101 protein-coding genes and 1 pseudogene (1 of these 102 cut by a window edge) are annotated in these 113,575 nt (G+C 71.6%); 39 read left to right on the top strand and 63 right to left on the bottom strand.

The window, feature by feature from the left end; all coding sequences use genetic code 11:
- Window positions 1–1,172: the 5' portion of a long-chain-fatty-acid--CoA ligase gene (locus Apa02nite_RS21400; RefSeq protein WP_203826551.1), read on the bottom strand. The gene continues 334 nt to the left of window position 1, outside the view; the window shows 1,172 of its 1,506 coding nt (coding positions 1–1,172); it begins with the start codon at window positions 1,170–1,172; its stop codon lies off the left edge, out of view.
- A gap of 224 nt (window positions 1,173–1,396) precedes the next feature.
- Between Apa02nite_RS21400 and Apa02nite_RS21395 the strand changes: the two genes are divergently transcribed.
- A complete protein-coding gene (locus tag Apa02nite_RS21395; protein ID WP_203826550.1) occupies window positions 1,397–1,696 on the top strand; it encodes a hypothetical protein in 300 nt (99 codons plus the stop codon).
- 16 nt (window positions 1,697–1,712) lie between these two features.
- Here the strand turns inward: Apa02nite_RS21395 and hypE are convergent, their stop codons facing one another.
- The 9 genes from hypE to Apa02nite_RS21350 are packed head-to-tail and all read right to left on the bottom strand — an operon-like array spanning window position 1,713 to window position 10,954.
- Window positions 1,713–2,768, bottom strand: coding sequence for a hydrogenase expression/formation protein HypE (gene hypE / locus Apa02nite_RS21390; protein WP_203826549.1), 1,056 nt, complete (start codon window positions 2,766–2,768; stop codon window positions 1,713–1,715).
- On the bottom strand, window positions 2,765–3,874 hold the full coding sequence (hypD, locus tag Apa02nite_RS21385; protein ID WP_203826548.1) for a hydrogenase formation protein HypD: 1,110 nt from the start codon (window positions 3,872–3,874) through the stop codon (window positions 2,765–2,767). Before hypD ends, hypE begins: the two co-directional genes overlap by 4 nt.
- Window positions 3,871–4,119 carry a HypC/HybG/HupF family hydrogenase formation chaperone gene (locus Apa02nite_RS21380; protein WP_067706151.1) on the bottom strand — a complete coding sequence of 83 codons (249 nt, stop codon included), beginning with the start codon at window positions 4,117–4,119 and terminating at the stop codon, window positions 3,871–3,873. Before Apa02nite_RS21380 ends, hypD begins: the two co-directional genes overlap by 4 nt.
- Window position 4,120: 1 nt before the next feature.
- A complete protein-coding gene (gene hypF / locus Apa02nite_RS21375) occupies window positions 4,121–6,430 on the bottom strand; it encodes a carbamoyltransferase HypF (protein ID WP_203826547.1) in 2,310 nt (769 codons plus the stop codon).
- Entirely contained in the window at window positions 6,427–6,903 is a 477-nt protein-coding gene (locus Apa02nite_RS21370; protein ID WP_203826546.1) for a hydrogenase maturation protease, read from the bottom strand. The genes hypF and Apa02nite_RS21370 overlap by 4 nt, the downstream gene beginning before the upstream one ends.
- A gap of 1 nt (window position 6,904) precedes the next feature.
- Window positions 6,905–8,203, bottom strand: coding sequence for a Ni/Fe hydrogenase subunit alpha (locus Apa02nite_RS21365; RefSeq protein ID WP_203826545.1), 1,299 nt, complete (start codon window positions 8,201–8,203; stop codon window positions 6,905–6,907).
- Window positions 8,200–8,976 carry an NADH-quinone oxidoreductase subunit B family protein gene (locus Apa02nite_RS21360; protein WP_203826544.1) on the bottom strand — a complete coding sequence of 259 codons (777 nt, stop codon included), beginning with the start codon at window positions 8,974–8,976 and terminating at the stop codon, window positions 8,200–8,202. The genes Apa02nite_RS21365 and Apa02nite_RS21360 overlap by 4 nt, the downstream gene beginning before the upstream one ends.
- Complete coding sequence (locus tag Apa02nite_RS21355) at window positions 8,976–9,821, bottom strand: FAD/NAD(P)-binding protein (protein WP_203826543.1); 846 nt, start codon at window positions 9,819–9,821, stop codon at window positions 8,976–8,978. The genes Apa02nite_RS21360 and Apa02nite_RS21355 overlap by 1 nt, the downstream gene beginning before the upstream one ends.
- Window positions 9,818–10,954 carry a 4Fe-4S dicluster domain-containing protein gene (locus tag Apa02nite_RS21350; RefSeq protein WP_203826542.1) on the bottom strand — a complete coding sequence of 379 codons (1,137 nt, stop codon included), beginning with the start codon at window positions 10,952–10,954 and terminating at the stop codon, window positions 9,818–9,820. Before Apa02nite_RS21350 ends, Apa02nite_RS21355 begins: the two co-directional genes overlap by 4 nt.
- Window positions 10,955–11,212: 258 nt before the next feature.
- Between Apa02nite_RS21350 and Apa02nite_RS21345 the strand changes: the two genes are divergently transcribed.
- Window positions 11,213–12,421 (top strand): hydroxymethylglutaryl-CoA reductase, encoded by a 1,209-nt coding sequence (locus Apa02nite_RS21345; RefSeq protein ID WP_203826541.1) that lies wholly within the window; start codon window positions 11,213–11,215, stop codon window positions 12,419–12,421.
- Between the two features lie 28 nt (window positions 12,422–12,449).
- Here Apa02nite_RS21345 and Apa02nite_RS21340 read toward each other — a convergent pair whose 3' ends face one another.
- Window positions 12,450–13,331 (bottom strand): universal stress protein, encoded by an 882-nt coding sequence (locus tag Apa02nite_RS21340; RefSeq protein WP_239164452.1) that lies wholly within the window; start codon window positions 13,329–13,331, stop codon window positions 12,450–12,452.
- Between the two features lie 435 nt (window positions 13,332–13,766).
- Here Apa02nite_RS21340 and Apa02nite_RS21335 point away from each other — a divergent pair, with 435 nt between their 5' ends.
- Together Apa02nite_RS21335 and Apa02nite_RS21330 are read left to right on the top strand one after the other, a co-directional pair.
- A complete protein-coding gene (locus Apa02nite_RS21335) occupies window positions 13,767–14,171 on the top strand; it encodes a hypothetical protein (protein WP_203826540.1) in 405 nt (134 codons plus the stop codon).
- A gap of 18 nt (window positions 14,172–14,189) precedes the next feature.
- The gene (locus tag Apa02nite_RS21330) at window positions 14,190–15,494 is read left to right on the top strand and encodes a serine/threonine-protein kinase (protein WP_203826539.1); all 1,305 of its coding nucleotides are present in this window, start codon (window positions 14,190–14,192) and stop codon (window positions 15,492–15,494) included.
- A 6-nt stretch (window positions 15,495–15,500) separates the two neighbouring features.
- Here Apa02nite_RS21330 and Apa02nite_RS21325 read toward each other — a convergent pair whose 3' ends face one another.
- Window positions 15,501–16,505, bottom strand: a complete 1,005-nt coding sequence (locus tag Apa02nite_RS21325; protein WP_203826538.1) for an Acg family FMN-binding oxidoreductase — start codon at window positions 16,503–16,505, stop codon at window positions 15,501–15,503.
- Window positions 16,506–16,707: 202 nt separating this feature from the next.
- Between Apa02nite_RS21325 and Apa02nite_RS21320 the strand changes: the two genes are divergently transcribed.
- The gene (locus tag Apa02nite_RS21320; RefSeq protein ID WP_203826537.1) at window positions 16,708–18,141 is read left to right on the top strand and encodes a DUF4389 domain-containing protein; all 1,434 of its coding nucleotides are present in this window, start codon (window positions 16,708–16,710) and stop codon (window positions 18,139–18,141) included.
- A 76-nt stretch (window positions 18,142–18,217) separates the two neighbouring features.
- On the opposite strand, the gene Apa02nite_RS21315 is transcribed toward Apa02nite_RS21320, so the two are convergent.
- Window positions 18,218–19,453 carry an ABC transporter ATP-binding protein gene (locus Apa02nite_RS21315; RefSeq protein WP_203826536.1) on the bottom strand — a complete coding sequence of 412 codons (1,236 nt, stop codon included), beginning with the start codon at window positions 19,451–19,453 and terminating at the stop codon, window positions 18,218–18,220.
- 261 nt (window positions 19,454–19,714) lie between these two features.
- Here Apa02nite_RS21315 and Apa02nite_RS21310 point away from each other — a divergent pair, with 261 nt between their 5' ends.
- On the top strand, window positions 19,715–20,176 hold the full coding sequence (locus Apa02nite_RS21310; protein WP_203826535.1) for a nitroreductase/quinone reductase family protein: 462 nt from the start codon (window positions 19,715–19,717) through the stop codon (window positions 20,174–20,176).
- 117 nt (window positions 20,177–20,293) lie between these two features.
- Window positions 20,294–21,160 carry a universal stress protein gene (locus tag Apa02nite_RS21305; RefSeq protein ID WP_203826534.1) on the top strand — a complete coding sequence of 289 codons (867 nt, stop codon included), beginning with the start codon at window positions 20,294–20,296 and terminating at the stop codon, window positions 21,158–21,160.
- Window positions 21,161–21,164: 4 nt separating this feature from the next.
- On the opposite strand, the gene Apa02nite_RS21300 is transcribed toward Apa02nite_RS21305, so the two are convergent.
- Window positions 21,165–22,541: an MFS transporter gene (locus tag Apa02nite_RS21300; RefSeq protein ID WP_203826533.1), complete on the bottom strand. Its 1,377-nt coding sequence runs from the start codon at window positions 22,539–22,541 to the stop codon at window positions 21,165–21,167.
- Between the two features lie 76 nt (window positions 22,542–22,617).
- Window positions 22,618–22,908 carry a hypothetical protein gene (locus Apa02nite_RS21295; protein ID WP_203826532.1) on the bottom strand — a complete coding sequence of 97 codons (291 nt, stop codon included), beginning with the start codon at window positions 22,906–22,908 and terminating at the stop codon, window positions 22,618–22,620.
- 343 nt (window positions 22,909–23,251) lie between these two features.
- Between Apa02nite_RS21295 and Apa02nite_RS51935 the strand changes: the two genes are divergently transcribed.
- Window positions 23,252–24,046: a sigma 54 modulation/S30EA ribosomal C-terminal domain-containing protein gene (locus Apa02nite_RS51935; protein WP_275412501.1), complete on the top strand. Its 795-nt coding sequence runs from the start codon at window positions 23,252–23,254 to the stop codon at window positions 24,044–24,046.
- Window positions 24,047–24,055: 9 nt separating this feature from the next.
- Here Apa02nite_RS51935 and Apa02nite_RS21285 read toward each other — a convergent pair whose 3' ends face one another.
- Window positions 24,056–26,380, bottom strand: a complete 2,325-nt coding sequence (locus tag Apa02nite_RS21285; protein WP_203826531.1) for a heavy metal translocating P-type ATPase — start codon at window positions 26,378–26,380, stop codon at window positions 24,056–24,058.
- A gap of 423 nt (window positions 26,381–26,803) precedes the next feature.
- Here Apa02nite_RS21285 and Apa02nite_RS21280 point away from each other — a divergent pair, with 423 nt between their 5' ends.
- Window positions 26,804–27,949, top strand: a complete 1,146-nt coding sequence (locus Apa02nite_RS21280) for a cation:proton antiporter (protein ID WP_203826530.1) — start codon at window positions 26,804–26,806, stop codon at window positions 27,947–27,949.
- Window positions 27,950–28,056: 107 nt separating this feature from the next.
- On the opposite strand, the gene Apa02nite_RS21275 is transcribed toward Apa02nite_RS21280, so the two are convergent.
- Genes Apa02nite_RS21275 through Apa02nite_RS21265 form a run of 3 tightly spaced genes read right to left on the bottom strand, consistent with a single transcriptional unit; the run spans window position 28,057 to window position 31,409 of the window.
- A complete protein-coding gene (locus Apa02nite_RS21275) occupies window positions 28,057–28,995 on the bottom strand; it encodes a CE1 family esterase (protein ID WP_203826529.1) in 939 nt (312 codons plus the stop codon).
- A 46-nt stretch (window positions 28,996–29,041) separates the two neighbouring features.
- Window positions 29,042–30,298 carry an esterase/lipase family protein gene (locus Apa02nite_RS21270; protein WP_203826528.1) on the bottom strand — a complete coding sequence of 419 codons (1,257 nt, stop codon included), beginning with the start codon at window positions 30,296–30,298 and terminating at the stop codon, window positions 29,042–29,044.
- A gap of 28 nt (window positions 30,299–30,326) precedes the next feature.
- Window positions 30,327–31,409 carry a BACON domain-containing protein gene (locus Apa02nite_RS21265; protein ID WP_203826527.1) on the bottom strand — a complete coding sequence of 361 codons (1,083 nt, stop codon included), beginning with the start codon at window positions 31,407–31,409 and terminating at the stop codon, window positions 30,327–30,329.
- Between Apa02nite_RS21265 and Apa02nite_RS21260 the strand changes: the two genes are divergently transcribed.
- On the top strand, window positions 31,402–31,560 hold the full coding sequence (locus Apa02nite_RS21260) for a hypothetical protein (protein ID WP_203826526.1): 159 nt from the start codon (window positions 31,402–31,404) through the stop codon (window positions 31,558–31,560). The genes Apa02nite_RS21265 and Apa02nite_RS21260 overlap by 8 nt on opposite strands.
- 210 nt (window positions 31,561–31,770) lie before the next feature.
- On the top strand, window positions 31,771–32,274 hold the full coding sequence (locus Apa02nite_RS21255) for an HXXEE domain-containing protein (RefSeq protein ID WP_198171296.1): 504 nt from the start codon (window positions 31,771–31,773) through the stop codon (window positions 32,272–32,274).
- 54 nt (window positions 32,275–32,328) lie between these two features.
- Here Apa02nite_RS21255 and Apa02nite_RS21250 read toward each other — a convergent pair whose 3' ends face one another.
- The 14 genes and pseudogenes from Apa02nite_RS21250 to Apa02nite_RS21185 all read right to left on the bottom strand — a co-directional run bounded on the left by Apa02nite_RS21250 (window position 32,329) and on the right by Apa02nite_RS21185 (window position 48,819).
- Window positions 32,329–33,906 carry an ABC transporter permease gene (locus Apa02nite_RS21250; protein WP_203826525.1) on the bottom strand — a complete coding sequence of 526 codons (1,578 nt, stop codon included), beginning with the start codon at window positions 33,904–33,906 and terminating at the stop codon, window positions 32,329–32,331.
- The gene (locus Apa02nite_RS21245; protein WP_203826524.1) at window positions 33,903–34,829 is read right to left on the bottom strand and encodes an ABC transporter ATP-binding protein; all 927 of its coding nucleotides are present in this window, start codon (window positions 34,827–34,829) and stop codon (window positions 33,903–33,905) included. The genes Apa02nite_RS21250 and Apa02nite_RS21245 overlap by 4 nt, the downstream gene beginning before the upstream one ends.
- 569 nt (window positions 34,830–35,398) lie before the next feature.
- On the bottom strand, window positions 35,399–36,115 hold the full coding sequence (locus tag Apa02nite_RS21240) for a GAF and ANTAR domain-containing protein (RefSeq protein ID WP_203826523.1): 717 nt from the start codon (window positions 36,113–36,115) through the stop codon (window positions 35,399–35,401).
- The gene (locus Apa02nite_RS21235) at window positions 36,112–36,882 is read right to left on the bottom strand and encodes a GAF and ANTAR domain-containing protein (protein ID WP_203826522.1); all 771 of its coding nucleotides are present in this window, start codon (window positions 36,880–36,882) and stop codon (window positions 36,112–36,114) included. The genes Apa02nite_RS21240 and Apa02nite_RS21235 overlap by 4 nt, the downstream gene beginning before the upstream one ends.
- A gap of 50 nt (window positions 36,883–36,932) precedes the next feature.
- Window positions 36,933–37,667 (bottom strand): ANTAR domain-containing protein, encoded by a 735-nt coding sequence (locus Apa02nite_RS21230; RefSeq protein ID WP_203826521.1) that lies wholly within the window; start codon window positions 37,665–37,667, stop codon window positions 36,933–36,935.
- A 272-nt stretch (window positions 37,668–37,939) separates the two neighbouring features.
- Window positions 37,940–38,407 carry an ATP-binding protein gene (locus tag Apa02nite_RS21225; RefSeq protein WP_203826520.1) on the bottom strand — a complete coding sequence of 156 codons (468 nt, stop codon included), beginning with the start codon at window positions 38,405–38,407 and terminating at the stop codon, window positions 37,940–37,942.
- 248 nt (window positions 38,408–38,655) lie between these two features.
- The gene (locus tag Apa02nite_RS21220) at window positions 38,656–39,384 is read right to left on the bottom strand and encodes an ATP-binding protein (protein ID WP_203826519.1); all 729 of its coding nucleotides are present in this window, start codon (window positions 39,382–39,384) and stop codon (window positions 38,656–38,658) included.
- 476 nt (window positions 39,385–39,860) lie between these two features.
- On the bottom strand, window positions 39,861–40,238 hold the full coding sequence (locus tag Apa02nite_RS21215) for an STAS domain-containing protein (RefSeq protein WP_203826518.1): 378 nt from the start codon (window positions 40,236–40,238) through the stop codon (window positions 39,861–39,863).
- 315 nt (window positions 40,239–40,553) lie between these two features.
- Window positions 40,554–42,170 (bottom strand): methyl-accepting chemotaxis protein, encoded by a 1,617-nt coding sequence (locus tag Apa02nite_RS21210; RefSeq protein WP_203826517.1) that lies wholly within the window; start codon window positions 42,168–42,170, stop codon window positions 40,554–40,556.
- Window positions 42,171–42,267: 97 nt separating this feature from the next.
- On the bottom strand, window positions 42,268–44,262 hold the full coding sequence (locus Apa02nite_RS21205) for a hybrid sensor histidine kinase/response regulator (protein WP_203826516.1): 1,995 nt from the start codon (window positions 44,260–44,262) through the stop codon (window positions 42,268–42,270).
- A gap of 42 nt (window positions 44,263–44,304) precedes the next feature.
- Window positions 44,305–45,549, bottom strand: coding sequence for a sensor histidine kinase (locus Apa02nite_RS21200; RefSeq protein WP_203826515.1), 1,245 nt, complete (start codon window positions 45,547–45,549; stop codon window positions 44,305–44,307).
- A gap of 261 nt (window positions 45,550–45,810) precedes the next feature.
- Window positions 45,811–47,295 (bottom strand): methyl-accepting chemotaxis protein, encoded by a 1,485-nt coding sequence (locus Apa02nite_RS21195; protein WP_275412500.1) that lies wholly within the window; start codon window positions 47,293–47,295, stop codon window positions 45,811–45,813.
- Window positions 47,296–48,133: 838 nt separating this feature from the next.
- Window positions 48,134–48,391: pseudogene (locus Apa02nite_RS21190) on the bottom strand (metal-sensitive transcriptional regulator); the annotation flags it as partial.
- An 80-nt stretch (window positions 48,392–48,471) separates the two neighbouring features.
- The gene (locus Apa02nite_RS21185; protein ID WP_203826512.1) at window positions 48,472–48,819 is read right to left on the bottom strand and encodes a hypothetical protein; all 348 of its coding nucleotides are present in this window, start codon (window positions 48,817–48,819) and stop codon (window positions 48,472–48,474) included.
- A 297-nt stretch (window positions 48,820–49,116) separates the two neighbouring features.
- On the opposite strand from Apa02nite_RS21185, the gene Apa02nite_RS21180 reads away from it, so the two are divergent.
- Window positions 49,117–50,271 carry a carboxylate-amine ligase gene (locus tag Apa02nite_RS21180; RefSeq protein ID WP_203826511.1) on the top strand — a complete coding sequence of 385 codons (1,155 nt, stop codon included), beginning with the start codon at window positions 49,117–49,119 and terminating at the stop codon, window positions 50,269–50,271.
- A gap of 869 nt (window positions 50,272–51,140) precedes the next feature.
- Window positions 51,141–53,672, top strand: a complete 2,532-nt coding sequence (locus Apa02nite_RS21175; protein WP_203826510.1) for a bifunctional acetate--CoA ligase family protein/GNAT family N-acetyltransferase — start codon at window positions 51,141–51,143, stop codon at window positions 53,670–53,672.
- A gap of 6 nt (window positions 53,673–53,678) precedes the next feature.
- On the opposite strand, the gene Apa02nite_RS21170 is transcribed toward Apa02nite_RS21175, so the two are convergent.
- Entirely contained in the window at window positions 53,679–54,149 is a 471-nt protein-coding gene (locus Apa02nite_RS21170; protein WP_203826509.1) for a MarR family winged helix-turn-helix transcriptional regulator, read from the bottom strand.
- Between the two features lie 64 nt (window positions 54,150–54,213).
- Between Apa02nite_RS21170 and Apa02nite_RS21165 the strand changes: the two genes are divergently transcribed.
- Window positions 54,214–54,750 carry a carbonic anhydrase gene (locus Apa02nite_RS21165; protein ID WP_203826508.1) on the top strand — a complete coding sequence of 179 codons (537 nt, stop codon included), beginning with the start codon at window positions 54,214–54,216 and terminating at the stop codon, window positions 54,748–54,750.
- 20 nt (window positions 54,751–54,770) lie between these two features.
- Here Apa02nite_RS21165 and Apa02nite_RS21160 read toward each other — a convergent pair whose 3' ends face one another.
- From Apa02nite_RS21160 to Apa02nite_RS21145, 4 genes are read right to left on the bottom strand one after another with little or no spacing between them, the layout of a single operon-like run.
- The gene (locus Apa02nite_RS21160; RefSeq protein ID WP_203826507.1) at window positions 54,771–55,727 is read right to left on the bottom strand and encodes an Acg family FMN-binding oxidoreductase; all 957 of its coding nucleotides are present in this window, start codon (window positions 55,725–55,727) and stop codon (window positions 54,771–54,773) included.
- Window positions 55,724–56,410: an SRPBCC family protein gene (locus tag Apa02nite_RS21155; RefSeq protein WP_239164451.1), complete on the bottom strand. Its 687-nt coding sequence runs from the start codon at window positions 56,408–56,410 to the stop codon at window positions 55,724–55,726. The genes Apa02nite_RS21160 and Apa02nite_RS21155 overlap by 4 nt, the downstream gene beginning before the upstream one ends.
- Window positions 56,404–57,240, bottom strand: a complete 837-nt coding sequence (locus tag Apa02nite_RS21150; RefSeq protein ID WP_203826506.1) for a universal stress protein — start codon at window positions 57,238–57,240, stop codon at window positions 56,404–56,406. The genes Apa02nite_RS21155 and Apa02nite_RS21150 overlap by 7 nt, the downstream gene beginning before the upstream one ends.
- A 33-nt stretch (window positions 57,241–57,273) precedes the next feature.
- Entirely contained in the window at window positions 57,274–58,128 is an 855-nt protein-coding gene (locus Apa02nite_RS21145) for a TetR/AcrR family transcriptional regulator (RefSeq protein WP_203826505.1), read from the bottom strand.
- 41 nt (window positions 58,129–58,169) lie between these two features.
- Here Apa02nite_RS21145 and Apa02nite_RS21140 point away from each other — a divergent pair, with 41 nt between their 5' ends.
- Both Apa02nite_RS21140 and Apa02nite_RS21135 read left to right on the top strand, forming a co-directional pair.
- Entirely contained in the window at window positions 58,170–58,889 is a 720-nt protein-coding gene (locus Apa02nite_RS21140; protein ID WP_203826504.1) for a YceI family protein, read from the top strand.
- Between the two features lie 177 nt (window positions 58,890–59,066).
- Window positions 59,067–60,149, top strand: coding sequence for a methyl-accepting chemotaxis protein (locus Apa02nite_RS21135; protein WP_203826503.1), 1,083 nt, complete (start codon window positions 59,067–59,069; stop codon window positions 60,147–60,149).
- A gap of 13 nt (window positions 60,150–60,162) precedes the next feature.
- Here Apa02nite_RS21135 and Apa02nite_RS21130 read toward each other — a convergent pair whose 3' ends face one another.
- A complete protein-coding gene (locus tag Apa02nite_RS21130) occupies window positions 60,163–61,041 on the bottom strand; it encodes an alpha/beta fold hydrolase (RefSeq protein WP_239164450.1) in 879 nt (292 codons plus the stop codon).
- 134 nt (window positions 61,042–61,175) lie between these two features.
- On the opposite strand from Apa02nite_RS21130, the gene Apa02nite_RS21125 reads away from it, so the two are divergent.
- The 3 genes from Apa02nite_RS21125 to Apa02nite_RS21115 all read left to right on the top strand — a co-directional run bounded on the left by Apa02nite_RS21125 (window position 61,176) and on the right by Apa02nite_RS21115 (window position 64,154).
- On the top strand, window positions 61,176–62,630 hold the full coding sequence (locus Apa02nite_RS21125) for a wax ester/triacylglycerol synthase family O-acyltransferase (protein ID WP_203826502.1): 1,455 nt from the start codon (window positions 61,176–61,178) through the stop codon (window positions 62,628–62,630).
- A 146-nt stretch (window positions 62,631–62,776) separates the two neighbouring features.
- The gene (locus Apa02nite_RS21120; protein ID WP_203826501.1) at window positions 62,777–63,610 is read left to right on the top strand and encodes a slipin family protein; all 834 of its coding nucleotides are present in this window, start codon (window positions 62,777–62,779) and stop codon (window positions 63,608–63,610) included.
- Window positions 63,611–63,635: 25 nt separating this feature from the next.
- The gene (locus Apa02nite_RS21115) at window positions 63,636–64,154 is read left to right on the top strand and encodes a nitroreductase/quinone reductase family protein (protein WP_203826500.1); all 519 of its coding nucleotides are present in this window, start codon (window positions 63,636–63,638) and stop codon (window positions 64,152–64,154) included.
- Between the two features lie 52 nt (window positions 64,155–64,206).
- Here the strand turns inward: Apa02nite_RS21115 and Apa02nite_RS21110 are convergent, their stop codons facing one another.
- Together Apa02nite_RS21110 and Apa02nite_RS21105 are read right to left on the bottom strand one after the other, a co-directional pair.
- Window positions 64,207–65,193 carry an Acg family FMN-binding oxidoreductase gene (locus Apa02nite_RS21110; RefSeq protein WP_203826499.1) on the bottom strand — a complete coding sequence of 329 codons (987 nt, stop codon included), beginning with the start codon at window positions 65,191–65,193 and terminating at the stop codon, window positions 64,207–64,209.
- A gap of 226 nt (window positions 65,194–65,419) precedes the next feature.
- A complete protein-coding gene (locus Apa02nite_RS21105; RefSeq protein ID WP_203826498.1) occupies window positions 65,420–65,842 on the bottom strand; it encodes a hypothetical protein in 423 nt (140 codons plus the stop codon).
- A 113-nt stretch (window positions 65,843–65,955) separates the two neighbouring features.
- Here Apa02nite_RS21105 and Apa02nite_RS21100 point away from each other — a divergent pair, with 113 nt between their 5' ends.
- Window positions 65,956–67,500: a sensor histidine kinase gene (locus Apa02nite_RS21100; RefSeq protein ID WP_203826497.1), complete on the top strand. Its 1,545-nt coding sequence runs from the start codon at window positions 65,956–65,958 to the stop codon at window positions 67,498–67,500.
- On the opposite strand, the gene Apa02nite_RS21095 is transcribed toward Apa02nite_RS21100, so the two are convergent.
- Window positions 67,501–68,895: a serine/threonine-protein kinase gene (locus Apa02nite_RS21095; protein WP_203826496.1), complete on the bottom strand. Its 1,395-nt coding sequence runs from the start codon at window positions 68,893–68,895 to the stop codon at window positions 67,501–67,503.
- Between the two features lie 151 nt (window positions 68,896–69,046).
- Between Apa02nite_RS21095 and Apa02nite_RS52390 the strand changes: the two genes are divergently transcribed.
- Entirely contained in the window at window positions 69,047–69,136 is a 90-nt protein-coding gene (locus Apa02nite_RS52390; RefSeq protein WP_373873018.1) for a hypothetical protein, read from the top strand.
- Between the two features lie 3 nt (window positions 69,137–69,139).
- Here Apa02nite_RS52390 and Apa02nite_RS21090 read toward each other — a convergent pair whose 3' ends face one another.
- On the bottom strand, window positions 69,140–70,105 hold the full coding sequence (locus Apa02nite_RS21090; RefSeq protein WP_203826495.1) for an EamA family transporter: 966 nt from the start codon (window positions 70,103–70,105) through the stop codon (window positions 69,140–69,142).
- 78 nt (window positions 70,106–70,183) lie between these two features.
- Between Apa02nite_RS21090 and Apa02nite_RS21085 the strand changes: the two genes are divergently transcribed.
- Entirely contained in the window at window positions 70,184–70,729 is a 546-nt protein-coding gene (locus Apa02nite_RS21085; RefSeq protein ID WP_203826494.1) for a CGNR zinc finger domain-containing protein, read from the top strand.
- A 10-nt stretch (window positions 70,730–70,739) separates the two neighbouring features.
- On the opposite strand, the gene Apa02nite_RS21080 is transcribed toward Apa02nite_RS21085, so the two are convergent.
- Genes Apa02nite_RS21080 through Apa02nite_RS21060 form a run of 5 tightly spaced genes read right to left on the bottom strand, consistent with a single transcriptional unit; the run spans window position 70,740 to window position 73,762 of the window.
- On the bottom strand, window positions 70,740–71,264 hold the full coding sequence (locus Apa02nite_RS21080; RefSeq protein ID WP_203826493.1) for a hypothetical protein: 525 nt from the start codon (window positions 71,262–71,264) through the stop codon (window positions 70,740–70,742).
- Window positions 71,257–72,255 (bottom strand): PPE domain-containing protein, encoded by a 999-nt coding sequence (locus Apa02nite_RS21075; RefSeq protein WP_203826492.1) that lies wholly within the window; start codon window positions 72,253–72,255, stop codon window positions 71,257–71,259. The genes Apa02nite_RS21080 and Apa02nite_RS21075 overlap by 8 nt, the downstream gene beginning before the upstream one ends.
- A 5-nt stretch (window positions 72,256–72,260) precedes the next feature.
- Window positions 72,261–72,581: a hypothetical protein gene (locus Apa02nite_RS21070; RefSeq protein WP_203826491.1), complete on the bottom strand. Its 321-nt coding sequence runs from the start codon at window positions 72,579–72,581 to the stop codon at window positions 72,261–72,263.
- On the bottom strand, window positions 72,578–72,973 hold the full coding sequence (locus Apa02nite_RS21065) for a YbaB/EbfC family nucleoid-associated protein (RefSeq protein ID WP_203826490.1): 396 nt from the start codon (window positions 72,971–72,973) through the stop codon (window positions 72,578–72,580). Before Apa02nite_RS21065 ends, Apa02nite_RS21070 begins: the two co-directional genes overlap by 4 nt.
- A gap of 45 nt (window positions 72,974–73,018) precedes the next feature.
- Window positions 73,019–73,762 (bottom strand): alpha/beta fold hydrolase, encoded by a 744-nt coding sequence (locus Apa02nite_RS21060; protein WP_203826489.1) that lies wholly within the window; start codon window positions 73,760–73,762, stop codon window positions 73,019–73,021.
- Window positions 73,763–73,815: 53 nt separating this feature from the next.
- Here Apa02nite_RS21060 and Apa02nite_RS21055 point away from each other — a divergent pair, with 53 nt between their 5' ends.
- The 3 genes from Apa02nite_RS21055 (at window position 73,816) to Apa02nite_RS21045 (ending at window position 76,608) form a co-directional block, all read left to right on the top strand.
- Window positions 73,816–74,232, top strand: a complete 417-nt coding sequence (locus Apa02nite_RS21055) for a MarR family winged helix-turn-helix transcriptional regulator (protein WP_203826488.1) — start codon at window positions 73,816–73,818, stop codon at window positions 74,230–74,232.
- Window positions 74,233–74,319: 87 nt separating this feature from the next.
- Window positions 74,320–75,747, top strand: coding sequence for a nitronate monooxygenase (locus tag Apa02nite_RS21050; RefSeq protein ID WP_203826487.1), 1,428 nt, complete (start codon window positions 74,320–74,322; stop codon window positions 75,745–75,747).
- Window positions 75,748–75,813: 66 nt separating this feature from the next.
- Window positions 75,814–76,608, top strand: a complete 795-nt coding sequence (locus Apa02nite_RS21045) for a thioesterase family protein (RefSeq protein ID WP_203826486.1) — start codon at window positions 75,814–75,816, stop codon at window positions 76,606–76,608.
- Window positions 76,609–76,610: 2 nt separating this feature from the next.
- On the opposite strand, the gene Apa02nite_RS21040 is transcribed toward Apa02nite_RS21045, so the two are convergent.
- Both Apa02nite_RS21040 and Apa02nite_RS21035 read right to left on the bottom strand, forming a co-directional pair.
- Window positions 76,611–77,285 (bottom strand): response regulator, encoded by a 675-nt coding sequence (locus tag Apa02nite_RS21040; RefSeq protein ID WP_203826485.1) that lies wholly within the window; start codon window positions 77,283–77,285, stop codon window positions 76,611–76,613.
- Complete coding sequence (locus Apa02nite_RS21035; protein WP_203826484.1) at window positions 77,282–78,532, bottom strand: sensor histidine kinase; 1,251 nt, start codon at window positions 78,530–78,532, stop codon at window positions 77,282–77,284. The genes Apa02nite_RS21040 and Apa02nite_RS21035 overlap by 4 nt, the downstream gene beginning before the upstream one ends.
- A 162-nt stretch (window positions 78,533–78,694) precedes the next feature.
- Here Apa02nite_RS21035 and Apa02nite_RS21030 point away from each other — a divergent pair, with 162 nt between their 5' ends.
- The 5 genes from Apa02nite_RS21030 (at window position 78,695) to Apa02nite_RS21010 (ending at window position 84,954) form a co-directional block, all read left to right on the top strand.
- Window positions 78,695–79,375, top strand: coding sequence for an ABC transporter ATP-binding protein (locus tag Apa02nite_RS21030; RefSeq protein ID WP_067706287.1), 681 nt, complete (start codon window positions 78,695–78,697; stop codon window positions 79,373–79,375).
- Window positions 79,372–81,717, top strand: coding sequence for an FtsX-like permease family protein (locus tag Apa02nite_RS21025; RefSeq protein WP_203826483.1), 2,346 nt, complete (start codon window positions 79,372–79,374; stop codon window positions 81,715–81,717). Before Apa02nite_RS21030 ends, Apa02nite_RS21025 begins: the two co-directional genes overlap by 4 nt.
- Window positions 81,718–81,750: 33 nt before the next feature.
- Window positions 81,751–81,885 carry a DUF397 domain-containing protein gene (locus tag Apa02nite_RS21020; protein WP_203826648.1) on the top strand — a complete coding sequence of 45 codons (135 nt, stop codon included), beginning with the start codon at window positions 81,751–81,753 and terminating at the stop codon, window positions 81,883–81,885.
- 141 nt (window positions 81,886–82,026) lie between these two features.
- Window positions 82,027–82,194, top strand: a complete 168-nt coding sequence (locus Apa02nite_RS21015; protein WP_203826482.1) for a transposase — start codon at window positions 82,027–82,029, stop codon at window positions 82,192–82,194.
- A 231-nt stretch (window positions 82,195–82,425) separates the two neighbouring features.
- Window positions 82,426–84,954 carry a sensor histidine kinase gene (locus Apa02nite_RS21010; protein ID WP_203826481.1) on the top strand — a complete coding sequence of 843 codons (2,529 nt, stop codon included), beginning with the start codon at window positions 82,426–82,428 and terminating at the stop codon, window positions 84,952–84,954.
- Window positions 84,955–85,121: 167 nt separating this feature from the next.
- Here Apa02nite_RS21010 and Apa02nite_RS52610 read toward each other — a convergent pair whose 3' ends face one another.
- The 3 genes from Apa02nite_RS52610 to Apa02nite_RS20990 form a co-directional block, all read right to left on the bottom strand.
- Entirely contained in the window at window positions 85,122–85,526 is a 405-nt protein-coding gene (locus Apa02nite_RS52610; protein ID WP_507762492.1) for a DUF4158 domain-containing protein, read from the bottom strand.
- Between the two features lie 369 nt (window positions 85,527–85,895).
- Complete coding sequence (locus Apa02nite_RS20995) at window positions 85,896–88,076, bottom strand: PAS domain-containing sensor histidine kinase (RefSeq protein WP_203826479.1); 2,181 nt, start codon at window positions 88,074–88,076, stop codon at window positions 85,896–85,898.
- Window positions 88,077–88,094: 18 nt separating this feature from the next.
- A complete protein-coding gene (locus tag Apa02nite_RS20990) occupies window positions 88,095–89,234 on the bottom strand; it encodes an FIST N-terminal domain-containing protein (protein ID WP_203826478.1) in 1,140 nt (379 codons plus the stop codon).
- Between the two features lie 101 nt (window positions 89,235–89,335).
- Here Apa02nite_RS20990 and Apa02nite_RS20985 point away from each other — a divergent pair, with 101 nt between their 5' ends.
- The 8 genes from Apa02nite_RS20985 (at window position 89,336) to Apa02nite_RS51100 (ending at window position 99,981) form a co-directional block, all read left to right on the top strand.
- Window positions 89,336–90,427 carry a response regulator gene (locus Apa02nite_RS20985; RefSeq protein WP_203826477.1) on the top strand — a complete coding sequence of 364 codons (1,092 nt, stop codon included), beginning with the start codon at window positions 89,336–89,338 and terminating at the stop codon, window positions 90,425–90,427.
- A 149-nt stretch (window positions 90,428–90,576) separates the two neighbouring features.
- Window positions 90,577–92,676, top strand: coding sequence for a two-component system sensor histidine kinase NtrB (locus Apa02nite_RS20980; RefSeq protein ID WP_203826476.1), 2,100 nt, complete (start codon window positions 90,577–90,579; stop codon window positions 92,674–92,676).
- Window positions 92,673–93,917 (top strand): HDOD domain-containing protein, encoded by a 1,245-nt coding sequence (locus Apa02nite_RS20975; protein ID WP_203826475.1) that lies wholly within the window; start codon window positions 92,673–92,675, stop codon window positions 93,915–93,917. Before Apa02nite_RS20980 ends, Apa02nite_RS20975 begins: the two co-directional genes overlap by 4 nt.
- A gap of 113 nt (window positions 93,918–94,030) precedes the next feature.
- Window positions 94,031–95,695, top strand: coding sequence for a diguanylate cyclase domain-containing protein (locus Apa02nite_RS20970; RefSeq protein WP_203826474.1), 1,665 nt, complete (start codon window positions 94,031–94,033; stop codon window positions 95,693–95,695).
- Between the two features lie 739 nt (window positions 95,696–96,434).
- Window positions 96,435–97,922, top strand: a complete 1,488-nt coding sequence (locus Apa02nite_RS20965; RefSeq protein WP_203826473.1) for a DUF1996 domain-containing protein — start codon at window positions 96,435–96,437, stop codon at window positions 97,920–97,922.
- Between the two features lie 95 nt (window positions 97,923–98,017).
- Window positions 98,018–99,037 carry a YihY/virulence factor BrkB family protein gene (locus Apa02nite_RS20960; protein WP_239164448.1) on the top strand — a complete coding sequence of 340 codons (1,020 nt, stop codon included), beginning with the start codon at window positions 98,018–98,020 and terminating at the stop codon, window positions 99,035–99,037.
- Window positions 99,038–99,142: 105 nt separating this feature from the next.
- Entirely contained in the window at window positions 99,143–99,559 is a 417-nt protein-coding gene (locus Apa02nite_RS20955; RefSeq protein ID WP_239164447.1) for a phage holin family protein, read from the top strand.
- Window positions 99,556–99,981, top strand: a complete 426-nt coding sequence (locus Apa02nite_RS51100) for a DUF3618 domain-containing protein (RefSeq protein ID WP_239164446.1) — start codon at window positions 99,556–99,558, stop codon at window positions 99,979–99,981. The genes Apa02nite_RS20955 and Apa02nite_RS51100 overlap by 4 nt, the downstream gene beginning before the upstream one ends.
- Before the next feature lie 73 nt (window positions 99,982–100,054).
- Here the strand turns inward: Apa02nite_RS51100 and Apa02nite_RS20945 are convergent, their stop codons facing one another.
- The 5 genes from Apa02nite_RS20945 to Apa02nite_RS20925 all read right to left on the bottom strand — a co-directional run bounded on the left by Apa02nite_RS20945 (window position 100,055) and on the right by Apa02nite_RS20925 (window position 105,829).
- On the bottom strand, window positions 100,055–100,849 hold the full coding sequence (locus tag Apa02nite_RS20945) for a SigB/SigF/SigG family RNA polymerase sigma factor (protein ID WP_067706319.1): 795 nt from the start codon (window positions 100,847–100,849) through the stop codon (window positions 100,055–100,057).
- A gap of 121 nt (window positions 100,850–100,970) precedes the next feature.
- Window positions 100,971–102,275 carry a M20/M25/M40 family metallo-hydrolase gene (locus tag Apa02nite_RS20940; RefSeq protein ID WP_373873016.1) on the bottom strand — a complete coding sequence of 435 codons (1,305 nt, stop codon included), beginning with the start codon at window positions 102,273–102,275 and terminating at the stop codon, window positions 100,971–100,973.
- Window positions 102,272–103,402 carry a glutamate--cysteine ligase gene (locus Apa02nite_RS20935; RefSeq protein ID WP_203826471.1) on the bottom strand — a complete coding sequence of 377 codons (1,131 nt, stop codon included), beginning with the start codon at window positions 103,400–103,402 and terminating at the stop codon, window positions 102,272–102,274. The genes Apa02nite_RS20940 and Apa02nite_RS20935 overlap by 4 nt, the downstream gene beginning before the upstream one ends.
- A gap of 63 nt (window positions 103,403–103,465) precedes the next feature.
- The gene (locus tag Apa02nite_RS20930; protein WP_203826470.1) at window positions 103,466–105,097 is read right to left on the bottom strand and encodes a methyl-accepting chemotaxis protein; all 1,632 of its coding nucleotides are present in this window, start codon (window positions 105,095–105,097) and stop codon (window positions 103,466–103,468) included.
- Window positions 105,098–105,196: 99 nt separating this feature from the next.
- Entirely contained in the window at window positions 105,197–105,829 is a 633-nt protein-coding gene (locus tag Apa02nite_RS20925) for a TetR/AcrR family transcriptional regulator (RefSeq protein ID WP_203826469.1), read from the bottom strand.
- A 72-nt stretch (window positions 105,830–105,901) separates the two neighbouring features.
- Here Apa02nite_RS20925 and Apa02nite_RS20920 point away from each other — a divergent pair, with 72 nt between their 5' ends.
- Window positions 105,902–107,842 carry a sugar phosphate isomerase/epimerase and 4-hydroxyphenylpyruvate domain-containing protein gene (locus Apa02nite_RS20920; RefSeq protein ID WP_203826468.1) on the top strand — a complete coding sequence of 647 codons (1,941 nt, stop codon included), beginning with the start codon at window positions 105,902–105,904 and terminating at the stop codon, window positions 107,840–107,842.
- On the opposite strand, the gene Apa02nite_RS20915 is transcribed toward Apa02nite_RS20920, so the two are convergent.
- The 5 genes from Apa02nite_RS20915 to Apa02nite_RS20895 are packed head-to-tail and all read right to left on the bottom strand — an operon-like array spanning window position 107,827 to window position 113,342.
- On the bottom strand, window positions 107,827–108,534 hold the full coding sequence (locus Apa02nite_RS20915; protein WP_067706337.1) for an ABC transporter ATP-binding protein: 708 nt from the start codon (window positions 108,532–108,534) through the stop codon (window positions 107,827–107,829). The genes Apa02nite_RS20920 and Apa02nite_RS20915 overlap by 16 nt on opposite strands.
- Window positions 108,531–110,375 (bottom strand): branched-chain amino acid ABC transporter ATP-binding protein/permease, encoded by a 1,845-nt coding sequence (locus Apa02nite_RS20910; protein ID WP_203826467.1) that lies wholly within the window; start codon window positions 110,373–110,375, stop codon window positions 108,531–108,533. Before Apa02nite_RS20910 ends, Apa02nite_RS20915 begins: the two co-directional genes overlap by 4 nt.
- Complete coding sequence (locus Apa02nite_RS20905; protein ID WP_203826466.1) at window positions 110,372–111,241, bottom strand: branched-chain amino acid ABC transporter permease; 870 nt, start codon at window positions 111,239–111,241, stop codon at window positions 110,372–110,374. Before Apa02nite_RS20905 ends, Apa02nite_RS20910 begins: the two co-directional genes overlap by 4 nt.
- A gap of 4 nt (window positions 111,242–111,245) precedes the next feature.
- Entirely contained in the window at window positions 111,246–112,382 is a 1,137-nt protein-coding gene (locus Apa02nite_RS20900) for an ABC transporter substrate-binding protein (protein WP_203826465.1), read from the bottom strand.
- Window positions 112,383–112,439: 57 nt separating this feature from the next.
- Window positions 112,440–113,342 carry a shikimate dehydrogenase gene (locus Apa02nite_RS20895; RefSeq protein ID WP_239164445.1) on the bottom strand — a complete coding sequence of 301 codons (903 nt, stop codon included), beginning with the start codon at window positions 113,340–113,342 and terminating at the stop codon, window positions 112,440–112,442.
- Window positions 113,343–113,575 lie beyond the last annotated feature (233 nt).

Here is a 113,575-nt window from a genome sequence, read left to right as displayed (position 1 = left end):
TAGCCGAGGTCACCGGTGTGGAACCAGCCGCCCTGGAACGCCTCGGCGGTGGCCGCCGGGTCGCCGTGGTAACCCCGCATGGTGTGGTAGCCGCGGGTGACCAGCTCGCCGAGGTGCTCGCGCCCGGGCGGCAGCGGGTGCCCGTCCGGATCCCAGACCTGCACCTCGACACCCCAGACCGGCCGGCCGACGCTGTACACCCGGCGATCCTGCGGGGTCGGGTTGAACGTGATGGTGGCGGCCGTCTCGGTCATGCCGTACCCCTCCAGGATCGGCACCCCGAACCGCTGCTCGAAGCCGTCGATCACCCGCGCGGCGATGGCATCTCCGCCGGAGATGCAGACCCGCAACGACGAGGTGTCGTACTCCGCGGTGTCCGGGTGGGCCAGCAGGGCGGCGAACATGGTCGGCACGCCGTCGAAGACGGTGGCCCGGTCCCTGGTGATCGTTGTCAGCACGGCTTCCGGGGTGAACCGCGGGACCAGCGACAGCGCCGCGCCGAAACGGATCCCGACGTTCATCGTGCTGGACATGCCGAACACGTGGAACAACGGCAGCACGGTGATCACCACGTCGTCCCGGCGCAGGTCGAACAGCCGGCCCGGGATGTCGGCGTTCAGGTAGAGCTGCAGGTTGGTCAGCTCGGCGCCCTTGGGCCGGCCGGTGGTGCCGGAGGTGTAGACGATGGCCGCGACGTCACCGGCGTCCCGGTCGGCGAGCGGCAGCGGTCCCGGGCACGGGGCGGTGAGCTCCGCAAACGGGCGGGCCGCGCCGGACGGGGCCGGGCCGGCCGCGTACAACTCGGTCAGGCCGGCCTCGGCCGCGCCCTTGGCGGCCTCGTCCAGCAGGGCGGACCAGGTGATCAGGACGCGGGCGCCGGAGTCGGCCAGCTGATAGGCGATCTCCGGGGCCCGGAGCATCACGTTGAGCGGCACCACGATCGCCCCGGCCTTCAGGATGCCGTAGTAGGCGACCGGGAAGTCGGGGACGTTGGGCAGTTGCAAGGCGATCCGGTCGCCGGGCCGGACGCCCCGGGCGGTCAGGGCGGCCGCCACCGCATCCGATTGGGCATCCAGCTCGCCGTAGCTGATCCTGTGCCCCTCGAAGATGAGTGCCGGCGCGGCGGGGTGGGCCACGGCCGACTCCCGCAATATCACGGCCAGGTTCAACATGTCGGCTCCTCTCGGTACGGACTTGATCACGTAGAGGCATTCACCTCCACCGTGACCGTGGCGGACCGGATCCCGGCAGGGCTGAACGTCCCGTCCCGCGCTGCCGCCCGCCGAGGCGGACGAGGAACGGCTACCCGACCGGGGCTGACCTCCGGCGGCCCGACACCGCGGACGGGACCTAGGCCCCTGCTGATCAAGGCGCCCGCGGCGCGATGCTGGCCTCGGTGGAGGTGGTTTCCGTGCTGATCCTGATCATCACCAGCGTCGCCGTGTTCCTCACCGCGGCTGTGGCGTTCTGGCCCGAGGCGGCCCCGCACACCGACGCAGGGCCGGGGCAGGGCAGCACCGGGGACGACAGCGGCACCGGGCCGACGACCCTGGAGGGCACGCTGACCCGCCAGCTCCTCGCCGGGGAGATCAGCCGGCCGCAGTACCGGCAAGCCCTCGCCCGGCTGGCCGAGCGCGACGACCAGCGGCACCCGATGTCGGTCCCGGAGAGCGGCGGGTCCGGCGCCTGCCCGTGACACCGGCGGCCGCCGATCAGCAGATCCGTGGCAGCTGCTCGCCGAGCGGCAGGTCGAGCACGCGGCGTGCGCCGACCATCGTCCGGACCAGCACCGGTCCACCGTCGGTCACCGCACCGATCCGGACGGCCGCGGCCCCCTCCGGCCGCGCTCGCATCGCGGTCAGCACCGCGTCCGCCCGCTCCGGCGCGACGAACGCCACCAGGCAGCCCTCGTTGGCCACGTACGCCGGGTCGACCCCGAGCATCTCGCACGCCGCCCGGACCGGTTCGGGGACCGGCAGCGCGGCCTCGACGAGCTCGACGCCGACCCCGGACGCGGCCGCGATCTCGTTCACCGCCGCCGCCAGGCCGCCACGCGTGGGATCCCGCAGGGCGTGCACGCCCGTCCCACCGGCGGCGATCATGTCGGCGACCAGCCGGTGCAGCGGCTGGGAGTCCGACGCGACGTCGGACTCGAAGCCGAGTCCCTCCCGGGTGCTCAGCACGGTCACGCCGTGGCACCCGATCGGCCCGGAGAGCAGCACGACGTCACCGGGCCGGGCGCCCGCCGCGGTGGGCGCGGCGCCGGGCAGCCGGCGGCCCAGCCCGGCGGTGATCACGAAGAGCCGGTCCGCGGCGCCCCGCCCGACCACCTTGGTGTCCCCGGTGACCACCGGGACACCGGCGGCCGCCGCGGCAGCGCCGACCGACGCGGCCACCCGGCGCAGGTCGGTCAGCGGCAGGCCCTCCTCCACGACGTACGCGATGGTGAGCGCCACCGGCAGTCCGGCCCGCATGGCCAGGTCGTTGACCGTGCCGTGCACGGCGAGCGCCCCGATGTCGCCGCCGGGGAAGAACAGCGGGTCCACGACGTACGCATCGGTGCTCAGCAACAGCTCGCACCCGCCAACGGTGACCAACGCGGCGTCCTCGAGCGGACCGCCCGGCGCCGCCGGGCCCAGCCCGGGCAGCAGCACCTCGCTGATCAGTTCCGCGGAGAGCCGGCCACCGGAGCCGTGGCCGAGCAGCACCCGTTCGGACTCCGGAAGCGGCACCGGGCAGGAACCAGCAGCGGGATCGACGATGGTCATGACACTCCTGTCGGCGGGACGGCACGGCGCCCCGCGGTGTAGTAGGCGGCGCACGTCCCCTCGGCCGACACCATCGGCGCGCCCAGCGGCGTGCGCGGGGTGCAGGCGGTGCCGTAGGCGGCACAGTCGAGAGGCGTCCTGGCACCGGTCAGGATGTCGCCGGCCACACAGTCCGGATGTTCGCGCACCAGCAGGTGGCCGACGTCGAAACGGCGCCGCGCGTCGAAGGCGGCGAACTCGTCGGTGAGCGTCAAACCGCTGCCGGGGATCGTGCCGATACCGCGCCAGGCCCGGTCGGTGACCCGGAAGACCCGGCTGATGGCCTGCCGCGCGGCCTGGTTGCCGTCCCGGCGCACCGCGCGGGCGTACTGGTTCTCGACCTCGTGCCGGCCCTGCTCGAGCTGACGGACCGCCATCAGGATGCCCTCCAGCAGGTCCAGCGGTTCGAATCCGGTCACCACGATCGGGACCCGGTGCTCGGCGGCGATCGGCTCGTACTCGGTCCAGCCCATCACCGCGCAGACGTGCCCGGCGGCCAGGAACGCCTGCACCCGGCAGTCCGGGGCGCGCAGTACCGCGGTCATCGCGGGCGGCACCAGGACGTGGCTGACCAGCACGGTGAAGTTCGTCAGGCCCAGCGCGGCGGCGTGCAGCACGGCCATGGCGTTCGCCGGGGCGGTCGTCTCGAACCCGACGGCGAGGAACACCACCTGCCGGTCCGGGGTCCGGCGGGCCAGCGCGACGGCGTCCATCGGGGAGTAGACGACCCGGACGTCCGCGCCCCGGGCCCGCAGCGCCAGCAGGTCGGTGCGCGTGCCCGGCACCCGCAGCATGTCGCCGAAGCTGGTCAGGATGGTTCCCGGCCGCTGGGCGATCGCCATCGCCCGGTCCAGGACCTCCAACGGGGTGACGCAGACCGGGCATCCCGGACCGTGGATCATGCGGACGCCGTCCGGCAGCAGCTCGTCGATGCCCTGCCGGACGATGGTGTGGGTCTGCCCGCCGCACACCTCCATCAGCGTCCACGGGCGGGTGACCACCCGGCCGAGTTCGCTCAGCAGCGCCCGGGCCAGCACCGGATCGCGGTACTCGTCGAGGTACCTCACGGGCCCAGCTCCTGTTCCAGCACGCCGTCCATGGCCCGCAGCACGGCGAGGGTGCGGGCCGCCTCGTCCGGATCCACGACACTGATCGCGAAGCCGACGTGGACGATCACGTAGTCGCCCGGCCCGGCGTCCGGGGTGTAGGCCAGGCAGACCTGCTTGCGGACCCCGCCGAAGTCGACGGTGCCGGTGCGCAGCCCGTCGCACCGCTCGACCTCGGTGATCCGCCCGGGGATGCCCAGGCACACGTCACCCTCCCTTCCCGAGCCGGGCGGCGGCGACCACCGCCTGGCCGTAGCTGATGCCGCCGTCGTTGGCCGGCACGTCCCGGTTGAGCACGGCGGTGAACCCGGCCGCCCGCAGCGCCGCGGGCAGGCCGGCTGCCAGCAGCCGGTTCTGCAGGCAGCCGCCGGAGAGGCAGACCACCCGGACACCGGTCCGGTCGGCCGCGCGGACACAGAGCTCCACGGTCACGTCGATGACCGTGCGGTGGACCGCGGCGGCCAGCTCGGCCACCGGCACCCCGGCCGCGAGCCGGATCAGCAGGGCGCCCAGGGTGCCCGACCAGTCGTACACCCAGAGGCCGGCGGCCCGGGTCAGCCGCCAGGGCAGCGCCGGGACCGGACCGGTCGCGGCCCGCGCGGCCGTCTCCAGCAGCACCGCGGCCTCGCCCTCGTAGCCGGCGTCGTCGCAGAGGTCGAGCAGGCTCGCCGCGGCGTCGAAGAACCGTCCGGCGCTGGAGGCCGGCGGGCTGTGCACGCCGCGCTCGACCATCCGGCGGACGGTGGCCCGCTCGGTGGCGGGCATCCGGCCGAGCAGCGCCGGCGCGGGGGTGGCCGGCATCGGGAACTCGCCGCCGTACAGGTAGCCGAGCGCCATCCGGGCCGGCCGGTGCACCGCGCTCGCCCCGCCCGGCAGCGGCGCCCGCCCGAACCGGCCGAGCCGCCGGAACCCCGCGTACGTCGCGAGCAGCACCTCGCCGCCCCAGAGCGTGCCGTCGTCGCCGAAGCCCAGCCCGTCGTAGGCCACGCCGAGGAACCGGCCGTGCACGCCGTTCTCGGCCGCGCACGACACCACGTGGGCGTGGTGGTGCTGCACGCCGATCCGCCGGGTGGCCGGCGCGATCTCGCGGGCGTACCCGGTGGACAGGTAGTCGGGGTGCAGGTCGTGGGCCACCACCTCGGCCCGGAACCGGTGCAGGCGGCCCAGCCGCGCCACGCCGGAGCGGAACGCGGCCAGCGTGTCGGCGTCGGCCAGGTCACCGCCGTGCGGGCCGATCAGCGCCTGGTCCCCGCGGGCCAGCGCGAACGTGTGCTTGAGCTGGGCGCCGACCGCCAGGATCGGGTGCCGCGCCGGGACCGGCAACGGCAACGCGCCGGGCGCGTACCCGCGGGCCCGGCGGATCGTCCGCCGGACGCCGTCGACCACCTGCACCACCGAGTCGTCGTAGCGGGCCCGGATCGGGCGGTCGTGCCCGAGGATGCCGTCGGCGATCCCGGCCAGCCGCTCCGCGGCGTCGGCGTCGTCGATGGCGATCGGCTCGTCGGCCCGGTTGCCGCTGGTCACCACGAGGGGCCGGCCGAGGTCGTGGAGCAGCAGATGGTGCAGTGGCGTGTACGGCAGGAACAACCCGACCCGGTCCAGGCCGGGGGCCACCGCCGCGGCCAGCCGCCGCGCGGGGCGGACCGGCAGCAGCACGACGGGATGGGCCGGGGAGGTCAGCACCACCCGGTCCGCCGCGGTCACCCCGGCGATCAGGGTGGCGGTGGCCAGGTCCGGGACCATCACGGCGAACGGTTTGCGGGGGCGCCGTTTACGCTGCCGCAGCCGGTCTACCGCGGCCGGGCTCAGCGCGTCGCAGACCAGCTGGTAGCCGCCGAGACCCTTCAGCCCGACGATCCGGCCGTCCGCGATCGCCGTGGTCGCCGCCGCGAGCGCCGCCGGGCCGGCCGCGGTGCGGCGCCCGGCCGTCCAGGCCAGCCGGGGACCACAGCGCGGACAGGCCACCGGCTCGGCGTGGAACCGCCGGTCCGCCGGGTCGTGGTATTCGGCCGCGCACCGGCGGCAGAGCCGGAACCCGGCCATCGCGGTGCGTACCCGGTCGTAGGGCAGGTCGTCCACGATGGTGGCGCGCGGGCCGCAGGCGGTGCAGTTGACGAACGGGTAGCGGTAGCGCCGGTCGGCCGCGGAGAACAGCTCGCGCCGGCAGTCCGGGCAGGTGGCGAGGTCGGCCGGGAGCCCGGCGAAACCGTACGGGGTGGCTCCGGGATCGCTGGGGGTCACCCGGAACCCGGGAGCCGGCACCGTGGTCGCCCGGCTGACCGTGACCTCGGTGACCACGGCCGCGGCCGGTGCCTCCCGGCGCAGCGACCCGACCAGCCGCCGCACCGCCGCCTCCGGGCCGGCGACCTCGATGACCACCTCACCGCCGTCGTTGCGGACCGCGCCGTCGAGCCCGAGCCCGGTCGCGACCCGGTGCACGAAGGGCCGGAAGCCGACACCCTGCACGGTGCCGCGCACCCGCACCCGCCAGGCCGGTACCTCGCCGACCGCGGTCACCGGGTGCCCACCAGCGCGCAGACCCGGTCCACCACCGGTTGCACCGCGGCGGCGACCGGGACGCTGAGCTCGGTGCCGAAGCCGAACTGGTCGGCGAAGGTGACCAGCGCGATCAGCCGGTCGGGTAGCCGTCCCAGGGCCCGGCCGAGGGCGAGGGTGGTGCCCAGCCCGATGGTGTGCCCGGACGCCGCGGCCGCACCGGACAGCTCCGCGCCGTCCGGAAGATCCCGCTCGGTCCACTCGCCGGGGCGGCGCCCGCCCGCGTCGGCGACGTCGATCACGACGGCCAGCCCGGCGCCGGCCCACGCGTCCAGCAGCCGGGTCGGTTCACCGTCGCTGATCCGCAGGTCCACGCCGCGCAGGCGGCTGTCGTACGCCTGCCGATCGGCCAGTTCGCCCAGCACCCGCAGGCCGAAGGCGTCGTCGCGGCGGTACTCGTTGCCCACGCCGATGACCACTCGCCGGCCGTCCACGTCAGCCCCGGTCCAGGTGCAGGTCGAGGAAGTGGGTGGCGCAGGAGATGCACGGGTCGTAGTTGCGGATCGCCTGCTCGCACCGCGCGGTGAGCGACTCGTCGTCGAGGTCGAGCCGGCCGGCGACGAACCGGGCCAGATCGTCTTCGATGGCGGCCTGGTTCTGCGAGGTGGGCGGGACGATCCGGGCGCTCCGGACGATGCCGTCGGCGTCCAGTTCGTACCGGTGGAACAGGGTGCCGCGGGGCGCCTCGGTCGCGCCCCGGCCGACGGCGGCGCGCGGCGGGACCGGCACGGCCGGCTCGGGCGGCGGGGCGTACCGGTCGATCAGGCGGATCGCCTCCTCGACCGCGTAGACCGTCTCCACCGCCCGTACCACGATGCTGCGGTACGGGTTGCGGCACTGCTCCCCCAGCCCGGCGGCGTCGGCGGCCTGCCGGGCCAGCGGCGTCAGCCACCGCCGGTTCAGGGTGTACCGGGCGGTGGGCCCGGTCAGGTACCGGCCGGCGCCGGCCAGCCGGGCGTGCAGCGCCGTCGAGTGCGGCACCTGCTCCTCGACGATGTGGTCCTCGAAGTCCCGCACGGCGAACGAGCGCCCGCCGGAGGTGGCGACGTGGCCCGACCCGATCGCGTACCGGCCGGGCTCGACCAGCGCGAGCAGCTCGTGGTCGTGTTCGAAGTCCGGGAAGTCGAACCCGGCCACCCAGGCCACGGTCGCCAGCGCCTCGTCCAGCGCCCGCCGCAGCCGTTCCCGCAGCGGCCCGAACTCGGCCGGCGCCGGTGTCCGGTAGAAGCCGCCGACCCGCACGTTGACCGGGTGGATCGCCCGGCCACCGATCAGCTCGATCAGGTCGTTGCCGGCCTTCTTCAGTGCCAGGCCGCGCTCGACCAGGTCACGGCGGTCCTGCGCGAGCGCGATGGCGCTGTCGTAGCCGAGGAAGTCCGGGGCGTGCAGCAGGTAGATGTGCAGCGTGTGGCTCTCGATCCACTCGCCGCAGTAGAGCAGCCGGCGCAGGTCGGCGACGGCCGGGTGGACGGTGGTCGCGCACGCGTCCTCGATCGCCGCGCACGCGCTCATCTGGTAAGCCACCGGGCAGATGCCGCAGATCCGGGCGGTGATGTCCGGTGGCTCGGTGTGCCGGCGCCCGCGCAGGAACGCCTCGAAGAAGCGCGGCGGCTCGTAGATCTCCAGCCGGACGTCCTCGACCGCGCCGTCCCGGACCCGGACGTGCATGGCGCCCTCACCCTCGACGCGGGCCAGCGCCTGCACCTCGACCAGTCGCTCGTAACGGTGCGTCATGATTTCTCGCCCGCCGCGTCGAGGAGGTCGGCGAACGCCGTGGTGTTGAAGAGCCGGTACAGCCGGTCGATGTCGTCGGGGGCCATGCCGGTGGCGCCCAGCAGCTCCGCCTCGGCGGCCAGGTTGGGTGTCTCCATCGGCCCGAAACAGCCGTAGCAGCCGCGCTGCTGCGCCGGGCAGATCGCACCGCATCCGGCCCGGGTCACCGGCCCGAGGCAGGGCAGGCCGTGCGCGACGACCACGCACACCCGGTGCCGGCGTTTGCACTCGAAGCAGACGCTGTGCGCGGGCAGGTCGGGCTTGCGGCCGGCCAGCAGCGCCGAGATCACCCCGAGCAGCTGTCCCCGGTCGATCGGGCAGCCGTGCAGCTCGTAGTCGACGTCGACGTGCGCGGCGATCGGCGTGGAGGTGGCCAGCGTGGCGATGTACTCGGGGTGGGCGTACACCAGCGAGGTGTACTCGGCGACGTCGGCGTGGTTGCGCAGCGCCTGGATGCCGCCGGCGGTCGCGCACGCGCCGAGGGTGATCAGGGTCCGGGACTGTTCCCGGATCGCCCGGATCCGCGCGGCGTCCGCCGCGGTGGTGACCGAGCCCTCGACCAGCGAGATGTCGTACGGACCCGGCAGCACCTCGCGGGACGCCTCCAGGAAGTGCGCGATCCGCACCCGCCCGGCCACGGCGAGCAGCTCGTCCTCGCAGTCGAGCAGGGTGAGCTGACAGCCGTCGCAGGAGGCGAGCTTCCACACCGCGAGGGTCGGCTTCGACACGTCCATCACAGCTCCCGTACGTTCAGCAGTGGCTCGGCGACCGGGTAGGGCACCACCGGTCCGTCCCGGCAGATCAGCAGCGGGCCGAGCTGACAGTGCCCGCACCAGCCGGTGCCGCAGCGCATGCCGCGTTCCAGCGACACCCGGATCTGCTCGGCCGGCACACCGTGGCCGACCAGCGCCCGGGCGGTGAACCGCATCATCGGCTCCGGCCCGCAGACGAACGCCACCGCGTCGGCCGGGTCCACGTCGACCTCCGGGATCAGCGAGGTGACCAGGCCGACCGGCCCGTCCCAGCCCCGGTCCGGGCGGTCCACGATCACCTCGACCTGCGCCGGGCCCGTCCAGCGGCGCAGATCGTCGGTGAAGAGCAGCTCGGCCGGCGACCGGGCGCCGGCCAGGACCGCCACCCGCCGGTAGGACCCGGGCCGGGACAGCACGTGCTCCACCACCGGGCGCAGCGGCGCCAGGCCGATCCCGCCACCGACCACGATCACGTCCCGGCCGGTGGCGGAGCCGACGTCCCAGGTCGTGCCGAACGGGCCCCGGACGCCGACCACCTCGCCGGGCCGGGCGTCGTGCAGGGCTCGGGTCACCGCGCCCACGGCGCGGATCGTGTGGACCAGGCGGTCGTCGCGGCACGCGCTCAACGAGATCGGGACATCCCCTATCCCGTACGCGGTGAGCATGGCGAACTGCCCGGGCTGGAACGGCGGCAGCGTCGTGGTGACCGCGGCCAGCTCGATCGTGACCGTGTCGTGGGTGTCGGCCCGGCGGTCCACGACCCGGTACGGCACCGGGACGGCCGGGTTCACCGCGGTGCTCGCGTACCCCGCCGTTCCGGTGGTCATGACTGCTCCTGACCGGTCCGCGACGCCGCCAGGGCGGCCGCCTCCGCGGTGATGTCGATGCCGGCCGGGCACCAGGCGATGCACCGCCCGCAGCCGACGCAGCCGGACATCCCGAACTGCTCGGGCCAGGTGCCGAGCTTGTGGCTGATCCACTGCCGGTACCGGGACTGGCCGCTGGTGCGTACCGCCCCGCCGTGCAGATAGGAGAAGTCGACGCTGAAGCAGGAGTCCCAGTGCCGCCAGCGTTCCACGTGGTCACCGGTCAGATCGGTGACCTCCTCGGTCGTGGTGCAGAAGCAGGTGGGGCACACCATGGTGCAGTTGCCGCAGGTCAGGCATCGCGACGCGACGTCGTCCCAGTGCGGGGACTCCCGGCTCGCGGCGATCAGCGGTGGCAGCGGCTCGTCCGGCATGTGCCGGGTCATCGTGGCGGCCGCCCGGTCCACCAGGCCGGCCGCGGCGGTCACCGTCTCCCCGGGCGCCGGGCGGGTGGGCACCTCCGCCAGGATCTCGGCACCGGCCGGTGACCCGGTCCTGACCAGGAAACAGTGGTCCGGATCAACGAGTTCGGTCAGGGCCAGGTCGAAGCCGTCCCGGGCGTGCGGGCCGGTGCCCATCGAGGCGCAGAAGCAGGTCGCGCCGGGCTCGGTGCACTCGACCGCGACCACGAACGTGCCGTCGCGGCGGCCGGTGTAGACCGGTTCCGGGTGGTCACCGCCGGTCAGTACCCGGTCCAGGACGCCCAGCGCTGCGAGGTCGCACGGGCGGGCGCCGAACAGCGCGTACCGTTTCTCGGACGGGGGCTCCGGGACGACCTCCGGCGTACCGTCGGGGGCCCGGTCGGCGGACCAGAGCCGGGCGCGCGGCGGGTGCAGGACGTCCTTGAACGACTGCGGCCCGGCACAGTGGGCGAACGCCGCGTCGTCCGCACGGCGCCGCAGCCGGTAGTGACCGGCCTCGGTATCGACCCCCCAGCCGTACGGGAGCTCCTGCGCGCCGCCGAGTTCGGCGACCACGACGGCCCCGTCGCGGACCGTCGGGCCGACGATCGTGTAGCCGCGACGGTGCAGGGCCCCGAAGAGCGCGGACAGGTCCGCCACGTCGATGAGCACCGCTGCGTCACCGGATCGCATGGCACCTCCTCGAGCCACGCCGCCGGCCGTCGCGCCGCACCGTCAGGTCCCGGTCGCCACGACCCGTCGGAACAGGATCGACACCTTGCCTTCGCTGCGTCCAGCCTGGCCCGCCCCCGATCGCCGCCGACAGGGCCTTTGGTCCCGCTCCGGGGTCGGACCGCCGCGGCGGCGCCCCCCGGCCGGCCGGGCGTGCCGGGACCTCCGGCTCTGCCCCGGCCACCGCGGGGCCGGTCAGCATGGTCCGAGGTGATAACCATGTCGACGACCGACTCCCCCGCGCGCACCGGCCCGCACATCCCCCGGGACCCCGCCGACGATCACACCGAGGCCATGGCGCGACGCCGCCGGGCGATGCTCGCCGAGTACACCGGGGCCGACCTGTCCAGCGTCACCACCGGATTCGATCCGGCGGCGGCCCGCGGCAACATCGAGAACTTCATCGGGGTCGCGCAGGTACCGCTGGGCGTCGCCGGACCGCTCCGCATCCACGGGGAACACGCCCGGGGCGATTTCCTCGTCCCGCTCGCGACCACGGAGGGCGCGCTGGTGGCCAGCTACAGCCGCGGCATGCGGCTGCTGACCGCGTGCGGCGGTGTCAGCACGACGGTCGTCGAGGAGTCGATGCAGCGTGGCCCGGTGTTCTCGTTCGCGTCCGCCGCGGCGGCCCGCGACTTCGGCGCCTGGGTCTCGGCGCGGTTCGACGAGATCAAGCGGGTGGCCGAGGGCACCACGCGGCACGGGCGGCTGCGCGACATCGACCAGTTCCAGGTCGGCCCGCTGCGTTACCTGCGCCTGAACTTCACGACCGGGGACGCGGCCGGGCAGAACCTGACCAGCCGGGCTGCCGCGGCGGCCTGTCAGTGGATCGCGGCGACGCATCCGGAACACCCCGCATACCTGCTGTCCGGCAACATCGACACCGACAAGAAGCACTCGCAGATCAACACCCTGCTGACCCGCGGCCGGCGGGTGGTGGCCGAGGCGGTGCTCTCCCGCGCCGCGCTGCACGACGCCATGGGGGTCGACACCGCCGAGTTGTTCCGCTGGCGGCAGGCCGGCGCGACCGGGACGCTGCTGGCCGGTGCGGCCGGCAACGGGGCCCACGCCGCGAACGGCCTGGCCGCGCTCTTCATCGCCACCGGGCAGGACGCCGCGAACGTCGCCGAGTCGCACGCCGCGCTCAGCTACACCCAGTTGCTGGACTCCGGCGACTACTACTGGTCGATCACCCTGCCCGCGCTGATCGTGGCCACCTGCGGTGGTGGCACCGGCCTGCCCACCCAGCGCGCCTGCCTGGACCTGCTCGGCTGCGCCGGGCCGGGCAACGCCGGCAAGCTCGCCGAGATCTGCGCCGCGACCGTGCTCGCCGGTGAGGTGTCCCTGGCCGCGGCGGTGATCCACGGCGACTGGGTGTCCGCGCACGAACGGCTCGGCCGCAACCGTCCCGGCCCGATCGGCCGGTGAGAGTGACGAGGTGCCGGCGACGTCAGCGTCACGGCGGAGTGCCGGGCGACGCCGGCGTCTCGCGGTGCGGCACCACCAGCACCGGCCGGTGGACGTGATGCAGCATGGCCATGGCGACGCTGCCGAGCAGGATCTCGCGCACCGCCGACCGCCCGCGGGAACCGACCGCGACGAGCGCGGCGTCGAGGGCACGGGCCTGGCCCGCCAGCGCCGCGGCCGTCGACCGCCCGTGTTCCAGGTGGCCGTCGGCATGGTGCGCCTCCACCAGGCCGGGGATCGTCCGGGCGGTACGCTCGTCGCCGTCGGCGACGAAGACCGGCACCACCGGGCGCCCCGGGAACAGCCGGGCGCTGATCTGCCGGGCCGCCGTCGCCCCGGGCGAGCCGTCCCAGCCCACCACGACCGGCCCGACGTCCAGGACCGCGCGCTCCGCCTCCAGCAGGGGATACGGAACCACCAGCACGGGGCACCGGGCGTAGTGGACGACGAGATCGGAGACGCTGCCGAGGACCGCTTGCGCCCCGCCGAGCCCGCGCGAGCCCAGCACGATCAGGTCTGCGCCGATCTCCCCGCCGATCTCGGCCAGTTGCAGGCCCTCCCCGCCGTAGGTGCGCCGGACCAGCGGTTCGGCGGCCCATCCGTAGGCGGCGGCCAGGGCGACGCCCACCGCGGCCAACCGGGTGGCCTCTGCCTTGCCCTCGCGTTCGATGGCCGCCACGAACTCGTTGATCTCGCTCGTGCCGTGCCACAACCGGTGCCGCAACGCCGCGCTGCCGAACGGCGGGGCCCACACGAACGCCACGTGGGCCCGGGCATGCGGCAGGAGCCGGGCCGCGACCTCGATCGCGGCTCCGGCCGCTACCGAGCCGTCGTAGCAGAGCAGCACCCGGGCGCCGGTCGACCCGTCCACGATCTCCCCCTCCGGAGCGCCGGTGCACCTGAACCGGCCGTTCACCTCCGACGGTGCCGAGCGGGGACCGGCAGAGCCAGAGACCGATTACCCTTCCGGACGAGCGGGCCGAGTGGTAGGTGCGGGTCCTTCCGCGAGGCGGACCGGGACTTTCGGAACCTCCGGCCGTACGGTCGGGCGCTTAGCGTCGAAGCATGGCTCGGCGACGGCGAGCAGGACCGGCGCCCCGTGCGGTGGGACGGGTAGCCGGACGGGTGCACGCCGGTCCGGTGATCGGCCGGGTGCCGCCGCTGGAGCGGGCACGCACCGACGTGGCGCCCCTCGACGGGATGCCGCCACCGGTCTTCGCCGATCCGAGCGGGGTACGCCTGGACCGAGGCGCCGACCGGGCTGCGCCAGCTGTGGCGGCAGCGTTTCCGGTGGAGTTTCGGCACCATGCAGGCGCTGTGGAAGCATCGGCGTGCGGTGGTCGAACCCGGCCGGTCCGGGCGGTTCGGGCGGCGTGGCCTGCTCCTCATCGCCCTGTTCACCGTGCTCCTGCCGCTGCTGGCACCGCTGCTGGACATCATGGCGCTCTACGGTTTCGCCGTCCTCGGCCACCGCGAGGCCTGGCTCGCCATGACCGCGGTGCAGACGCTGACCGCGGTGGTGGCGTTCCGGCTCGACCACGAGCCGCTGCACCCGCTGTGGACCCTGCCGCTGCAGCAGGTCGCCTACCGCCAGCTGATGTACCTGGTGCTCATGTACTCCGCGCTGACCGCCCTGACCGGGCGCAGGCAGCGCTGGCAGAAGCTGCGCCGCGTCGGCGGCGTGGCCGTCCCGGCCGGCACCGGCCGATGAATCGAGAGGAGGCCGGAGATGCCGCACCGCACGGGAGAACTGCTCGGCGCCCGCTACCGGCTGGACGACCGGATCGCCGCCGGCGGGATGGGCGAGGTGTGGGACGCCACCGACACGGTGCTGAACCGCGCGGTCGCGGTCAAGACGCTGCACGCCGACCGGGCGGTCGATCCGCAGTTCCAGAGCCGGTTCCAGCACGAGGCCCGGGCCATGGCCGCCCTGCACGACCCCGGCATCGCCGACGTGTACGACTTCGGCGGGGGCCGGGGTGACGAGGCCTACCTGGTCATGGCCCGGGTGCAGGGTGAGCCGCTGGACCGGCGGATCGCCGCACGGGGCCGGCTCGGCCCGGCCGAGACCATGTCGATCGTCGCGCAGGTCGCCCGCGCGCTGCAGGCCGCCCACGACGCCGGCATCGTGCACCGCGACGTCAAACCCGCCAACCTGATCATCGCTTCGGACGGGACCGTCGTCCTGGTCGACTTCGGCGTCGCCCAGTCGGCTCGCTCCGCGGCGCTGACCGGCGTGAACGAGGTGGTGGGCACGGCCGTCTACATCTCGCCCGAGCAGGTCGCCAAGCGTTCCGTGGGGCCGGCCGCCGATCTTTACGCGCTCGGCGTGGTGGCGTACCACTGCCTGGCCGGCCACCCGCCGTTCCTCGGCGACAACCCGGTAGCGATCGCGATGCAGCACCTCGAGGACGATCCGCCCCCGCTGCCGGCGGAAGTCCCGGCACCGGTGCGCGACGTGGTCAGCACCGCGATGGCCAAGGACCCGGCGGCCCGGTTCCCGTCGGCTACGGCAATGGCCGTGGCGGCCGACCACGCCGTGCGCGCGGCGCCGGCGACCACGGCGGCGACGACGGTCCGGATCGACTCCTTGCGTACGGGCCGTACGTCGCCCCCCGTCGAACCGCCGGCGGAACGGTCCCGGCGCCGGTCGGTGCTGATCGCGCTCCTGACGGCGGTGTTGGTGGTGCTCGGCGTGGGCGGCGCACTCGCGCTCGCCGACCCGTTCGGCTGGTTCCCGGCCAGCACCCCGCGGCCCAGCACCTCGATCTCCACGACGCCGTCGGCACCGGTCTCGACCGCACCGGGCGGTGGTGGTGGCCCGGCGCCCGGTCACCCGAGCACGCACCCGTCGGCGCCGGCCTCCTCGCCTTCCCCGCCGTCCCCTTCCCCCTCGTCGTCATCCGGCTCCAGTCCGTCGCCGAGTGCCTCCGCCGAGCCCTCCTCGGCCGGCCCGTCACCATCCACCCGTCCGAGCACGACCACGCCCACCAGTGAGCCCCCGGCGTCCCCGCGGGCGTCGGCGTCCTCGTAGCGCCGGTCACCGGGCGGTCGCCACCCCGCCGGTGCCCCGGCCGGTGACGTTCTCACCGGCGAGCAACACCTCGGTGAGCGGCCGCCGCGGGGTGCGCCCGGTCATCCGGCCGTACCCGATCCGCAGCACCATCTGTGCCCGGGTCGGCGGCGTGGTCAGCATCCGCCGGACCGACGGCACCTCGACCGGCTGGCTGATCGGAGTGGTGGCCAGACCCAGCCAGGTCGCGGTGAGCAACACCCGCTGCAGCGCCTGGCCGGCGCGCAGCCAGTCGCGGGGTGTGTCGGAGTCGGTGGCCAGCACCACGATCGTCGGGTGCGGCTCGAACGGCTCGCTCGTCCGCGGTCCCGGCACGAACTGCCCGAAGTCACGGATCGGCACCGTCTCCAGCGCGTCCCACGGACCCACCGCCCAGCTCGGCACGCCGTCGTGGCGCACCTGGCTGCCCGTCCAGTGACTGAGCTCGGCCAGGTAGTCCGGCCGGGCCTTCAGCCGGCGATCAGCGGAGCGGGCCATCTCCAGGATGGCGTCGCGGGCGTGCGCGTCCGCGACGGTCAGCGCCGTACCCTCCCGGCGGGCCGCAGCGCGGATCTGCCGCAGCGGCTCCGGGGGCACCGGAACGTTCGCGAACGGTGCGCGGTTGGTGTGCCGGTGCGGGATCGCGGCGGCGAGGGTCTCGATGTCACGGTCGACGCGCGTCGGGCGCACGGCCGTGACCCGGGCGGCGAGTGCCGGATCCTCGGCGGACGGAAAAGCCTCGATTCGTACGGCGTAACCGGCGCGCCGGACGGCGACCCGGAGGGTGAAGACGGCGGCGCCCACGCTGAGCAGTTGTTCGCGGCCGTCCGGATCCGCCACCGGGAGGCGGCGGCTCGGGTCGGCGTACACCTCGATCGCCGCGCCGACGATCCGGAACAGCCACGGCTGGCTGTTGTGCAGCGACGGCGCGGCGGTCGCGACCCGGACGCATTCGGTGAGGATTCCCCGCGCCGGCGGGACAGACATGGTCATCGCCCCTCCTTTCGCGGCCGCCGCCCCGCGGTGGCCGGCTCGACGGACGTGCACCTCGAGACACGGTCCCGATGTCACCACGCTAGGTCGGTCCCGGTGGCTCGGGCAGGGCCGGAGGACCTCCTGGTGCGCGCGAGCCGGGACGTTCGGCCCTGCCCGGCCGCCGGGACCAGCGGTGTGCTGAGGAGAAAAGGGAGGTGTCATGGACCGCTATCCACTACAGGTTGAGGCGCGACGCGACGAACCCCTCAGCCGTGGGCTCTGGCTGATCAAGTGGCTCTTGCTGATCCCACACTTCGTCGTGCTGCTGGTCCTCTGGACCGGCGTGGTGGTGCTCACCCTGGCGGCCTACCTGGCCGTGCTGTTCACCGGCCGCTATCCGGCGTCGATCCGCGCCTACAACCTCGGGGTGCTGCGCTGGAGCTGGCGGGTCGGCTACTACGGCTACGAGGTGCTCGGCACGGACGTCTACCCGCCGTTCACCCTCGCCGACGTCCCGGACTTCCCGGCCCGGCTGCATCTGGACCCGCCGGAACGGATCCCGCGCTGGTTGCCGCTGGTGGCCTGGCTGTTCGCCCTGCCCCACCTGTTCGTTCTGGGCGCGCTCAACGGCGCGGCCAGCCGTTCGGCCGGTGTCGGTGACGCCTACTGGTACGCGCCGCTCAGCATCACTCTGACCGTGCTGCTGATCGGTGCCGTCGCCCTGCTGTTCACCGGACGCTACCCGCGTGGCCTTCATGATCTGCTGCTCGGCCTGGCCCGGTGGGGTCTGCGCGTGGCGGCCTACCTGATGCTGCTAACTCCTCGTTACCCGCCGCTGCGCCTGGATCAGGGCGCGACCGAACCCGACCCGGTGCCGGACGCCCCGGTCGCGGCGGATCCGCCGGTGCATCCGGCGCGCCCGTCGGCGGCCGGGTCGGTCATCGCCCTGGTCGTCGGGGTCCTGCTGCTCGCCCCGGGGATCGGGCTGGGTGTCGGCGGCGGGGTGCTTCTCGGCCTGAACGCCGCCCGGGACGGCGCCGGCTATGTGACCAGCCCGGAACTGCGGGCCGAAAGCAGCACCGCGGCGATCACCGCGGAGAACCTGACCATCACCGATGCCGGGGTGTGGACCCGGACGGCCGCCGACGTCGGCGGGCTCCGGGTGTCCGCGATCTCGCCGTCCGGCCGTGCCCTGTTCGTCGGCATCGCGCCGCAGTCCGCGGTCGACACCTGGCTCACCGGAACCGCGCACGACGAACTGGTCGGCTTCACCTCGGGCCGGGCCCGGTACGAGCGGGCCACCGGGCCGCTACGGCCGGCCACCGGCCCCGCGGACCAGTCCTTCTGGCTGGCCCAGTCCTCGGGTACGGGCACCGCGACCCTGCAGTGGGCGGTCACCGACTGCCGGTACGCCGTCGTCATCGCCAACCTGGACGGTTCCCCGGCGGTCACCGCGGACGTCACCGGGGCGGTCCAGGTGCCCGGGCTGGCCGGGCTGGGCTCCGGTCTGCTGATCACCGGCGTCCTGCTGTTCCTGCTCGCGGTGACGCTCATCATTCTCGGCGGGGTCGGCCTCGGCCGCCGGCACAGCCCGCCTCCGCTGGCAGGGCAGCCGCCCACACCGTCGGTGCCGCCGGTGCTGACCGGTTCCTGATCGGCGACGTGTCCGGCCCGGCGGTGCTCACCGCCGGGCCGGATCCGCTGGTCGGTGGCCGCCGCGCCACCCGCCGCTACACCGCGAGCCCCGCGTCCGCCGTCCGCGGTCCGGGTGCACCCGCCCCGGTCGCCGCGTCCGGTCCCACCTGCGCGATGGCCTGACCGCTGGTCGCGTCGAAGAAATACGCCTTGCTCACGTCGATCGCGAGCCGGACCGGCCGGCCGATGGCCAGGTCGGCCTGCTGCGTGACCTTGGCGGTCCACAGCCTGGTACCGGAGGTGTCCTCGACCGCGACCGGCACGACACCGGTCTGCCGCTGCTCGTCCCGGCTCCCGTCCCGGGGTGCTTCGAACAGCACGTGCTTCTCGTCGCCGAGCGCCTCGACACCGAGCGGTACGACCTCGATCACCGCCGGGTCGCCCGGTCCGGCCAGCGACAACGCGGCCGGGCGCAGCCCCAGCACCACCGCCGACCCGAGGTGCTCGGCCAGGCCCGGGTAGCGCCGCGCCGCGTCCGGGATCTCCAGCTCGAGACCGTCCAGCGCGGCCGTGACCCGCTCCCCACCGCGCAGGCGCACGGTGGCGAAGTTCATGCTCGGCGAGCCCATGAACCCGGCGACGAAGCGGTTCGCCGGCGCCAGGTAGAGCTCCTCCGGACGGCCGACCTGCTGCAGCCGGCCCTGGTCCAGCACCGCGATCCGGTCGCCGAGCGTCATGGCCTCCACCTGGTCGTGGGTGACGTACACGGTGGTGATCCGGTAACGCTGGTGCAACCGGGCCAGTTCGGCCCGCATCGACACCCGCAGTTTGGCGTCGAGGTTGGACAGCGGCTCGTCGAGCAGGAACACCCGCGGTTTACGCACCAGTGCGCGTCCCATGGCGACCCGCTGCCGCTGACCTCCGGAGAGCGCCTTGGGTTTGCGGTCCAGCAACTCGTACAGGCCGAGCAGGTGAGCGGTGTCCGCCACCTGCGTCGTCAGCTGCGGGGCGGGGACGTGGCGCAGCTTCAGCGCGAACGCCATGTTCTCCTGCACCGTCATGTGCGGGTAGAGCGCGTAGTTCTGGAACACCATGGCGATGTCGCGTTGCTTGGGCGGCCAGGCGGTGACCGGCTCGCCGTCGATCAGGACGTCACCGGAGGTCACCTCCTCCAGCCCCGCGATCATGCGCAGGATCGTCGACTTACCGCAGCCGGACGGTCCGACCAGCACCAGGAACTCGCCGTCGTCGATGCTCAGGCTCACATCGTCGACCGCCGCGGTCCTGCCGCCGAAAGTCTTCGTGAGATGTTCCAGCCGGACGATGGACATGCCGCCTCCTCGGATACCGGCAGCCGGCCGACTGAGCCGGCCTGCGACCTCAGTGCAGCGCGCGAGGCGCCGGCGGGCCAGAGGCGCCGGGCGGGTCCGGCCCGGGACATAGGTCCCGCACCGGTGGAACCCGGTCGACCGTCCGGCGGCAGGGCCGAACGACTCCTCGTCGACCGGTCCCCCGGCCCTGCCGGGCGGGCCCGGAGCCCGACTAGCGTCCGGTACGGATGACCGCAGTCGGCGGTCGTGCGGGAGGTCGCGATGCCGATCGAGTCCCGGGGCCGCAAGCCGTGGTTGCCGCCACGCTGGTTCATCCGTGTGGCGTGGTCGGCACACCGTGGCCTGTATCGGGCCACCAACGGTCGGGTGGGGCTGTGGCGACCGCGCGCCGGCGGCTGGGGTGCGCTGCGGTTGTCCACCACCGGGCGGCGTACCGGACGGACCCGCAGCGTCATCCTCGGTTACCTCGAGGACGACGCTCACCTGGTCACTCTGGCGATGAACGGGTGGGGTGCCGGTACGCCCGCCTGGTGGCTCAACCTGCGGGCCGACCCGGAGGCGACCGTGATCACCCGGGACGGCCGGCAACGGGTGATCGCCCGGGTCGCGACCGGCGACGAGCGGGCCCGGCTGTGGGAGCGCTGGCGCCGGATCGACAAGAATCTGGATGCGTACGCGGCGCTGCGTCCGTCGGAGACCCCGTGGTCGTCCTGGAACCGTTGACCCCCGGCCCGGACCGAACGACCCTGCCCGGCCCGCCGCCACCGGCCTAGTCTGGACCTCAGGTGAGCCGCAGGCCGGTGACCGAGGCCCGGGGCCGAACCGGGGAAGGGACCCGTGATGGACACATCCGCAACCGTTCTCGTCGGCACCGACGGTTCCGCCCCGGCCGACGCGGCCGTCCGCTGGGCCGCCGTGGAGGCACAACGCCGCGACACCACGCTGACCGTCCTGAACGCCTACGACCCGACCTGGGCCGTCACGCCCGGGCTGCCGCGCCGCGACCTGACGCACGCCACCGACCTGGCGGAGACCATCGTGGCCGACGCCCTCCGCATGATCAATACGCTGGCGCCCCGGGTCACCGTGCACACCATGGCCGTTCCCGGCGACCCGGCCGCGGTGCTGATCGAGCAGGCCACGGATGCCGCCCTGCTCGTGGTCGGCCATCGCGGTCGTGGCGGCTTCACCAGCTTGATGCTCGGCTCGGTCAGCCAGCGGGTGTCCACCCACGCGCCGTGCCCCACCGTGGTGGTGCGTGGCCGGACGCTGGCCATCGACGGGCCCGTCGTGCTGGGTGTGGACAGTTCCGCCGGCTGCCGGCCGGCCCTGCGCGCCGCCTTCACCGCCGCCCGCCGCCGACGCGCGCCGGTTCTCGCCGTGCACGCCTACGCCGAGCCGTTGCCGCCGGTCACCCCCGGCATGGCACCGATCCTGCCGGCCGACCCGGAGGCGGTGGCCAAGTCGCACACCAACGAGGTCGACAGACTGCTGACCGGTCTCCGCAGTGAGTTCCCGGACGTCGACGTCGAACTCCAGGTCGCGACCGGCACGGCCGCGGGCCTGCTGGTCGGTGCCTCGCACCACGCTCAGCTGGTGGTGGTCGGCAGCCGCGGCCACGGCACGCTGACCGGGACCCTGCTGGGCTCGGTCGGTCAGCAGCTGCTGCACCACGCCGACTGCCCGGTGCTGATCGCCCGCAGCTGACCTGCTACCGGCGTTCCCGGTCCGCTCGCCGCGTCACGGCGTGCCACACATCCCGCGGCAACGGAATGTCGCTCCGGTCGTCCATCCGCCGCAGCGCGAACCGGCCGACCGCCATACCGCAGAATCCGGCGAGCAGATACAGCGCCCGGCTGCCGTCCACGGGCACGTCCACCGGCCCCACGGTCATCCGCAGGGCGGAGGTCAGCCCGGCGAGCGTGCCGGCGGCCGCGACGGTCAGCAGCAGCACGACCCGGGTCATGGACTGGATCAGGCTGAACACCCGGCCCCGGACGTCGTCGGGCACCTCTGCCCCGATCAGGGTGATGCCGCACAGGAAGGCCATGCCGGCGCCCGCACCGACCAGAGCGACCTCGGGCAGCGCCACGGCCGGGGACGGGGTGACCGCCAGCAGCACCACGCCCACCGCGGCCAGTTGCACGGACAGACCGAACACGCGGCGCCGCGAGAGCCGGCCCACCACCTGCGGACCGACCAGGACGCCCAGGCCGAACCCGACGAACAGGCCACCGAACAACAGCCCGAAGGTGGCGTCGCCACCACCGAGGGATCGACTGTAGAAGCGCGCCGCGCCGACCACGATGCCCGCACCGGCGAATGCCCCGAGCAGCCCCACCACCAGGCCACGCAACAACGGGGTACGAGCCAGGCAGCGCAGGCCGGCCCTGATCGCCGCCCGCGAGTCCTCGGCGGGCACCGCCCGGCCGCGCCCGGAGATCTCGCGGACCCCGAACCCGACCACGGCCGCGCAGGCCAGGAACGTCAAGGCGTCGAAGTAGAGGGCGGTGACGGCCGCGCCGCCGTCACCGATGGCCGGCAGCCGGGACGTCCCGGCGAACACCAGCGCGGCCAGCACCGGTGTGACGCCGTACGTGGTGATGATGGTCAACTGGTTGGCGGTCTCCAACCGTCGTGCCGGGAGCAGGTTGGGCACCGCTGCCTCCTTGGCCGGGGCCCACAACATCGCGCCGACCTGGGCGGTGAAGGAGGCGACCGCCGCCCAGCCGACCGCCACCGCATGCTCATCGGTCAGCGCCGCTACGGCCGGGATCGAGGCGAACAGCGCGAAGCGCGTCACGTCGACCGACACCATGATGTGCCGGCGGTCGTACCGGTCGGCCAGCACACCCGCGAGCGGGCCGAGCAGCAGCCAGGGCAGCAGTTGCACGACGATCACCCCGCCGAAGGCCGCCCCCTGCGCCGCCGGCGAGCTGAGCTGTGCCGACGCGAACGAGGACGTCGCCAGCAGTCCGAGCCAGTCACCGAGCGACGAGAGCCCGAACACCAGCCACAGCCGGCGGAACGGCCGAAGGCGCACGACCTCGGCGAGCGCCGACCGGGACAGGGACGCCGTGGCGGTCACCTCTTCACCATCCGCGCCGAGCCGGCGGCGGGCACAGAGCCGAACGACCCCATCACCGGTGGCCCGGCACCCGTTCTCACTGGGCGGTGCCGGAATCACCCGCTTCGGGCACCACGAACGGATGCTCCTGATCATCGCGGGAGGCCAGCCGCTGCATCACACTGCGATAGTGCGAGCGGCTGATCTCACCGCGCATCAGTTGCCCGCTCAACGCACCTTCCAGTGTCGTCGGCTCCGGTACCGAGGTGGCGGACCGCGGGGTGGCGTCCACCTCGGGCTTCCGGGTCCTCGCTGCCCGGAAGGCGGGCCGCGCCGCGAAGTAGGCGAGCGCCGACAGGCTCAGGATGACGATGACCAGTGACAGCATGGGGATCACCTCCGTACTGCCCACAGTGGTACGCGAGCCGTCTCGATCAGCAGGGACGAAGGTCCCGGTCCGCGGAGCCGACCCACCCGGACCCCGGGGGCGGTCCTCTCCTCGGCCGCGGGGCGTCGGCACCGGACGAGGTCGGGACTTGTGCCCCTGCCCGGCCCGCCGGCACCGAGCAACCATGGAGATGCACCCACCGGCGCGCAGGTGTAGCACCTCGGTGGCGACGGAAAGCGGCTCTCGGGCCAACGACCACGCACCGCCATGATGGTCACCCCCGCCATCGGTGGCTGGCCTGACCCGCCGGTGGGTGCCTGACCGTGTTCAGGGGTGGATACGCATGAGCGGACCGCAACCGACCACGGCGACCGGCATCGAGGTCGTGACGCACGGCCGGGTGCCCGCCGATCTGGTCGCCTATGCCCGGCACAAGGTTCTCCAGGCTTGCCGCCACACCCGGCGGCCGATCCCGCACGTACGCCTGAAACTCAGCTACTGCGAGGACACGCGAGTGTCCCGGCCCGCCCGCGCACAAGCGAACGTGGACCTCGACGGCCGGTTGCTACGGGGTGAGGTCACCGCGCCGACCATGCGGGAGGCGGTCGACCTGCTGGAGGATCGGCTGCGGCGCCGGTTGTCCCGGGCAGCCCGGCACTGGGAGGCACGTCGCGGCTCCCGGCCGGGGCCCGAGGGGTGGCGGCACGGCTCGGCCGGTCGGCACCCGCTCGCCCACTTCCCACGGCCCGCACAGGAACGCCAGGTGGTGCGGCACAAGTCGTACGAGCCGGCCCGGACGACGCCCGACGAAGCCGTTTTCGACATGGACCTGCTCGACTACGACGTGCACCTGTTCACCGACGAGACCACCGGGCAGGACGCCGTGGTCTACCGGGCCGGCCCCACCGGCTACCGGCTGGCTCGGTTGCGCCCGGCCGATCGGCCGGCCCCGGCGACCGCCGTGCCGCTGACGGTCAGCAACCGCCCGGCTCCCCGGCTCACCCTCGCCGAGGCGGTCGACCGCCTCAACCTGACCGATCAGCCGTTCCTGTTCTTCGCCGACGTGACGGAGGGGCGCGGCCGGCTGCTCTACCACCGCTACGACGGCCACTACGGCCTGATCACCCCCGCGGGTTGAGCGCCGGCGCTACCCACGGTGGCGAAGTCCGCTGACTCCGGCACCGGGCGTACCAGGCTCGGGAACCAGGCTGAACGCGCCCTCCTCCTCCTGGGCGTTGTGCAGCCGCAGGATCGCGTAGAGGCCGTACAGCAAGCGCCGTACGTCGGTGACGTCCTCCGGCTCCACCTGCTGCACCAGGTCGTCCACCGTCCGGCGCAGGCGCCCGATCTGGTGTTCGATCTCGGCGTGAGTGCGGCTGAGCCCGCTGGTCGCCTCCACCCCGCCGAGCGCCCGCGCCATGATCGGCAGCAGTTCCGCCTCCTCGGCCTGCTCGTGCGCCAGCAACCGCGCCTCCAGCTGCTCCAGCAGGTCACGAACCGGGCCCAGGTCGTACGGCGCCCGGTTCAGGGCGTCCGCGACCGTGCGCACCTGCTCGACCAGCGGCCGCACGTCACGATGCTCGGCGTAGAGCCGCTGGGCGGTGACGACGTCGGCGGGTGTCATCGCGACGGTGTGCGACGGCGCGGGCAGCAACGCCGTCAGGGCGATGGCGATGGCCGCCACGTCGATGCCCTCCTGCAGCAGCGCACCGGCGGCGGGTGGCAGGTAGCCGGCCGCCGCCACCAGCATCGCCACGGCCGACAGGCCCATCCCGACCGTGACCGCCCCGACCGCGACGGTGCGGCAGCGCCGCGCGGTGAGGATGGCGTCGGCCAGCGCGTCGAGGCGATCGACGATGAGGACCACGTCGGCGGCCTCGGCCGACGCGGTCGCCCCGCGGGCCGCGAGGGCGACCCCCACCCCCGCGGCGGCCAGCGCCGGCGCGTCGTTGACGCCGTCGCCGACCATGATCGTCGGGGCGCTCTCCTGCTCGGCGCGGACCAGGCTCAGCTTGTCGGCCGGGTCGCAGTCGGCGTGCACCGCGTCGACGCCGACGATCCGTCCGACGGTCTCCGCGGTCTCGGCGCGGTCACCGGTCACCAGCACGACGCGGGTGACACCGGCCGCGCGCATCGCCCGGATCATGCGGGGCGCCTGCGGGCGTACCGGATCCTCCAGCAGCAGCACCCCGGCGGGCACGTCGTCGACCGCCACGAAGACGCTCAGCGAGCCGTCGAGCGCGGGCCGCCGCCGGGCGTGCCGCACCCACCCCGGCAGGGGACCGTGGACGATCCACGCCGCCTTGCCCAGCCGGACCCGGTGGCCGTCGACCATGCCCTCCAGGCCGTAGCCGTGCCGCTCGTGCACCTCCTCCGGCGCGGTCAACGCCAGTGCGCGATCGTGGGCGGCGGTCACGATCGCACCGGCCAGGACGTGCGCGGAGCTCTGGTCCAGGCTTGCGGCGAGGCGCAGGACCTCGGCCGCGGGCAGGTGCGCCTCGACGGGTGTCACCACGTCGGTGAGCACCGGCCGGCCGGCGGTCAGCGTCCCGGTCTTGTCGAACAGCAGGACCCGGCCGGCGGCCAGCTGTTCCAGGGCGCCTCCGCCTTTGACGATCACCCCGCTCCGGGCCGCCCGGGAGATCCCCGACATGATCGCGATCGGTGCGGCCAGCAGCAACGGGCAGGGCGTGGCCACCACCAGGACCGCCACCGCCCGTACCGGATCTCCGGTAAACGCCCAGGCGAGGCCGGCCAGCAGCAGTGTCACCGGCACGAACGCCACCGCGAAACGGTCCGCTATCCGCACGAACGGGGCGCTGCCCGCCTGGGCCTGCTCGACCAGACGCACCACGCCCGCGTACGTGGAGGCCTCCGCCGTCGCGGTGGCCGTCAGCCGCGCCGGCGAGCCCGCGTTCACCACTCCGCTGCGGACGTCCTCGCCGGCGTGCCGTTCCACCGGCAGCGGCTCCCCCGTCAGGGCGGACTCGTCGAGCACCGCGGGACCGAGCAGCCGGCCGTCGACCGGCACGATCTCCCCGGAGCCGACCACGAGGCGGTCACCGACGGTCACCTCGCTGACCGGCACCTCCACCGGACCGGACGCGGTGTCACGCCGGGCGGTCCGCGGCGCCCGGGCCGCCAGCGCGCTGAGCTCACGGCGGGCCCGGGCAGCGGCCCGCGCCTCCAGCAGCACACCGCTGGCCAGCATGACCGCGATCATCGCGCCCGCGAAGGCCTCACCGACCCACAGCGCACCGACCAGCGCCAGCCAGGCGATCACGTCGACGCTGGCCTCGCGCCGCCGCGCCGCCGTGATCAGCGACGCCGTCGAGTACAGCAGACCGAGCAGCGTCGCGGCCCCCCACACCACCTCCGCGGCCTGCCGGGCACCCGCCGCTGTCACCGCCAGACCGGCCAGCAACAACACCGTCGTGGCCAGGAACAGCGCCCTCTCCCGCTGCTGCCGCATAGAGTCCTCCACACCTCGCCGACGGGCCGCGCGCCCACCGCCACGCCTCTACCGTCGGACTCCGGCCGACGCCACGGCAGGGCCGCAAGACCCTGACAGCGGCATGTCGGCCACGGTCGCTGGCCGACCTGGTGCCGCCACCGGCTACGCCTGTTCGCGGCCGGGCAAGGCGCCGGGGCGCTCATCGGCGGCGTGGCCGCGGGCGCGCTGTACCAGCATTCCCGCACCGCGTTGAGCACCACGGTCGCGATCACCCAGGCGAGCGCGTGCTGCTGCAGATACACCGTCCGATGCCCACGGCGGCGAACATCCGCCTACGCTCGGGTGACGCCATCCTCCGGTGCGCCCGGGGCTGCCGTCGCCGGCCATCCTCGTCCAGCCTCGCCAGGGTGGTCGGCCCACCGTGGGCATCGAGGGCCGGAGATGAGTTTCGCTCTACTGGCGTTGATCTGCGCGGCCGGCATCATCGGTCCGCTGCTGGCGTTCCCGCGCCGGTGGGGACTTCCCGTCGTCGTCGGTGAACTCCTGGCCGGCGTGGCTCTCGGCCCGATGGTGCTGGACCGATTGGATGCCGCCGAACCGACCTTCGCACTGCTGGCCACCATCGGCTTCGCCCTCGTCATGTTCGTCGCCGGCTCCCACGTGCCGGTCGGTGACCCCCGGCTGCGCCAGGCTCTGCCGGTCGGGTTGCTCCGCGCCGTCACCGTGGTCGCCGCCTCCGTGCCGATGGCCCTGCTCATCGCCCGCCTCTTCGATACCGGCCACGCGATCCTGTACGCGGTCCTGCTCTCGTCCTCCTCGGCCGCTCTCCTCCTGCCGATCATCACCGAGTCCCGGCTCGAGGGCACCCCGGTCCTGCAACTGCTCCCCCAGGTCGCGTTGGCCGACGCCGCCTGCATCGTCGCGCTGCCCTTGGCGATCGATCCGGCCCGCGCCGGGACAGCGGCTCTGGGTGCGCTCGCGGTGGTGGCGTGCGCTGTCGGCGTGTACGCCGCCCTCCGGGCCGCCGGGCGGCGCGGCTGGCTCAAGACCGTTCACCACCGGTCCCAGCGGCGCAAGTTCGCCCTCGAGTTGCGCATCAACCTGGCCGTTCTCTTCGGCCTCGCCGCGATCGCGCAGACCACCCGAGTCTCGATCATGCTCGCCGGGTTCGGATTCGGCCTGGCCGTGGCGGCCGTCGGGCAACCACGGCGGCTGGCTCGGCAGTTGTTCGGCGTCGCCGAGGGATTCTTCGGCCCGGTGTTCTTCGTCTGGCTGGGCAGTTCCCTCGATCTGCACGCGCTCGCCGACCGGCCCGCCTTGATCGGCCTGGGTGCGGCGCTGGGCATCGCAGCCGTCCTCACCCATCTGCTGCCACGGTTGCTCGGGCAGCCGTTCAGCCTGGCCGCCCTGTCCGGCGCGCAGCTCGGGGTTCCGGTCGCGGCCGCCGCCCTCGGCACCCAGTCGCACCTGCTGGCAGCCGGCGAACCCGCCGCGCTCATCCTCGGCGCCCTGATCACCATCGGGGTCGCCACGGTCGCCGCCCCGCGCGCCGCGAAGGCCTTCGCGCCCGCGCCCCGGCAACCGTGAGGACCAGCCGCGGCGCCCCGGCGACATCAGGGCTGACCTCCCGGCACGGCAACCCGGCAGCGATGGTCGCGATCGCCGTCCCAAGCTGGCGCGCGGACGGCGGCCGTCTACCGGGCCGGCTCGGCCTGGGAGAGCAGGAAGTCCGTCACCGCCGGAGCGAAAGCAGGGCCCAGATGCGGTACGTGGGTGCCGCCGTTGATCGTCCACTGCTGCACGCTCGATCCCCCGGCACAGTCCTGCCGGTACGTGCGTACCGACGTCTCAGCGGCCGGCAGGTCGGTCACCAGGTCCAGACCGGGAGCATCGCGGCCGGCGCTCGCACACCGGTCGTAGCCCAGCCAACGGGTGACGGTGGTGGCCGCCGACGGGTACGCCACGCCGTCGATGGCGCCGCCGGTGAACGCGATCGCCTCGTCGTCGGTGCTGTGCACGGCCAGCACGCTCACCGGTTCGGACGGCCGGCACCGTGCGGGGTCGTTCCAGGTGGCGCCGTTGACGGCGACGATCGCCGCGATCTGGTCGGCGTGATCGCAGGCCATCCGGAACGCCATGAACGCGCCGTTGGAGTGACCGATCAGGTAGACCCGGGCGCCGTCGATCCGGTACGAGCCCTGGACCGTGGAGATGAGGTCGCTGAGGTACCGCGAGTCGTCAGGTTTCGCGCCGGAGAGCCCGCAGCACGCGTCGGTGGCGTTCCAGAACCGGTCGCCCCGGTCGTCGGTCGACCCGTCGGGATAGACGTAGACGAACCCTCGCCGGTCCGACTCGGGCGTCAGCCGCAGGAACGTCTCCAACTCCGGCGCGTCGGAGGTGTATCCGTGCAATGCGAGGACCAGCGGCGCGGGCCGGGCCGGATCGTAGGAGTCAGGGACGTGCACGGTGACCGGCCGGCCACCGATCTCGACCGTGCCGGTGCCACTCGCCGGCCATACCGGCGGGGAGCCGGACGAGGGACCGGGCCGGTCCGCTGCGCCGCAGGCCGCCGTCACCATGACCGCCACGACGGCGGTCACGGCCCGGGCCACCTGCCACCTGTGCCGAGCCATCGCACCCTCCCGAGGCCGGGGACTCCGCCCAGCCTAGTGTTCGTCGTCAGCTCGCCACGGGCCGAGGTTCCGCGGCGAGCCAGGCAGCCACCTGGTCGTGCACGGCCGGATGATTGAGCAGGTCGAAGTGGTGCAGACCGCCCAAATGCCGGCCGTGGCCGGCGGCGAACGGCAGGTACCGCCGCTCCCCGCGGCCGGCCGCGCTGGCGTACGGAACGAGCAGGTCGCCGAGAACGCCGGCCAGCGGCCCGTCAGGCCGCCGGGTGAGGGTGGCGCCGATGAAGTAGTGCTCCGCGTGCGGCAGGAACGGCACGTCGGTGCACACGTCGCGCGGCGGCGCGGCCGGGTCCACGTCGCGCCAGTCCTGCTCCACGAGCGCGCCGTACCCGAGATCCTGGACCCCGGCGCTGCGTGAACTGAGCACCCGGCCGATCGGCCGGCTCTCCGGGAACCGGGTCAGCAGCCGCGCGGTGGCGTGCACGCCGCGGGCCAGCGGCGCACCCAGGTGCGGGGTGCCCAGGCACACCACGTGTCGTACCGCCGGCACCCATCGCTGTCCGGAGTCCGCGCCCTGCTGACCCGCGCTGCGGATCACCAGACCTCCCATCGAATGCCCGATCAGGGTGAGCCGTTCGACGGCGACCGGCCAGTGCTCGACCAGTTCGCTCAGCAGCGACGAGAGCCGCAGGCCGTTGTCGGACACGTGCAGACCGGAGTTGTACCGCAGGTAGACGGGGGTGTACCCGAGGTCGCGCCGCAACCGCGAGCCGAGCGTCAGCCGGGCCGTTCCGTGGTGCCGGCGGGCGGACAGCGACCAGTACTCCTCGGTCTCACACAGTCCGTGGACGAACACCACGATCCGTCCCGTCGCCGCGGGGAACGCCTGCCGGAGCGCCCCGGTGGTGAGCGGGACGTCCTCACCCCGTGACCGGACCGCCATCGGGGTCGCGAGGTCCGGGTGCCGGCCACTGAGCATGTCGCCCCAGACGCCGTTGACCACCGCGAGACCCGACCGGCCGGCCAGGTGCACCGACAGTGGTGGCTGCTCCGCGCGCCAGGCCCGGCCCGCCGCGGCGCCGATCATCCGGGGCAGCACCGCGTGCGCGCCCCGGACGATCGCGTACACCCCGCCGGCGATCACGCCGTGCGCGGCACGGACCGGCCATACGACCGGGCCGACGGCGCGGAACACCCGGTCGGCGATCGCCTCATGGGTGTCGCGGACCACGCTCACCACACCGGCCAGCGCATCACCGGTCAGCCGTCCGGCCGCCCGGATCTCGTCCGCTCCGCTGGTCGTCACCACGCCTCCCCGGTGAACCCGATGGCCGTCAGTGCGGTGCGGGCCGCACCAGCAGGCGCACCGGAACGGCCGTCAGACAATTCTGCTCCTCGTCGCTGAGCACGTACAAGGTCGCCTCGTACCGTCCCGGTGCCAACCGGGTGGCATCAACGCGGATTCCGATCCGCAGGGACCCGCCGGGCCGCAGCGAGCCCGAGGAGCGCTCGGCCGCCAGCCACGGGGCGGTGGCGAACACCGGCAGGCCGCTGCCGATCTGGCTGGCCGTTCCCGACGTCGCCGGCGGTGCGCCGACTCCCGCGGACATGATCCAGAGGCTGCCGTCCGGGCCGACGTCCAGGCCGGCTCCGGTGGACGGATCCGCGTCGGGCGGTGCCACCGTGGCGAGCGTCCGGCAGGTGTCCGGATCGAGCGCGTAGACGAGGTCGCGCGGGCTCTGCGTGGCGACCCAGAGCCTGTCGAAGCCGGCGCTCCAGCCGAGCCCGGCGACGGCGCGGTCGGGCGGCACGCAACTGCTGATCACGCTTCCCGGGCGCGGGTTCCCCAGCCCGCGGATGTGGTAGATCCTGCCCTGGTCCCAGCCGCCCACGTAGAAGCTGTCGTCGTCCGGGCGGTAGGCCAGCCCGCGCTGCGGGGCCGCCGTCCAGGCGAACTCCCCCACGATGTCGGCGCGGACATCACCGGTGCGCGGGTCCCAGCAGGCGATGCCGTTCTCGGCACCCGTCTTGACCTGGCACATCAGTGAACGGCTCGGCACGTAGGCCATGTCCAGCGGACCGGGGTTGATGTTGGCCCAGGGGGTGGGCCACCCTTCGCTACGACGGATCCCGTCGGGCGTGTAGCTGTCGTTGCGCAGCAGGTCCACGTCGGAGATCCAGACATTGCCGGACTCGGTTCCGATGCCCCAGCCGACCGCCATACCCGTCACTGCCCAGGACCGCTGCACCTCACCGAGGCGTCCCGGCCGCGAAGCGGCACCCTCACCGTCGGCGATCCACCATCGTACGGCGGAGCCGCCGACGTTCGTCAGCTGCACCGCACTCTGCTGTCGTCGCCCGGCTTCCACCGTCACCGCCAGGCTCTGCGGCGTGACCCGCAGTCCTCCGGTGCTCACCGCCACGACACCGCTCGGTGGCGTCGCACCAGCGGCTTCGCCGGGCGCCCTCGCGGTGACAGCGCTGAGCGGTATCGACAGAACCGACACCACCGCGGTCGCCATGATCGCTCGCGAAAACATCGATGATCCCTCCTCGTCGTGGCGCTGAGCCGTCCCGAGATCAAGCCGTGAGATCGATGAACGGCAATGGGTGACGCCTCACCATCGTCCGCCGTGCTCGTGCGGGAACCAGGGGATCCCGTCCTGACTCACCGGCACCAAGGGCCCTTCCCCACTCTCGGACGAACCGGAATGCTCGAGGTGCCCCGTGGCTCTCCCCCAGCGGTCCGAGCCCGGTGAACCGGGGAAGGTGACGACAATGACACCGATGACGAAGGTCGCGGCCGGGCTCTTCGGCACCTGGGCGCTCAGCGATCTGGAAGAACTGTGGACGATGAGCCGCAGCAGCCGGTACCTGCTGCCGCGGCTGCCGGCGGCGCTGCCCGTTCCGGCGCGCCTGCGCCGCGACGGTCTCTCGCAGCGGCACGTGGCCCTGGGCATCGCCGCGATGGGTCTGCTGATCGGCGCCGCCGCGGCCGAGGGCGTCCGGTCGCAGGGCCGCTCGCCGATCTTCCGCGGGGTCCTGCTCGCCTACGGCCTGCACGGCTTCGGCCACCTCGGCATGGCAGCCGTCGCGGGCCGGTACGTCTCGGGGGCCGCCACCGCACCCGTCATCGTCATCCCGTACTGGCTGTGGGCCCGGCGCGAACTCGCCCGGCACGGCATCGCCGAGGTGGACGGGCCCGCGGCCGCCGTGGCGATCGCGGGCCCGGCGATCCTGATGGGTGTCCACGCGCTGACCTACCGGCTGACGCACGACTGAGCGGGCCAGGAGCCCGCCGCAGCCATGCGCACCGGCCGGCCCGCCGACGAACTCTCAGTAGCCGATGTCCCGCCTGCGCAGCCCGGCGTATCCGGCCGCCAGCAGCGCCCCGGTGATCAGCGTGAGCACCACGAGCGGGGCGGCGTCGAGTGCGTCGAGCGGCACCTGCGGCGTGTGGTCGAACGGCGACGCGGCCCTCGTCCAGCCCGGCAGGTCGAACGAGTCGCCGAAGAGGCTGACGATCGCGCAGTATCCGACCACCGTCCACCCCGCGGCGGCCGCCGCCCTCGGCAGCCAGCCCATCGCCAGCACGCCGACCGCCGCGACCGACCAGACCGCCGGCAGGTAGGCGAGCGCGGCCCCGACGACTCGGGGCACCTGGGTGGCGTCGGAGACACTCAGCGCGTACGCCACGCCTTCACCGAGGCCGATCGCCACCAGCGCCAGCGTCGTGCCGGCGAGAGTCACGCTGAGGTGGCCGGCCAGCCAGCGCAGACGGCTGGTCCGGGTGGCCAGGACCGACTCGGCGTGCCCCGACGTCTCCTCACCCCGGGTGCGCAACACGCTGCTGACCCCGTACGCGGAGGCGATCAGCGCGGACAGGGCGATGGTCAGGGCGAGGTACGAGTCGAGCACGCGCGCCGCACCGCCGGGCAGGAACTCCGCGATCTCCGGATGGTCGTCGACGTACTGCTGCATGCTGTCGCCCATCGACCCGTATGCCAGGCCGAGCAGCACCAGGCCGGCCAGCCATCCGGTCAGCGCGGTGCGTTGCAGCCGCCAGGCCAGCCCGTACGCGTTGCTGAAGGCCGCCGAGGCCACCGGCCGGCCGGGCCTCGGCGCCACCAGGCCGTGACCGAAGTCGCGCCGGTCGAGCAGCGCGACCGCCATCGTCGTCAACACCGCGATCGCGGCCAGGGGCAGCAGCAGCGGCCACCACCGGTCGGCGACGTAGGGGTAGATGCGCTGACCCCAGCCGATCGGCGACAGCCACGACAGGGCGCCACTGCCCGCGTCGCCGGCCGCGCGGAGAGCGAATGCGCCGCCCAGCAGGGCCGCCGCGCTCCCGTACACCGATCGTGCACTCTCGAACAGCTGAGCCGTGACCGCAGTGAGCGCGGCGAAGGTCGCGGGGACCACGGCCGTGGCGGCGCCGAGCAGCACCGACGAGCCCACCGGCAGGCCGGTGGCGACGACCACGGCGCAGACGATCACCCCGGCGGCCAGGTCGGCGGCACCGGCCAGGGCGAGCGCGGCGGCCAGCGGGGCGCGGCGGCCCACCCGGGCCGACCGGATCAGCTCGGCCCGCCCGGTCTCCTCGTCACCGCGGGTCTGCCGGCCGACCATAAAGATGTTCATCAGGGCGAGGACGACCGCCACGAACCCGAACATCTCGAACACGATCTCCCCGCCGATCGAGTCGAGCAGCCGGGCCGGGCCGTTCATCACGACGACGGCGGCGTTGCCCTCGGCCGTGCTGCGCAGCTCGGCGAGGTCCTCCGGCGTGCCATAGAGATTCTGGCTCTGCCCGGACTGCGTCAGCCAGAGCAACGCCACACCCAGCAGCCACCAGGGCAGCCCGCGACGTTCCCGGCGCAGCATGAACCGCAGCAGGCCCAGCGTCCCGGTCATGACGCCCCGCCTGCCCCGCCGTCTGCCGGGTCGGCACCGTAGTGCCGCAGGAACATTTCCTCCAGGGTGGGTGGCGTGCTGGTCAGGCTGCGCACGCCGAGCGGCGCGAGCCGGCACACCACCGCTTCGAGCTGCGCGGTGTCCACGTCGAAGCGGGCGTGCCGGGTTTCCAGGACCGCGTCGTGCACGCCGGGCATCGTCTCGACGCCGGTGATCGGGTCCCGGGTCTCCACGGTGATCGACGTCCGGGTCAGGTGACGCAGTTCCGCCAGCGTGCCGGTCTCCACCGTCCGGCCCCGCCGGATGATGCTGACCCGGTCGCACAGCGCTTCCGCCTCGGCCAGGATGTGGCTGGACAACAGCACGGTGCGGCCCTGTTTCCGGACCTCCTGGATGCACTGCTGGAACACCGACTCCATCAGCGGGTCGAGTCCGGAGGTGGGTTCGTCGAGCAGCAGCAGTTCGACGTCCGAGGCAAGCGCGGCGATCAGGGCCACCTTCTGCCGGTTGCCCTTGGAGTAGGTGCGGGCTTTCCTGCTCGGGTCGAGGTCGAACATCTCCAGCAGATCGTCACGGCGGCGCCGGTCGGGCCGGCCGCGCATCCGCCCGAGCAGATCGATCACCTCACCGCCGGTGACGCCCGGCCAGAGCGTCACGTCGCCGGGAACGTAGGCGAGCCGGGCATGCAGGTCGACCGCGTCGCGCCAGGGATCACCGCCCAGCATCGACACCGTGCCCGAGTCGGCACGCAACAGGCCGAGCAGGATCCGGATGGTGGTGGTCTTGCCACTGCCGTTCGGCCCGAGGAAGCCGTGCACCTCACCCGTCGTGACAGTCAGGTCGAGCCCGTCGAGGGCGGTGACCCGGCCGAAGGACTTGCTGAGAGCGGAGACCCGCAGGGCGACTTCCGGCGACGCGTTCATCGAACCTCCCTGATGCGTCACGGCCACCGTCGCATCGGCGACGGCGACCCGCACCCGGCGGCATCCACCGGCCGCCCGCCCGTCCGTCCGACGTGGTGATGGAGTTCGCCGTCGAGGTTCCTGCACCCACCCGCTCGCGGCAAGGCTTTGAGCCGGTCGACACCGGAAACGTCGCCCATCGGTCAGATCGGTTCGCGTCCGGGATCTCCTCCGCACACGTACGCGGGAATGCCGTTGCAAAATCGCCGGGCCGGGATATCCGAAGGATGGCGCGGGCTGATTGCTCTGGTGCGGTGGAAAGCCGCCGGCGTCGCACGCCGTCGGGCACCCGGTCTTCGGCAAGACCGGCACCACCGACAACCAGCGGACCGCCGCGCTGGTCCTGGGCACCACCTCGTTCGTCGTCGCCGGCTACCTGGCCGACCCCGACTGGCCCAGCACCACCCAGCACATGAGCCACACCATCGTGAATCCGGCAGTGTGGAACACCGTCGCCGACTACATGAGAGACGAACCGGGCATCCAGTGGCCCGCCCGCAGGCACCACCCACCCGGTGCTGGCGTCGTTTCTACTCTTCCCCGGCACCCGGACCGAAGGTCAATCGGCCGGCGAGGGTCTCGGCGACGACCTCGTGCATCGGCCGCGCGTGCTCCTCGGCATAGGCACGGAGCAGGTGCAGAGCCACCTCGGCGTCGGCACCGGTGTACGCCATGACCATGCCCACCGCCTGTTGCACCGCGGCGACGCCGGCGGGCATGGTCATGGCCGGGTGCCGGGTGCCGTTGGTGCTGACGGCATCGAGCAGCAGGGTGGCGGCGGCCAGCGCGTAGCGGGCCGCGCACTCCCCGGCCGAGGCGGTCAGCGCTCCGGCGGTAGCGCGGTAGAGGGTGAGGACCCCGACCGGATGGCCGTCGTGCACCACGGCGAAGGCGAACATCGCACGAACGCCGCTGGCCAGCGCCTGCGGGGCGAACGCCGGCCAGCGTCGCACGGCCGCCGGGGCGCCCAGGTCCGCCGCGACGACCGGCTCACCGAGCGCGACGACGTCGAAGCGTGGTCCCTCGTGCAGCTGGTTCTGCAGGTCTTCCAGTTGCTCGGAACGGGTGCCGCTGTCGCTGAGCAGCAGCCAGCCCTGCGAACCGGCGGAGACGCTGAGGGTGACCCCGCCGAGGTCGGGTAACTGCTGGTGGCAGTCGGTGGCCAGCGCGGTGATGCCGCCGCGAGCGCGGAGCCCGGACACCAACTGACGCAGCAGCTGCGCTGAGCGGCTGTCGGATGTCGTCATGGACCTTGCCCGGCTTCCGGGCCGCCGTCATCCGCGGGTAGCGGGAACCTTCCGGAGACGATCTCCACGGCGAGTTCGTGAAGGTTCTGGTTGGTGTCCCGGGCCAGTTGACGGATCCGGGTGAACGCGGCATCCGGGCTGATCCGCCAGTGCACGGCCAGCATGCCCTTGGCCTGTTCGATGGTCACCCGGCTGGCCAGCGCGGTCTCCAGGTGCTGGATACGCAGCCGGCTGCGGCGCAGCGCGTCGAGGTGGCGCGCGGTGTGCGCGGCGGCTTCGGCAAAAGCGCCGGCCACGGTGATGGTCTCGTCGTCGAGCCGGCCGGGCTCGGTGTAGAACAGGTTCAGCACGCCGAACGGACGGCCCTGGCCGCCCAGCATCGGGATGGCGTGCACCGCGCGGGCGCCGGTCGCCCGGATCGCCGGTCCCAGGCCTGGCCAGCGCGGGTCGACGACGTCGGCATCGGGGTACGCCACCGGTACCGCCCTGCGGTGCGATTCCACGCACGGTCCGCGTCCGCTCGCCAGTTCGGTCGCTTCGAGGCGGCCGACCGCCGCGGAGGTCACCGCGACCACCCGGAGCCGGTCCTCGGGGTCGGCCAGGAACACGCCGGCGCCGGTGGCGTGCAGGAGCCGTCGGCTGGACCGCAGGAGCGCGCGTACCGGTTCGAGCTGGTCGTCGCCCCCGGCACCGGCGGTGATGATCTCCAGCAGAGCGGAGCTGAGGTGATCGGGGCCCGATACGCCCGCGGTCGCGTCATCCGTCATCGCCGCCCCCTCCCGGTGCGGTCGTGGCCCTCCGTGCGGCAGCAGCCCGGTCACGCACCATCGTCGTCATCCGTCGGGCTCACCACCAGGGGAAAGTCGATCGTCCCGGTGCCCGCGAGCACCGCTTCGGCGAGCTGACCGACCCGCAGGCCCCTGGCGCGGGCAGTGTGCCGCAGCACCGCCGACACGGTGTCCAGATCGAGGCGCAGCTGGACCGCGAGCATGCCTTTGGCGCGCTCGACACTGGTGGCCTCGGCCAGCGCCGTGGTCAACTCGTCGATCCTGACCTGGGCCTGGGCTTCCCGCTGGAGCCGTCGCACGGTGTCGCCGGCCGCGGCCGCCATCGACCGGGCCAGGTGCGAATCCGGGCCGGCCAGCCCACCGGTGCTCGGCCGGAACAGGTTCAGCACCCCGACTGCCATGTCCTCGGTGAGCATCGGGAAGGCGTGCACCGCGCGGATCCCGCTGGCCCGCGCCGACCCCCCGAAATCCGGCCAGCGCGCGTCGGTGATGTCGACGTCGGCGAACACCAGCTCACGCGCTTGCCGGTGCGACTCCACGCACGGACCTCGCCCGGCGGCCAGCTCCTCGTATTCGAGCACTCGCACGGCCTCCGACGACACCGCCATCGATGTCAACCTCCCGCGCCGGTCGGGCAGCATCACTCCGGCGCCGCTGACGTCGAGGAGCCGCAGACTCCACCGTGCCAGGGTGTGCGCGACGTCCAGCACGTGACCACCCTGGCTGCCGGTCGCCGTGAGCTCGACGAACGCCCGGGCGATCAACCGACTTCGGTCATCGGGTGGTGTGCTCGGCTGAGAGTTCACGGCTGGCTCCGTCCGCTGGTTGTGCACCGCGGTCTGGAGCTTGTCAGGCCTGCCAGATCACCTGGATTTTCCCACTTTACGCCCGTCACGTCAGACCCGACTGCTGGCAAACGCTCTCGTCGGCAGGAGCCACGTCCGGGCCGGTCCATCGCACAACGGACAGCATGCTGAAAGGCGGGAGGCACGGCAACTCCGCAACGCCGTGCGTCCCGAATACTCACGCCACGCTGCTACCCGCCGGAGGGTGCCGGTAGGCGAAAGCTCAGCAGCAGGCAGGTGCCGGTGTGGTCGCTGTTGAGCTCCACCTGCTCGCACACCCGGTTGATCAGCCACAATCCGCGTGACGGCAGCACCTCGGGCTGTCCGCGGTGACCGTCCAGCTGCCAATCCGGTGGCAGGCCGGCGCCCTTGTCGGTGATCCGGCAGCGCAGGCGGTGCCCCTGCCGCCACAGCGCCAGCCGGCCCTGCCCTCCGCCGTGCTGCACGGCGTTCGCGCACCCTTCGTGCACCGCCAGGACGAACTGGGCCAGTTCCTCACCGGTCAGCCCCCAGCCACGGCTCCGGTCCCGCACCGCGGAGCGCAAATCGCGCATGTCCGCCATACCGAAGTCGACGATCAGCAGAAGGGCGTCGTCCCGCTGATCGCCTGGGTCGCCGTCGGTCTGTTCATCGAGGTTGGCGCCATCCACTCGGCGCATCTGATCGTCCGGTCTGGCCGGATGACGTGACGAATCCATGACCGCTCCACAAACGGACGCGCCGGCGAACCACGAAGGCAGCCGCCGGGGTTTGGAGCAGCGCCATGGCCGTTGCCGGGGAAGGCCGATGTAACAGCCTCTCGGCGGCACGGCTCACTACCGGCACATGCTAGCCACCCGGGACGGTCGGTACCAGCGGCGGCATGTACACATTTGAGGGTAACTGCGGGTCCGGGCCCGCCCGGCGGTCATCGATCGGCGGATATCAGTACCCAAACGGTCTTCCCCTCCGCGACACGGATCACACCGCAGTGGGAACCGGCTGCCGAGATGATCCGCATACCGCGGCCCGACCCGGCCGGCATGATCGAACTCCGGGTCGGCGCCCGCTGCACCAGTGCCGGCATCACCCGGCTGCCGTCCCGGACCGCGATCCGCAGGTACCGCCCGGTGAAGCTGGCCATGACGTCGAAGTCGGTGGCGGCGTGCCGGATCGCGTTCGACGCCAGCTCCGAGGCCACCAGCCGCGCGGTGTCCCGCAACGACGGCAGCCCCCAGTCCAGGCATGCCTGTCCGATCAGCGACCGGGCGTCGGCCGCGCTCTCCGGCAGCGGCGCGAAACGCTGCCGGACCCAGCGCGGGACGTAGGCCCGCACCGCGAGCGATGCCTGCCAGTGATGGTCGTAGACCGCCACCAGGGTGCGGAACGTCTCCAGGCCGCGGCGGACCTCCGCGCCGGGCTCGCACAGCAGCACCGGCACGCTCCACTCCTGCTGTGCTTTGAGCGTCGCCTTGGCGAACACCCGAAGTGACCGGGTCTCGGCCCGGTCCAGGTCGGACAGGTCCACGATCACGGCGACCGGGCACTGCGCGGCCGCCTTGCCGATGACATTGCGGCAGGTCGGCACGGTGGCCGGGCTCAGCTCGCCGGCGAGGCACACCCTGGTGACGCCGGTGGCCACATTCTGTTCGGTCACTGCCCTCAACACTGGCAGGCCCCTGGCGAATGCGAGGTGTCCGACAACGTCGCCAAGAGATCGTGCTCATCGAGTTCAGCCCGCACCAGTCACACCAAACGCCGGGAAATCCACGATCACAACCCCTTGTCACGAGTCCATCAGCCGACAGAGTCAGGGGCGTCGATGATCGGGCGGCGCTCGCGGCAACCCGGAACGACCGGCCCCGCCGATGCGATCACCCGGACCGGACACCGATTCCCATCACTGCCGGCGGTCGGCGCCGCCACCGCCGCCGGTTCCGGAGATTTTTCGGTACGACCAGAGCAATGCCTGGTCAAGCCGGCGCCGGAGGAAGCCGAGGACGGCGTGGTCGCCCTAGGGTGGGCCGGGACGCGACGCGGACGCCGATGAGCCGGCCGGCCCTCCCGGGGTGGTCACGGCGCCGGTCCCGCCATCTCGGCCACGCGACCCGGCGGACCGAGGATCGGGCCGGTTCACCGTTCGGATCGCGGCACCGGACGCCGGCTCATCGGATTAGCCCGTGAGGGTGACGCCCCCGGGGAGTAGCCCAGCAGCGTGGGCAGATCGCACAGCTGCATCACCGTGTCCACAGCGGAGCCCGCCGCCGTGAACTCGGTGCCGGGCCGGACACGCCCGATCTCCAGCAGCGCCCGCAGCCCGGCCACGTCGCAGAACTCGAGTCCGGAGAGGTCGAGGCACAGCCGATCCCGCTGGCCGGTGACCACGGCGCTCAGCTGCTGGCCGAGGGACGTCACCGTACTGAAGTCGAGCTCACCGGTCACCGCGACCACGACGGCGGTCGGCGATGATCGGGTGGCCGTGGCGGTGAGGCGTTGCTTCGCGTGGTCCATCACGTGCTCCCGCCGTCGGGGTCCACCGGGGACTCGGACTCAACCCGTTTTTACTCCGGAAACATTTACCAGTAAAGCCCGGACAGCCACGGCCCGCAGGGTTACTCGGGACGCTGGACCCTGGTGGCCCGGGTCCCGCGGTGGTGCGCTGGAGAGAGGTGATCGACGGGATCGCCTTGACACAGACCCGCGATCAGCACCGCCTCGAGGCGGTGAAGAGGTTCAACAAGAAGGTCCTGAACCCGGTCATGCCGACCGTGCCGGGCGTGACCTTGCGCTGGATCCCGGCGTGCAGTGCCGGCACTGCGGGTCCTGTCACACCCGGAACGTGCTCACCAGGGCCTGCAGCTCGCTGGACATCCGGGCCAGTTCCTCCGAGGCACGCTGCGCGTCGCCGACGTTCTCGGTCGTGAGGCGCGTCGCGCCGGCCAGGCCGTCGATGCTCTCGGCGATGCCCCGGACGCCGCCGGCCGCGTCGCTGACGCCACGGTTCATCTCCCCGGTGGTGGCGGTCTGTTCCTCGACCGCTGCCGCGATCGTGGTCTGGTATTCGCTGATCCGGCCGATGATCTGGCCGATCTCGCTGATCGCGGTGATCGCCGTGTCGGTGCTGGCCTGGATAGCGGCTACCCGGGCACTGATGTCCTCGGTCGCCTTGGCGGTCTCCTGAGCGAGGTCCTTGACCTCGCCGGCCACCACGGCGAAACCCTTGCCCAGGTCACCGGCGCGGGCAGCCTCGATGGTCGCGTTCAGGGCCAGCAGGTTGGTCTGCTCGGCGATCGAGGTGATCAGCCGGATCACGTCGCTGATCTCGGCGGAGGACGCGCCGAGCTGGGTGACGGTGTGGTTGGTCGACTCGGCCATGAGCACGGCCTGCCCGGCCACCTCGACGGCCTGGTTGGCGCTCTGCGCGATCTCCCGGATCGAGGCGCCCATTTCCTCCGAACCGGCCGAGACGGTGTCGATGTTGTGGCGGATCTGCTCGGCGGTGGCGGCCACCGCCTTGGCCTGGGCGCTGGAGTCCAGGGCGTTCTGGGAGATCTGGGCGTTCGTGGCCGACAGCTGCTCGGCCGCGGCGGCGAGGGAGTGCGCGGCGGTACCGAGCGACTCGACCGTGGCGCGCATGGTGCCGGTGGCCTTGTTGAGGGCGACGGCCATGGCGCCCACCTCGTCGCGGGAGCGCACCGTGACCACGCCGGTCAGATTTCCGGCCGCCAGCTGGGCGAGGTTCTCGTTGACCGCGGCGAGCGGTTGGGTGATCCGGCGGATGGTCACCCCGCCGAGCAGCGCGGCCACCAGCAGACCGGTGCTCAGAATGAGGACCATCAGGGTCCGGCTGCGCCGGTAAGAGTCCGAGCTCTCCGCCGCCGCGGCGCTCGCGTCGTTCGCCTCGTACTCGGTCAGGACGTCGAACGCCTCATTGATCTTGTCGGTCACCGGTGCGGCGCTCGTGTTGTATACCTTCGAGTACACCGCGTTGTCGCTTTTCGCCGCCGCCGGAACGAGTTGCTCGTCACGGATGCCGGCAAGTCCCGTCAGAGCATCGCCGATGGTGGCCACAGCGCCCCGCTGGGCACTGGTCAGACCCAGCTCCTCGTACACTTTCACGCCCTGCACGGTCAGCTCGTGCGCCTTGACCGCCGCCAGCCGGAATTGCTCGGTGTCAGCGGCGCTCACCGCGATGTTCATCCTGGCCAGATCCAGCAGTTCATCGTCGAAACTGCCCTGCGTGGCGGCGAGAGCCTGTGACGGCATGAGGTTCTCTGCCACGATGCCGTTCGCCTTGCTGTTCACCGTGCTCAGACCGACGAGTCCGGTGACCGCGATGGCGAGGCCGGCCACGACCGCCACCGCGATCGCGCCGCCGATCTTCACTCCGACCGGTAGGTCACCGAAGAAGTTCACCGCGCCACGACGCGTCGTTCTTGGCATGTGGGTGTTAGGCACTACCGATCCTCTTTCCTGGGCCGATGGTGCACGCCTCCTCGGCAGACGCAGTGGCGTGCTGGGGTCATGGCGAACAGTCAGCTCAGCGGCGTTGCGGATCAGTCGCTCTCGGACTCCCGTTCGGGACATCCACGCCTCTGCCGCGCGGCGTCGGGGTGCAGATGATCGCGGCGCGAAGCGCGGACAGTAGTTCCTGTGCGCTGAACGGCTTGCGGACGAGTCGGGCTGTGCCCACGTCGTGGGAGAGCTGGTTCGCCGTGTATCCGGACATGAACAGGACCGGCAGGTCGGGGCGGTCGGATCGAACGCGTTCGGCCAGCTGGATGCCGGACATACCCGGCATGATCACGTCGGTGAGAACGGCGTCGATCCGGGAAGCGGACTCCTCGAACACACCGAGCGCCTCGGCGCCGGACGCCGCGGTGAGCACCACGTAGTGATGACGCGTCAGAATCCGGGTCACCACATCGCGGACCAGGGCCTCGTCCTCCACCACGAGAATCGTCTCGGCATTGCCTTCGGTGGCGACCACGGTGGGGGCAGCAGGAACTCGGCTCGCGGCAGCCGCTTCCGGCAGGTAGATACGGACGGTGGTCCCCCTGCCCAGCGCGCTGCTCAGCGCGATGTGCCCGTCCACTTCGGTGATCACCCCGTAGGCGGTGGCCAGGCCCAGGCCGGTGCCCTCACCGGGTGCCCTGGTGGTGAAGAACGGCTCGAAGGCTCGTTTGGCCACCTCGGGAGACATACCGGTACCGGTGTCCGAGACGGCGATGGTGACGTAGTCACCGGGAGACAACGGCAGTTCGTGGTCGGCCGGCACCGTGGTGACGGAGGTTTCTATCAGAAGCTGCCCGCCGTCGGGCATGGCGGCTCGGGAATTCAGCGCGAGGTTGAGGATGACCTGTTCTATCCGGCTGCGGTCGATGGTCACTCGAAGCACGCGAGGAGCCAGTCGGCAGGTGAATGCGATGTCTTCGCCGATGGTGCGCCGGATCATTTCGGCGAGCTCCTGAACGGCTGTGCTCAGATCGAAAGTGTCGGGTTGGGTGGGCTCCCGCCTGGCGAAGATCAGGAGTTGCCGGGTGAGAGCCGCGCTGCGCTCGGCCGAGGTGCGAATCTGTTCGATGTCGCGATGGCTGGGGTGTTCCGGACCCAGGTCGTCGCGCAGGAACGCGGCGGCGCCCAGGATCACCGCCAGAGCGTTGTTGAAGTCGTGGGCCACCCCGCCGGCCAGCAGGCCGAGGGATTCGACGCGCTCGGTCTGCTGGGCCTGCTGGATCAAGACCTCGCGTTCGCGGTCGGCACGGACGCGCTCGGTGATGTCCCGCAGGACCCCTTCGGCGGCAACCGGCATTCCCCTGGCGTCGCGAAGGCCCCGGGCGCGTTGTTCGAGCCAGACGACCGAAGCGTCGGCACAGCGCCAGGCGACCACCAGCGGTTCGGGCGTCGACGAGCGCCAGGAGTCGACCAGGCGCGCCCGCTGGTCCGGGTCCGGGATGTGGTTGAGGAAGCGATCGGCGGGGCCGAGCAGGTCGGCGGTCGGATAGCCGGTGATGGTGGCCACGGCGGGGTTGAGGTAGGTCAGGGAGGCAGCGGGATCGAAGTCGCAGCGGAAGATGATGTCCTGGGCGTGTTCGGCCAGCAACCGGTAGTGGCGTTCACTGTCCCGCAGCGCCTGTTCCGCCGCTCGCCGCCGACGCCGGCCGTCAGCCTCCGCCAGCTCCCGGATCACCGCGGGGGCGAGTCGGTGCAGCAGATCCTTGCGTACGAAATCGCGGGCCCCCGCGCGCATGAGGCTCACGGCGGCCTCCTCACCCAACTGGCCCGAGATGAGGATGAGGGGTATGTCATGTCCGAGATCCCGCAGCAGTTGCAACGCGACCTCGGCGCTGAAGCGGGGCAGCCGGTAGTCGGAGACGAGCAGATCTGGAACACCACTGGCCAGAGCGTCGCGCATGGCGGTCTCGGTGTCGACTCGCCGGTAGGTGAAGTCAATGCCGGCCTCGTGCAGGGCGTCCGCGACGAGTACGGCATCGTCGTCGTTGTCCTCGACGAGCAGCAAGCGGTATCCGGTCATCTGATTTCCTGGTTGGGGTCAGCCGAACCCATGGCGGTTCGGTCAGCCGGAGTGGGCGCAGGGGGGCGGGAATCTGCCGGCCTGGTCGACGGCGGGCAGGGTGAAGGTGAAGGTGGCCCCGTGCCCGGGTGCCGCGGTGGCCCAGATTCGCCCTCCCTGGCGGGCGATGGCACGCCGGGTGGTGGCCAGGCCGATCCCGGTGCCGGGGAACTCGCCTGCGTCGTGGAGCCGCTGGAAGGGAACGAACAGCTTGTCGGCGTAGGCCATGTCGAAGCCGGCACCGTTGTCCCGGACGAAGAATTCGCTGTGGTGGCCGGTCTGTCGTCCGGCACCGACCTCGATACGGGCGTCATCGCGCTGCGCGGTGAACTTCCAGGCGTTGGTCAGCAAGTTCTGCACCACCACGAGGAGCAGGCCGGCGTCGGCGCTCACCGTCAACCCATCGGCGACGACGACCTGCACGTCGCGTGATGTCTCCCGGCAGCGGATCTCGTCGATGACGTCATGGGTCATCCGGGTCAGGTCGACGGTCTCGACGACCGGATCAACACCGCCCAGATGAGACAACGCGAGCAGGTCGTCGACCATGCGGGTCATCCGTTCGCTGGCAGCCAGCACGCGACGCAGGTAGTCCTGTCCGGTCCGGTCCAACGCGGACGCGTACCGGTCAAGCAGGATCTGACTGAAGCCGGTGGCACTGCGCAGCGGCGCACGCAGGTCATGCGACACCGAGTAGGCGAACGCATCGAGTTCGCGTACCGCCTCGCCCAGATCCTCGTTGAGGCGAGTGACCTCTTCCTGCGTCGCCTTCCGGGTGGTGATGTCCAACGCTATTCCTCCGGTCCCGAACAACACGCCGGCCTTGCTCAGCAGCGGGAACCGGATGGACAGGTACCAGCGGCTCGGTTCGCCGGGCAGCTCGATGGGAACTTCCAACTCGACTGATTCCAACGTCTCGGCCACCTTGCGGTCACCGGCGGTGATACGGCTCGCAGTGGTGGCCGGCAGATGCTCACCCACGGTGGTGCCGACCAGTGACACGCCCTCGTCGCCGTGGCCCAGGTTGCGCCGGGCCGTACGGTTCGCCATCAGGTAGCGACCGTCGAGGTTCTTGACATGCAGCGCGGCAGGCGTGTGTTCGAAGAACGCCTCCATTTCGTCACGGCTGAGCCGCGCACCCGGCTTGCCGCAGTCCCGGATCGGCGAGCGCGAGACAAGCAAAGCGACCAGAACGCCGCCGACGACGCCGACGACGGCAGATGCCGCCACCACCAATTTCGTTGACATCGAGAACTCAGATCAATATCGGACAGCATTCGACCTCGGCGTATCCGTCAGACATGCCACGATGGGCCTCGCCCTCACGTCCTGACGGGACAGCACACCAGTGGATCACTCGATCCCAGGATAGGTACGGGCCCGCACCCGGCCGGCCGATCGCCCGATCCCGGCCCAGTTCAGGACTAAAGTCCCGGTGTCCCGGGCCGACCGGCACCATCGGCCCGGACCGCAGCCCGACGACCGGCCGGCGAACCGTCGTCCCTCCGCTCAGCTGATGTCGGTGGCCAGGGACGTGGCCATCGCCGACTGTTGCTCCAGCACGGCGTTCATCTCGGTCTGCACCAGGTCGATCTTGCCGATGATCTGACTGGTGGTGGCGATACCGGCGGCCACCGTGTCCGCGTTGGCCTGCAGCGCGGCAACTTGGGTGTTGACCCGTTCGGTGGCTTCCGCGGTTTCCCGGGCCAACTCCTTCACCTCGCCCGCGACAACCGCGAACCCGCGACCCACCTCCCCGGCCCGGGCCGCCTCGATGGTGGCGTTGAGGGCGAGCAGATTGGTCTGATCGGCGATCGAAGAGATGATCTTGATGACGTCACCGATCGCTGTCGAGGCGCCGCCGAGGGCGCTCACCTCCTCGGTCATCGCCGAGGCCTGGGCAACCGCCTCGGCCGCCACTCGCATCGCGGTCTCGCTCGCCGTGCGCAGCTGGGAGACCGTCTCGAGCAGGACCCGAGACTTCCGGGCCACTGCCTCTGCGGCGCGCACCTGCCCGATGCGCTGGGACACCAACTGTCCGACGTTCCGCAGCGCGGCCGCGCGTTCCTCCGAGAGGGTCAGGTACTCGCTGGTGAAGAAGTCCATCGTGCCGATGACGCGACCGCCGGCCCCCCGGATCGGAAAACAGACCCCGGAGCGCACTCCGGCCCGGCCCGCGGCCGGCGCGCGCACGCAGTCGGTGAGTTCGGACAGATCACGCACGAACACCAGGTCGTCGGCCCGCCAGGCCCGGCCGGACAGCCCGACTCCCCGCGCGAAGCTGGCACTCAGTGTGACCCGGCGGAACTCCTCGCCGGCCGAGCCGGATTCGACCCGGAACTTGAGGACGTCCTCGCCCTCACCGATCTCCCAGTACGAGCCGTACGCCCAGCCGAAAGCGGTACGTACCGAATCCAGGGCAGCACGCAGCGCCGATTCCGAGTCGTTACTCTCGCCGATCTTGCGGACGACCTCGGTGACCGCCGAACGGTCCCGCGCGCTCATCGCCAGGTCGGCAGCGGCGACCGCGTTGAACCGGGCCATGTCCGCGATGCGGGAGATGGCTGCCCACTTCTCCCGTCGCCCGGCGTCCGCTTCCACCGGCTGCGCGCCGAAGTACTCCTGGACGGCGACGACAGCCGGGCCGCGGAGCACGGGCGAGAGGATCACGCCGCGCATCCCCGCCCGGGCGGCCGCCTGGTAACGCGGGCTCGGCGGGGCGGTCCGCTCGTCGATGTTGAAGTACGCCGCCTGTCCGGTGCGGAACGCTTCCTTCAGCATCTCGCTGGCGGCCCCGGGCAGATTGTCACTGACCGCGCCGGTCTCGTAGCCGATCAACAGATCGCCGCGTTCGCCCGCCGTCCACGCGGCACCGTAGCCGAGGCCGTACTCACGAATCATGCAGTCGACCGTGATCCGCAACGCCGAGTGCTCGTCGGTGGCGTTGCCCAGGTCTGCTACGAGCGCCTCGAGCGCCTCGACGTCGCGTGGCACCGGAACGGGGACCGTTCGCGGCTCAACCTTGCGGTTGCGGAACATGTCGAACACCCACCAATCGACGGCGACGAGCAGAACAAGGGTCGGCCATGGACCTGGAACATGAACGGCGAACAGCTGCGATCGGAGTGCGGCAGGTGGCCGTTTCAGTAGCAGAACCTACGCAATTCCCTGGAGAAAAGCGGCTGCTTGGGCACATCCGCAGCCGGCGAACAGCCCGATCCACTCCCGATTCGCACCGCGGTCAGTCGGCCGTCGACCTTCATCCCAGGATCGTCCGGACTGATTGAACAACGGCCACAGCGGTGTTCGGCCGAGGAGAGAATGCGACATGACCGTTGATGAGTCCCCCGCGCCTGGCGGCGTTGCGCGATCACGGTCTGCTCGACCAGCCCGGCGACGACCTCGGCGAGCGGGCCGCCGACCCGGAACTGCACGGCATCGCGCGGCACCGGAGGTGCCGTTCGCCGCGGTCAACCAGTCGATACGTGCCCCTACATTTCCGGTCCGGCGAGACCGTCTGGACCCCCGACGCCAATCAGCACCCGCCCTGCGCGACGGCAGCATGCCGCGCACCGAATTCGTCATCGCTCCGCAGGACCGCCCGGCCATTGTCCTGGTTGCCTCGGGCCGTGCGTTGTCCACTGCCGACGGCCAGGTACGAGGTGCCGTGGTCGTGATGCGCGCCGAGCGCGCCTCGACCACCTTCGGCAACTGCCGCCATCGTCGGTCAACCAGGAAGACCAGCGTGAGGCGGTGCCGAGCCCGACCGCAGGTCGGCGGGCGGCCCTGGCCACGCTCGAGAACTGAACAGCGCGGTCAGGCCAGGGCAGGGCAGGAAGAGCTTCTCGAGCTGCGCCACGTCCAGGCTGGGCTCCTCGCCGTTCGCCTGCGCCGTCACACACTGCCGCAGGCCGGTCGCGATGATTTTGAAACCGGCCCGGTCGAGAGCGCGGGACACGGCGGCGAGCTGGGTGACCACGTCGGCGCAGTCCCGGCCGGCCTCCAGCATGGCGATCACACCGCGGATCTGACCCTCCGCACGCCGAAGACGCTTGATGACATCACCGAGGGCGTCCTTCTCCAGCTCCATGCCGTGCCTCCCGCGCCGGTGCCCAGCGGCCGAAATATACCCCGCTGGGTATGCACGAGAGGCGTAGCCGTGCATCAGACCTACCCGCCGAAGAGCTGCTGAACCCAGTGCGGGCGCGTCGCGGCGGCGACCAGCAGGGCGCTGTCGATGGCGACGCCGAGCACGAGCCAGCTGTTCCAGAAGCCGATGAACAGCAGCGCCGAGAGCAGGCAGGCCACGGCGGTGAGCACCGGCCAGACCGCGGTCAGTCCGGGGACGCCCCACACCGCGAGGGCCAGGAGCGCGAAGGCGGCCACCGTCGCCGCGGTCAGACTCAGTCCGAACGGCCGGCGAGCCGCCTCCGGGACGATCCAGGACCGGTCCATGGCGAACTCCGGGACTCCCGGGGCGAGGTAGAGCAGGTGTACGAGCCCATGTGCCCTGTTCACTCAACCCCGGCGGGCGGACGTTGGGAATAGCAGCCATCGCCAGAGGGGGGCACCCATGGAGAAGATCGCGTGGTGATCCCGGGCCTGACCACACTGGTCTCGGCCGGCGGACTACTGCTGCGCGCGCCGTCGCACCACGATCGCGAACGGGTGCTCCTCGGGCGGCGGCAGCCGGCCCACGCGTGACCGGCGCGGCGGCCACTGACAGGCCGTTGGACCCTGGGAACCGCACCACCGGGCCGTACAGGCTGGAGACGGCGAACCACACTTCCTCGGAGGGACGGTCCTGTGACAGTCATGACTTCCGGACAGCTCCCGACCGCGGCGGCGCCGGGCACGGCGACCGGCGGTGATCCGCTGACGGCCCCCACGTTCGGTGTCGAGGAGGAGTTCCTGCTCCTCGATCCGATCCACGGGCGGCCGGTGCCGGCCGCGCCGGCGGTGCTGCGCATGCTGCGCAACGAGACAGGTCCACGCGCCGAGCTGATGAGCTATCAGGTGGAGACGGCCACCGCGGTCTGCACCAGCACCGACGAGTTGGGCGCCGAGCTGCGACGGCTGCGGGCCCTCGCCGCCGAAGCGGCCCGCGCCCGGGGCTGCCGGCTCGTCGCCACCGCCGTCGCGCCCTACGGAGCACCCGCGCTGTCGGCGATCACCGACGCGCCCCGCTACCACGGGCTCGCCGCACGCCATCCCACCCTGACCGCGCTCTCCGGTGTGTGCGCCTGCCAGGTCCATGTCGGCGTGCCCTCCCGTGACCTCGGCGCGCAGGTTCTGACCCGGCTGCGCCCCTGGCTCGCCACCCTGCTCGCGATCAGCGCCAACTCCCCGTTCACCGGCGGTCACGACACCGGATACGCCAGCCACCGCTACGGCCTCGTCTCGCAGTGGCCGACCGCCCGGCCGCCGGACGAATGGCGCGACGCCGCCGACTACGACCGCTCCGTCCAGCGTCTCCTGCGCCGCGGGGCCGCGATGGACGAACGCAGCATCTATTTCCTCGCCCGGCTGTCGCCGCGGTACCCGACCATCGAGGTACGGGTCGCCGACACCTGCCTGGATCGGGGAACGACGCTGCTGCTCGCCACGCTGGTACGCGCTCTGGTGGTCACCGCCACCGCGGACGTCCGGGCCGGGCTGCCCCCGCCGCCGGCCGCACCCCGGTGGGTGATCGGGAGCCTGCTCGCCGCGGCTCACAACGGACTGGCCGGCCCGGGGATCGACCCGTTCACCGGTGATGCCGTACCGGCCTGGGACCTCGTCTCCGTCCTGGTCGGCCACGTCGGTGCGGCGCTCGCCGCCCTCGGGGACACCGCGACCGTCGCGACCCAGCTGGCCCGGCTGCGCGAGCACGGCACCGGAGCCGAACGCCAGCGCCGCCTGTGGAAACGCGCCGCCACGCCGTTCGACATCGTCGCGGGACTCGCCGCCATCACCGACGCCACGGACTGAGGGCCGGAGGCATCGTGGCCGCGGACGCCTGTCGCGGCCAGTGAACGGACCCCGCCTGAGCGACCGCAAGGCCGGGTCAGCGGACCGTCGCGGTGACGGCGCGGCCGGCTCACGCCGATCTGAAACGGCAGGCGGCCGACCGGCTGGCGGGCCGCGCGGGTAGCGGCACCACGATGCGGGTGCGCCACGCGGCCGAGTCGGCGACGCCCCACGGTCGGATACCCGGCTGTCACCTCGAAGGTTCCGTCGACGCGGGGACGGAACACGGCGGTCGGCGGCCCCGCCGGGCGTTTCCCGGTCCTGCGTAGTGCGGACGTCATCACCGGGAGGATGAGCCGCGGGAACGTGTGCAGGGCGCCGAGCTCGACGGTGCTGCGGATCCCGACCAGGTTGCGGGGGCGCCGCGTGGCCGATTCGACGCCGCGGGCACCCGGATCAGCGACGGACGACGTCTGCACTCGCATAGCTGCCTCCTCCGGCACACGACCGCACTGCCGCCGACCGTGCCCGAAACATCTGAGCGATCGCCAGAGAACAATGACCCTTGACCGGTGCCCCGTTCTCCGCCGGGCAGCGCTGCGCGGAGCGCAGTCCTCGATCCGGCAGCAAGGCGACCGGCCTCGGCCGATCCTGGCAATGGTGTTCCGGTGACCGGGTCAAGGGCCGATCGTCCCGCCGCGGTCAGGGACACCAGCCCAGGTGACCACGATGCCCGGAGGCGAATAGTCGGTGGTGGGGGTTCACTCGGCACCCATCTCTCGGACCGGTGGCACGGCACGATCAGAGCCCCGTCACGGCGGCTCGGACTGCTGGCCACCGGGTGCGGGCAGACCATCGCCGCCGAGTCGAAGCTGGAGAGGAAGGTCGTGGTGACGACATCACCGCTCACCGCCGTCGACGGCCAGCAGTGCGTCGACGTCCTGATCTGCGACGGCTCGATCATCACCGTACGGCCGGTCCAGCCCGGCGATCGGGCGGCGCTGACGGCCCGGTTCGTCACCGGAGCCGGCCCGGCCACGACAGCGACCGAGCTCGACGACCTGTGCCGGCCGGATCCGCACCGGCTGGTGGACGTCGCGGCCGACGGCCCCGACCTGATCGGCGTCGCCTCCTGCACTCGACACTGCGGGGACAGCACGACCGCGACGATCGCCGTCCGGGTCGCCGAGGCACATCGCAGCCGCGGCATCGGCACCGTGCTGGTGGAGCATCTCACCGCTCGCGCGCGCCACGCCGGGATCACCCGGTTCCTCGATGACGTGCGTTCCTCCGGCAGCGCCATGCCGGGACCGGGCGTGACGCTCATCGGCAGCGACGCCGTCCAGCAGGCGGTGCAGGCCCGCGACCGCGCCGGATGGCAACCCACGCGGCGCCCGCTGCCGGCCCCGCGGTCGGTGGCGGTGGTCGGCGCCATCCGGGGCCACGGCAGCACCGGTTTCGAGGTGCTCCGGGCACTGCGCGACTACGGCTTCCGCGGCCGGCTGTACCCGGTGAACGACTCCGGCCGTCCGGTGTACGGCGTACCGGGGTTCCGGAGCATCGCCGACCTGCCCGAACCGGTCGACCTGCTGGTCATCGCGACACCCGCCGCTGAGGTGGCCGAGACGTTGCGCGAGGCCGGCAAGAACGGCGCGGGCAGCGCTGTCGTGCTCACCGGATACCCGGTCACCGGCGACGCCGGAAGAACTCAGCGGGATCTGCTGCGGATCGCCCACGAGCACGGCATGCGCCTGATCGGCCCCGGCAGCCTCGGCGTCCTGAACACCGATCCGCGGGTCCGGCTCAACGCGAGCCTCTCCCCGGCCCGCCCCGCCGCCGGCGGGCTGGCCCTGGCCGCGCAGTCCAGCGCTGTCGGGATCGCGCTGCTGGAGCACGCCACCCGCAACGGGTGCGGCGTCGCCGACTTCGTCGGCCTCGGTGACCAGCTCGACGTCGCCGTCGACGACCTGATCACCGATTGGTACAGCGACTCACGGGTGCGCGCCGTCGCGATGTGCCTGGAGACCCCCGACAGCCACTACGCCTTCGCCCGGGGTGCCCGCGCGCTGTCCCGCCGCAAACCCGTCCTGGTGGTCCCGGGCACGACCATCGGGACGGGACCGACCCATGACCGCGACGAGGAGCTCTTCGCTCAGGCCGGCGTCATCCACGTGGCCAGTGTGGACGAGATGACGGACACCGCGCGGCTGCTCGTGGATCAGCCGTTGCCGACGGGTGATCGGTTGGGCATCGTCGGTAATGCCGGCGGGCTCACCCGGCTCGCCGCCGACTCCGCCAGAGCCCTCGGGTTCACCGTCGTCCCGCTGTCGCCGGCCCTGCGCCGGCAACTGCCCGGCGGTGCCGGCAACCCGGTGGATCTCGGCGTCGAAGCGACGGCGCCGATGATCGGGGAAACGCTCGGCATCGTCGCCCGGAGCGGCGAGGTCGACGTCGTGCTCGTCGTGATCGCCGGGACCCGGGCGAACGTCCCCGCCGCGATCATGAGAACGCTCGGTCGCGTCCTGGACGACAAGGCCCAGCCACCGCTCACCACCGCGGTCGTGCTCACCGGCAGCGCCGACGACATCCACCGGATCGGCGTCCGCGGCACGCCCGTCTACCGGCAACCCGACCGGGCGCTACGGGCTCTGGCCCGCGCCTGCCGTTACGCGGTCTGGCGCCGTGAACCGCTGGGGCGGCGGCCGGCACTGGGCGGCCTGCAGCCCGGCCGGGCCACGACGGTGATCGAGCGAGCGCGGGCCGACAGCCGAGGCTGGGTTCCGCGGCGGGCGGCGGCGGACCTGATGGCCGCGTACGGCGTCACGGTGCTGCCGGCCTCCTGGGCCGGCACCGGGATGACCGCGATCGCCGCGGCGGAACGTGTCGGCTACCCCGTCATGCTGACCTGCGCCACCGGCAGCGCCACGCCGTGCCACCTCGGACACGTGCGGCGCGGTCTCACCACCGCCGCAGCGGTCCGTGCGGCGTTCGAGGAACTCACCCGGTCCGGCTGCCGGAGTGACCAGGTCCTCGTGCAACATCAGCCGTCCGCGCCGGTGGAATTGATCGCCTCGATCACCGACGAGCCGGTCTTCGGTGCGATCGTCGAGCTCGGCCTCGCCGACGAGCACGGGGCACGGACCGGCCGGCGGGCAGCACACTTGGTGCCATTGACCGACCTCGACGCCGGCCGGATGTGCCGCAGCCTGCCCTGGCCGTCCTCGCACACCGGCCAGGACGCCATCCCCGACGTCAATCCGTCCGCGGTCGAGGACCTGCTGCTGCGACTCGGCCGCCTCGCCGAGAACCATCCGGAGATAGCCGCACTCGAACTCAACCCCCTGCACGCCGGGCCGAACGGGATCGTCGCGGCGAACCTCCGCCTGCGGCTCACCACAACCGGACCGCAGCCGGGCCGATGACCCGGCTCAGCCCCGCTGCTGGTCGAGGTCGAGCGCGGTCAACCACCGATCGAGCGCGTCGACGGCGTCGGCGTCGACCGCGCCGCTGATCCAGGCCTGCGCCCGCTGCCAGGCCGGCCCGGCTTCGGCCAGCGCGTGATAGCCGGCCTCGGTGACCACCACCCGGGTCGTCCGGCCGGTCGAGGACGTCGCGGCGACGCGCACGTACCCGCGATGGGTCAGGACGTCGAGGTTCCGGCTGATCGTCGACCGTTCGAGACCGAGCCAGCCGGCGATCTCCGACGGGCGAGCCGGTGCGTCGAAGAGCGCCAGCTCGGAAAGGACCTCGAACTGCGGAAGCGTCAGTCCGGACTCTCGCAGCTCCGCGTCGAAACGGCGGGAGACCAGCCGGTGCAACCGCGCGATCCGCCGGCCCAGGCACCGGTCGGCCATCCACAACGCCTGCTCACGCATCCCGCTCCCGGGCTCCTGTTGCATATGCACCTCCGACCTGTAGGGTAGCCCCGTCGCAAGTGTTGCAGATACACCACAGGAGGATCGCATGGCCGGAATCAGTGAGCTGCTGGAACGGAACCAGGATTTCGCGGCACGGGTCGACCTCCGGAGGCTGGCCATGCCCGCGGTCCTGCCGGACCGGCTGCTGGTGGTGCTCACCTGCGTCGACCCGCGGGTCGAGCCGGCCGGTTTCCTCGGCTTGACCACGGGAGACGCGGGCGTGCTGCGGAACGCGGGTGGCCGGGTCGACGACCGGGTGATGGACGACATCGCGTACCTCGCCATGCGCTTCGGGGTGCGCATGGACATCGCGGTCATCCACCACACCCAGTGCGGTACCGGCTTGCTCGCCGATCCGGACTTCCGCCGGGCCTATGCCGACCGCTCGGGGCTCGACGACGCCGGCCTGGCCGCGAAGGCCGTGACCGACCCGGTCGCGACCGTGCGCGACGATGTCGCGAAGATCCTCGGTAGCCCACTGCTGGCGAGCGATCTCGTCGCCGCCGTCTCCGGGCACGTGCTGCGGCTGGAGACCGGGCTCGTCGACACGGTCGTCGCATCCGTCGCGCCACGCACCGCCTGACCACCCGTACCCCTGAGCGGCTATCCCGGCGCCAGGACCTCGTCCAGCGTCCGGCGCGGCGTCGCCGACGCCGACTGGGCGAACCCCAGCCGCAGCACCATCTGCGCCCACCGGCCGGTCCTCGGGTCGGAGAGGGTCTCCCGGATCGCCGGGATCTCGACCGGCTGACTGATCGGTGTGGTCGACAGGCCCAGCCGGGTGGCCACCAGCAGCACCCGTTGCAGCGCCTGGCCGGCCCGCAGCCAGTCGGCGACCCGGTCGCCGACGGTGGTGAGCACCGCGATCGTCGGGTACGGCTCGAACCGCTCCGGCCTGCCGGACAGTTGCGGGTGCACCAGGCCGAAGTCACGGACCGGGAGCCGTTCCATCGCATCCCACGGCCCGAATGCGGTGGCCGGAATGCCGTCGCGCCGGCCGCGCGGCCCTCGGGTCCACCGTCCGAGTTCGGCGCGGTAGCCGCCGTCGGAGCGCAGTCGCTCCTCGGCGATCCGGCCCAGCCCGCAGATGATCAGGCGGCTGGCCGGGGTGGCCACGATGAGCTCGGCATCCTCGAACGACGCGGCGGCGCGCAGTTCCTCGACCGCGTCGGCGGGCACGACGGCGTCGGTGAACGGGCCACGGTTGGTGTGCCGCCGGCTGATCACGGCGGCCAGCCGGCGAGCGTCCGCTGACGGCTCCTGCGGCCGTAGCAGGCTGACCCGGGCCACCAGGTCCGGGTCGCCGGGGTCGGGCAGCAGGGACGTACCGGGAATCCAGCCCGCCGCGCGCAGTGCGACGCGCAGGGTGAACACCGCGGCACCCAGGCTGATCATCAGTTCCCGGCCGTCCGGATCCAGCGCCTGCAGCTGGCGGGACCGATCGGCGCGCACCTCGACGCCGTCCCCCACGATCCGGAACCGCCACGGCTGGCTGTTGTGCAGCGACGGCGCCAGCGTGGCCGCCTCGACACAGCCGCTGAGCAGCTCGCGGTCGTTCATGACGACCGCGCAGGGACCGGGACCGGCGCCGCGCCACGTTCGGCGCGGTCCCGGATGCCGCGCAGCATCCGGCGTTCCATGATCAGGCTGCCCGGCTCGATCACCGCGCGCTGGATCACGCGGTGTAGCCACGGGGCGGCTCCGGACGCGATCCGGTTGCGGCTGATCAGTCGGGTGCCCTGCTCATTCGTACGCACATGGAAGGTCCACACCCAGCGCCCGTCGTCGGACCGGAAGGCCAGCGTGGTCTCCGGATCGCAGATCTCCACCCGCATGCCCGGCCCGTCCGGCCCGAGCGGCAGCACGTCGCCCGCGGCGAGGCGCTGGAACTGCGGCAGGATCTCGTCGGCGCTGTGCATGTCCAGGCCGAACAGGTTCTCGATCCAGTCGTAGGTGTACGCCCCGCCCCGCCCGCTGCCCATCTGCACCAGCCACGGCCAGACCGCCGACGGCACGGCGCCGATGGTGACGGCCCGGGTGGACACCACGTCCGGACGCGGCAGCAGATCGTCGCCGGGCAGCGCTGCGGCGGCCTCCTCGGCGGTCGCACCGTAGGTCAGGCACCGGCGGCGCACCGGTGGCGAGTAAGCGGCCACGACCAGCAGGGCCGCGACACCGAGTCCTCGGCGAAGCACGGTCGCGCGGACCGCGCGCCGCATGCCGGCGGGAACGTCGTTCACCATGGCACTTCCTCACGCTGGTCGATCGGGACGACCGCGACCGGGCACGGGGCGTCCATGGTCACGGTCAGCGGGACATCGCCGGTCCGGATCCGCCCGACGGCGCCGCGGCGTTTGTCGCCGACGACGAGCAGTGGCGCGCCATGCCCGGCCTGGATCAGCGCGTCGGCGACCGGACCCGGCAGCACCACCGGTGTGATCGTCAGTCCGGGGTATTTCGCGGTCCACGGCTGCAGGACACCGGCGAGGAATTCCGGCCCGTCCGCGGGCCCGATCCGTTCCGGGGACCGGCCCTCCCGGCCGGGCTCCACGACGTGGACGGCGGTGAGTGGAAGGCGGTGCTGGTCGGCGAAGCCGGCCGCGAACTCCAGTGCCATCCGGCCGGCGACGCTTCGGTCCACCCCGACGACCACCCGGTCGGTCCGCTCCGTGGTACCGGCCGCGCCGGGCCGGACGATCACGACCGGACAGAGGGCGTGCCGCACGATCTGGCGAACCGTCCGGTCGCCGCCGCCCGCACCGATCACCAGCAGTCCCGCCCCGGTCGAGGCGTCGACGAGCCGGGTCGCGGGGTCGCCGCTGTAGACCTTGAGCACCGCACGCTGGCCGCCGAGCCGGGCCCGGACGCTGATCAGTGCGCGGGCCAGCCCGGGATCGACCAGTTCGACCTCGGCCGGCGCCGGTTCGGTGTCCCCCCGGTCGAGCGGCGAGCCCGGCTCGCAGACGTGCACCAGGACGAGCCGTGAGCCGGTACGCTCCGCCTCCTCGACGGACCAGGACAGCGCCTGCCAGCTGCCCGCGCCGCCGGCCCCGACCGCGATCGACCGATACATGCCACCACCATGCCCACCGCGGCCGGGCCCGGGTCAGAGCCGAAGGTCCCGGAAAATCGCGGCGGGCCGCTGGGCGCCGAGCTCGCCGAGCAACGTGGCGAGCCGGTCGGCGCTCCACACGAACTCCGGGTCTGGTTCCAGGAACGTGAAGGCGATCGCGGCCACCGCCAGCCCTGCGGCCGTCCACTCGGCGGCGCCGGTACCCGACGGGTCCGCGACGAGCCGGGCGGTCACCGCCTCGGGATCGACCGTGGCCATCGTGACGAAGCCGCGCAGTGACGCGGTCACCTGCAGGGCGATCGTCGCGAACCCGGCGCCCGAGCCCGGGCGCGGACGGTAGCCGAAGACCGCACAGACCGCGGCCCAGGAGCGCCCGATGCGTTCCACGAAGCCCCGGTCGGCGGCGGCGAGACCGGCACGGATCTCCTCGCGCAAGGCACCGTCCGGCAGGCTCAGGAACGTCGCCTGCAGGGCCAGGTAGGTGTGCCACTCGGTCGCGGCACGTACCGCGTCGAAGTCGGCGTCGGCGCTGCGCCGCAGCACCTCGGTCAGCAGCGCGTGCCGCCGGTCCGCTCGGTCCAGGGCCTGGCCCTCCGCGAGCAGACCGTCGGCCAGGGCGCGTTCGAACGCCGCGGTGCCGGTGGTCGAGGCCGGCGCGGCGCCGCGAGCGAGCTCGCGCAACAGGTCCGCGAAGAACAGATCCTTGTACGGCCAGCGCCGGTACGCCGTGCTGCGCGACACCCCCGCCTCGCGGATGACGTCCTCGAAGCTGATGTGGTCGAGACTGACGGTCAGACCCGCGCTGTTCACCCGGGTGATCGCCGCCTGCAGCATCCGCCGGGCGGTCTCGCCGTCGCTGATCCTGCGCCGCCGTGAAGACGGGCCCAACGGCCCTGCCCGTTCGTCCGCCTGGTTCATACCGTCCTCCCATGAGACACGATATCCCAAGTACCTCGACACCCGGACGTGACGACACCTCCCCGCGCCGTCGGCGCAGGTGGCCCCGCATCATCCTGATCACGCTGGCGGTGCTCGTCCTGCTCAGCGGCCTCGCCCTGTTCGCCGCCCGCCCCGGGCCGGGGACGCCGCCGCTGGCCCTCCCGCCGGGCGGCGCGGCGCCCGACGCCACCGCCCTGGACGGCACCTGGACCGTCGCCGGCGGCTCCACCGGCGGATTCCGGGTGGTCCAGACCGTGCTGGGCGCGCGCAGCGGCATCGCCGGCCGGACCGGCGAGATCACCGGTACGGCCACGTTCGCCCGGGACACCCTCACCGCCGCGCACTTCAGCATGGATCTGCGCACCCTGCTGGTGAACGGCAAGACCCAGCCGCAGTTCGCGACGAGCGCCGGGGTGGCCGACGCGCCGGTCGCCACCTTCGACCTGGCCGGTCCGGTGGCCGCCACCGGTCTCGGCACCGGCGCCACCGTCACCGCGCCGGTCGCGGGGCGGCTCTCCCTGCACGGTGTCACCCGTCCGGTGGTGGCCCAGGTCTCCGCGCGCCGGACCGCCGACCGGCTGGAACTCGCCGGCGCCATCCCGGTCGTCTTCACCGACTGGGGCATCCGGGCGCCCCGCAACTACGGCCCGCTCGGCTCGCTCGACGCCGAAGGCACCGCCGAGTGGCTTCTCGAGATGCGGCACCGCTGATCTGCTACCGCGACCGATGAACACGGCCGCCACGGGACTTTAGGCCCTAGGCTGAGTGACTAATTACGGATGAAAATTGCAAAAGCCGCTATTCGGGCGAGGAGCCGCGTGCCTGGCAGGCGGCCCGACATCGGTGCGCAGAACCTGAAGTTCCCACCAGAGATCGAGGGTTACCGAATGATCACTCTGCTGTCCCGGACCTCGAACAACGGCCGCAAGAACGCACGCGCGGCGACGGACCCGGCCGCCGCGGGAAGCCTCGCCGGCATCGGCGCGCGCCACATCCTCGACTCGGCACAGGGGAACATCTTCGTCGCGGACCTCGAGCTGACCATCGTCTACGCCAACCCGAAGGCGTTGCAGACTCTGCGGCAGGTCGGGCCGGAGATCGAAAGGGTCTTCGGGGTGCGGATCGCGGACATCCTCAACGGCAGCATCCACCGGTTCCACAAGGACCCGGGCCGGATCGACCGTATCCTCACCGACCCGGCCTTCCAGCCCCGCGACGCCGCCTTCACGTTCGGCACCATCACCCTCGACACCCACATCAACCAGGTCAAGGACGACCGGGGCGCGGTGATCGGCTACGTGGTGGCCTGGGAGGACGTCACCGCCCGGACGGCAGCCGAGGAGAGCTCCCGCGCGCTGACCGGCCAGCTCGGCGACACCCTGGCCAAGACCGGGGACGCCAGCGCCTCGTTGCACTCGGTCGCGAGCGCCATGGAACAGCTGACCGCGTCGGTGACCGAGATCGCCCGGAGCGAAGGCGAGGCCGCGGAGGTCGTTGTCGACGCGGTGGCCGCGATCGACTCGGCGACGAGCACGATGGAACGCCTCACCGAGGCGTCCGGCCGGATCGACGAGGTGGTCAGCACCATCTCGCAGATCGCCCGGCAGACGAACCTGCTGGCCCTGAACGCGACGATCGAAGCGGCCCGGGCGGGCTCGGCCGGCAAGGGATTCGCGGTGGTCGCCGGCGAGGTGAAGGACCTGTCGAGCGCCACCCAGACCGCCACCCGGCGGATCGGTGAGCTGATCGCGAACGTCCAGGCGCTGAGCAGCCTGGCCGGCGAGGAGATCGCCAAAATCGCCGGGATCGTGGACGCGGTCCGGGACAACCAGAGCTCGGTCGCCGCCGCCGTGGAGGAACAGACCGCCACCAACGGCGAGATCACCCGGAACCTGACCGAGGCGGCCGACAAGGTGCACGCGGTCACCGACGATCTCGCCACGTTCCTGAACGCCGCCGCCCAGAAGTAATCTCGCGGATCACTCAGCCCGCCGGCACCCACCGCCGGGCCAGCGCGGCGATCTCCTCGGCGATGGCGGGTTGCACCAGGACGGGCAGGTCGTGGCCCATGCCGGGGAACACGACCAGCTCGGCGCCGGGGACGGCCTGCGCGGTGGCCCGGCCGCCCGACGGGCCGACCAGGATGTCGTCGGCACCGTGCACCACCAGCGTGGGCACCCGGAGCTCGCGCAACTGCGGGCGCCGGTCCTCGGCGCAGATGATCGCCGCGAGTTGCCGCCGGACACCGTGCGGATCGTAACCGCGGTCGTAACCGCGGCGCGCGGCCTCCCGGATCCAGTCCTCGTCGCGCGGGTAGCCGGTCGAGCCGATCACCCGGAACACGTGAACCACCTGACGGGCCGCCGAGTCCCGGTCGCGGACCGGCAGCGTCACCAGCGCGGTCAGCGCACGCGGATGGGGCCGCCCGATGTGCGACGCCGGGGTGGACGAGATCGAGGTCAGCGTGCGCACCCGCGCCGGATGCCGGCAGGCCAGGGTCTGCGCGATCATGCCGCCCAGCGACACTCCGGCCACGTGGGCGCTCGGCCAGCCCAGGTCGTCCAGCACGGCCACCGCGTCGTCGGCCATGTCCGCCAGCGTGTATCCGTCCCAGCGCCGGGTGAGCAGGACCAGCGGGGAGGGCATCCCCAGCTCGGTCAGGTGGGTCGAGGCGCCGACGTCGCGATTGTCGTACCGGGCCACCCGGAAGCCCCGCTCCACCAGCAGCCGGCGCAGGCCGTCCGGCCAGAACGACATCGAGAGTCCCAGTCCCATGATCAGCAGTAGGGGGACGCCGTCGTCCGGGCCCTCCACCTCGTACGCAATCCTGATGCGGCCGTGCCGCGCGATACCCGCAGCCATACCTCCAGCCTGGTGCGGATCACCAGCACCGGCACGGGCCGGACGTCACCTCCTCGGGCCGGTCGGCACTGGCGGGACGACCCGGCCCGGCGGGACGGTGACGACAAGTGACCGGTACCGACCGAGGAGGTCCGATGGAGTACCTCAGCCCGCTGGACGCGTCCTTTCTCGACCTGGAGGACGAGGATCCGCACGCTTCCCTGGCCATCGCCTCCGTCGCCGTCATCGACGGCCCCGCCCCCGATCAGGCGGCTTTCGCCGAGGCGTTGCGCGGCCGGCTCGCCCTGGTCCCGCGCTACCGGCAGAAGGTCCGCCGGGTGCCGTTCAACCTCGGCCGGCCGGTGTGGGACGACGATCCCGGCTTCGACCTCGACTTCCACCTGCGCCGCACGGCGCTGCCCGCGCCCGGCGACGACGACGCGCTGCAGCACCTGATCGGCCGGATCATGTCCCAGCGCCTCGACCGGGAACGCCCGATGTGGGAGGACTGGGTGATCGAGGGCCTGCCGGAGGGCCGCTGGGCCCTGCTTTCCAAGGTGCACCACAGCATGCTGGACGGCGTCACCGGCAACGAGTTGTACCGGCTGATCTGCGATCCGGGTCCGGAACCCCGGCCGGCCGAACCCGACGGCTGGCAGCCCGAGCCCACCGGTGGCACCGCGCTCACCCTGGACGCGCTCGGCCGACTCGCCGCGCTCCCGTTCGACCAGGCGCGCGCCCTGCTGCGCGCCGCCGCCGACCCGGCCGGGACCGTCCGCCGCCTCACCGACCTGGTCCGCGGCGCCACCGCGCTCACCGAGGCGCTGCTGCCCGCCCCGCCCACCTCGCTGTCCGGCCCGCTCGGCCGGGCCCGGCGCTACGCCCTGGCACGGGTGCCGATGGCCGAGATCGCCGCGGCGGCGCGGGCCCACCGGGTCACGATCAACGACGTGTACCTCGCGGCCGTGGCCGGCGCGTTCCGTCATCTGCTGCTGTCCCGCGCCGAGCAACCGGTGCCCGGCGCCATCCGGACCCTGGTGCCGGTGAACGTGCGCACCACCGATGCCCGGCACGTCTTCGACAACCGGTTGTCCTCGATGCTGCTGGATCTGCCGGTGGAGATCGGTGACGCCACCGGCCGGCTGCGCGCCGTGCACGACCGCATCGCCGGGCTGCGCGAACGGCACGAGGTCGAGGCCGGCGCCGAGCTGCTCACCCTGGCCGACCAGGAACCGTACGCAATGGTCTCGTTCCTGATCCGCGCCGCGTTCCGGATGCCGCAACGCGGGCTGGCCACCGTGACCACCAACGTGCCGGGCCCGCCGGTGCCGCTCTACCTGCTGGGCCGCCCGATCCGCGAGATCCTGCCGTACGTCCCGATCGCCGAGCACATGCGGGTCGGCGTCGCCGCGCTGACCTATCGCGATCAGGCCGCCATCGGCGTCACCAGCGACTTCGCCACGGTGCCGGAGGCCGGCGACTTCGCCGCGACGGTGGCGACCGAGATCCGGGAGCTGGCCACGGCCCGGGGACCGGCGGCGCGACGTTCCCTCCGGGCCGCCCGGCCGGTCCGGCCGGCGCCGGTCCCCGGGGCGGCCCGGTCCGCCTGAGGGCCGCGCCGGGCGGTCGTGACGATCGCCCGGCGCACCGGGCCGGTCGGCCCTTCCGCGCGTCCGTGACCGGCGGGACGGTGAAGGCGCACGCTCCGGACGCGAGCGCACGCCCGCGACCACGGGGAGTGCCGAAGGAGTCTGCGATGAACACTTGGACCGTCGTCCTCATCGTCGCCGCCGCCGTACTGCTGCTGCTCATCCTGTCGGTGCGCATCGTCAAGCAGTACGAGCGCGGCGTGCTGTTCCGGCTCGGCCGCGTCATCGGCGCCCGGGAGCCGGGGCTGCGACTGATCATCCCGATCGTCGACGTCATGCATCGGGTGTCGATGCGGGTCGTCACCATGCCGATCCAGTCGCAGGGCATCATCACCCGCGACAACGTCAGCGTCGACGTCTCCGCCGTCGCCTACTTCCGCGTCGTCGACGCGATCAAGTCGGTGGTGGCCATCGAGAACGTCAACGCCGCCATCAACCAGATCGCCCAGACCACGCTGCGGCTGGTCGTCGGTCGGCACACCCTCGACGAGACGCTCGCCGAGACCGACCGGATCAACGTCGACATCCGGACGATCCTCGACGTCACCACGGTCGACTGGGGCGTCGAGGTCACCCTGGTCGAGCTCAAGGACATCCAGCTGCCCGATGCGATGAAACGGGCCATGGCCAAGCAGGCCGAGGCCGAGCGGGAGAAGCGCGCCAAGATCATCAACGCCGAGGGCGAGTCGCTCGCGGCCGCGGCGCTCGGCGAGGCCTCCGACACGATGATGGCCCACCCCCTCGCGCTGCAGCTGCGCAACCTGCAGTCCCTGGTCGAGATCGGGGTCGACAAGAACACCACGGTGGTGTTCCCGGCGCCGCTGATGAGCACCATCGGCGAGCTCGGCAACTTCCTGACCCACGAGTCCGCGGCCGCCGCGGCCGGCAGCCCGCCGGTCAACGGCACCACTCCGCCCAGCCGGATGAACGCCGTCCCGTGACCCGGACCGCCGATCGGAGACGACCATGCCCACCCCGAGCACCCGCCGGGAAGCGTTCCTGACCCGCCTCGAGCACGAGGTGGACACCAGGTCGGCCGGTCTGGCCGCGTGGTTGCTGCGCCGCACCCGGGGCCGGATCGGTGACCTCTGGCACCGGCGGGTACTCGTGCTGACCACCCGGGGCCGGCGGTCCGGCCGGCCCCGTACGGTGCCGTTGCAGTTCTTCCCGGACGGCGACGACCTGGTCGTCGTCGCCGCGAGCAGCGGCCTGGACGTCGCTCCGGCCTGGTTCCTCAACCTGATGGCCGAACCGCACGCGAGCGTCGAGGTGGCCGGCCGCACCCTCCCGGTCCGGGCCGCACCGCTGACCCCCGAGGAGACCGTCGCGTTCTGGCCCCGCGTCCTCGACACGGCCCCGGACTACGCCCGATATCTGCGTCGCACCGATCGCCGGATCCCGATGGTGCGACTCGTCGTCGCCCCGGGTGCCGGCCCTCGCCCCACCACCTGCTCCTCGCCGCCTCGGCCGGGGCCGCCGCAGTAGGCAGCACCGCCGGCCTCATCGCGGGCGTCCGCAGCGCCGGCTCGTAGCAGCCCTACCGCGCTTGACCGCGAATGGTCCTCTCCGGTGCCAGCCGCGGCGTGCGCGGCTCGTCGTCTCCGCCGGGTTCAGCAGCGGCGAACCGGAGCACCAGATACGGCAGTTCGTACCCGCCCAGCAACCGCCGGACCATGTCGCGACTGCCGGCCACCTCGACAAAGATGCTCAGCGGCAGGACCGAGACCCCCAATCCGGTGGCGGTCAGCCAGCCGGCGGACAGCGCCTCGCCGGCGATCAACCAGTTCAGACGCTCGTCGCCGGCACCGTGGAGGATCGCAAAGACCGCGGCATGGTGGTGTGACTCCTCGATGAGAGTGGATCCGGACTGCCGGAACGCCCGGCCCGGCGCACGGTCGACCAGCGAACCGGCCGGAAGGGCCGCCCGGGGCACCCCCGTGCCGGGCGTCGGGGCATCACCGATCCAGCCAGCGAGTTCGACCTGCCACTCGGGATCGTCGGCCTCGACGCCGCGCGCCCGGTCGGAGGCTTGCGCCAGCGCGAAGACCTGGCCCGGACGCAGCAACCTGAGGTCGGCACCCTCGCGACGTACGGCGGCTTGAATGGTCCGGAGCTTGTCGTGGTCAAGGGGTGCGCCCGGTGTGCTGCGCCGGTCGGTGCGACGGTGTGCCACGGCCTGGCAGAGCCTGGTGTCGGACGGGTCGATCGGCGAACGACCTTTGATCCGCAGACTGGCGAGCGCGTCGGCGTCCATCGAATCCGGCATGCGGCGGACGCCGGTTCGCCACCCGGCCGCGGCGAGGTCGATCCGCGCATGGTGCAGGGCCGCGCCGCAGCTCAGGACGGCAAGGCGGGCATCCGGGTCGGTGGTGCCGAGCACCCGGCCGGTTTCGAGCCGCAGGTCGAGGTTGTCGGAGTCGATCTGCCAGCGCCAGGGCTGGCTGTTGTGCAGCGACGGCGCCTGGCAGGCGAAGGTGGCCGCCCGCATGAGCTGGTCGGTGACGTCCGTGCGTAGCTGAGACATGGCTCCTCTTTGCTGGCGAAACGCTGCGGGCCGCCGAAAGGCTCACAAACAATGCGGAAAGTACTGCCGGATTAACACTCCGTCACCGCCGACGGCTCGAACAGGGCCAAACGTCCTGAAATGTGCCGTGGTTGAGGTCGGCTCGCACCGATCCACAACGCCCGGAACGTCACGACCACCCTCCCCGGCGAGCCCCGTCAGCCGACCGGGCTCGCCGGAGCCCGGGTCACCGGGCGGCCACCGGGGCCACCCGCCGGCCCCTCCGCAGGTTGAGGACCAGCAGGACGACGGTCAGGACCAGCTCGAAGCCGAGGCCGGTGCCGACGCCCACGGCGTCACGCAGCGAGAAGTGCTCGAAGTGCCGGACATGGAAGGCGAAGTGCGTCAGCGAGTAGAGGGCGAAACCGGTCAGTGCCGCGGTCACCAGCCGCTGCTCGAGGTACACCGCCGCGATGATCAGGACACCGACCAGGGCGATGTTGAGGCCGCCGACGTCGGACACCAGGTGCTCGTTGTACGGCGGGTCGAGCCGCACCGTCGGGAAGTCCTCGAAGAAGGAGCGCGGGAAGAAGTACTGCCAGATGCCGACCAGCCCGTCGAGCGCGATCAAAAGGATGATCCCGGCTCGCAGCCACGTTCGCGATGTCATGCCGCAAGGACGAAACAGCAGCCTGGTCTGTGACACCCCACGGTCCAGCGGCGATCCGGCCGGTCGGTGCGGCATACTGCGGTGCCCCCACCGCCGCTGTCTGAGGAGTTCCGTTGAGCCGCGTATCCCTGAGCTCCTGGACGCTGCGGCGCCGGGTCGCGGTGCTGTTCGTGATCGCCGGGATCCTGCTCGGCGGGATCGGCACGACGGCCGCGGTGACCGCGGTCGACAGCAACGACAACCTCGACGTGATCCTGAACAAGACCGGGCCGATGCGGATCGCCGGGCAGGAGCTGTACTCGGCCTATCTGGACCAGGAGACCGGGATACGCGGTTACGCGCTCAGCCGGTCGGACCAGAACCTGCAGCCGTACCAGAAGGGTCTGACCACCGAGCGCGACCTGCTCGCCCAGATCGAGACGCTGAACGACGCCGCCGGCACCGCGGCGATCCGGGCCGACCTGGCGCTGGTCCGGCAGCGGGCCGCCGACTGGCGGCAGAACGTGGCCGAGCCGGCCATCGCCGCCACCAAGGCCGGCGATCCGGCCGGCACCACCGCCGGTACCGCCCAGTTCGACGCGCTGCGGACCGCGGTCAACCAGCTGCAGGGCAGCATTCTCACACTGCGCAACAAGGCCGTCGACGCGGCACAGCAGTCCTCCTCGGTGCTGGTCACCCTGGTGATCACCGCGGCGGTCATCATCCTGCTGGTCGGCACGGCGCTGCTGGTGCTGCTCGACCGGCTGGTCAACCGGCCGGTCACCGAACTGGCCGCGCAGGTCCGTCAGGTCGCCGGCGGCGACTACCAGCGGCCGATCACCAGCACCGGCTCCCCCGAGCTGCGCCGCCTGGCGACCGACGTGGACGGTATGCGCCGGCAGATCGCTGCCGAGCTGACCGAGGTCCGCGAGGCCCGGGCCGAGGTGGTGGCGATCAACGAGGAACTCCAGGCGAAGGCCGAGGAGCTGACCCGGTCCAACCGGGACCTGGAGCAGTTCGCCTACGTCGCCTCACACGACCTGCAGGAGCCGCTGCGCAAGGTGGCCAGCTTCTGCCAGCTGCTGCAGCGCCGCTACGCCGGGCAGATGGACGAGCGCGCCGACCAGTACATCGGGTTCGCGGTCGACGGCGCCCAGCGGATGCAGCGCCTGATCAACGACCTGCTGGCGTTCTCCCGGATCGGCCGGATCACCGCCGGGTTCAAGCAGGTCGACCTCGCAAAGGTGCTGCCCGAGGTGACCTCGCAGTTGGAGGCCCGCACCGCGGAGGCGGACGGCACGGTCACCCTGGCCGACCTGCCGGTGGTCGAGGGCGAGGAGCCGCTGCTCACCACGCTGTTCGCCAACCTGATCGGCAACTCGCTGAAGTTCCGCCGCCCGGACGTGCCCCCGGTGATCACGGTGAGCGCGGAACGCGACGGCGACTTCTGGAAGATCAACGTACGGGACAACGGGATCGGCATCGAGCGGGAGTTCGCCGACAAGGTGTTCGTAATCTTCCAGCGGCTGCACCCGCGTGACGCGTACGAGGGCACCGGCATCGGCCTGGCGATCGTCAAGAAGATCGTCGAGTACCACGGCGGGCGGATCTGGCTCGATCTCGACGTGGCGCAGGGCTCCTCGATCTGGTTCACCATGCCGGCCGTCCCGGAGAGCTGATCAGGAGCAGTCCTCGCTGGTGTACTCGGTGGCACCCACCGAGCCCGTCCACTCGGTGCAGCCCTGGCCGCGGGTGACCGCGTAGTTCGCGTGGTCCTTGCCGTCGCCCCAGGTGCCGAACCGCTTGTTGTGCATCAGGTTGACGCCCACCGCGCTCGTCGTGCCGGCCGTGCCCGCCTTGACCGTGACCACGCAGTAGGAGAGGTCCCGCTCCGCGTAGAGCAGGTAGGTCGTGCCCTGCAGGACTCCGCCGAACGACGTCAGCTGCTTCGAGGCGAGCACCCGGTAGGTCGGGAGGCCGTTCTTGCACAGGGTGGCCGGGTCGTAAGGGTTCGCCGCGGTGGCGGCGGTGACCGGCGTGGCGGAGGCCGGGGCAGGCGCGGCGGAGTCCGGGGCGAGCGTGGCGGAGTCCGGGGCGGGCGTGGCGGAGCTTGTCGACACGCCGGCACCCAGCGAGCCCGGGACCGGGTCCGGGTGGCGGTCGCTGAGGCCCCGGCCCAGCCCGATGGCCGCGCCGATCACCAGCACGCCGGCCGCCACGATCATCAGGCGTCCGCGGCGGGGTGGCGGCTCCTCGGCATCGGTATCGGTCGCGCGGGCGGCTTCGGCCATCTCCGCCGCGCTCGCGAACCGGTGCCCCGGGTCCTTCGCCAAGGCGCGCAGCACCAGCGCGGCCACCGGGGCCGGCACGTCCGGGGGCAGCACCGGCGGCGCGCCGTGCATCAGCTGGACCAGGACCGCCACCGGGCTGTCACCGACGTACGGAGGCCGGCCGGTCAGACAGGTGAACGCAACCGCGCCCAGCGCGTACACGTCGGTGGCCGCCGAGACCGGCCGGCCCTCGGCCTGCTCGGGCGCCATGTAGTGCACCGTGCCGAGCACCACGCCGGTACCGGTCAGCGCGGTGACACCGGCCGAGCGGGCCACCCCGAAGTCGACCAGGACGATCGCGCCGTCCGGCCGGACCAGCAGGTTGCTCGGCTTGACGTCGCGGTGCACGATGCCGGCCCGGTGCGCGGCCTCCAACGCGTCGGCGACCTGCACCACCACGGCCATGGTCGCGGCGGGATCGAGCCGGCCGCTCTCGGACAGTGGCGTACCGTCGATGAACTCCATCACCGCGTAGTCGAACCGGTCGTGGCCGGGTTCCGCGCTCTCGCCGTAGTCGTGGACCTGCACGATGCCGGGATGCCGCAGCGCCGCCAGCATCCGCGCCTCGGCCCGGAACCGGGCGGTGAACCCGGCGTCCGCCATCAGGGCCGGCAGCAGCACCTTCACCGCGACCACCCGGCGCAGCAGCAGGTCGTCGGCCCGCCACACCTCGCCCATGCCACCCGCGGCGATCCGCTCAGTCAGCTGGTAACGGCCATTGAGGACGGTTCCCGGCGACGGCATTGAATCATGCTAATCAGCCGGCGCCCGTTCCCGGGACACGCCGACGATCGGGTGACGATCCGTCGCGTGTCGGCCACGCTCCGGCACCCTCTACCGCAGCGACAGCCGGGAGCTCGAGGTCGCCTTTCCCGGCGGCATCCGGCGGGAGTACGTGATCGGCGTCTGCCCGGTCGACAAGACCACCAAGACCGAGGTAATGAGCGACTGCACCAGCAATCCTCACTACCACCCCTGGCACTGACGATCAGCCGGTGATCAGTTCCGGACGGGCCGGTGTCTCGACCGGCTCGTCCGCGACGGCGGCCGGCACCGGCTCGGCCGGGATCGCGGCGATGCCGGCCAGAATCAGCGCGCCACCGGCCATCTGCAGCGGCGACAGCGCCTCCCCCACCACCAGCCAGGCCAGGATCGAGGCGAACACCACCTCGAGCAGCCCGACGAACGACGCCAGGCGCGAGCCCAGACGGCTCGACCCGAAGATCCCCGTTGCGTACGCGATGGCAGTGCCGAAGACCGCGACCACCGCGAGCGGCACCCACCACGGCGCCATCGTGCCGAACAGCGCCACCTCGCCGAAGGTGGCCCGCATCGGCACCACACCGATCAGCCCGGCGAGCCCGAGCACCACGCCGCCGAGCGTGAGCCCGGCCCCGGCCAGCGCCACCGGCGGCAGCCCGTCGGCGGGCCGGGCGGCGACCACGAAGTAGACCGCGCAGCCGACCGCAGCCGCGAATGCCAGGGCCAGCCCGACCGGGTCGACGGCCTGCAGCGCGCCCGGACCGATCACCAGGATCAGACCGCCGATCGCCAGGAGCGACCCCAGGAGTACGGCCGGACGCGGCAGCCGCCGGGTGGTCACCCAGGCCCAGAGCACCAGCAGCAGCGGTGCCAGGTACTCCACCAGCAGCGCGGTCGAGACCGGCACCCGGCTGATCGCCGCGAAGTAGGCGACCTGGGTGAACGCGACAGCCACCACACCCATGCCGACCACCCGCCAGCGTGCCCGCCACAGCGCGTGCCACTCGCCGCGCAGCGCGAACAGCACGAACGGCAGCAGCAGCAAGCCCGCCGTGAGGGTCCGCGCGGTGACCGCGGCGGCCGGCGACCAGCCCGCCTCGAGCAGCGGCTTGATGAACGCGCCGGACGTGCCGAACGACGCGGCCGAGAGCACCGCGACCGCGAGCCCGGTGGTTTGCGGAGTGAGCTTCACGGCGCCTCCCCTACTAGGATGTCATGGGCTAACTTAGCTATACCCCTGACGCTAGGCTCGGTTCAGTGAGGAGTCAAATTGCATTTTGCCCCTGACACCGAGGAGGCTCTGGAGTTCGCGGTGGTGCTCGCCAACACCGACGCGGGCGCCTCCCGCTCCGGCACCGACGAGATCGCCACCGTCGCTCAGCTGGGCGAACTCCTGGCGGACGCGCCGTACTCGGGACGCATCGACCACGACGAGGCCGAGCGGCGCGAGGTGGCGCTGGCCCGCGCGCAGATCCGGGAGGTGTGGACGCTCGGCCGCGACGACGCGGTGGCGGTGGTCAACCGGATGCTGCGGGAGGCGCGGGCGCTGCCGTACCTGACGAGGCACGACGGGTCGGACTGGCACATGCACGCGACCGAGCCGGACGCGCCGCTGGCCGAACGGATCCGGGTGGAGGCCGCGCTCGCACTGATCGACGTGATCCGGATGAACGAGATGGACCGGCTGCGGGTCTGCGCGGCCGACGACTGCACCGGACTGTTCGTGGACCTGTCCCGCAACGGCTCGAAACGGTTCTGCACGGTCCGCTGCGGCAACCGGATGAACATGGTGGCGTTCCGCGCCCGCCACGCCTGACCGATCCGGGTCAGCCGGGCGGGACCTCCCCGGTGATGCGGCGGGCGATCCGGCCCGCTACGAGCCGGGAAGCGAAGATCAGGCCGAAGAAGGTGACGATCGGCGGGACGAACAGCACTCCGGGAAGCCGTGGGTAGTCGGCGGCGTAGACGGCACAGGTGTGGTCACTCACGCGGTTGGGCCGACCGCAGTTCCGTTCCTGCACCTCCACTTCACCGGTGAGGGACCGCACGGCGTTGACGGTCACCCGGGCGGCGGGTTCGCCGCCCGCCGGATCCGGCCGCCAGGCCACCGACGCCGCACAGGTGTAAGGCGTGCCGAGGACGTGCTCGTCGCAGCCACTGATCGTGGCCGTGCCGGACGCGATCACCCCGGGCCCGTCGATGGTGCCGAAACGCTGGAGCGCGGCCCACACCACGCCGGCTGCGGGCACCGCGACGAGGAACGCGAATACCAGGGCGAGCCCCAGCGTCCACCGGTTGATGCGACCCTGGCGAGCCCCGGCGACCTTTCCCGCCCGGGTCTTCCTACCCATCACCGAGTTCCTTGCGGTTTTCCTTGCCGGCTTTCGCGCCTTCCTTGCCGGTGAACAGGGGCCGGTTGTCAGCGATGGTGCCACCGATGCCGGTGGTGGCCCCGTCGGCGTAGCGGGTGTATGTCAACGCCTTGCTGCCTTCCGGGAGCAGATCCCGTTTCGTGCGCACATTGGAACGCTCCAGCCTATCGGCCCAGTTGTGGATCGACTGGGACTTGCCCTCCAGCGCTTTGGACACGTTCTTGCTGGCCGCACTCAGCTCGTCGAACTTCTTCGCGAAACGCTTGATGACGGTGAGAAGCTTGGCCAGCCGCTTCGCCAGCCGGGTGGCCAGCAGAGTCGCATCAACCGAAACACTGGTCAGGAACGCGGCGACCGAGCCACCCAGCGTGACCACCGAGGACGCGGCGGCGATCAGCGCCTCGGTGATCACTCGACTGACGAACGACGAGATGATGTCGAAGATGATCGCCCGTTCGGTGGCGACCACGACGCCGGCGATCGCGACGCCCTGTGAGGTGCTGTCAGCATGGCCGGCCAGCGCCCGCAGACCCTGGATGTACTCCGCGGCGGCCGCACGGTAACTCTGCGCCGCGTCGCCGGTCCAGCCGGCGACTGTGGACATGGCGTGCTCGTATTGACCGGCGGTCTCGGTCAGCTTCTTTCCGATCTTGTCCCAGGTCTGCGAGACCGCCAGGATCGCCCGGTGATCACCGGTAAGCAGTTCCAGCGGTTCCCGGAGGAAAGCGACGTGTTCGAGCACCCAGCCGACGCCGGCCTTGACCAGTTCACCGAACGGGTTGAGCACCGCTGACAGCACGTCGAGACCGAACGCCAGAGAATCGACTCCGACGGTCAGCGCACTGAAGTCATGATCCAGCACCAGGTCCTTGAATATGCCCACGCCGCTGTCGATCCCGCCGGCGCCGGCGAACCACTGAGTTCCTTCGAACACGCTCTGCGGCGCGGCGATCAACGGGTTGTCTGCCACCGTGGTCACCACCCCTCTTTGGCGATGGAGCTCAACAGATCCGCGATCTCGTTCTCGTTGTGCAGGTAGCACTCGTTGTTGCTCTGCACCCCGGCCGAAATCGCCTGCGCCAAGTCGTTGGCCTTCCCCAGCAGCTCGACCGTGTCACCGAGGGCCAGCTCCAGCACTGGCGGCAGCAAGGCCTGCAAGAACAGCCCATACGCCTCGGTGCCACCGAACCCGACCGCCTCGCCCGCGGCCCGGCACATGTCGACGGACTGGGCGATCTGCCCGACCTGCGCGGCGTGCTCCTGCAGCTGCTCGCCGGTGACCTCGAACCCGCTCACCGCGGCCCGTCCCCGGCCTCGTCCTCGACCGGTGGCATCGTGCTCTTCAGGAACGCCATCGCCGACGAGTCCTCGCCGACCAGCCCCGACATGATCTGCAGCATCTGCCGGGACGCCTCGGCGCACGCCAGCCGGTACGCCTCCATCACCCGCTCCGACAGCTGCACCGGGGTCAGCCCCTCCGACCGCGGCGTGAACCGGACCGCCAGCAGCACGCCGGACGGGTTGACCGTCACCGACACGCTCTGGTCCCGGCTGGTCGCGTCGACCTGCGTGGTGGCCAGCTCCGCCTGCGCCCGGTGCGACTCGGTGGTCAGCCGGGCGGTGCGTTCCTCCTGCTCGCGGATCCATCGTTCTGGATCGGCCAGGTCCCCATCACGTCCGAACACCATCGTGCACCCCTCCCCCATGAAGGGTTCATTTAACGCTACCGGTGCTCAGCCGAGCAGCTCCAGGAGGCGCTTCGGGGACTCCAGCTGGGGCAGGTGACCGGTCTCGGTCATCAGGACGTACTCGGCGCCGGGGATCGCGGCGGCCAGCGCCCGGCCGTACTCCGGGGTGACGATGCGGTCGTGGTCGCCCCAGATCACCCGGGTCGGTGTGGTGACGGCGGCCAGCCGGTCGCGCAGGGTCGGGTCGGTCATCGCGGGCGCGTACGTCGCGAGGGCGGCCCGGTTGCCGGCCAGCACCGCCTGCTGCTCCGGTGTCATGGCGGCCGGGTCGATCCGGAACTTCTCCGGCGCGAAGTAGCTGAGCTGGGCGATCTCCGGGAAGGTCAGCCCGAAGAAGTCCACCACCGGGTGCTCGGGCACCTCGATGCCGACCGCGTCGACGAGCACGAAGTCGCGGACCCGGCCGGAGCCGAGCAGGGCCATCTCGGCGGCGATCCACCCGCCGATCGAGTTGCCGACCACCGTCACGTCCTCGAGGCCCAGCTCGTCGAGCAGCGCGACGTAGAGCGCCGCGAGGCCGCCGATGGTGGCGAGGCCGTCCGGCTGCGGGGTGCCACCGAAGCCCGGGTGGACCGGGGTGATCACCCGGGCCGAGCGCTCGGCGGCGAGCAGGTCGGCGAAGCCGGCCACGGTCAGCGGGCCGCCACCGCCGTGCAGCAGCAGGACCGGGCGGCCCGCGCCGCGCTCGGTGAAGGACAGCGGAACACCGGAGATCTCGATCGTCGTCATGCAAGGAACCTTAGGTCAGCATGTTGATATAAGCAACCTGGTAATGTCGTGACGTGCCCAGAGACGTCCGTGAGATCGGCCTGTCCGTCAAACGCCTGCAGCATCGCCACCACCGCACCGCCAACGAGCGCCTCGCCCCGCTGGGCATCTCGCTGGTCCAGTGGGACGCGCTGCGCCACCTCCACGAGAACCCGGAGGCGTCGCTGCACGACCTGGCGCAGCTCACGTTCCAGACGGATCAGTCGTTCGGCACCCTGGCCACCCGGATGATCGACCGAGGGCTGATCGAGCGACGGCCCGGCCCGGGGCGCGCCATCCGGCACCGGCTGACCGCCAAGGGTGAGGCGCTGCGGGTCGAGGCCGGCGAAATCCTCGAGGGCGTGCTGATCGAGTCGTTCGCCCCGCTCGACGCCGAGGAGCTGCAGACGCTCGGCGAGCTGCTGGCCCGCCTGGTGACCGACGGCCGGTGAGCCGGGACTTCTGTCCCTGGCCCGGCCGGTCCCAGGTCCCCCACGATCCGTGAGGGGTCCGGGCGGACGCCGGGAAGGACGGACACGGTGGACACTCCGGAGATCATTCAGGGCGGGATGGGTGTCGGCGTCTCCAGCTGGCAGCTGGCCCGGGCGGTGGCGCGGACCGGCCAGCTCGGCGTGGTGTCCGGTGTGGCGCTCGACGTGGTGCTCGCGCGCCGGCTGCAGCAGGGCGATCCGGGTGGGCACCTGCGCCGGGCCCTCGACCGGTTCCCGGCGCCGGCCGTGGCGCGGTCGGTGCTGGCGCGCTACTTCGTCCCCGGCGGGCTGCCCGGTGACCAGCCGTTCCGGCCGGTGCCCAGGCTGGGGCTACTTCCTCGTACGATCGCTCAGCAGTTGATCGTGGTGGCCAACTTCGTGGAAGTGTTCCTGGCGAAACAGGGCCACGAGGGCCTGATCGGGGTGAACTACCTCGAGAAGATCCAGCTGGCCACCGCCCCGGCGGTCTACGGTGCCATGCTGGCCGGCGTCGACTACGTGCTGATGGGTGCCGGGCTGCCCACCGAGATCCCACGGCTGCTCGACGCGTTGGCCGGGCACGAGCCGGTGCGGCTGCCGGTGACCGTGCAGGGCGCGCTGCCCGGCGAGGACCACCACGTGGCGCTGCATCCCCGCGAGCTGATCGGTGAGGTGCCCGGCCGGTTGCGCCGCCCCCGGCTGTTGGCCGTCGTGGCGTCCGCGACGCTGGCCGGCTACCTGGCCCGCGATGAGGTGACCCGGCCGGACGGGTTCGTGCTGGAGACCCCGGTGGCCGGCGGGCACAGCGCCCGGCCGCGCGGCAAGCTGGTCCTCGACGCCTGCGGCGAGCCGGTCTACGGGCCGCGCGACCGGGTCGACGTGCCGAAGGTGGCCGCGCTCGGCCTGCCGTTCTGGCTGGCCGGCGGGCAGACCGGGCCCGGGCACCTGGCCGAGGCGAGGGCCGTGGGCGCCGCCGGGGTCCAGGTGGGCACGGCCTTCGCGCTGTGCCGGGAATCCGGGATCGAGGACGGGTTGCGGTCCCGGCTGCGGCGCGAGGCCGCCCGGGGAGACCTGACGATCCACAACGACGTACGGGCGTCGCCGACCGGGTTCCCGTTCAAACTGGCCGCGCTGCCCGGCACGGTGGCCGCCGACGACGTGTACGCCGGGCGGGAACGCCGGTGCGACCTGAGCTACCTGCGCACCCCGTTCCGCCGTCCGGACGGCGCCGTGGGCTACCGGTGCCCGGCCGAGCCGGTCGACGAGTACGTACGCAAAGGGGGAAACCTCGAGGAGACCGCGGGCAGCAGATGCCTCTGCAACGGTCTGGTCGCCACGATCGGCCTGGGCCAGCAGCGATCCGGCGGTGCGGCCGAGCCCCCGCTGGTGACGCTCGGGCAGGACGTCGGCTTCCTGGCCGAGCTGACCGCTCGCCACGGCGACGACTACACCGCCGCCGACGTCATCGCCTACCTGCTGGCGAACCCGTCGACGTGACCGGCACCCGGCTCGCCGCACCGGCATGTCAGGCTGTCCGGGACCGACGACCACGATCGGAGTTCCGTGTCCGAGCATTCCGCGTTCTACCTGCCGGTGAGCGACACCGAGTTCACCTCGACCCCGGCGACCGCCAGCCCCTGGGACTCCGCGCTGCAGCACGGGGGACCACCGGCCGCGCTGCTGGCCCGCGCCATCGAACACTGCGAGCCGGCCGAGTCCATGCCGATCGCCCGGATGACCGTGGACTTCCTCGGCGGCATCCCGCAGGGCCGGATCCGCACCGAGGCTCGGATCGTGCGTCCCGGCAAGCGCGTCGAACTGGTCGAGGCCGAGCTCTGGGCCAACGACAAGCTCGCGGTCCGGGCGAGCGCCTGGCGCATCCGCCGCCAGCCCGGCGCCACCGCGCACGTGGCGACGCCGGTCGTGCTCCCGCCGCCGGTGCCGGCACCGGCTCCGGCCAGGTTCTTCGACGGCGTCGACGAGGACTGGGGATACGGGCACGCGATCGACTGGCGGTTCACGACGGGTGACTTCGACACGCTCGGCCCGGCCAAGGTCTGGGCCCGGGCGAAGATCCCGCTGGTCGAGGGCGAGCCGACCAGTGGCACCCAGCGGCTGATGCTCATCGCGGACTCCGCCAACGGGCTGTCCGGCGAGATGCCGATGAGCGAGTGGCTGTTCATCCCGCCGACGCTGACCGTCACCGTGCAGCGCGAGCCGGACGCCGAGTGGCTGTTCCTCGAGGCCGCCAGCACGATCGGCCCGGACGGCACCGGCATCGCGCAGGGATCAATTTCGGACGACAAGGGTCTGCTGTGCCGGATCGCCCAGCCCTTGCTGGTGGCACCGCGCGGCTAGAACTATTCCGGAGACGATGGGGACCCCGGGCTGACCAGACCAGTCTCATACGCGACCACCACCGCCTGCACCCGATCCCGCAGCCCGAGCTTGCCCAGGATCCGGGCCACGTGCGTCTTCACCGTCGCCTCGGCGAGCTGCAGCGTCGCGGCCAGTTCCGCGTTGCTCAGCCCCCGGGCCAGCAGCCGCAACACTTCCAGCTCCCGCGGGGTCAGCGCCGCCAGGTCCCGGTGCATCGACGCGGTCTCCGGGTCCCGGTTGGCGAACCGCTGCACCAGCCGGCGGGTGATCGACGGGGCGAGCAGCGCGTCGCCGTCGCGCACGATGCCGACCGCGGCCACCAGATGCTCCGGGGTGACGTCCTTGAGCAGGAAGCCGCTGGCGCCGGCGGCGAGCGCGGCGTAGACGTACCTGTCGAGATCAAAAGTGGTCAGGATGATGATCCGCGGGGCGCCAGGTCCGCCGGTCAGGATGCGGCGGGTGGCCTCAAGACCGTCAAGTTCCGGCATGCGTACGTCCATCAGCACGACGTCGGGGCGGGTCCGGCGGACCGCGTCGACCGCCTCGGCGCCGTTCGCGGCCTCGGCCACCACGTCCACTCCCCCGGCGGTGAGGATCATCCGGAACCCGGTGCGGACCAGCGCCTGATCGTCGGCGACCACCACCCGTACCGTCACGCCGCCTCCAGGGGGATCCGGGCCTCGACCCGGTAGCCGGCGCCGGGACGTGCCCCGGCGTGCAGGGTTCCACCGTAGACGGCCAGCCGCTCCCGCAACCCGATCAGCCCGCGCCCACCGGTCGGTGCGCTGGCCGGCGGCTCACCGGCCTCGGTGTTCCGGATCTCGATCCGCAGCGTCTCCGCGCCGTACTCGACGATCACCGTGGCGGCCGCCCCGGGCGCGTGCCGCACCATGTTGGTCAGCGCCTCCTGCACCACGCGGTACGCGGTCAGCCCGATCCCGGAGGTGACCGGCCGGTGCTCGCCGGCCACGGTCAGCCGCACCGGCACCCCGGCGTCGTGCATCCGGCCGACCAACTCGGGCAGGCCGTCCAGGCCCGGCTGCGGTGCCTCCGGGCTGTCCGGTTCCGGTTCGGACAGCAGGCCCATCACGTGACGCAGCTCGGTCAGCGCGGACCGCCCGGTCGACTCGACGCTGAGCAGCGCCTCGCGCGCCTGATCAGGTTCGGACGCGAGCACCGACCGCGCCGCCCCGGCCTGGATCACCATGACGCTCACGTGGTGGGTGACCACGTCGTGCAGCTCCCGGGCGATCCGGGCCCGTTCGGCGGCGACCGCGTCGTGCAGCGCCTGCTGCTGGGCGCGGGCCTCGAAGTCGAGCCGCTGCCGGTCCTCGCCGAACCGCCGCCGCCACACGTGGTAGCCGCCGGCCGCCGCGACCAGCGGCGACAGCAGCACGAACGGCAGGTACACCCCGGGCACCGAGATCAGCATCCACTCCCGCAGCCCGGTGATCAGCAGGGCGGCCACCGGCACCGTGGCCAGGACCGGCACGCGGTAGGGGCTGTGCGCGAACGCGCTGTACACCGCGACCAGGCAGGCCAGCACCACGCACGGATACAGGTTCGGCTGCGCGGCCCCGCTCGTGACCAGCACCAGCGACGCGGCGGCCATCGTCGCCCAGAGCACCGCGAGCGGATACCGGCGACGCAGCACCAGCGGCGCACACATCACGAAGACCAGCAGCAACGCCCCGAGCGTCGAACCCGTCTGCACCGGCACGAGGTCGGGCACCGGAACCGGCAGCGGCCTGCCCGGAAGTGGCGGTGGCGGATGCGGCAGCCCGGCGTCGTCGGTCGCGCTCTGGAAACAGACGAACCCGAGCACCAGCGCGAGCGCGCCGTCGAGCAACAGCGCCCGCCACCCCGGTCGCGGCAGCGGCCCCACCGGCCGGAAGTTCCCCATCGCCACATTCTGGCCTCCGGCGGCGAGAACCGGCATCGGCCGCGGTGTGCAGACCGCGTACATCGCAAGGATGACGTCGTTTCAGGTTCCACTTCTCACGGTACGACCAATGCCCCGCCCGGCCGACGCGCCCCACCCGGGAACGGCCATAGCGTCCCGGCCATGACCGATTCCGTGATCGACCTGCGTGGAGTTTCCCGCCGCTACGACGAGGGGCCGCCCGCCCTGGACGACGTGTCACTGTCCGTGGCACCGGGCGAGTGCGTGGCCGTGCTCGGCCCGTCCGGCAGTGGCAAGTCGACACTGCTCAACCTGATCGCCGGGCTGGACCGGCCGGACTCCGGAACGGTCACGGTGGCCGGCACCCGGGTGGATACGCTCGGCGAGGCGGCGTCGGCACGCTTCCGTCGTACCCATGTGGGCTTGATCTTTCAGTTCTTCAACCTGCTCGATGATCTGACCGTGCTGGAGAACGTGCTGCTGCCGGCTCAGCTCGCCGGCGCCCGGGACAAGGCGTCGCGAGAGCACGCGGCCCGGCTGCTGGACACGCTCGGCATCGCCCGGCACGCCGGCGCCTACCCGGGCCGGCTCTCCGGCGGTGAACGGCAACGCGTCGCGGTGGCCCGCGCCCTGGTCAACCGGCCGGCGTTGCTGCTCGCCGACGAACCGACCGGCGCGCTGGACACCGCGTCCGGCGAGGACGTCCGCTACCTGCTCAACGACCTGCACGCCGGCGGACAGACGATCGTGCTGGTCACCCACGACCTGCGGCTGGCCGAGGCGTGCGCGACCCGGACGATCAGCGTGCGGGACGGCCGCGTCGAGGCCGGGGTGCCGGCATGAACGGGCTGAACCGGGTGATCCGGTCCGGGGTGCGGCGGCGCCGGGTGCAGACCGTGGTGATCGCGCTGGTCGCGGCGGCCGCGGTGACCGCGTCGGTGCTCGGCGCCGGGCTGCTGGTGGCGTCCGAGGCGCCGTTCGACGACGCGTTCGCCGCGCAGCGCGGCCCGCACCTGACCGTGCAGGCCGACCCGGCGCACGTGACCGCCGCGCAGCTCACCGCGTCGGCGTCGGCCTCCGGCGTGTCCGCCGCGGCCGGACCCTATCCGCTGCTGGTGGTGCCGATGGCCGTCGGCCCGCAGGGCATGCGGATACCGCCGCTGACCCTGGTGGCCCGGGCCGATCCGGGCGGCGCCGTCGACCGGGTCGAACTGATCGGCGGCCGCTGGGCGACCGGGCCGGGCGAGTTGGTGATGGGCGGCGGGATGGTCCGGCTGCCGCTCGGCGCCACGGTCACCACGGCCGGTGGCACGGAACTGACGGTGGTCGGCACGGCCCGTTCGGTGAGCGGCACGGCCGGTGGGTGGGTGGCGCCGTCCGCGGTCGCCGCGCTCGACGCACCGGGTGTCACGCACGGGCTGCAGATGCTCTACCGCTTGACCGATCCGGCCCAGGTTTCCGCGGGCCGCGACGCTGTCGCCGCGACACTTCCCTCCGGCGCGGTGGTCAGCGCCCGCTCCTGGCTCGACATCCGGCAGGACGCCGTCGAGGACGCGGCCGTGTTCGTGCCGTTCCTCGTCGCGTTCGCGCTGCTCGGCATCGTGATGGCGGTCCTGGTGGTGGGCACCGTGATCGCCGGGACGGTCGGCGCCGCGACCCGCCGGATCGGCATCCTCAAGGCGCTCGGCTGCACACCGGGCGGGATCGTCCGGGCCTACGTCACGCAGGCGCTGATCCCGGCTTCGATCGGCGCCCTCGCCGGGGCGGTGGCCGGCAACCTGATCGCGCTGCCGGTGCTGGCCGAGACCGAGGAGATCTACGGCTCGGCGAACACCGCGATCGCCTGGTGGGTGACGGTTTTGGCGGCGGGTGGGGTGCTCGCCGTGGTGGCGGCGACCGGGTGGGCGGCGGCGCTACGGGCCGGGCGGCTGCGCACCGTGGACGCGATCGCGGTCGGCCGCGCGTCCGGTCCGGTCCGGGGGCGGTGGGCGTCCCGGCTGGCGGCACGGCTGCCGGTGCCGCGGCCGATCGGGCTCGGGCTGGCCCGTCCGTTCGCCCGCCCGGTGCGCACGAGCGCGACCCTGCTCGCGGTGGCGGCGGGGGCGGCGGCGGTGACGTTCGCTAGTGGGTTGGGTGCGTCGTTGGTGCGGATCCAGACCGCTTTGGATCAGAACACCGCCGATGTGACGGTGTCAGGCTCGTTCGGCGGCCCTGGTCCCGGCGGCGCGGCTCCTGGCGGCCTTCCTCCGGGCGGCTCTGCTCCGTCCGGCTCTGCTTCGGCTCTTGATGGCGCGGCTGTGCTCGCGGCTATCGCGGCGCAGGACGGGACCCGGGCTGCCTACGGTGTCGTCGAGGAGCCGGTCACGGTCGTCGGCATCGCGGATCCGGTCCGGCTCTCGGCGTTCAGCGGGGACGCGTCCTGGGCCGGCTTCGAGATGGTCTCCGGCCGCTGGTTCGCCGCGCCCGGCGAGACCGTGGCGAGCGCACCGTTGCTGAAGGCGGTCGGCATCCAGGTCGGCGATTCCCTCACGGTCAGATCCGACGACGGTACGACAACCAGCCTGCACATCGTCGGCGAAGTCTTCGAGTCCAGTCCCAGCGTGTTCACCAGCACCGCCACGGTCCCCGGCCTGCAGCCGGCCGAGTTCCCGATCGCGCTGACCGACGGCACCGACGCCGGCGCCTACGCCGAGAAGCTGACCGCCGCACTCACCGCACAGTCCCTGACCGCCCAGCCCACCGGCGCCGACGTCGACCCGCTGCTCCTGCTCATACAGGGACTGACCGCCACCCTGACACTGCTGCTGCTCGCGGTAGCCGCGCTCGGCGTCCTCAACATGCTCGTCCTGGACCTCCGCGACCGGGTACACGACCTCGGCATCCACAAAGCCCTCGGCATGACCCCGAAACAGACCATCGCCATGGTCATCGCCTCGGTAGCCGGCGTCGGCCTGACCGGCGGCCTGCTGGGCGTGCCCCTGGGAATCGCGATGCAACGCCTGGTGGTCCCGTCGATGGCGGCCAGCGGCGGCCTGCACCTACCGGCGTCCCTGCTCGACGTCTACGGCCCGGCCCTGCTGGCCGCCCTGGCCCTGGGCGGCCCGGCCGTGGCCCTGCTCGGCGCGCTGCTGCCGGCCGGCTGGGCCGCCCGAACCCGAACAGCCACCGCCCTACGCACCGAGTAGCCCCGGTCCCCGAGCGCGGGGCTTTCGGACACCATCCAGCTACCCGACACCCCTGGCTACGTCGCGGTCCGACACAGCCAACGCCCCAACGCCGAAGTGATCGCCTACAGCGCCGCCGAGTGGCAAGCCTCCCTCGGCGGCGCCCGCGACGGCGAGTTCGACAAGTAGCCCCCCGGCGACCTCGGCCCCGTATTCAACGAGGCCGAGGTCCGGCCGCCTCGATCGCCATCCGTCCCAGAAGAGCACGGCACGTACCAGAACGCACCTGACGGATCATCACGGAACATGAAGATCGGCCGTTGACGTGTTGTGGCGGGTGATCTGACGGATCAGGAGTGGGTGCGGTTGGCGCCGTTGCTGCCGAGCATGGCTCCGCAGCGTGGCGGCCGGTGGCGGGATCACCGCCAGGTGATCAACGGGATCCTCTGGCGGATGGAGAACGGCGCGAAGTGGGACCAGGTTCCCGACCGCTACTGACCACCAAACTGCATCTGCTTGCTGACGGACGTGGCCGCAGCCTGGTCATCCGGCTCACACCGGGGCAGGCGTGCCTTTCTTGACGGGACGTCACGTCCCGTCGACGTTGGCGCGACTGGGTTGCTTCTTGGGTTCGGGTCCGCTGACGGGTCAGCGCCGGTGACGCCGGTGCCGATGGGCTCCGTTGAAGGGCAGCTCGCGGGGTCTGGATGTGATCGGAGAGGTTGCTAGATGATGGTCCGCCAGTCGTTGGTCCGTACGGGCACGTTCGCTGTGGTGTATGTGCTGGCCACCTTTGCCGGGCGGCTGACCGTGATGGACGGCACGAACCTGAGCATGGTGTGGCCTGCGGCCGGGGTTCTGGTGCTGTGGTTCTGCGCGCAGCGCCACGCCCGGACGTTGTGGGTTGATGTCGCCGCCCTGGTCACGATCACGGCGGCGGTCAACCTGGCCACGGGCGCCGGTGGCCGGCTGGTGGTCGTGTTCGTGGCGGCCAACCTCGCCCAGATCGGCCTGTTCCTGTGGTTGTTCCGCTGCTGGCAGCCCGCGCTGTGGAAGGCCGGAGGCCGCCAGGAACTGGCCCGGCTGCGGGACCTGTGGGTGTTGCTGGGAGCGGCCGCGACAAGCACCGGGCTCGGCGCGACGATCGGCACCACCGGCATGTGGATGATCAACGGGCACTTCTCGTGGTCCTCGGGCGCGGTGTGGCTGGCCCGAAACACCGCCAGCGTGCTGCTGATCGGCGCGGTCGGCCTGCGCGTCGGCTACGCCTGGCGTACCCACTGCGCCGAAGGGGGGTGGCGCAGCGCGTGGCGTTGGGCCCGGCAGGTGTCGCGGACGACCGTATGGTGGCGCAGGGCCGAATACGCGGCGCTGATCGCGGGCGCGGCGGTGGCGTACTGGTTCGCGTTCGCCGTCGTGCAGGGCCTGCCGGTAGCGTTCACGTTGATCGCGATCACGGTGTGGGCGGGGCTGCGGATGCCGACGACCTTCGTCGTGGTGCAGGACCTGATCGTCGGCACGGTCGCGGTGCTGTTCACCCTGCACGGATCCGGATCGTTCGCCGCCATCGGCGACCACGCGAGCCGCGCTCTGGTCGCGCAGGTGTTCGTCGGCATGGTCGCCGTGATCGGCCTGGCTCTCGCGCTGGGGCGCGACGAACGCCAGACGCTGATGGCTCAGCTCGCCGTGGAGAAGGAAGACGCCGTACAGCGCTCCGCCCTCAAACGCGCGATCATCGACTCGATGGCCGACGGACTCACCGTGATCGACGCCGACGGACAGGTGCTGCTACGCAACGATGCCACCGTCCGGCTGCTCGGCGGGCACCGCACCAGCCCCGGTGATCAGCTCGCTGACAGCAGCTATTACGGGCTGTTCCACCTCGACGGCCGCCCGATGGCCGCCCACGAGACCGCCTACGCCCGGATCATCGCCGGTGAGGAACACACCCAGCACGAGATGCTGATCCGCAATCCGGACGTGCCCGAGGGCCGGATCGTGACGGTGACGGGCACCCGCTTGGCCGACGACCAGGGCGCCGTGCGCGCCGTGATGCTGATGCACGACGTCACCGCCGAACGGCGCCACAGCGACGAACTGCGCGCCGCGCACGAGGCGTTGCAGGCGCAGCAGGCATACCTGACCCAGGTCCTCGACGCCATCGACGTCACCGTGATCACCTGCGACACCAGCGGTGCCATCGTGCACGCCAACCGCACCGCCCGCCGGGCCATGCCCGACGGCCCCGACGCGAACACCCTCGCCACCGCCACCCGCACGGTGGGCCTGACCCACCCCGGTGGCAACCTGGTCGCCGAGGACGACACCCCGCTGGCCCGGGCGCTGCGCGGTGAACACGTTGACGGCATGGAAGTCAGCGTCGTGTTGCCCGACGGCAGCAGCAAGGCGCTGCTGCTGCACGCACGGCCGCTCACCGACCCTGCCGGGAACCTGATCGGAGCGGTCGCGGCCTCTTACAACGTCACCGCTCTGCGCGAACGTGAGGCCGACCTGCAGGCCTTCGCCGGCGTCGCCGCACACGACTTGAAAGCACCCCTGGCGGCGGTGGCCGGCTACGCCGAGATCCTCGAAGACGAACTGCTCGACGCCGACCCGACGGTGCGCGGCATGCTGGGCCGCATCACCGGCGGGGTGGACCGGATGCGCCGGCTGATCGACGACCTGCTCGCCTACGCGACCGCTCGCGACGCCGCCCTGGACCTGCGGCCGGTCGACCTGGGTGACGTGGTCGCCCAGGTGATCGCCGAACGGACCGCTCACCTGCGCCGCACCACTCGCGACGGACTGCCGGTGCTGTTCCCTGACATCTACACCGGCCCGCTGCCGACGGTGTACGCCGACCCTGCCATGATCCGGCAACTGCTGGACAACCTGATCGGCAACGCCCTCAAATACACGCTGCCCTGCCAGCCCGCCCGCATCGACATCTCCGCCCACCACCGGCCCGGCGACACCGAGCACCGGATCGTGATCGCCGACCGCGGCATCGGCATCCCCGACCCGGAGAAGCCGCACGTGTTCACCTCGTTCCGCCGCGCCGGCAACCACGGCGACCGGCCCGGCACCGGCCTCGGCCTGGCCATCTGCCACCGCATCGTCGACCGCCACCACGGCACCATCACCGCCGGCGACAACCCCGGCGGCGGCACCCGCATCCACATCACCCTGCCCGCCGCGACCAGCACCGATCACCACAGCGCCGCACCGGCACCCCTGCCGGCCTACACCGGGCGATAACGCGGAACCGCCGCTGCCTGCGCGACGAGATCCGGAAGCCGGCCGAAAGCCACCACCCCATACCCCGGGCCTCCTGCGAAGACCTTCGTGTCGTCGTAGGAGGCCCGGGGCGGAGCTGAGCGAGATACGCCCCCGTGTCCGGTTGCCCGACCAGAACGTAAATACGCTCAGCCGAGCTCGCGGGGTTCCTCGGGCAGCTGCAGCGCGTTCAGCGCGGGCACCTTGGCCTGCTGCCAGGCGTCACCGTCGAGCAGCCGGGCCCGTGGGTCGCCCCAGCGTCCGGCGACCCCGGCGAAAATGTCGTGGCGCTTGAGCCGCTGATAGAACTGCTCGAGCACGGCTCCAGGGCGTCGTCTACAGACTTCGCCTCCAACGCGCGGACCGTGGCTAGGAGGGTGGCGAGCTTGCGGCGGGTACGGGTGCCGGCGTAGGGACTTCGCCACCAGCCGGGCCAGGGTACTCACCGCCGGCAGCAGTACCTTACGTTCGCGCAGCCAGCCGACCGCAGCGTCGAACAGCGCCTTCGGTCCGTCCCCGCTCGTCCATGCCTGGGCGTCAACCCAACGAATCAGGTCGGCTGTCTGGCGACGTCATCGGCGGCCTCGACGAATATTTCGGCTGTTGCCCGGTGGACCCGGTGGTCATGGGTACCGTCCGGCTCCGTGCCAGGTGGCGAGCACCCCGCCGGTGAGCAGGACGGGGTTCGCCGTCCCGAGCGGTGGCCGACGAGCGCAGGGTGCCGGGCAGGGAATGACGGCCTTTCGTCTCACTGCCTGGTCAGCGGGAAGGTTCCGCAAGGAGAGACCGTGTGCGCCTACGCCGGTCACCGGCGCCAGACGTTGACGATCGTGGTCTCCACGAAGGTCGGCGCCGTCGGGACCCTTGATGTGACTCGGACCCATGTGGGCTGGTACTGGCGGCGCAACTCCACCAGGAGTCCGCTATTCCGCAGAACTTTCTTCCACGTGGGCGGGGAGGCTGATGGTGAACTCGGCTCCCTCTCCAGGGCTGGATCTGACCTGGATGGTGCCGCCGTGTTTCTGCACGATGGTCGCGTACGCCATGCTCAGCCCCTGCCCGGTGCCCTTGCCGACCTCTTTGGTGGTGAAGAAGGGGTCGAAGATCCGCTGCTGGGTGTCCAGGTCCATGCCGATGCCGTCGTCGGCGACGGTGATGCGGACCTCGTCCGCGGTCCGCGTGGTGCCGACCGTGATGTGGCCGAGCCCGCCGCCCCGCTGCGGTGCGGCCGCCTCGACCGCATGCGCGGAGTTGACGATGAGGTTGAGGATCACCTGCTTGAGCTCGCCCTCGTAGCAGGGCACCAGGCCGACGTCCGTACCCAGCTCCAGGGTCAGCTCGGCGTGGTACTTCCACTCGTTGCGGGCGACCTGGGAGGTGCTCTCGACCGCGCGGTTGAGGTTGACGTCGCTGCGACCGTGGCCGGGGTGGGAGAAGTCCTTCATCGCCCGGACGATCTGGGCGACCCGGGCGAGCCCTTCCAACGACTCGTTCAGTGCGGTGGGCACTTCGGCGACGAGGAAGTCGAGATCGATGTCGGGGTCGATGTCGGCGATGGGGTCGCGGAGCCGGGTGACGGCGTTCAGTAGCTGGGTGAAGGACTGTTCGACGAACCGGGTGTTGTCCGAGACGAACTGAATCGGGGTGTTGATCTCGTGGGCGATACCGGCCGCGAGCTGCCCGATCGCTTCGAGGCGGTTGGTCTGGTTGAGCTGGCGTTCCAGGTCGCTGATCCGGGTGACGTCGGCGCCGATGCCGATCACGCCGATCCGGCCGTCGCCGACGGGCTGGGGCAGTGCGCTCATCAGGACGGTCCGCACGTTCCGATCAGGGTCGGTCACGGTGGCGTGGTGGTCGACGATCGGCTCGCCGGTGCTCAGCACCAGGGCTTCCAGCTCGGCCAGCAGCGGCGTGAGGTCGTCGCGCGTACCGATCTCGGCCTCGGTGCGGCCGGTGAGGTCGCTGTCGGCCGGCAGGCCACGGGTGGCCAGGAACGCCGCGTTGTGACCCACGTAGCGACCCTCGGGATCCTTCCAGTAGATGAGGTGGGGAATCGAGGAGATGACCCCGGTCAACACCGCCTTCTCCACCGATAGCTCCTCGGCGAGCGTCTCGGCACGGTTCTTGGCCGCTTTCTGGGCTTGCTCGGCGTTGTACCGCTTGGTGATGTCCCGTTCGACGGCCATCAGGCTGACGACCCCCTCGTCGTCCGTGACCCGGTACACCGCCACCCGCATCCAGCAGGGCCGCCCGTCCTTGGTGCGACTCTCAAACTCCGTCAGCACGATCGACCCGCCGACGGCCAGCGTGGTGAGGTCGACGGGCGGGAGGACGTCGATGCCGAGCAGGTCGGCGCGCAGCCGGCCGATCGCCTCGGCCCGGGTGTACCCGCTCAGCGTGGTGAAGGCGTCGTTGACCCACTCGATCCGGCCTTCGGTGTCGGCGATCACGACGCCGTCCTCCATGTGGCGGGCCACCTGCGCCAGCCGGGACGCCTCGCGGGTGGCCTGACGCAGTTCCTCCTGCGTACGGACGGCGTTGGTCTCGTCGGTGAGGGTGAGCACCGCTTGGGCGTCGCCGTGGCCGCGGACGGGGTCGACCCGCATCCGCCACCAGCGCGGGCCCTCGGCCGTCTCGATCTGGTGGGTGGTGGTGACCTGGCTCGTCTGGTTCTCCAGCATCTGTCGTACCTGGCTGGCCGCTTCACGGGTCAGCGCGCCGAACCCGGCTGTCGCCCGTTCGGCCAGGGTGAGGAAGCTGCCCACAGCGCGGTCGCCGCGCGCGCGGTCCAGCATCGTGCCCCACACCTGGTTGGTGTCGACGATCCGGCAGTCACCGTCCAGGATGCACAGACCGGCGTCGATCGAATCGATCACGGCCCGCAGCAGCTGTTCCGCGTTGCGGATGCGCTCGGTGCGTTCGACCAGACGGCGCTGCAGCGTCATGTTGCGCTGCCAGGTGGCCAGGGCCGCGCTGTCCGGTTCCCCGGTGGTGCGCCGCTCGGCCGCGATGACCAGCGCGTCGATGGTGCGCCGCTGTTCCTTGATCGTTTGGCGCAGCACCGCGATCTCGTCGGTGCCCGGCCTCGTCGCGGTGTCGGTCATCGGGTCTCCTCGGTTCGGTCAGCCGAACGCCACAGCCACCAGGGTTTGGTTCATGTGCATGCCGTTGAACTGCTCGCCGTACGTGCTGAAGCCGATCGCCCGGTGCTTGGCCAGGAACGCGCCCACCTCGTCGGCCAGTCCGCGCTCCTCGAACTCCAGACGGCGCAGGATGCAGTCGAAGGTGAGCACGGCGCTGATCGAGCCGAGTTCCGCGCTGACCGCGTCGAACCGCTCGGCGAGCTTCTGCAGCATTCCCACCGGGTGGCCCAGTCGCAGGACGTCGCCGGTGTCGACCCGGGCGAACATGCTCAGCGACCGATCCTCGTTGACGGTGGCGATACTGCGGATCCAGCTCGATCCGCCCGCGTTGAGCAGCAGCGGGTGGGTGGAGAACGTCGTCGGTCCGATGTCGGCCAGGTCGGCCCCGACGGCCTCCGCGTACGCCACGGCGGCGGGCCGTCCGTTGAACTCGCGGATGATGCGCCGATCGGCATCCACCTCGGTTGCCACCAGGATGGTGTCGGTGGGGTCGTGATGCTGCAACCGTAGGAGCCGGAACGGCGCGTCCGCCCGGACCAGCGTGACCGTGGCGGTATTGGCGAGGAACTTCCCGTCGTGGTAGACGGCGGTGTAGGCAAAGGTCAGATCGTCACCGGCCGAGCCGCCCACGATCGGTACGTCGCCCAGCGTCGCCATCAGGTTGGCGGCCAGCAGGTCCTCGTTGCGACTCAGCCCGTCGGTGAGCAGCACCGCGAATCCCTCGCCGTCCTCGGCGAGTTCCGCCCGTAGCCCGGCCAGGGCCGAGCCGGCCTCCTCGACGGCGGTAGCGGTATCGTCGAGCGGTCCGACGGTTATCGTCCGGGCCCGCAGGCCGCCTCCGGCGAGCGCGGCGGCGCAGATGCCGGTCCGGTCGTAACCGTTCGGTCCGATGTTTCCGGAGCTGGTGCACCCGATGACCCGGTCACCGAAATGCTGCTTCAGCGCCGTGCCGACCACCTCGAGGTCGTAGCCGGTCGAGACGAAGACCGTGTACAGATCGGCCCGGGAGCCGAGTGCGGCGGCGATCTCGGCAACCGCGGCGGCGCCGTCCGACAGGTGTGACGCCGCGGATGCGGCGGCGATGTGCTGCCCGCTTCGAGGCAGAGTCGTCGTGACCATGGATTTCTCCCGTCTGACCTTCTTCTGATCGACCTGGCTGCGCTGAAGCTGAGCCGCGCGATTATCGATCTTTTCCGGCGTACGAGACATATGCTGCGATCGTGGCTGATCGCATTCTGATGGTCGACGACGAACAGCGGCTCCTGGACGGACTCCGCCGCTCGCTGCACGGCCGCTACGCGATCGATTTCAGCACGTCGGGCGCCGACGGGCTCACGCGGATCGCCACCGCCCCCAGCCCGTACGCGGTCGTGGTGTCCGACATGATGATGCCGGTCATGAACGGCGCGGAGTTCCTCGCGCGGACCCGCGAGGTCAGCCCCGACTCGGTGCAGATCATCCTCAGCGGCCAGGCCGACCTGACCTCCACCATCGCCGCGGTCAACGACGGGAACCTGTTCCGTTTCCTCACCAAGCCCTGCGAACCGGACAACCTGACCCGGGCGCTGGACGCCGCACTGCATCAGCACCGGCTGATCATGGCCGAGCGGGAACTGCTGCAGCGAACCCTCGACGGCACCGTGGAGCTGCTGACCGACCTGATGAAGGCGGCGAGCCCGCTGGCCGCGGCCCGCAGTGAGCAGCTGCGCGCGCTGGTCGACGCGGTCGCCCCGGCCGGGGCCTGGGAGCCGCGGATCGCCGCGATGCTCGGGCAGGTGGGCCTGCTCGCCATTCCCGGCGAGCTCCTCGGCCAGGTGCGCGCCGGCGAGACGCTGGACCACGAGGCCACAACGCTGTTTCGCAGCCATCCCCAGCTGGCGTACGAGCTGATCAGGCGCATCCCCCGGCTCGAACGGGTCGCCGACTGGGTTGCCGCGCAGCCGCTCGCGCCCGGAGAGAAGCCGGTCGGCCAGGTCGACCACGACCAGTTGCCCTACGCTGCCGCGGTCGCGCTCGTCGTCGGGATCGAGGCGGGCGGCTCACCGTCCGCGGTCGCCACCGAGCTAGCCCACTACCCCAGCGAACTGGTCGACTCCCTGGTGCGGGCCTACACGACGGCGAAGACGCGCAAGCCCCGGAAGGTCACTGGGGCCGAGTTCGTGATGGGCATGGTGGTCAACCAGGACGTCCTCACGGCCAACGGGCTCGTCCTGGTCCGGGACGGGGAGCTGCTGACCGAGTCGATGGCGATTCGGCTGCGGCACTTCGCCGCGGGCGTCGGCATCGTCGGACCGGTGTCCGTCCTGGTCTGACAATCCCGGCTCTGCGATCCGCATCAGTCCGGCAGCTGACGGGCCGATAGGAACAGGTGGCGGCCGTGCGCCAGGGCGAAGGACGAGGAGGACCGATGGGAGGGTACGCACGCCGGGTCATTTCGCACTGTACGCGCGAGCATGACAGCATGCTCGGACAGGTCCGTACGCTCTTCCTGGCGTTGTGCCTGATCTGGACGCTGGTCGGACTCGGGTGGGCAGATCTGAACCGGCAGGGCGGGCCGTACGTGACGCTCGGCGCGGTCACCGCGGTGCTGGTACCCCTGATCGTGGGCTACCGCCGCGGCGGCTTTCCCCGCTGGACCTGGTTCGTCGAGGGTGTCGGCGTGTGCCTCATCGCCACGAATTCGGGGCACTCGATCACGTTCGGCCTGCTGTTCGTGTGGGTCAACTTCCGCGCCCTGTACGGATCGCTGACCGACCACCTCATCGGCGGCGGCACCATTCTCGGAATCCTGGTGGCCGGCGTGGCGTTCCTGGACATCCCGGCCTCCGACGCGCTCTCCATGCTGGTGGCGGCACTCCTCGGGCTGATCGTCAACCATGTCCTGGCGCGCGGCATCCAGGGCCGGGACCGGGCAGCTATCCGGGAACGGGCGGTCGCCAAGGCGGGCGCGGAGTTCGCGGCCACGAACAGCCGGACGGAGGCCACCGCCGTGGCGGTCAAGGCGGCGCTGACCATGGACCCCGACACCCGCGCCACGTTGATCGCCATCGTGGCCGGGGGCAACGCCCGCATCATCGGTGCCGACGGCGAGGTACGACCCGAGGTGGTCGGCAGCGTCGCGCCGGTCGACCAGCTGGGCGACGAGGTCCGCGCGGCCCTCGTGCCCGGCGGGTTCGCGTTGGTCAGCGGCGAGGCCGCCACCCACCTCGCGCGGGTATTCGAGCTGCCGCCCGTCGCTGCCGTGGCCGTCGCGCCGCTGGCCGTGCACGACGACGTGTTCGGCATGATCGTGCTACTGCTCACCCGGCGCCCACCGGACGACCTGGAGGCGGCGCTCACGACGCTGGCCGACGCTGCCGCGATGACGCTCGACCAGCAGCTGAGCCGGTCCCGGCTGAAGATCGTGGTGGAGCACTCGCCGGACGCGCTCATCCTGGCTAGCGAGCGGGGAGTCATCCGGTTCGTCAACCCGGCCGCCGAGAGACTGCTCGACCGGCCGGCGGCCGAACTGCTCGGCAGCAACCTGCGGCTACTGCTGAATCCCGACGACCTGGCCACCACCCTGGCCGCACGCTCGGCGGTGGCGCAGACCTGCCGGGTTCGCGGCCGGGAGGACCAGGCCTGGACCGAGACGGAGGCGGTAGTCGAGTACGTCACCGAGCACGATGGCTCACGCAGCATCGTCTTCAACGCCCGAGACGTCTCCGAGCGGCGGCGGCTGGAGATGGAGCTGCAGCACGCGCAGAAACTCCAGTCGGTGGGCCGCCTGGCCGCCGGTATCGCCCACGAGATCAACACGCCGATCCAGTTCATCGGCGACAACGTCCACTTCATCGAGGAGGCGTTCAGCGGCTTCGCCACCGTCCTCGACGCCTACGAGAAAAATCTGCGCCACGGCGGGCCGGCCACCGCGATCGAGTCCGCGATTGAAGAAGCTGATTTCGAGTACCTGTGGGCTGAGACGCCGATCGCCATCCGGCAGTGCCTCGAAGGCATCACCCAGGTGGCCCACATCGTCCGCGCCATGAAGGCCTTCGGGCACCCCGGCAGCGATGAGAAGAAGTGTGCCAACCTGAACGAGGCGATCCAGAACACGATCATCGTGGCGGCCAACGAGATCAAGTTCGTAGCCGACGTCACCACTGATCTCGCCGACCTGCCGATGGTTCCGTGCCAGGTCGGCGACATCAACCAGACCATGCTCAACCTGATCATCAACGCCGCCCATGCGATCGAGGCGGCGGACCGGGGACGCGGCACGATCCACATCACCACCCAGGTCCAGCACGACCACGCCGTCATCGAGGTGGCCGACACCGGCACCGGCGTGCCCGCGGAGATCGCGGACAAGCTGTTCGACCCGTTTTTCACCACCAAGGACGTCGGCGCCGGCACCGGGCAGGGCCTCGCGCTCGTACGCACGCTGGTGGTGGACCGGCACGGCGGCGAAGTCGACTTCACCAGCGAGCCCGGCGCCGGTACGACATTCCGCGTGCGCCTGCCCCTGCAGGACCCGGCCGCATCGCATCATGACGAGAACATTGTGGAGGCAGCGGCGTGACACAGAAGCCACACGTCCTGTTCGTGGACGACGAACCACGCGTGCTCGACGGCCTGCGACGGATGCTGCGTACCCAGCGGAACCGCTGGGAGATGTCGTTCGCCAACGGCGGCGCCGAGGCGCTGGCCCTGCTCGGCGAACGGCATTGTGACGTGGTCGTCTCCGACTTCCGGATGCCCGAGATCGATGGAGCAGCTTTGCTGGAGAAGGTGCGGACGGTGTCGCCCGACACCGCCCGGATCATCCTGAGCGGCCAGACCAGCGCCGACAACGTCATGCGGGTGATGACGCTCGCACACCGGTTCCTCAACAAGCCGGCCACCTCCGACGAGATCATCGAAGCGATCGAACTGGTGCTGAGTGCCCAGATGACGACCTCGACCAGCCCCGGCATCATCAGCGACGTCTCCGGCGTGTCATCACTGCCCAGCCCACCTGCCCTGCTGGCCGAGCTGCTCAGCGTGCTCGAGGATGAGAAGGCGAGCGCCTCCTCGATCGGCAAGGTGATCGAGGGAGATCCGGCCATAGCCGCCAAGATCCTGAATCTCGCGAACTCCTCGGGCTGTACGGCCGGCCGCCGGCTCGCCGACATCACCCAGGCCGTGGCGCTGCTCGGCACCAACGTCGTACGCGGGCTCGTCCTGCTGCACGACATCGTCAGTGTCTTCGCCGCAGGGGTGCACCTGCCGGCGGCCTGGATGGACGCCCTCAACACGCACTCGGTGCAGTGCGCCCAGCTCGCCCACCGGCTGTCCATCGGAAAGGAGTGGGCCCAGCACGCCTTCACGGCCGGACTGCTGCACGAACTCGGCCAGCTCGTGCTCGCCACCTCGCGCCCCGACCAGTTCGGGGTAATAGTGAGCGAGTGGCGGCAGGCGGGTGAGGCGGCCGAGGCCGGCGCGCACACCGCCGAGGCCGGGGTGAAGGCCGCCCCTGCGCTCGGCGAACTCGAGACCGCCGGCCTCGGCACGTCGCACAGCGACGCCGGCGCCAGCCTGCTGTCTCTCTGGGGACTGCCTGCGGATGTGGTCGAAGCCGCCGCCGGACATGCCCGGACCGAGACGCCCACCACGGCCGAGAACCTGAACGCGGCCGTGGCGCTCGCACACACGATGGTGGAGCAGGAATTCGGCCCGGTATGCGGGATCCGGCCGATCAGCCCGCTCGACGAGTCGACGCTCGGCCCAGCCGAGCGCAACCACCTCCAGCAGTGGCGGGCCTCGCTAGGTCCCCGGCAGTGAGGCGCGGCCAGCCGCTGTTCGCGAACCGCCGGGGCCCGCCCTCGCCATCACCCCGGCCGTTGGAAGTGCCGTTGCCACGTGGGCAACTCGCCGACATATCTAGTGTGAGAAGAATGACCGAGCCCACACCACCTGCCCGGAAGCGCCGACGGCACGCTGTCGCGTTAGTGGCCGTGGTGATCATTCTCGGTCTGATCGGCACCCTGATGGTGACGGCCCTGGTCCGGCGAACTCAGCAACGTCATGCCGGGCAGTCCATGGACCAGCACGCCGATGAGGTCGCCCGAGCGGTCACCAGTGAGGCCGATCGCTATCGGGACACCCTGTCGGACGTCGCCGCGGCCGTGGGGGCGCAGTCAGACTTCACCGCCGGCGACTTCACCGAGATCACCTCCCGGCTGACGAGGCAGCGACTGCCGGGAGCCACCACCGTCGCCTTCGCGGTGGCGGCCGAAGACAACCAGGTCTCCGAAGTCGAGGCCGCCTGGCGGGCCCGAGGGGCTCCTGGGCTCACGCTGAGGACCCTCGGGCCAGCGCGAGAGCACATGTTCCTGATCTTCTCCCGCCCTCTCGACGACACTCCCTCCCTGCCAGGGCTTGACGTAGGTCAGGCGCCGGAGGCCGCGGATGCGTTGCACACCGCCCGCGCTTCCGGGCAGGTCACCGCGAGCCACACCTACGTTCTGCTCAAGGACCGAACGCTGCCCGCGACCGAACAGCAGATGTCGTTCGTTCTCGCCACGCCGATCAACGGAGGTCTGGGCACTCCCGACGCCGGCCGGTTCCGGGGCTGGATGGTCATGGGTATGCGGGGCAGCGACTTCATGCAGGAAACCCTGCAATCGAGGTCGCGTGACCTGCTCAACGTCACTCTGGTCGACATGTCCACGCCCACGCCCACGCTCGTCGCCCAGCCGCGGATCAGCGCCGCGCCGCGGGCCGGCGCTCTGCGCCGTGAGCGCAATGTCGTCGTCGGCCAGCGCCAGTGGCAACTGCACCTGGCACCGACGGATGCGTTTCTGATGAACACCGACCGGCGGATGCCCGCGCTGGCCTTCGTGGTCGGCACGCTGATGACCCTGCTGGTGGCGGCCATGGCCGGTGTCCTGGTCGGCGCCCGTGTCCGGGCTATGAACGCGGTCGACCGCGCGACGACGGCGCTACGCGAGGACATCCGCCGGCGGGAGGCGGTCGAGGCGCAGCTCCGCGAGCGGGAGGACGACCTGCGCCAGCTCGCCCTGCACGACCCGCTGACCGGCCTGGCCAACCGCATCCTTTTCGGTGAACGCGCCGATCACGCCATCGCCACTCACAGCCGCGGCGCGACGACGTTCGCGGTAATGTTCATCGACCTGGACGGCTTCAAACAGATCAACGACACCCTCGGTCACGGCGCCGGGGACGCTGTGCTGAACGAGGTCGCGGACCGCCTGCGCCGTTGCGTGCGCCTCGGCGACACCGTCGGCCGGTTCGGCGGCGACGAGTTCGCCGTCCTGGCCGAACAGGTCACCACCATCGACGACGCGACGATCGTCGCCGACCGGATCATCCGCGCCCTGGAGCAGCCTTTCGTGATCAACGACCAGGCCCACCGGATCAGCGCCAGCGCGGGCGTGGCGCTGCACAAGCAGGACATGAGTGTCGCCATGATCATCCAGACTGCTGACCGGGCCATGTACGTCGCCAAGGCGGCCGGCAAGGGCCGCTACGTTGTCGCCCCGGGACGCGGTCCGGCCGACGAGCCCGCGACGCCGCCCCCGATCCGCGGTTCGAGGTGAGCACCGATGCCGCCGGCCGGGGCGGAGTCGGTGTGCTCAGCGGGTGGAATGGAGTTCGCTGAGGGCGAGGAGCCTCCAGCAGCTCGCAGCGCATCGATGCTACGGACGGCTGTTCTAGCGTAGTCCTGTTACCAAATCGGGCATTGTTGGCCGCCTGCGCCGCATGGGGGTGAGAGTCCCCTCCGCATTCAAACCCCACCCGACGTCCGCACCGCGATGGCGTGGGGAGTTGCGGCTCGGTCAGAGGGGCTTCTCCAGGACCATCGTCGGGCGGCCCTTGGCCGATCCATGGGAGGCCGTCGGTGGGGTGCCGGCGCAGGATCTCCGTGTAGCCGACGAGCCGGCCGGCGTCGTCCCGGGCGACCAGGGACTCCTCGCCCGGGCCCAGGGCGTCCAGCACCGCCGTGACCGTGGCCCGGTCGAGTGTGTCCGGGTCGAGATCGCCGCTGTATCGCCAGTAGGTCGCGTTGCTGGCGTACACCTCGTACAGGTCGTCGGCGGCGGTCCGGGCGGTTAGCGAGATCATGGGGCTATTCTGACCCCGGGCGGTGCGACGCGCCAATTAAAGGAAACTTAAGACAACTCGTCGCGGAAAACTGTTATTGAATGGCGAAAACGCGGCCACCTGCGTCACCTCGTACGGTGAAAATGAATTTTATCTTCTCGCGTTGAAACGCGTCCGCGAGTTATGCATAATTCCTCGCGCAACCTCTTCACGCCATTTTTATTAAGGATAAGCATGGCTACTGACTCGGTGGAACCGCGGCGTCGTCGCCGCACGACGCGGGTGGTTCTCGGTGCGGCCGTGGTCGCGACGCTCGGTGCCAGCGGCATCTACATCGCCACCGCCGACGCCGGCGAGGTGAGTGTCCCGGGCCGGCTGCAGGCCGAGAAGTACTCCGCGCAGTCCGGTGCGCAGACCGAGGGCACCTCGGACACCGACGGCGGCAAGAACGTCGGCTGGCTGGCGAACGGCGACTGGCTCGAGTACCACGACGTGGCCATCACCGGTTCCGCACTGACCGCCCGGATCGCCTCGCAGAACACCGACGGCGGCGCGATCGAGGCCCACCTCGGCAGCCCGGCCGGAAAGCTGCTGGCCACGTTCCCGGTCGCCCCGACCGGCGGCTGGCAGAAGTGGACGACGGTCAGCGCCACGGCGGCGAGCGTGCCGGCCGGGAAGCAGACGCTGGTCCTGGTCATGAAGAGCACGTCCCGCTCGGACTTCGTCAACATCAACTACCTGACGCTGGGCGGGACCGCGCCGTCCACGAGTGCCGCGCCCACGACAACGCCCACCAAAGCTCCGAGCACGGCACCGACCAAGGCGCCGACGACGAAACCGACCACAGCCGCTCCGACCACGGCAGCTCCGACCGGCGGGTTCGTCCCGGTCGACGCGGCCGCGTGGAAGGCCGAGCTCGCGCTGTTCGACGCCGTACCGAAGAAGGCGGTCCCGGCCGGGACCACGATGGTTCCCGAGTTCCACACCGACTGCGACGTCTCCGGTGAGGCGCCCGACGACCCGATCGTGTTCCCGAACATGCCGGGCGCGTCGCACCTGCACACGTTCTTCGGCCCGAAGGTGACCGCGAGCAGCACGAACGAGCAGCTGCGCGCCGGCAAGACCACCTGCAACGCGGCCGGCGACAACAGCGCGTACTGGGCGCCGACCCTGCTGCGCAACGGCACGCCGGTGAAGATGAAGAACTTCCGGGCGTACTACGGCGCGAAGATCAAGGACTCGGCGACCGTCAAGCCGTTCCCGCCGGGCCTGCGGATGGTTGTCGGCGACGCGAAGCGCCAGGTGGCGACGCCGAAGGGCGCGAACAGCCAGTTCTGGTGCGCGGGCAGCGCGGAGATCGGGCGCAGCGCCGACGGCAACTGGCCGAAGTGCGCGGCCGGCGGCAACCTGATCTACCAGCTGACCTTCGAGGACTGCTGGGACGGCAAGAACATCGACTCACCCGACCACAAGTCGCACATGGGGCCGTCGACGAACGGGGCGTGCACCGGCAAATACCCGGTCGCCATTCCGAGCCTGTCACTGATGCTCAACTACGACTCACTCGGCGGTGACGGCCTGGCCCTTTCGTCCGGAATGGCGTCGTCGATCCACGGCGATTTCATGAACGCGTGGGATCCGGCCAAGCTGAGCGCTCTGGTCAAGGTGTGCATCACCGCACACGCCAAGTGCGGCACGACTCCGTCATTCACCGGGGGCTGATTTCCGAGCGCTTATTTCGTACGAAATAGGGGGTGGTCTCGCCTGATGGCGGGGCCACCGCGCGCGTTCGATGATCAGCAGGCACGATGAGCGGCATGGCGGTCGGAAACAGGATGCGGCAGGGTGCGACGGCGTGGGGGCGCGCCCGGAGCCGCCACAGTTGGCTCGATCATCTGGCTCGGGCCGTGGTGCGCTACGACGAGGCGGACGGTGGCCGGCTCGCCGCGGCGGTCACCTATTACGCGTTCTTCGCGACGTTCGCGTGTGCGCTGCTGGGTTTCGCCGCGTTCGGGTTCATCCTCGACCGGCCGGCGGTGCAGCAGCTGCTGCAGAGCTACCTCACGGAGAACCTGCCCGGCCTCGACCTGGAACGGGTCCGGGTCGCGCGCGGCACCATCGGCGTGATCGCGTTCCTCGGGCTGCCGATCACCGGCTGGTTCTGGATCGACGCCATGCGCTCCTCGATCCGCAAGGTGTGGCAGCTGCCCGAGTACCCTGGCGCCCTGATCCACCGGCTGCTGATCGACCTGCTCGTGCTGATCGGTCTCGGTCTGCTGGCGGTCGCCTCGCTCGGCACGGCGTTCCTCACCGTCTGGGTGGCGGGCCAGTTGATCGAACCGACCGCCGCGAACGCCGCGCAGAGCCGGTGGCTGCTGGACGCGGTCGCGTTCGTGGTCAGCATCGGGGTGAACGCGCTGCTCGCGACGGCGGTGCTGACCGGGCTGCCGCGGTTGCGGATGCCGCTGCGCCGGGTCGCGGTGCCGGCGTTGATCGTGGCGGGCGGGTTGGAGCTGCTCAAGACCGTGGGCCACGTGTTCGTGCAGCACGTGGAGGCGAACCCGACGTATCAGGTGGTGGCCGGGACGGTCGGGCTGCTGTTCTCCCTCAACATCATCAATCAGGTGGTGTTGTTCGCGACGGCGCTGGCCGCGACCAGCACGACCGGCGAGGTCAGGGATCTGTCCGGCCGGCCGGACGCGGCGGACCCGGATCCCGAGCCTGCTCCGGAATCGGCCCACTCCCCCGGGCACTCCCCCGGGCACTCCTCTGGGCCGGACGATGACCGGGCGGAGCAGTCCGAAGATCCCGACGACGTAGGTCACCGGTTCGGGTGATCGGCGGCACATGGTACGTGCCGTGGTGACACGCTGCGGCCGTTCCGGCGTTTGGCGATCGCCCGCAGGGGCATCCGGCAGCGCAGGAACGAGGAGGTGCACCCGTTGACAACAAACGCTACGCATAGCAGCGGTTCGACGGCCGATCTGGTCAGTCAGGCTGCCGCACAGATTTCCACGCTGGTCCGGGACGAGCTGACCCTGGCCAAGCTCGAGCTGACCGAAAAGGGCAAGCGCGCCGGGGTCGGCGGCGGACTGTTCGGCGCGGCCGCCGTCCTGGGCTGGTTCGGCCTCGGGCTGCTGCTCACGCTCGCCGTCGTACTGCTGAATCTGGCCTGGCCGTTGTGGCTGGCCGTCCTGGTGGTGATGGTCGTGGTCTTCGCGGCCGCCGCGGTGGCCGCCGTGCTGGGCCGCAGCAAGCTGAAGGCCGCGGTGCCGCCGATGCCGACCGACGCGGTCGCCAGCGTGCAGGCCGACGTGCGCACCGTCAAGAACGCCGCCCAGAGGGGACGACACTCGTGAGCACTCCGTCGACTGATCCGGAACGCCTGACCACCGAGATCAAGCAGACCCGCGCCGACCTGGGCGCCACGGTCGAAGCCCTGGCCGCCAAGACCGACGTGAAGGCCCGCGCGAAGCAGGCCGCCACCGACGTCACCGACCGCGGCCGGGAGCAGCTGTCGGCCGCCACCACGAAGGTCGCCGAAGCCGCTGGCACGGCCGCTACCAAGGTCGCCGAGGCGGCCGGGACGGCGCGGGAGAAGCTCGCCGGCCGGTCCGAGGACGTCAAGGCCGCGGTGGCTCCGATGCAGCGCCGGGCCAGGACGCTGCGGGTCCGGGCCGCCGAGGACCCTCGGGTACGCCGGGCCATCGCACCGGCCGCCGTCGCCGCGACGGTCCTGCTGGGCGCGCTGATCGTCTGGGTCGTCCGCCGCCGCGCGTGAGTCCGTCGCGGTAGTCACCGCACGCAAAGCGGGGGCTGCGGACGAATCCGCAGCCCCCGGCTTGATGAAGTGATCAGATCGCGGCGGAACCGAGGTGGTTGCGCAGCTTGCCGAGTGCCTTGGTCAGCAGCCGGGACACGTGCATCTGCGAGACACCGATCTGGTCGGCGATCTGCGACTGCGTCATGTTGCCGTAGAACCGCAGGCTGACGATCTTCTGCTCCCGCTCGTCGAGGAACGCCATCGCCGGGCCGAGCGCGATCCGCATCTCGGCCTCTTCGAAGCCGGTGTCCGTGGTGCCGAGCGTCTCGCCGAGCTCGGTGCCGCCCTCGGTGATCGGGGTGGACAGGCTCGTCGAGTTGTAGGCGCGGGCACCCTCGAGGCCCTCGATGACCTCGTCCTCGCTGATGCTCAGGTATTCGGCGATGTCCGCGACGGTCGGCGAGCGGCCCAGCGTGTGGCTGAGCGCGTTGTTGGCGCCGGTGATCGCCAGGCGCAGCTCCTGCAGCCGGCGCGGCACCCGCACCGACCAGGTCTTGTCGCGGAAGTGCCGCTTGAGCTCACCGACGATGGTCGGGATCGCGAAGCCGGCGAAGTCGACACCGCGCTCGGCCTCGAACCGGTCGACCGCCTTGATCAGGCCGACCACGGCGACCTGGTAGAGGTCGTCGCGGGGCTCGCCGCGGTTGGCGTACCGGCTGGACAGGTGCCGGGCGAGCGGCAACCAGGCCTCGATCGCGCGGTCCCGCAGGCGCGGGCGCGACGGGTGCTCGGTGGGGAGCGCCGCCATCGCGTTGATCAGCTCACTGGCCCGATCGGTGCTGGTCGCGGCTTCCGTGCGGGTAGCGGTGTCAACCATCGCGGTCATATGAGTGAACTCCTCGAGCTTGCCAGTACGTCAGGTGGTGCGGCGGTGTAATGCCCACCCGCGCGGGTACCACAAACCACCTGAACGTCCAATACATACCACCGAAACGGTGGATGTGTGATCAACAATTTCGTAGCAGTCGATCGAGGACGCGTACGCCGAACCGCAGCCCCTCCACGGGTACCCGTTCGTCCACCCCGTGGAACAGTGAAGTGAAATCCAACTCCGGCGGCAGCCGCAGCGGCGCAAACCCGAAGTGCCGGATCCCGAGCCGCTGGAACGACTTGGCATCGGTCCCGGCCGAGAGCATGTACGGCAGCAGCCGCGCCCCCGGATCCTCCGCACCGATCGCCGCCGCCATCGCGTCGACCAGCGCGCCGTCGAACGTGGTCTCGACCGGCGGCAGACTGTCCCATTCGCGCTCGATGTCCGGCCCGAGCACCGCGGCGAGTTCCGCCTCGAACGCTTTCTCGCGCCCCGGCAGCATCCGCCCGTCCACGGTGGCCCGCGCGGTCGACGGCACCACGTTGCCCTTGTAGCCGGCCTCGAACATGGTGACCGCCGCGGTGTCCCGCAGGGTCGCGCCGACCAGCCGGGACAGGTGCCCGAGCCGGGCCACCGCCGGTTCCGGGTCGTCCGGGTCGAACGGCACCCCGGTCATCTCGGCGAGCCCCGCGAGCAGGTCATGGACCGGCCCGGTGAGCACCAGCGGGAAACGGTGCTGGTCGAGGCGGGTGATCGCGGCGGCCAGCTTCGCGACGGCGTTGTCGGTGTGCAGCAGCGAGCCGTGCCCGGCCACCCCGCGGGCCTTCAGCCGCAGCCACATCACGCCCTTCTCGGCCGTCTCCACCAGGTAGGCCCGGGCGCCGTCGCCGACCGTGACCGAGAACCCGCCCACCTCGCTGATCGCCTCGGTCGCGCCCTCGAACAGTTCGGGGCGGTGGTCGACGAGCCAGCGCGCGCCGGTGAAGCCGCCGGCCTCCTCGTCCGCGACGTACGCGAAAATCAGGTCCCGGGGCGGCACCACGCCCTCGCGTCGGAGCCCGCGGGCCACCGCCAGGGTCATCGCGAGCGTGCCCTTGATGTCGACCGCACCGCGTCCCCACACGTACCCGTCACGAATTTCGCCGGAGAACGGGTGCACGGACCATTCGGCGGCGTCGGCCGGCACCACGTCCAGGTGGCCGTGCACCAGCAGCGCGCCGCGCTCCGGGTCGGCGCCGGGCAACCGGGCGATCACGTTGCCCCGGCCCGGCGCCCCGGACTCCACGTACGTGACGTCGTAGCCCACCTCGGTGAGCTTCTCCGCGACGTACTCGGCGGCCGGGCGCTCGGTGCCCGGCCCGCCGTTGTCGCTGGCGTTCGTGGTGTCGATCGCGATCAGCTCGCTGGCGAACCGCACCACCTCGTCGGCCGGGTCGATCACCCGCATTCCTCACGCAGCTCGCGGACCAGCGAGGACACCACGGCTTTGAGGCTGCCGCCGTTGTCCGCGGCGACCCGCAGCTGCCGCTGGTAGCTCGCGCCGCGGTCGACGATGTCGAGCAGGCTCTCCAGCTGCACGGTGCAGCCGAGCGCCTCGGCGATCGGTTCGAGCCTCGGCAGCAGCTCCTCGAGATCCTTGGTGACGAGCCGTTCGTCGCCGGCCGCGTTCTGGATGATGATCGCGTCCATCCCGTACCGGGCGGTGCGCCACTTGTTCTCCCGGATGAACCACGGTTGCAGCCGGGGCACCTCCCGGCCGGCGTCCAGCTCGCGGGAGAAGTATTCGACCAGGCACTGGCTCAACGCGGCCAGCGCGGCGATCTCCCACGCGCTGGAGATCCCGTCGAACGTCCGGATCTCGATCGTCCCCCACTTCGGTGCGGGCCGGATGTCCCAGCGCAGCTCGTTGAGCTCCTCGATCACCCCGGTGTGCGTCAGGTCGTCGACCATCGCCTCGTACTGCGACCACTCGGTGAACTGCGGCGGCAGCCCGGCCGTCGGCAGCTGCTGGAACATCAGCGCCCGGTTCGAGGCGTACCCGGTGTTCTCCCCGGCCCAGAACGGGCTAGACGCGCTGAGCGCCTGGAAGTGCGGCAGGTAGGTGAGCAGCCCATCGATGATCGGCAACACCTTGCGACGGTCCTCGACCGCCACGTGCACGTGCACTCCCCAGATCATCATCTGCCGCCCCCACCAGCGGGTCCGGTCGATCAGCGTCGCGTACCGCGGCTTCTCCGGCGTCACCTGCTGCTGGAACCACTGACTGAACGGGTGTGTCCCCGCCGACAGCAGATCGACACCGCGCGGTTCGGCGATCGTGCTCACCCGCTCGACCAGCCGGGTGAGATCCGCGACGGCGTCCCGCACCCGATGGTGCGGCGCGCTGACGATCTCCACGGTGTTGGTGAGCAGCTCGTTCGTCACATGCGGAAAACCGTCGACCGGCCCCAGCGCGGCGAGCAGACCCGGCGCCGCCGGAGCCAGCTCACCGCTGCGCCGATCGACACAGGCGATTTCCCATTCGATCCCTAGACGCGATCTGTCCGATGGGGCGAAGTCGATTCCCATGCCGCAACTGTACGAACTGTTCGTTTCCACACCGCGGCTTCGGGCTCGGCGCCGACCGGATCGTCACACCCGGAAGGTGCCGACCAAGGTCTGCAATTCGCCGGACATCCGGGCCAGATCCTCCGAGGCCCGCCGTGAATCGCTGACGTTCTCCGTGGTCATCCTGGTCGCGGTGGCGAGCGAATCGATCCCGTCAGCCACCTCGCTGACCCCGCCGGCGGCCTCGCTGACGCTGCGGTTCATCTCCCCGGTGGTGGCGGTCTGCTCCTCCACGGCGGCGGCGATCGTCGTCTGGTAGTCGCTGATCCGAGCGATGATCTCGCTGATCTCGCCGATCGCCGTGATCGCGGTGCTGGTATCGGTCTGAATCGTGGTGACCCGGAGCTGGATGTCGCCGGTGGCCCGGGCGGTCTCCTGGGCCAGGTCCTTGACCTCGCTGGCCACCACGGCGAAGCCCTTCCCGGATTCACCGGCGCGGGCCGCCTCGATGGTGGCGTTCAGCGCGAGCAGGTTGGTCTGGCCCGCGATCGCGGTGATCAGCTGGATCACGTTGCCGATCTCGGCCGAGGAGGAGCCGAGCTGCGCAACGGTCCGGTTCGTGGCCTCGGCGACGGACACCGCCTGGGCGGCGACCACGACCGCCTCGTTCGCGTTCTTGGAGATCTCCCGGATGGCAGCGCCCATCTCGTCGGACCCGGCCGACACCGCGTCGATGTTGCGCCGGATCTGCTCGGCGGCCGCGGCGACGCTACCGGCCCGGGCGCTGGACTGCTGGGCGCTGACCGCGATCTGACCGTTGGTGGCCGACAGCTGTTCGGCGGCCGCGGCCAGCGAGTTCGCCGCGTCGCCCAGCGCCTGCACGGTGCTGCGCATGGTGCCGGTGGCCCCGTTGAGCGCGATCGCCATGCTGCCGACCTCGTCGCGGGAATGGACCCGGACGGTCCCGGTCAAGTCGCCGGCGGCGACCTGAGTGAGGGTCAGGTTGACCTCGCGCAGCGGCCGGGTGATGCGCCGGACGGTGGTCCAACCGAGCAGGCCGGCGAGAAGGAAACCGGTACCCAGCGTGGCCAGCATCGTCACCCGCCCACTCCGGAAGGTGCTGGTGCCGTCCGCCGCAGCCTGCGCCGCCTGCTCGCTCTCGAACGCGTTGAGCGCGTCGAACCCGGCGTTTACCTTGTCGACGATCGGTTCGGCCTGGGTGTCGTACGCCTGGTTGAAACCGTTGCTGTCGGCCGCGGTGATGAAAGCGGCGAGGGTCTGGTGCATCTCGGCCAGCGCACCGAGGCCCTCCTTGATCGCCTCCAGGGGCTGGCGCTGTGCGTCGTCCACGCCCAGCGCCGCATAGGCCTCGACAGCTCGGGGGACGGCCTCGCCCGTGGCCGCGGCGTTCTTGAGGTCGTTCTGCGCACCGGCGGCGCTCGTCGCGTTGGCGGACTGACTCAGCGCCAGCAACTGGTCGTCGAATTGACCCTGTGCGACTGCCAGCGCCTGCGCCGGTTGCAGATTCTCCTGGTAGATGGTGGTTGCGCTGGTGTTCAGCGTGCTCAGTGCGGCCAGCCCGACCCCAGCGACGGCAGCGCCGGCCACCAGCGCGACCACCAGCGCCATGGTGATCTTGAGGCCGACACTGAGGTCGCCGAACCAGCCGAGCGGGCCAGTGCCCAGCTGCTTGGCAGTGGCGGACGATTGCTCCATGCTGATCCTTTCGATCACGGACTGCGGATGACTCGAACCCCTCCCCATCGGGCCTTTCGGTCGTTTCGCGCAGTTCGTTAGCGACAAGCGGCGAACAGCTCAGGATCGGCCTGCGGTCACGTGGGCGACGACCAGGTCGCCGATCATCTGGCGGAGGTGGTCGCGCAGGGCGGGGTCGAGCAGGTCGCGGTCGAAGATGGCGCGGAACGTGTAACGGTTGGCGCCGCGGAAGACGCAGAACGCGCTGATGATCATGTGGACGTCGAGGGCGTCCAGGTCGTCGCGGAACAGCCCGGCGGCCCGGCCGCGTTCCATGATCCGGGTGAGCACGTCCAGGGCCGGTGCGGCGAGCACCTCGCGGGACTCGGAACGCTGCAGGTGCTCGGCGTAGTGGATGTTCTCGATCGCGACCAGCCGGACGAAGTCCTGGTGCGACTCGTGGTGGTCGAAGGTCAGCCCGGCGAGCTGGCGCAGCGCCTCGACCGGCTCCAGGTGGTCCACGTCGAGCTGCTGCTCGAGCGAGCGGATGTGCCGGTACGCCTGCTCCAGCACCGCCAGGAACAACCCTTCCTTGCCACCGAAGTAGTAATAGATCATTCGCTTGGTGGTGCGGGTCTTGGCCGCGATCTCGTCGACCCGGGACCCGGCGTAGCCCTGGTCGGCGAACTCGCGGGTGGCCACCTCGATGATCTCGGCGCGGGTGCGCTCGGGATCCCGCGTGCGATCGTTCATTTCCGCCCTCCCCGCCGCGCATCCGGACGGCCTACAGTGTACGTACTAGTTCGTACAGACATGGGAGGGGCCATGGCCCGGACCGGCATCGCGACCGTCTGCCTCTCGGGCACGCTCGAGGACCGGCTGGACGCCGCCGCGGCCGCCGGGTTCGACACCGTCGAGATCTTCGAGGCCGACCTGATCGCCTCGCCCCGCTCCCCCGAGCAGATCCGCGACCACATCGCCGGGCTCGGCCTGACCATCAGCCTCTACCAGCCGTTCCGCGACGCCGAGGGCGCTCCCCCGCAGCGGTTCGCCGCGACGCTCCGCCGCCTGCGGGCCAAGCTGGAGCTGATGGACCGGCTCGGCGCCGGCACCCTGCTGATCTGCTCGTCGGTCGCCCCGGACACGATCGTCGACAACGACCTGGCCGCCGACCAGTTGCGTGAGCTCGCCGAGCTGGCCGCCGGGCACGGCATCCGGATCGCCTACGAAGCCCTGGCCTGGGGCCGGCACATCTCCACCTGGGAACACTCCTGGGACCTGGTGCGCCGCGCCGACCACCCGGCCCTCGGCCTGTGCCTGGACAGCTTCCACGTGCTGTCGCGCACCGACCGGTTCGCCGGCATCGCCGACCTGCCCGGCGACCGGATCTTCTTCGTCCAGCTCGCCGACGCGCCCCGGCTCGACATGGACGTGCTGCAGTGGAGCCGGCACCACCGGCTGTTCCCGCTGCAGGGCGGGCTCGACCTGGCCGGATTCACCCGCACCGTGCTGGCCTCGGGGTATGCCGGGCCGCTGTCGCTGGAGGTGTTCAACGACGTCTTCCGCCAGGCCGACCCGCACCGGACCGCGGTCGACGCCCGGCGCTCGCTGATCGCCCTGCAGGACGCGGTCGACACCACGCAGCCCGCCGGCTCGGCACCGGCAGGAGGCGCCGCGCGAAAAGCAGAATCCCGCCTCACCGGCATCGCCTTCGCCGAGCTCGGTGTCGGTGACGACACCGACACCGGTCCCCAACTCGAAACCCTGCTCACCGCACTCGGCTTCACCCACACCGGCCAGCACCGCTCCAAACCGGTCCAGCTCTGGGAGCAGAACACCGCGCGCATCCTGCTGAACTCCGGCGTCCACGAGTCCGCGATCCACGCGTTCGCCCTGGAGAGCACCGACCCGGAAGCCGCCGCCCGCCGCGCCGCCCACCTGCTCGCCGCCCCTCTGCCCCGCCGCCGCCGGCAGAGCGAAGCCGACCTCACCGCGATCGCCGCCCCCGACGGCACCGAGATCTTCTTCTGCCGCACCGCGCCGCCCGACGACTCCGTGCCGGCCGCCGAAACCCGCACCAAGCCACTCGGCGATTCCGCGCCGGCCCTCGAAACCCGCACCGCACCGCTCGGTCAGCACGGCTGGCTCGACGACTTCCTGCCGACCGGCGAGACTCCCGCCCCGCCCACCGGCGTGACCGCGATCGATCACCTCTCGCTGGCACAGCCGTTCGACCGCTACGACGAGGCCGCGCTCTTCTACCGCACCGTCCTGGGCCTGATCGGCGACGAGGCGAGCGAGTTCGCCGCCCCGTTCGGCCTGATCCGCACCCTGGCGATCCGCGACCCGGAGCGCCGGGTACGGATCACCCTGAGCGTCCCGGTCCTGCGCCGCGGCGACTGGGCACCCGCCGTCCGCCACCCGCAGCACCTCACCCTGGCCACCGACGACCTGCCCCGCACCGCATCCGCCCTGCGCAGCGCCGGTGTGCCGCTGCTCGCCATCCCCGGCAACTACTACGACGACCTGGACGCCCGGCTCACCCTCGACCCGCCCTTGCGCACCCGGATCCGCGACCTCGGCGCCATGTACGACGAGGACGCCCACGGCCACTACCTGCAACTGTTCACCCCCGTGATCGGCGGCCGGATCTTCCTCGAGATCGTCCAGCGGGTCGGCGGCTACCGCGGTTACGGCTTCGTCAACGACCCGGTCCGGATGGCCGCCCACCGCGAGCAGCGCCTGCACGCTCACAGTCCGAGATAGATCTTCCGCACCCGCGGGTCGTGGCGCAGCTGCGCGGACGTGCCGGTCATCGCGACCTCACCGTTCTCCACCACGAGGCAACGGCTGGTCGCCTCGAAGGTCAGCTTCGCGTTCTGCTCGACGAGCAGCAAGCTCATTCCTTCGCCGCGCAGCCGCAACAGCACCGCGAGAATATCCTCGACGAGCTTCGGCGACAGCCCCATCGACGGCTCGTCGAGCAGCAGCAGCTTCGGCCGGGACATCAGCGCCCGGCCGATCGCCAGCATCTGCTGCTGCCCGCCGGAGAGCGCCCCGGCCAGCCGCCCGCGCATCTCACCGAGCACCGGGAACAGCTCGTACACCTCGGCGAGGGTGGTGCGCGTCGCCGCATTCCACGCGCGCGCGTATGCCCCGAGCAGCAGGTTCTTCTCGACCGGGAGTCCGGCGAAGACGTGCCGGCCCTCGGGGACGTAGCCGATACCGTGCCGCACCATGTTCCGCGCCGCGACCGTACTCAAATCGATGTCACCGAAGCGCAGCGAGGCGACCTGACGCGGCACCAACCCCATGATCGCCTTGAGGGTCGAGGTCTTCCCGGCGCCGTTCGCGCCGATCACCCCGACGGCTTCGCCGCCAGGAACATCAAAACCCAGATTTCGTACGGCGGAAACGCCCCCATAATGGACACTCAACCCCTCCACCACCAGCGTCACGTCGCGCTCACCTCCGGTAGGTCGCCCATCGAGTCACCGAGATACGCCTCGATCACCGCCGGTGTCCGGGCCACCTGCGCCGGGGTGCCCTCGGCGATCACCCGGCCGCCGGCCAGCACGGTGACCCGCTCGCACAGCGACATCACCAGGCCCATGTTGTGCTCGATGACGATCACGGTGACGCCGCTGTCCCGGATCGAGCGGACGATCTCGCTGAGCTGGCGGACCTCCTCGCCGTTGAGCCCGGCCGCCGGCTCGTCGAGCAGCAGCAGCGCCGGCGCGGCGGCCACCGCCCGGGCGATCTCCACCCGTCGCTGGGTGCCGTACGGCAGCGCGCCCGGCGCCAGCTCGGCGAACTCGGTGAGCCCGAACCGGTCGATCACCTCCCGGGCCCGCCGATGCAGGTCCCGGTCCCGGCGCAGCACGCTGATCGGGCGCAACAGATACCGCCAGCTCTCCGCGGTGTGGCTGCGGTCGATGGCGACCAGGATGTTCTCCTGCACGGTGAGCGCGCCGAACAGCCGCAGATTCTGGAACGTGCGCGACATCCCGGCCCGCGCCAGCCGGTAGGGCGCGTGCGCGGTCATGTCCCGTCCGCGGAACTCGACCCGGCCACTCGTCGGCCGGTACAGCCCGCTGATCACGTTGAACAGGGTGGTCTTGCCGGAGCCGTTCGGGCCGACCACGCCACGGATCTCGCCGGCCGGCACGTCGAGGGAGACGTCGTCGAGTGCTTTGAGCCCGCGGAACTGTTTGGTCACCCCCTGCACGCGCAGGATCGCCGGGGCGTCCGGGTCCGCGGCGGCGCTCATCTCGTACGGAACAAAGGGTGTCATGCGCGCGGGAACGCCGCGCCGGCCCCGCCTCCGGGCCACCGCATCCCTGATCCGGCTGGGCAGGCCGGCCAGGCCGGTCGGGGCGAACACCACGACCAGGACCACCACCGATCCGTACGCGATCTGGGCGATCGTCGGGTGATCGACGAGCGCCTCGCGGACCAGGGCCAGGCTGACCGCGCCGACCACGCACCCGACCAGGCTCTGCCGGCCCCCGATGATCACCATGGCGAGCAGCAGGAACATGGTGGCGATGCTGAACGACTCCGGCGCCACATATTGGATCAGCCCCGCGTAGAGCACCCCGGCGACCCCGCCGTACACGCTGGCCAGCAGGAACGCGGTCATCCGCAGGATCGGGACCTCGGCGCCGAGCGCTCCGGCGGCGAGGGCGTCGTCGCGCATGGCCCGCATCCGGCGGCCGAGGCTGGTCCGGACGATGAACTCGCCGAAGCCCAGTGCGACGACAAACGCGAACAGCTCCAGGTAGTAGTAGAGGTATTCACTGGTCAGGTCGATGCCGGGGAGCGTCGGAACCGGAATCCCGGGTAACCCTTCGGCGCCGCCGCTGACCTCGGCGTTGGTCACCCAGCTGGTGAACGCGAGCGCCAGGCCGAGCGTGACGATGCCGAGATAGTGCGACTGGACGCGCAGCGCCGGCGTGCCGACCACCAGGCCGATCGCCATGGTGGCCAGCACGGCGAGCACGGCGGAGACCCAGAAGCCCAGGCCGGCCCGGGTGGTGAGGATCGCGGTGGCATACGCGCCGACGCCGAAGAACGCGACCTGCGCGAGGTTGACCTGCCCGGCGATACCCATGGCCAGGCCGAGCCCGACCGCCAGGATCGCAAAGATCAGGATCACGTCGACGACGTGGATGGCGTAGGAGTCCAGGCCGTAGGGCAGCAGCCAGGCGGCGATTGCGGCGGCGGCCAGGATGGCGATGCGGGTCCTCATGCGCGGTGTGCCGGTCGTGCGCGGCACGGCGGCCGGTGGAGTGCTCATGCGCGGTTGACCGTCCGTTCGCCGAAGACGCCGGTGGGGCGGATCATGATGATCACGGTGAAGACGACGAACGTGACCAGCTCGGAATAGCCCTGGAAGTGCCCGGCGGTGAACGCGTCAAGGATGCCGATGGCCAGCCCGCCGACGATCGCGCCCGGGATGCTGCCGAACCCGCCGAGGATCGCCGCGGCGAACCCCTTGATCCCGAGGGCGCCGCCGAGCGCCGGACTCACGTAGAGCAGCGGCCCGACCAGGCCACCGGCCAGCGCCGCGAGCCCGCCACCGATCATGAAGGCGATCGCGTTGGAGCGTCCCACGTGGATGCCGATCGCGGTGGCGGCCTCGTGATCCATCGCGACCGCCTGCATCGCCGCGCCGCGTTTGGTGCGGGACAGGAACAACACCAGCAGGATCGTCGCGGCCGCCGCGATGGCCAGCACGACCAGGTCGTAGGTGCGGATGCGCAGGCCGAACACGTCGAGCGGCGGCGACGGCACCGGTGAGGGCACGGCACGGCCGGTGGCACCCCAGATCGCGATCACCAGGGCGTCCAGGACGATGCCGAAGCCGATCGTGCCGATCAGCATCAGGTCGAAATCGCGGTTCTCCAGCGGGCGCAGCACCCGCTCGATGACCAGGCCGATTGCCCCGGTCAGCACGATGGCGATCGGCATCGCGAGCGCGAACGGCAATTCACTTGTGAGATACAGCGTCGAGGCCAGATAGGCGCCGACGGTCACCACGTTGCCGTGGGCGAAGTTGACCAGGCCCATGGTGCGGTAGACGAGGGAGAATCCCAACGCCACCAGGGCGTACACGGCGCCGAGACTGACCCCGCCGATGATGGTCTGAAGGAAGACCTGCATGCGGTCAGCCCGCGGCGGCGACGAGTTTGCCGCCCTTGATGGTGCCGATCGAAGTGGCGAAGATGCCGACCCCGGTCTGGTCGAAGGCGAACGAGCCGAGCAGGCCCTGGTACTTGGTGGCCCGGATCGCGTCGGCGAGCGCCTTGCCGGTGGCCACGTTGCTGGTCTTCAGGGCGGTGAGCATGATCTGCGTGCCGTCGTAGGCCTTGGCGCCGTGCAGCTCGGCCTCCTCGTTGAACTTCGTCTTGTAGGCGGCGGCGAACTTCTTCGACGCGTCGCTGACGTCGTTGCCCAGGTACGGCGAGCTGACGATGGTGCCCTCGGCATTGGCTACGCCGGCGGTGTCCAGGAAGACCGGGGTGCCCTGCGGGGCGGCGCCGGCGAAGGTCGCGGTGATACCCAGGTCGCGGGCCTGCTTGACGATCAGGCCGGACTCGACCTCCTCGGCGCCCAGGAAGATCACCTTCGGGTTCTTCTGCCGGATACCGGTGAGCACCGCCGAGAAGTCCTTCTGGTCGGTGGTCACCACCTGGTCGGCGACCGGAGTGACGCTGCGGGCCTGCAGCGCCTTGAGGAACGCGTCGTGCTCGCCCTTGCCGTACGAGCCGTTGTTGGTGATCATCGCGATGCTCTTGATGCCCTGCTTGTCGACGATGTGCTCGGCCAGGGTCTCGTCGTAGGTGGTGGAGGTCGGCCCGTTGAGGAACAGGAACTCACTGCCGACCGCGACCAGACCGGGCGACTGCCCGGACGTGATGTTCGGGATCTCGGCCTGCTTCAGGATCGGCGCCATCGCGATCGTCACCGCGCTCTCCGCAGTACCGATCATCGCGAGGTAGCCCTCACTGTCGATCTTGCGGGCCAGGTTCGTGCCGGTGGTCGGGTCACCCTGGTCGTCGAAGACGTCCAGCTGGACCTGCCGGCCGTTGATGCCGCCCGCGGCGTTCCACTCGTCGACGGCCAGCCGGGCACCCTTGAGCTCCCAGGCGCCCAGCGAGCTGAGCTGCCCGCTCTGCGCGTCCACGAGCGCGATCTTGATGGGGCCGGTGCCGTCGCCGGTGGACTTCTCGTCGGCGCCGGGCGCGCTGCACCCGGCGGCGAGGACGACAACGGCAAGGGCAAGGACGGAAGGGCGTTTCATGGCGTCTCACCTCAATCAAACGAAGGACCTGCGAGCGGTCGGGAACGGCGGTGTGCTTCACATCTGCGAGAGGTCCGCGAGCTGGCGGAAGTCGGTGAACATCCGCTCCTCGTCCGGGCGGCGGCCGGTGAAGAGCTGGAACGATGCGGCCGCCTGGTGGACGACCATGCCGCCGCCGTCGGCGATCCGGCAGCCGCGTTCCTTGGCCGCGCGGATCAGCGGGGTCAGCAACGGCCGGTAGATGACGTCGGCGACCCACAGGCCCGGGTGCAGGTGACCGGGATCGATCGGGGTGCCGGGATGGCCTTCCATGCCGATCGGGGTGGCGTTGACCAGCCCGTCAGCGGTGGCGAGCCGGTCCGGCACCGCGTGCAGGGGTACCGGCTCGACCGTCGTACCGGGGTGGACGGCCATGGTCCGGGCCAGGCGGCCGGCCCGGTCCGGGTCGACGTCGGCGACGATCAGCCACCGGGTGCCCGCGGCGGCCAGGGCGGAGGCCACCGCCGCTCCGGCACCACCGGCGCCGAGCAGCACAACCCGTTCGGTGCTGACGCCGGGCAGGGCTCGGGCCAGGCCGGTGGCGAAGCCGTACCGATCGGTGTTGTGCCCGATGGTCCGGCCCGGCTCGAACAGCACCGTGTTCACGGCGCCGAGCTCGGCGGCCTCCGGGGCGAGGACGTCGAGGTGCTGGACGACGTCCTGCTTGGCCGGGTGGGTGATGTTGAGCCCCCGGAAGCCGAGCCGGCGGGCGGCGGCGAGCAAGGCACCGACGTCACCGGCCGGTGCAGCCGCGTCGACGCCGGGCGACGCCGGGCCGCGCCCGGCCGAGTCCAGGTCGATGAGCTGGTAGAAGTAGCGCAGGCCCTGCCGATCCGCCTCGCGCTCGTGCAGCGCCGGGCTCATCGAGGAGCCGATGCCGCTCCCGATCAGGCCCACCAGATATCGATCGTCCCGGGCCACCAGCCAGCCTCCCGCACTTTGTACGAACCAGTACGTTAGTTATCGGCGCAGGAGGATCCGATGTCAAGAGAGAGACGCTTATGGATCACCGGCGCCGCGGTGGCGGCGCCGGTGATCGATGGTCAGAGCCGGTGTTTCACAGCCCGGCGTTTCAGGGTGCGGCGTTTCAGGGTGCGGCGTTTCAGGGTGCGGCGTTTCAGGGTGCGGCGTTTCAGGGTGCGGCGTTTCAGGGT

The organism is Actinoplanes palleronii (assembly GCF_016862315.1).
Lineage (GTDB): Bacteria > Actinomycetota > Actinomycetes > Mycobacteriales > Micromonosporaceae > Actinoplanes > Actinoplanes palleronii.
Note: the sequence above shows the minus strand (reverse complement) of the source record. Positions and strands in the feature narration are given on the sequence as shown.

What these genes read in the sequence shown, in the direction of transcription:
- Apa02nite_RS21115 (WP_203826500.1), top strand. Translation starts at nt 63,636, where the DNA reads ATGCCCACCCCGAGCACCCGCCGGGAAGCGTTCCTGACCCGCCTCGAG.
- Apa02nite_RS20990 (WP_203826478.1), bottom strand. Translation starts at nt 89,234, where the DNA reads ATGGTCACGACGACTCTGCCTCGAAGCGGGCAGCACATCGCCGCCGCA.
- Apa02nite_RS21255 (WP_198171296.1), top strand. Translation starts at nt 31,771, where the DNA reads ATGACACCGATGACGAAGGTCGCGGCCGGGCTCTTCGGCACCTGGGCG.
- Apa02nite_RS21140 (WP_203826504.1), top strand. Translation starts at nt 58,170, where the DNA reads ATGAGACACGATATCCCAAGTACCTCGACACCCGGACGTGACGACACC.
- Apa02nite_RS21210 (WP_203826517.1), bottom strand. Translation starts at nt 42,170, where the DNA reads ATGCCAAGAACGACGCGTCGTGGCGCGGTGAACTTCTTCGGTGACCTA.
- Apa02nite_RS20945 (WP_067706319.1), bottom strand. Translation starts at nt 100,849, where the DNA reads ATGACCGCGATGGTTGACACCGCTACCCGCACGGAAGCCGCGACCAGC.
- Apa02nite_RS21060 (WP_203826489.1), bottom strand. Translation starts at nt 73,762, where the DNA reads ATGACGACGATCGAGATCTCCGGTGTTCCGCTGTCCTTCACCGAGCGC.
- Apa02nite_RS21155 (WP_239164451.1), bottom strand. Translation starts at nt 56,410, where the DNA reads ATGGTGAACGACGTTCCCGCCGGCATGCGGCGCGCGGTCCGCGCGACC.
- Apa02nite_RS20970 (WP_203826474.1), top strand. Translation starts at nt 94,031, where the DNA reads ATGACCGAGCCCACACCACCTGCCCGGAAGCGCCGACGGCACGCTGTC.
- Apa02nite_RS51935 (WP_275412501.1), top strand. Translation starts at nt 23,252, where the DNA reads ATGAGCGGACCGCAACCGACCACGGCGACCGGCATCGAGGTCGTGACG.
- Apa02nite_RS21105 (WP_203826498.1), bottom strand. Translation starts at nt 65,842, where the DNA reads ATGACATCGCGAACGTGGCTGCGAGCCGGGATCATCCTTTTGATCGCG.
- Apa02nite_RS20925 (WP_203826469.1), bottom strand. Translation starts at nt 105,829, where the DNA reads ATGAACGATCGCACGCGGGATCCCGAGCGCACCCGCGCCGAGATCATC.
- Apa02nite_RS21325 (WP_203826538.1), bottom strand. Translation starts at nt 16,505, where the DNA reads ATGACCATGTCTGTCCCGCCGGCGCGGGGAATCCTCACCGAATGCGTC.
- Apa02nite_RS21150 (WP_203826506.1), bottom strand. Translation starts at nt 57,240, where the DNA reads ATGTATCGGTCGATCGCGGTCGGGGCCGGCGGCGCGGGCAGCTGGCAG.
- Apa02nite_RS21280 (WP_203826530.1), top strand. Translation starts at nt 26,804, where the DNA reads ATGAGTTTCGCTCTACTGGCGTTGATCTGCGCGGCCGGCATCATCGGT.
- Apa02nite_RS20980 (WP_203826476.1), top strand. Translation starts at nt 90,577, where the DNA reads ATGCTCGGACAGGTCCGTACGCTCTTCCTGGCGTTGTGCCTGATCTGG.
- Apa02nite_RS21345 (WP_203826541.1), top strand. Translation starts at nt 11,213, where the DNA reads ATGTCGACGACCGACTCCCCCGCGCGCACCGGCCCGCACATCCCCCGG.
- Apa02nite_RS20910 (WP_203826467.1), bottom strand. Translation starts at nt 110,375, where the DNA reads ATGAGCACTCCACCGGCCGCCGTGCCGCGCACGACCGGCACACCGCGC.
- Apa02nite_RS21315 (WP_203826536.1), bottom strand. Translation starts at nt 19,453, where the DNA reads ATGTCCATCGTCCGGCTGGAACATCTCACGAAGACTTTCGGCGGCAGG.
- Apa02nite_RS20930 (WP_203826470.1), bottom strand. Translation starts at nt 105,097, where the DNA reads ATGGAGCAATCGTCCGCCACTGCCAAGCAGCTGGGCACTGGCCCGCTC.
- Apa02nite_RS21225 (WP_203826520.1), bottom strand. Translation starts at nt 38,407, where the DNA reads ATGCGCCGAGTGGATGGCGCCAACCTCGATGAACAGACCGACGGCGAC.
- Apa02nite_RS21165 (WP_203826508.1), top strand. Translation starts at nt 54,214, where the DNA reads ATGGCCGGAATCAGTGAGCTGCTGGAACGGAACCAGGATTTCGCGGCA.
- Apa02nite_RS21200 (WP_203826515.1), bottom strand. Translation starts at nt 45,549, where the DNA reads ATGTCAACGAAATTGGTGGTGGCGGCATCTGCCGTCGTCGGCGTCGTC.
- Apa02nite_RS20905 (WP_203826466.1), bottom strand. Translation starts at nt 111,241, where the DNA reads ATGCAGGTCTTCCTTCAGACCATCATCGGCGGGGTCAGTCTCGGCGCC.
- Apa02nite_RS21080 (WP_203826493.1), bottom strand. Translation starts at nt 71,264, where the DNA reads ATGGGTAGGAAGACCCGGGCGGGAAAGGTCGCCGGGGCTCGCCAGGGT.
- Apa02nite_RS21160 (WP_203826507.1), bottom strand. Translation starts at nt 55,727, where the DNA reads ATGAACGACCGCGAGCTGCTCAGCGGCTGTGTCGAGGCGGCCACGCTG.
- Apa02nite_RS21130 (WP_239164450.1), bottom strand. Translation starts at nt 61,041, where the DNA reads ATGGCTGCGGGTATCGCGCGGCACGGCCGCATCAGGATTGCGTACGAG.
- Apa02nite_RS21170 (WP_203826509.1), bottom strand. Translation starts at nt 54,149, where the DNA reads ATGCAACAGGAGCCCGGGAGCGGGATGCGTGAGCAGGCGTTGTGGATG.
- Apa02nite_RS21295 (WP_203826532.1), bottom strand. Translation starts at nt 22,908, where the DNA reads ATGCTGTCACTGGTCATCGTCATCCTGAGCCTGTCGGCGCTCGCCTAC.
- Apa02nite_RS21285 (WP_203826531.1), bottom strand. Translation starts at nt 26,380, where the DNA reads ATGCGGCAGCAGCGGGAGAGGGCGCTGTTCCTGGCCACGACGGTGTTG.
- Apa02nite_RS21030 (WP_067706287.1), top strand. Translation starts at nt 78,695, where the DNA reads ATGACCGATTCCGTGATCGACCTGCGTGGAGTTTCCCGCCGCTACGAC.
- Apa02nite_RS21350 (WP_203826542.1), bottom strand. Translation starts at nt 10,954, where the DNA reads ATGCGATCCGGTGACGCAGCGGTGCTCATCGACGTGGCGGACCTGTCC.
- Apa02nite_RS21025 (WP_203826483.1), top strand. Translation starts at nt 79,372, where the DNA reads ATGAACGGGCTGAACCGGGTGATCCGGTCCGGGGTGCGGCGGCGCCGG.
- Apa02nite_RS21205 (WP_203826516.1), bottom strand. Translation starts at nt 44,262, where the DNA reads ATGACCGGATACCGCTTGCTGCTCGTCGAGGACAACGACGACGATGCC.
- Apa02nite_RS21330 (WP_203826539.1), top strand. Translation starts at nt 14,190, where the DNA reads ATGCCGCACCGCACGGGAGAACTGCTCGGCGCCCGCTACCGGCTGGAC.
- Apa02nite_RS21065 (WP_203826490.1), bottom strand. Translation starts at nt 72,973, where the DNA reads ATGGTGTTCGGACGTGATGGGGACCTGGCCGATCCAGAACGATGGATC.
- Apa02nite_RS21245 (WP_203826524.1), bottom strand. Translation starts at nt 34,829, where the DNA reads ATGAACGCGTCGCCGGAAGTCGCCCTGCGGGTCTCCGCTCTCAGCAAG.
- Apa02nite_RS21335 (WP_203826540.1), top strand. Translation starts at nt 13,767, where the DNA reads ATGCAGGCGCTGTGGAAGCATCGGCGTGCGGTGGTCGAACCCGGCCGG.
- Apa02nite_RS20960 (WP_239164448.1), top strand. Translation starts at nt 98,018, where the DNA reads ATGGCGGTCGGAAACAGGATGCGGCAGGGTGCGACGGCGTGGGGGCGC.
- Apa02nite_RS21355 (WP_203826543.1), bottom strand. Translation starts at nt 9,821, where the DNA reads ATGACCACCGGAACGGCGGGGTACGCGAGCACCGCGGTGAACCCGGCC.
- hypE (WP_203826549.1), bottom strand. Translation starts at nt 2,768, where the DNA reads ATGACCATCGTCGATCCCGCTGCTGGTTCCTGCCCGGTGCCGCTTCCG.
- Apa02nite_RS21035 (WP_203826484.1), bottom strand. Translation starts at nt 78,532, where the DNA reads ATGGGGAACTTCCGGCCGGTGGGGCCGCTGCCGCGACCGGGGTGGCGG.
- Apa02nite_RS21275 (WP_203826529.1), bottom strand. Translation starts at nt 28,995, where the DNA reads ATGGCTCGGCACAGGTGGCAGGTGGCCCGGGCCGTGACCGCCGTCGTG.
- Apa02nite_RS21365 (WP_203826545.1), bottom strand. Translation starts at nt 8,203, where the DNA reads ATGACGCACCGTTACGAGCGACTGGTCGAGGTGCAGGCGCTGGCCCGC.
- Apa02nite_RS21310 (WP_203826535.1), top strand. Translation starts at nt 19,715, where the DNA reads ATGCCGATCGAGTCCCGGGGCCGCAAGCCGTGGTTGCCGCCACGCTGG.
- Apa02nite_RS21305 (WP_203826534.1), top strand. Translation starts at nt 20,294, where the DNA reads ATGGACACATCCGCAACCGTTCTCGTCGGCACCGACGGTTCCGCCCCG.
- Apa02nite_RS21240 (WP_203826523.1), bottom strand. Translation starts at nt 36,115, where the DNA reads ATGACGACATCCGACAGCCGCTCAGCGCAGCTGCTGCGTCAGTTGGTG.
- Apa02nite_RS20995 (WP_203826479.1), bottom strand. Translation starts at nt 88,076, where the DNA reads ATGACCGACACCGCGACGAGGCCGGGCACCGACGAGATCGCGGTGCTG.
- Apa02nite_RS21120 (WP_203826501.1), top strand. Translation starts at nt 62,777, where the DNA reads ATGAACACTTGGACCGTCGTCCTCATCGTCGCCGCCGCCGTACTGCTG.
- Apa02nite_RS21235 (WP_203826522.1), bottom strand. Translation starts at nt 36,882, where the DNA reads ATGACGGATGACGCGACCGCGGGCGTATCGGGCCCCGATCACCTCAGC.
- Apa02nite_RS21095 (WP_203826496.1), bottom strand. Translation starts at nt 68,895, where the DNA reads ATGCCGTCGCCGGGAACCGTCCTCAATGGCCGTTACCAGCTGACTGAG.
- Apa02nite_RS21360 (WP_203826544.1), bottom strand. Translation starts at nt 8,976, where the DNA reads ATGGACGTGTCGAAGCCGACCCTCGCGGTGTGGAAGCTCGCCTCCTGC.
- Apa02nite_RS20920 (WP_203826468.1), top strand. Translation starts at nt 105,902, where the DNA reads ATGGCCCGGACCGGCATCGCGACCGTCTGCCTCTCGGGCACGCTCGAG.
- Apa02nite_RS21320 (WP_203826537.1), top strand. Translation starts at nt 16,708, where the DNA reads ATGGACCGCTATCCACTACAGGTTGAGGCGCGACGCGACGAACCCCTC.
- Apa02nite_RS20935 (WP_203826471.1), bottom strand. Translation starts at nt 103,402, where the DNA reads ATGGGAATCGACTTCGCCCCATCGGACAGATCGCGTCTAGGGATCGAA.
- Apa02nite_RS20965 (WP_203826473.1), top strand. Translation starts at nt 96,435, where the DNA reads ATGGCTACTGACTCGGTGGAACCGCGGCGTCGTCGCCGCACGACGCGG.
- Apa02nite_RS21250 (WP_203826525.1), bottom strand. Translation starts at nt 33,906, where the DNA reads ATGACCGGGACGCTGGGCCTGCTGCGGTTCATGCTGCGCCGGGAACGT.
- Apa02nite_RS21010 (WP_203826481.1), top strand. Translation starts at nt 82,426, where the DNA reads ATGATGGTCCGCCAGTCGTTGGTCCGTACGGGCACGTTCGCTGTGGTG.
- Apa02nite_RS21180 (WP_203826511.1), top strand. Translation starts at nt 49,117, where the DNA reads ATGACTTCCGGACAGCTCCCGACCGCGGCGGCGCCGGGCACGGCGACC.
- Apa02nite_RS21215 (WP_203826518.1), bottom strand. Translation starts at nt 40,238, where the DNA reads ATGGACCACGCGAAGCAACGCCTCACCGCCACGGCCACCCGATCATCG.
- Apa02nite_RS21125 (WP_203826502.1), top strand. Translation starts at nt 61,176, where the DNA reads ATGGAGTACCTCAGCCCGCTGGACGCGTCCTTTCTCGACCTGGAGGAC.
- Apa02nite_RS20900 (WP_203826465.1), bottom strand. Translation starts at nt 112,382, where the DNA reads ATGAAACGCCCTTCCGTCCTTGCCCTTGCCGTTGTCGTCCTCGCCGCC.
- Apa02nite_RS21135 (WP_203826503.1), top strand. Translation starts at nt 59,067, where the DNA reads ATGATCACTCTGCTGTCCCGGACCTCGAACAACGGCCGCAAGAACGCA.
- Apa02nite_RS21110 (WP_203826499.1), bottom strand. Translation starts at nt 65,193, where the DNA reads ATGTCTCAGCTACGCACGGACGTCACCGACCAGCTCATGCGGGCGGCC.